Below are 113,069 nucleotides of genomic sequence, written 5' to 3' on the forward strand. Positions count from 1 at the left end.
CGCTGGTGGCGTTGTAGTTGATCCGTTCCCGCCGCAGGACCCACGCCTCGGTGCGAGCCTGCAAGGCCAGGTTGTAGACCCTCCGGACACATCCGAACGTGCGCGACAACTCCGCCGCCTGCGCCTCGGTCGGGTAGAAGCGGTACTTGAACGCCCGCTTCACGGTCCTGGACATCGCTCACACGTTAGCGCACCAGATGGTAAGTGTCGTGGTGGCGCGCGGGTAGACGAATCTCCGCCTTGGCGGCGGATCGGCTATCCCTGCCCTGCTCCCCAGGCCCTCTCCGGCCTGCAGGCCGGAGTATGCACGGAAGGAATCCGATGACCGCCACGGAGACCAGGGCACCGGACGCGGCCGGTGGCGCCGCCGGGTACCGGCCCCGGGCCACGCTCTCGATCGCCGCCGAGTGGCGCCGGCAGGCGTCCCGCCGGCGTACCCAGTTCGCGCTCGGCTTCATGGTGCTGCTGCCGCTGATCATCCTGATCGCGTTCCAGTTCGAGGGCTCCGGCGACGACGACAACGGCGGGGGCGAGTTCGGCAGCCTGATCGAGCTGGCCACCAGCGGCGGGCTCAACTTCACCCTCTTCGCGCTGCTCGTCTCGTCGTCGTTCCTGCTGGTCGTGGTGGTGGCGCTGTTCTGCGGCGACACGGTGGCCAGCGAGGCGAGCTGGGGCAGTCTGCGCTACCTGCTGGCCGTACCGGTGCCCCGGGCCCGACTGCTGGCGATCAAGCTGGTGGTCGCACTCGGGTACTCGCTGCTGGCCCTGCTGCTGCTGGCCGGCACCGCGCTGCTCGTCGGCACCCTCCGGTACGGCTGGTCCCCGCTGTCCAGCACCGTCGCCGCGCAGATCCCGGCCGGGGAGGGGCTGCTGCGCCTGCTCGGCATCCTCGGCTATCTGGCGGTCGTCCTGCTGGTCGTGGCCGGCCTGGCGTTCCTGCTGTCGGTGACCACGGACGCGGCGCTCGGCGCGGTGGGTGGCGCGGTGCTGCTCTGGATCCTCTCCAGCATCCTCGACCAGATCACCGCGCTGGGCGTGGTGCGGGACTTCCTGCCGACGCACTACAGCAGCGCCTGGCTCGGCCTGCTCTCCACCCCGGTGCAGACCGACGACATCGTCAAGGGCGCCATCTCGGCGATCTGCTACGCCACCGTCTTCTGGTCGCTCGCCTTCTGGCGCTTCACCCGCAAGGACGTGGTGTCGTAGCACGACGGTCGCCGGGTGGCGGGCAGTTCCCGGCTGGCGGTGATACCACCGAGTCATCGTGATGACTCGGTGGTATCACGCTCGCCAGGCATGTGCCGGCGTCAGTCTGGTGCCCGGCGCAGCTCGGGCCATCGTTGCCGTACGGCGGCCGTCAAGCCTCCGGCGGGCTCTCCGCCGCTGGTCGGTAGCGATATTCTCACTGCCGGTGGCGGGAGCGGCGTGGGCGACGGAGCCGTCACCCTGCGGTCCACGACGCTCCGCGCCGGCCGGGGCCGCGGGACGGCTGCCCGGTGACTCTGGGACAGGGGGTGTCCGGTGCTGGATCTTGCCACCCGGGTCGGGCGACCGCCCCGGCGGATCAGCCGGTTCCTCTCCGAGGCACGACTGGGCTGGGTGGACGCCCGGCTGATGGTCACCATGCCCGGCCGGGAGCGCACGCTGCGCTTCATCGCCGTGCTGCTGTTCTGCCAGCGGGCGAGCTACATCGTGCCGGCGCTGCTCGGGATGTCCAGCGGTGACACCCGCTACCACAGCCCCGCGCTGAACACGACGCTGCTGCTCGGCGTGGTTGGCTGGAACGTCCTGCTCGGGGCGTTCGTGTGGCGGCGGGGTTGGTTCAGCTACGGGCACGTCGTGCTGGACGTCGCGATCATCTGCGGGCTGCTGGTGGTGGTCAACGCCAACATCCGGTCCGGCTACGAGCTGTCGGCGGCGAACTGGGCCGGCAAGTTCGCCCTCGGCTCGGCGGCACTGGTCGGGGCGGTGCTGAGCCTGCGGGCGCTGCTCGTCGGGCTCGGGCTGCTGGTGCTGACCGCGGTGGCCGCCGCCTCGGTGCAGATCGGCGGGCTGCCGCCCTGGGAGTCGGGTTTCGTCAACCACGTCAACTCCAGCCTGTGGTTCGCGCTGGTGCTGCACTTCACCCGCCGGTTCCTCTGCGCCCAGGCCAACGCCGTCGACGAGGCGACCCAGCGCCGGCTCGCGGCCGAGACGGCGACCGCGGCCGGGGCGGCCCGGTACGCCGAACGGCTGCACCACTACCGCCGCCTGCACGACACCGCGCTGGCGACGCTGACCGCGATCGCCCGGGGCGGGCTGGACCATCGCGCCGAGGACGTCCGGCGGCGCTGCGGCCGGGAGGCCGACTACATCCGGAGCCTGGTCACCGAGGACCGGGCCGAGGCGGAGAGCACTCTCGGTGTCAGCCTCGCCGAGGTGGTGGCCGACGCGACCGGGCTGGGCCTGCGGGTGCACCTGCGCTCGGGCAACGTGCCGTCCCAGCCGCCCCGGCACGTCGTACGGGCGGTCTGCGACGCCGCCCGGGAGGCGCTGAACAACGTGGCCCGGCACGCCGGTACCGGCGAGGCGTGGGTCACCGTCGACTGGTACGACGGCGTGCTCGGGGTGCGGGTCGTCGACCGGGGGGTCGGGTTCGACACCGACGGTGCCACCGGAGGTTTCGGGTTACGCCGGTCGATCGCCGAACGGATGACCGAGGTCGGCGGCGAGCTGCGGCTCTTCTCCGAGCCCGGTCACGGCACGAGTGTCGAGCTGCTCTGGCCGGCGTCGTCGCCGGAGGCGGACGGGTAGCGGTGCAGCCCGTCCTCGCGGACCCGGTCGGCGAGGTCGAGTTTGGTGTACGTGGGCCGGCCCGCGTCGCAGTATTTCGCCTTGACCCGGTCCAGGTACTGCCGCGCGGTCGTCGGTTGGATGCCGACCTTGCGGGCCACCGCGGTCAGCGTCATGCCGGAGGCGTAGGCGACCAGTACGGCCCGTTCCCGGGGCGCCAGTCTGGGCCGGTCCGGCCGCTCGTCGCAGGACCAGGCGAAGGCCAGCTCGGGGGAGTGCGCCACCTCGCCCCGGGCGACCGTCCGGATCGCCTCGGCCAGGCTCGGCAGGTCGTGGTCCTTGGTGAGGTAGCCCGACGCGCCGGCCCGGATCACGTCCACGCCGTGCACCACGTGCGGCACCACGCTGACCACCAGCACCGGCCGCCCGGTGGCGACGAGCCGGCGCACGTTGTCCACCGGCGCGGATCCGTCCGCCAGCAGCAGGTCGAGTACGACGAGGTCAGCCCGGCCCGGTTCGGTGTCGAGGAGTTGGTCGACGGTGGCCGCCGTGCAGAGCAGCCGGAGGTCGGGAACGGAATTGAGCCAGGCGGCCATGCCGTCCAGCAGCATCCGGTCGTCGTCGACCACGGAGACCGAGAGCGCGGACACGACAGACAGCACCTCGCCTTCCGCCGGGAAGGGTGACCCGGAGCCCGGGACGGTGGGGTGGCAGGGGCCCCGGACACTAGATCCCCGCCGATCCGCTGTCAAGACGCCAATTCTGCTTTCTGGTATCGCACGGTGACAGTCGGTGATTCTTGACTGGATCGAGTCCCGTCGGCGAGACCCGCCGTACGGACCTCGGGACAGCGGGGAACCGCCCGACGGCGGCTCCCTCCGGCTGGACGGGGAGTGCTCATGCGACTGTCGGCGATGTGGGACTCCCTGATCGTCCCGGACGACCTCGGCTACTTCCGCTGCCGGGACCGGTATCTCGTGGAGAATCCGGGCCTGGCCGCCTGGGCGGTGCTCTCCGAGGAGGAACTCGGACTGCTGCGGGCGCTCGCCGACGGGGCCGCCCCACCGTCCGGATCCACCGTGCCGGGCGAGTGGCACCGTCTCGAACGCCAACTCGGCACCCTGGTGCTGAACTGGCTGGTCTACCTGCCGGGCCGGGTGCCCCGGGTCCGGGCGGCCGAGCCGAGGCTGAGGGCGGTCCGCTACGCCATCACCGAGGGCTGCCCGCCGCCCTGCCGGGAGCGCCCCGCCTCCTGCGCCCACCCGCTCCCCGGTGAGCTGGAACCGGCGGAGTCCCTCGACCTGGTGGACCAGATCGCCGAGCTCGGCGCGGAGCTGCTGATCCTGACCGGCGGCGAACCGATGCTGCGGCGCGATCTCTTCGACGTGGCCGACCTCGCCCGCAGTCGGGGGCTGCGGGTCAACCTGGTCACGACCGGCACCCGGATCCGGGACGCCGGCACCGCCCGGCGGATCGCCGACACCTTCGCCAGCATCACCGTCAGCCTGGACGGCGGCGGCCACGAGCTGCTCGGTACGGCTCCGGGCGAGGGCACGGTCGCGCGGACCGTACGCGGGCTGGCCCTGCTGAACGCGGCCGGTGTCAAACCGGCGATCGACCACGTGGTGTCGCCGGAGAACATCGCCGCGCTGGACGACCTGATGGCGTTCCTGGACGGCATCGAGTTCAGCCGGATCCGGATGATGAGCCACACCGCGGTCGACCGGGGCGGCCCGGGCGGTCCCCACCTGGGCTGGGAGTACCTCGGCGGGGAGTACCAGCTCGCGGCGCGGCGGTCCGGCTGGACGAGCCCGGTGGCCCGGAAGGCCCTCAGCCAGGGCCCGAGGGCGGTTCCCTCGTGTTCGGCCCAAGCCGACTGCGGGCTCCGCGGCATCGACATCCACGTCGATCCGCGTGGCGACATCTATCCCCGCGAGCCGGTCCCCGGCCCGCCGCACCCGGCCGGCAACCTGCGGAACCAGCCGCTTCGCGAGATGTTCGCCCCACCCGTCCGCCGACGGCCGGCACGCCCGGACCCCGCCGTCCGGAGGATGCCGGTCGCTTCCACTGCTGACCACCGGACCGGGAGGTGCCGCGTGACGGTCGGAATCAACTCCGGGATCGTCTGGGTCGACGACGACGAGGAGGTCCGGCTCTACAACCCGGACGACGGGGAGTTCCAGACGCTCAACGCGAGCGGCGCGCAGATCTGGCGTCGGCTCGCCGCCGGCAGCGCCGTGGAGACCGTCGTGCGTGACCTGGCCGACGCGTTCGGCGGCGACGACTGCCGGGAACGCGAGGCCGTCGCCCGGGACGTCCGCGAGTTCGTCGGGCTGCTGCACGCCCGCGACCTGCTCCGGACGGCCGAGCCGTCCGGACCGGCCGGAGCGGAGGGCGACCGGTGAGCGGCAGCGGCTTCGCCGACCTGGTACGCGCGACCCTCGCCGCCGGAGGACTGGCCCGGGTACCGGTCACCGACTCCGGCATGCTGCCGGTGCTCTCCGGCGGCACCGTCGTCGTCGAGCCGGTCGAGTTCGACCAGATCCGCCCCGGCGAGGTGGTCGCGTACCAGCACGGCGACGGGATCGTGGTGCACCGGGTGGTGGCCCGGCTGCCGGAGCACCTGCTGACCGCCGGCGACAACCTGCCGCTGTACGACCCGCCGGTGCCCCGGGCGGCACTGCTCGGCCGGGTGCCGCAGGTCGCCGCCCGGCTCCCGGGTGCCCCGGCCGTCGGCTGGCCGCCGCTCCCGCCGCCGGACGGCGTCACGCTCTGGCTGGTCGGCGCGGCGGCCCGGGCCGTACCGGAGACCGACCACCAGCTTCCGGTGCCGGGGAGCCGCCGTCCGGAGGCCCTGGTCCGGGTACGCCACCTCGCCGCCGGCTCCGCCCTGCCGGACCGGGTGCGCCGAGCCCTGGACGCGCTCGACGCGCTGGGCGGGGTGACCGTGGGCATCTCCCCGGCCGCGGTACGCCCGGTCGACGACCTGCGTACCGGACTGGCCGGCCCGAGCCGCCCGGCGCAGCGGCTCGACATCGTGCTCGGCTGCCGGTTCGGCTTGCCGGCGCTGCCCGGCGCCGCCGGCCGGGGCACGGTCGCGCCGCAGGCCGGGCCCGGTGACGCGCAGCCGCTCATCGCCCCGGACGACGTCGACCACCACCTGCGGACCGGCCCGCCACTGCGGGAGGCGGGTCCGGAGAGCGAGATCCGGATCATCCTCGCCACGCTGGGCGTACCCCCGTTGCCGGGATCCCCGCAGCCGGCGCTCGACGGTGCGCCGTGACCCCGGCGATCGTCGCGACCGACCTGGTCAAGGTGTATCCCGGCGTCGCCGCCCCGGCGGTCGACGGGCTGACCTTCGACGTTCCGGCCGGCCAGGCGGTCGGGTTGCTCGGCCCGGCCGGCTCCGGCAAGACCACCCTGCTCAAACTGGTCTGCGGCGCCTGCCCGGCCAGTTCCGGTCGGATCCTGGTGCACGGCCGCCAGCCCGACGCCGGCGCGCGGCGGGACGTGGCGGTGGTGCACCAGTCGGGGCCGTTCGACCTGATGTTGACGGTCCGGGACAACCTGCGGATCGCCGCGGCGTTCCGGGGCCTGCCCTGGCGCCGCGCCCGGTCCCGGGCCGACGAACTGCTCGGCGCCTTCGAGCTGGCCGGCAGCGATGACCAGTTCGTGCACACCCTCTCGGCCGGGCAGCGGCGCCGGCTCCAGCTGGTGCGGGCCCTGCTCCGGGTGCCGAGAGTCCTGCTGCTGGACGAGCCGTCGGCCGGACTGGACGTCGAGGGCCGGCGCCGGGTCTGGGCCGGCCTGAACGAGCTGCGCCGGCAGCACGAGCTGACCATCGTGCTGACCAGCCACTACCTCGACGAGGTGGAGCGCAACACCGAACGGGTGCTGGTGCTGTGCCGGGGCCGGATGCTCCGGGACGGCGCTCCGGCGGATCTGCGGGACGAACGCGGCGAGGCGCGGGCGGTGCTGCGGAGCGGATCGGTGGACGGCTGGCCGGCGATCGCCGCCGGGGCGCTGCGGCTGGGCCTGGCCGCGGCCCGCAGCGGAAACGAGATCGTGCTGACCGGGCCGGACCTGCGGCGGCGGCTGCCCCGGCTGCTCGCCGAACTGGCCGACCAGCAGATCCCGGTCGACAGCGTGGAGCTGGCCACGGCCTCGCTGGAGGAGGCCTTCGTGGCCCTGACCCGATCGGAGGTGACCATCCGGTGAGCCTGTCCGGCCTGGCCGACGACGACACCGCCGCGCCGCCCTGGCACGGCTCCGGATTCACCGCGACGCTGCGGCGGGAGTGGTTGCTGCTCACCCGCAACCGCAGCAACCTGCTGCTCGCGGTGGTGCCGACCGCCGTCTACATCGCACTCGTCGCCACCTCGCTCGCCGACCTGCTCGGTACGGTGACCTACCGGGGCGAGAGGGTCGGCTACCCCGACTTCGTGGTACCCGCGCTGATGTTCGCCGCGCTGCTGGCCGCCACCACCTCGGGTACGGCGTTCGTCCAGGAGCGGGCGCACGGGATGGCGCTGGAACTGTGGTCGTACCCGCTCACCCGCTGGCAGTACGTTGCCGGCAAGCTGCTCGCCGGCTCCGCCCTGGTGTTCGTCCACACGGTCGCCGCGCTGGCGGTCTCGGCGGCGCTGTTCCGGGGGCGCTGGCCGGCGGACCGCTGGGCCGCGCTGCTCTGCGGGGCGCTGCTCGCCGCGCTGGCGTTCAACGCGCTCTGCCTGCTGCTCGGCACCGTGGTGCAGGACTCACAGCGGTTCACCGTGCTGGTGAACGTGCTGGCCCCGCTGGGACTCTTCGCCAGCCCGTCGTTCTATCCGATCGAGAACCTCGGTACGGTGCAGCGGATCCTCGCGGACGTCAACCCGGTCAGCTACGGCGTCACCGCGCTCCGGGAGGCGCTGCTGCGCGGGTTCCCCGGCGCCTGGCCGTATTTCCTGCTGCTCGGGGTGGTCGGCGTCGTCGCGGTGGCGGGGGTGGGCCGGGCCCTGGTGCGGCAGTCCCGGGCGCTCTGAGGCGACGCCGCCAGGCTCACCGTCAGACCTTCTGGTCGCGGCTGGCCAGCCCGGCCGGTGCGGCGGCCAGGGCCGCCTGGATCGCCTCGACCAGGGCGAGCGCGGACTCCTCGGTCAGCTCGACCGCGACCCGGGCGGCCGGGCCGGCGGCCGGGTTCAGAAAGTCGATGTTGAGGGTGTGTGCGTACGGGGCGTGCGTCGGATGGTCCACGTAGACGCAGGTGTGGCTGACCGGGAACCAGCCGTCGGCACCCTTGCCGCTGCCGTCGACCTCGCGTTTCACCGTGACGTACGTGCACATGCCGGCCTCCTCTGGCTCGGGGCGGAACGGGGTCAGGCGCCGAGATGGCGGTCGAAGAAGTCCCGGACCCGCCGCCAGCCCTCGGTGGCGGCCAGCGGCCGGTAGCCGGGCCGGTCGACGGCGAAGAAGCCGTGTCCGGCGTCGGCGAAGGTGTGGAACTCGTGCGGCTTGCCGAGCCGGGTCAGCTCCCTGGACAGCTCCTCCGTCTGGGCCGGCGACGGGTACTGGTCCTCGGCGCCGAAGAGCCCGAGCAGCGGGCAGGAGAGCCTGTCAGCCTGGTCGAGCAGCGGCTTCACCGCCAGCGGGAAGCTCTCCGGCGGGTCGCCGACCACGAACGCGCCGTAGCAGTCGACGGCGGCGTCCAGCGGCAGCCGGGTGGCGGCCAGGAACGCCTGCCGGCCGCCGGAGCAGTACCCGATCACCCCGACCCGGCCGTTCGAGCCCGGCAGCCCGCGCAGGTGTTCGGCCGCGCCGCCGACGTCGCCGACCAGCCGGTCGTCCGGTACGCCGCCGGCGGCCCGCGCCGTGGCCGCCGCGTCGTCCGGGCTCGCCCCCGGCGCCTCCCGGGAGTAGAGGTTGGGGCAGATCGCCGCGTACCCGAAGCTGGCCAGCCGGCGGGTGATCTCCTTGGTCGCCTCGTCGTAGCCGGGCATGTGGTGGATCACCACCACCCCGCCGCGCGGCGTGGGTCCGAGGGGCTGGGCCAGGTACGCCTCGATCTCGTCGCCGCCCGCCCCGGTGATCCGGACCGTCCCGGCCTGCATCGCGTCCTGCAACGTCGCGCTCCCGTCCTGCCGGCCGGACTGTCACCGCCGGCCGCACCGAAGTTTCGTTAGCCTGGGATAACTATTTCAGCCGGTGGTCCGCGGCGGTCCGGCGGCCCGGCGCGGGGATCTTGCTCACACCGGGAAGAGACCCGGGACAGTGGCTCCCGGTGCCCGTAGACTGGCGGCACAACTTCATACCTCATCCAGAGGGGCTGAGGGATACGGCCCGATGACGCCCCGGCAACCACTCCACGGCGGAGCAGGTGCCAAATCCGTCCCCGCCGCGCGGTGCGGCGCCAGGGAAAGATGAGAGGACGGCAATCGCCATGACGTCGATCATCGACGCGACCCCCAGCCAGACCAGCCCGGTGGCCCCCAACCCGGCCCGCGTCCTCGTCTGCCGCGGTTGTGGCACCGAATACCCGCTGGTCGCCCAGCACGCCTGTTACGAGTGTTTCGGCCCGCTGGAGGTCGGCTACGATGCCGCGACTCTGGCCCGGGTCACCCGGGCCGACATCGAGGCCGGCCCGAAGAACCTCTGGCGGTACGCCGCGCTGCTGCCGACCGGCCAGGACCCGACCACCCGGGTCACCCTCGATCCGGGGCTGACCCCGCTGGTCCCGGCCGCCGGCCTCGCCGCCGAGCTGGGCATCCGGGCGCCGCTCTGGGTCAAGGACGACAGCGCCAACCCCACCCACTCGTTCAAGGACCGGGTGGTGTCGGTGGCGCTGACCGCCGCCCGGGGCCTCGGCTTCACCCGGTTCGCCTGCGCCTCGACCGGCAACCTGGCGAACTCGGTCGCCGCGCACGCGGCCCGGGCCGGGGTGCCGTCGATCGTCTTCATCCCCGGCGACCTGGAGCAGGGCAAGGTGGTGACCACCGCCGTCTACGGCGGCGACGTGGTCGCCATCGACGGCTCGTACGACGACGTCAACCGGCTCTGCGGCGAGCTGGTCGAGACCGACGAGTTCGAGGACACCGCGTTCGTCAACGTGAACGTCCGGCCGTACTACGCCGAGGGCTCCAAGACGCTGGGCTACGAGGTCGCCGAGCAGTTGGGCTGGCGGATCCCCGAGCAGGTGGTCATCCCGATGGCCAGTGGCGAGCTGCTTACCAAGATCGACAAGGCGTTCAGCGAGCTGGTCGAGATCGGACTGGTCGAGGCCCCGGCCAACGGCTGGAAGGTCTTCGGCGCCCAGTCGGCCGGCTGCAACCCGATCGCCGTCGCGCTGCACGCCGACACCGACGTGATCACCCCGGTCCGGCCGACCGGGATCGCGAAGTCGCTCAACATCGGTGACCCGGCCGCCGGGCTCTACGCGCTGGAGGCGGTCCGCCGCACGGGCGGCTGGATGGACTACGCCGATGACGACGAGATCCGTGCCGCCATCCGGCAGTTGGCCCGTACCACCGGGGTCTTCGCGGAGACGGCCGGCGGGGTGACGGTGGCGGTGCTCGGCAAGTTGGTGGCGAGCGGCCGGCTGGACCCGGACGCCGAGACGGTCGTCTACAACACCGGCGAGGGCCTCAAGACGCTGGACGCGGTGGCGGCGCAGGTCGGTCCGACGTACCGGGTCAAGCCGTCGCTGCGGGCGGCCCGGGACGCCGGCCTGCTCGGCTGAATTTTTCGGGAAGAATTTTTCGGCATCTGCCCGGGCCTGCCCGGGCAGATGCACGTGCAACTTGCAGGTTAGATCGTTCGGGTTCTCCGGACGAGCGGTGGCCCCGGTGGTACGGATGCGGTGCGTAGCTGCTGTTTTGCCGCCCGTGACGAAAACACGCGGTAGAGGGCTTGACGGCTGCATCTGCACGTCGCAAGATGCTCCGTGCGGGAGGACGCACCGCCGTAGACTTTCAAAGCTCTTACGACCCGACGCCGGAGGCGTTGTGCGGGCGTCCTCCCGACCAAACTCTCTCCCCGGCCGGACTGCCGCCATCGCCCGCCCGTCGGTTCAACGCGGATCCATCGACCCGGGTGACGGTTCCCCGATATTCGGTCGCGCCCGGTTCGTGCAAGCGGCACCCTCCAGAGCATGGACATCGTGGTCACTCCCCTGGACGTCGCCGACGTCGCCGCCACCGAGCGGGCGTACGAGATCGAGGCCGCCGCCCGGGCGACCGACCAGCCCGACGTGCCGAGGCTGCCCCGGCAGCGCTTCTTCGCCGGGCTCCGGCGCCCCTGGCCCGGTAACGACGACCGGCACGCGCTGGGCTATCTCGACGGGGTGGCCGTGGGCTACCTGGCGGTCTCGCTGCCGCAGCGGGAGAACCTGGAGAACGCCGGGCTGACGCTCGCCGTCCATCCGGAGTACCGCCGCCGGGGCGTCGGCCGGGCCCTCTACGAGTACGCGGTGCGGGTGGCCCGGGACGAGGGCCGCAAGCGGATCATCGGCGAGGTGGCGAACATGAGCCCGCAGGCCGCCCCGACGATGCCGGGCGACGCCTTCGCCGCCGCGCTGGGCGCCAAGCCGGCGTTGGCCGACGTACGCCGCCGGCTCGACCTGACCACCCTGGACGAGCCGGAACTCGACCGGCTGCTGACCGAGGGCCTGGCCCGGGCCGAGGGCTACTCGATCGTGCGCTGGCAGGGCGCGACCCCCGAGGAGTACGCCGAGGACGTCGCCTACCTGGACAGCCGCCTGGTCAGCGACGCGCCGATCGGCGACCTGACCTGGGAGGCGGCCAGGCCGGAGGTGACCCGGCTACGCGAGATGGAGCAGGGCTACCACGATCGGGGCCAGTACTGGTACAACAGCGGCGCCCGGCACGACGCGACCGGCCGGTTGGTGGCCTGGACCGGGATCGGCATGAACATTGGCTGCGACTGGCACGCGTTCCAGCAGATCACCCTGGTCGAGCCGGCGCACCGGGGGCACCGCCTCGGCACCGTGATCAAGATCGACAACCTGCGGCAGATCCGGGCGCACGAGCCGGCGCTGCGGGTCATCGACACCTACAACGCCGCGTCGAACGACTACATGATTTCGATCAACGAGGCGCTGGGATTCCGCGCGGTCGCCGGGCTCAACACCTGGCAGGCGACCCTTTGACCGGCGGCGTCCACCCCCGGTGCGGAGGCTGGGACGGGCCGGGCCGGTGCGGCATGATGGCGGGATGACGGAGACCCCGCACCCCTTCTTCGCCCGGCACGCCGACACCCTGGAACGGGCACTCACCGCGATCACCGAACGCTCCTACTGGTCCGCCTACCCCGAGTCACCCAGCCCTCGGGTCTACGGCGAGACCGCCGCCGCCGAGGGCGAGGCGGCGTTCCGGGCGTACCTGGGCGGCAAGTTCCCGCTCGACCAGCCCGGCACCGGTGACTGGGTGGCCACCGAGGCCAGCCCGTTCGGCATCGACCTCGGGGTGAGCTACCCGCACGCCGACCCGGAGGTGCTGCTGGCCGCCGCCGCGACCGCGCTGCCGGCCTGGCGGGACGCGGGGCCGCAGACCCGGGTCGGGGTATGCCTGGAGATCCTCGCCCGGCTGCACGGGCACGTCTTCGAGCTGGCCAACGCGGTGCACGCCACCACCGGGCAGGCATTCGTGATGGCGTTCCAGGCCGGTGGCGCGCACGCGCTGGACCGGGCCCTCGAAGCGCTCGCCTACGCGCACCAGGAGATGACCCGGCACCCGGCGACGGCGGCCTGGGAGAAGCCGGCCGGCAAGGGCGACCCGCTGCGGATGACCAAGAACTTCCACGTGGTGCCGCGCGGCGTGGCGCTGGCGATCGGCTGCAACACCTTCCCGACCTGGAACACCTACCCGGGACTCTTCGCCTCGCTGGTCACCGGCAACCCGGTGGTGGTCAAGCCGCACCCCCGGGCCGTGCTGCCGCTCGCCATCACCGTCCGGTACGCCCGCGAGGTGCTGGCCGAGGCCGGCTTCGACCCGAACCTGATGCTGCTCGCCCCCGAAGCGCCCGGCGAGCAACTCGCCTCCACCCTGGCGCTCCGCCCCGAGGTGAAGATCGTCGACTTCACCGGCTCCACCGAGTACGGCGACTGGCTGGAGGCGAACGCCCGGCAGGCCGCCGTCTACACCGAGAAGGCCGGGGTCAACGCCATCGTGGTCGACTCGACCGACGACTTCGCCGGGATGTGCCGCAACATCGGCTTCTCGCTGACCCTCTACAGCGGGCAGATGTGCACCACCCCACAGAACATCCTGGTGCCGCGTGACGGGATCGAGACCGACCAGGGGCACAAGAGCGTCGACGAGGTCGCCGCGGGCATCGCCGGGGCGGTCGGCAAGCTCACCGGCGACCCGGCCCGCGCGGTCGAGCTGATCGGCGCGATCGTCAACGACGGCGTGCTGGCCCGGCTCGACGAGGTCGCCGGGATCGGCGAGCCGGTACTGCCGTCCCGGCCGGTCGAGCACCCGAACTACCCGGGCGCGGTGGTGCGTACGCCGCTGATCGCGAAGCTCGGCGCCGACGATCTCGGCACGTACGGGCGGGAGTGGTTCGGGCCGATCTCGTTCGTGATCGCCACCGACTCCACCCCGCACAGCCTGGCGATCCTGCGGCAGACCGTCGGCGAGCGCGGCGCGCTGACCGCCGCGGTCTACTCGACGGACTCCGCCGTGCTGGACGCGGCCGAGAACGCGGCGATCGAGACCGGGGTGCATCTCTCCTGCAACCTCACCGGCGGGGTCTTCGTCAACCAGTCGGCGGCGTTCTCGGACTTCCACGGCACCGGCGCCAACCCGGCGGCGAACGCCGCGCTGACCGATGGCGCCTACGTCGCCAATCGGTTCCGGGTGGTCCAGGCCCGCCGGCACAGCTGACCCGGCAGCGGTGGGGGCTCCTGCCACGCCGGTCGGGCCCCTTCCACCATCGCCGGAGATCAGGCGGTCCGGCGCATCTGTAGTTCGCGGAGCGTGCGGACGGTCGGGTGTGCCACCCGTACCCCCGTGTCGACGAAGCCCAGCCGCTCGTACGCCCGTACCGCCCGGTCGTTGCCGACCACCACTTCCAGCAGGAGCTCTGGCCGGGCGACCGCCCTGGACCAGTCGGCCACCGCTTCGACCAGGGCGGCCAGCAGGCCGCTGCCCCGCCAGGCCGGAGTGAGGTAGACGGCGAAGACGACGGTGACGCCCGGCTGACCGGGTGCCGCCTGGCCACCGGCGTGCCCGACGACCCGGCCGTCGACCTCGGCGACGAACGCCGCCGTCCGGGGGCCGGTGGACATCCCGGCGATCCGGGCCGCGAACTCGGCGTGCGGTCGGGCCGCCGCGTCGGCGAGCGTCTCCAGGAAGGCCAGCGGGGAATCCGCGAGCATCTCCAGACGGATCGCCCGGACCCGGGCGGCGTCGGCGGGACGTACCCGGCGGACCGTCGGTAGGTCGGCGCTCGGTCGAAGACCGGAATCGGCCGTACCGGCGGCCCGGTCCGGGGTAGCTGACCCGGGTCGATCGGAGGAGTGCGCGGACTCCGGCTCGGCGGCGGTCTGCGGGATGGAAGCCGGCACGTCCGCCATGGTCGCACGCCGTACGGCGCCCAGTTTCGGCGGGTAACGGAGCCGCCGGCGGTTTCGGTGCGGGCCGGTTGAGCTGGGCAGCGACGGCCGCCAATAGGTGAGAGGCCGGAAAGGACCGCCCGGTTGTCTGCTCGGTGACCGTTTTGGCCTAGTGCGCCGCCGCCCGACCTTGGTGTACGGTGCGGGTTCGGCCGCTCGATTCGTGGCTCCCCAATTACATGATCCATTTTGGGGAAAGCGACTCGGCGGTCCCGGCAGGCATACGGCGTCGCCGGAGCTCGGGCAGCTCCGACGCGACCGAAGTAAGGAAGTGCACCGTGGCGCAGGGCACCGTGAAGTGGTTCAACAGCGAAAAGGGCTACGGCTTCATCGCGGTCGATGGCGGGCAGGACGTCTTCGTCCACTTCTCCGCGATCCAGATGGACGGCTACAAGGCGCTTGACGACGGTCAGCGCGTCGAGTTCGAGATCGCCCAGGGGCAGAAGGGCCCGCAGGCGGAAAAGGTCCGGGTCATCGCCTGAGCTGCCGGGCCATCGGCCCGCCGCTCTCGGGCTCGTCCCCCGTTCCGCTGCCACCCGGCCGCCGGTAAGCCGCCGGTCGGGACCGTTGCCGGCCCAGTCCGGACTCCCGCCGTGTCGATACTCCACAACGACGGCGGTCTGCGGCTGGCCGGGTCGCCGTGCGACGTCGTTGGCGTGTCCGGCGGGTCGGTGTGCCGGTTGCTACCGCGCTCGTGCCGGTCGTCCGGCGGATCTCCCCGCGTCTTCCGCACGATGCGTCTCTCGGACTGCCCGCACGGATCCGGGCTGCTGCGGTATGGCGTCCGGCAAGGCGCCCGCTGTCCTGATCGGGTTGGCGTCGACCGCCCCTTGGCCGGGCTTTCCCGTGATTGCGACAACCCGCATTCCGGCCCCCTCCGGAGACGCCGGGGCCGCGCGGTCGGCGGGCGCGGAGGCGCGGATCTGCCGGCGCTTCCCGACTCCCGGCCGGGTCCTGACACCGCTGGTTCGGCTGCCGTTCCGCTCCCATTGGGCTGCTGGTCTCCCGCCGCGCTCCGGCCGCCGCCAGCCGGTCCCGATGCCCGGTTCGACCGGCTCACTCGCTTGCACTCGGCAGGGGAGAGTGCTAAACAAGTGTTTGGCACTCGCATACCGTGAGTGCCAAGGTCGGGGCGGTAGGGCCACGGTCGCGGGCTCGCGGAGCGGGTGCGCGGCACATGGCCGGTCGTCGCGGGCTGTCCGGCCCGGCCGGCGGACGTCACTGTCGCACAGCGCGACGGAGCAGAGCAGGCACCCACGGGTGTCGGCGGCCCCGTCCGCCAGTGCCGTAGTGACGTCCGAAGGTGCGTAATCAGGCGGCAGGTCGGGGTCAACAGGCTCCGGCGGCCGTGAGTGTCCAGGAGGACAACGCCGTATGGCCAAGATGATCGCGTTCGACGAGGAGGCGCGCCGCGGCCTTGAGCGGGGCATGAACACCCTCGCCGACGCCGTAAAGGTGACGCTGGGCCCGAAGGGCCGCAACGTCGTGCTCGAGAAGAAGTGGGGCGCTCCCACCATCACCAACGATGGTGTGAGCATCGCCAAGGAGATCGAGCTCGAGGACCCGTACGAGAAGATCGGTGCGGAGCTGGTCAAGGAGGTCGCCAAGAAGACCGACGACGTCGCCGGTGACGGCACGACGACGGCGACCGTCCTCGCCCAGGCGCTGGTCCGTGAGGGCCTGCGCAACGTCGCGGCCGGTGCCAACCCGATGGCCCTGAAGCGGGGCATCGAGGCCGCCGTCGCGAACGTCTCGGAGGAGCTGAGCAAGCTCGCCAAGGACGTCGAGACCAAGGAGCAGATCGCCTCCACCGCCTCCATCTCCGCTGGTGACACCAGCGTCGGCGAGATCATCGCCGAGGCGATGGACAAGGTCGGCAAGGAAGGCGTCATCACCGTCGAGGAGAGCAACACCTTCGGGCTCGAGCTGGAGCTGACCGAGGGTATGCGCTTCGACAAGGGCTACATCTCGGGGTACTTCATGACCGACCCCGACCGGATGGAGGCCGTGCTCGACGACCCGTACATTCTGATCGTCAACAGCAAGATCTCGACGGTCAAGGACCTGCTGCCGATCCTCGAGAAGGTCATGCAGTCGGGCAAGCCGCTGGCCATCATCGCCGAGGACGTCGAGGGCGAGGCCCTGGCGACCCTGGTGGTCAACAAGGTCCGGGGCACCTTCAAGTCCGTCGCCGTCAAGGCGCCGGGCTTCGGTGACCGCCGCAAGGCCATGCTGGGCGACATCGCCATCCTGACCGGCGGGCAGCCGATCAGCGAGGAGGTCGGCCTCAAGCTGGACGCCGTCGGCCTCGACATGCTGGGCCGGGCCCGCAAGGTCGTGGTGACCAAGGACGAGACCACCATCGTCGACGGTGCCGGCGACGCCGACCAGATCAACGGTCGGGTCAACCAGATCCGTGCCGAGATCGAGAAGAGCGACTCCGACTACGACCGCGAGAAGCTGCAGGAGCGCCTGGCCAAGCTGGCCGGCGGTGTTGCGGTGATCAAGGTCGGCGCGGCCACCGAGGTCGAGCTGAAGGAGCGCAAGCACCGCATCGAGGACGCGGTGCGCAACGCGAAGGCCGCCGTCGAGGAGGGCATCGTCCCCGGTGGTGGTGTCGCGCTGGTCCAGGCCGGCAAGACCGCCTTCGACAAGCTGGACCTGGCCGGCGACGAGGCGACCGGCGCGCAGATCGTCAAGATCGCGCTGGACGCCCCGCTGCGGCAGATCGCCGTCAACGCCGGCCTTGAGGGCGGCGTCGTGGTCGAGAAGGTCCGCAACCTGGACGCCGGGCACGGCCTCAACGCGGCCAACGGTGAGTACGTCGACCTGCTCCAGGCCGGCATCATCGACCCGGCCAAGGTGACCCGTTCGGCGCTGCAGAACGCGTCGTCGATCGCGGCCCTGTTCCTGACCACCGAGGCTGTGGTGGCGGACAAGCCGGAGAAGACCCCGGCTGCCCCGGCTGCGCCGGGCGGCGGGGACATGGACTTCTGAGTCCAGGCTCCACGTCGTGGGGGCGGGCCGCGTCAGCGGTCCGCCCCTTCGTCATGTCGGCATCCGCCGCTGGTTGCGTCGTTTCTGCGCCTGACTGAACGGTTCCTGGGTCGCCCTCGGCGCGTCCACCAGCGCCACGGGCTCCTCGGGAGACATGCCGTCGACCCCGTCCATTTCCGCCCGCTGCTCGGCGTCCCCGTAATCGAGCCGGGACACCGGGGTATGGGCGGAGAGATCCGGGGACGCCCAGGCGACCGAATGGAGATCGTCAACCGGTTCGTCATCTTTTGTCATGACTGCCTCCTCCACCGCAAACGGTAGGAGGCGGCGACCGATAACACGGGTAAATGGCGCGGTATCGATGCGAGCCGCTGCTGGTGCGGTGTGCGGTAGCGGCTCCTAGAGCTGCTTGCGGTAGAGGAAGAAGACCCGCTCGATCCGCGCCCCGGCGCTGGCCGCGTAGAACGGCACCGGGCCGACCCAGCCGATCTCGGCCCGCAGGTGTCCGGCCGCCCGCTGGTCGCGTAGGCACCGGCGGAGCAGTACGCCGCCGATCCCCAGTCCCTGAGCGGCGGGCGCGGTACCCATCGGCCCGAACCAGCTCGGCCGGGACGAACCGTACGCGGCGAAGCCGAGCAGTTCCGGCGCCCCGCCGCCGGTGGGCGTACGGACGGCGACGTGGCAGCCGGCGCCCTGCCGGCCGACCGAGTGCAGCAGCTCGGCGTCCCAACTGCCGCCGAAGGTCGACCGGGCGAACCCGGCCAGCATCTCCAGGTCGGCCGGCTCGGCCCGGCGTACCGTGACACCCTGCTCCGCCAGCCGCCGCTCGGCAGCCTCGGTGGAGCGCAGCGCCGGAGAGGACTCGGTGGAGAGGTCGGCGGTCATGTTCCAGGCGGTCCCCTCCGGGCTGTAGCCGAGCGCCAGCGCGGTGCAGACCGCCGGGGTGTACCGGACGTCGATGCCGGGCCAGACGTAGTGCGGCGGGTTGCCGACGATGCGTACCTGGGTCGCGCCGAGCCCGGCGAGCGCCTGCTCCAGCCGCGACACCAGGGCGCGGCCGATGCCCCGCCGTCGCCGCTCCGGGTGCACCGCGACCAGGTCGAGGTGGCCGGCGGTCGGGTCCGGGCCCCGGTCGGCCATCGAGCCGAGCGCGACCCCGGCGAGCGCGCCGTCCTGCCAGCCGAGCACCCCGACGGTACGCCGCGGCCCGGCGGCGCCCGGCAGCGGCGAGTCGTCCCGGAGCCGGGCCACGATCTCCGCCGCCTCGGCCGAGTCGTCAGGCAGGTCCAGCGCCGCCCGGCAGAGTTCCACCACTGCGGGTAGCTGGTCGTCGGTCAACTCGGTCAGGGACAGCTCGGCGTTCATGGTCGCCGACCATACCGAGCCCGGCCGACCCGACGCGGCCCGGTTCAGCCGGGCCGGGCCAGGGACCGGGCGCCGGCTACCGGTTCGGCTGGCCGAGTTGTCGGGCGGCCTGGACCGCCGCGTACGCGTCGACCAGCCCGGCACCGGTGATGTTCCGTTCCGAGCCGCAGGTGTCGGTGTCCTGCCGCGACTGGAACGTCGGCTCGGCCGGGGTGGCGGTGTCGAGCAGGATGCGCCGGGTCGTCTCCAGGTCGCCGACCAGCGCCGGGTTGGCCGACCACATCAACGCGACCACCCCGGCCAGGTGCGGGGCCGCCATCGAGGTGCCGCTCAGCGTGCCGTACCCGCCACCGGGCAGTGCCGAGAGGACGTCGGCGCCGGGCGCGACCAGGTCCGGTTTGGGCAACCCGTTGGGCGCCGGGCCACGGCTGGAGAAGGAGGTGACCCGGCGCTGCCGGTCCACGGCGCCGACGGTGAAGACGTCCGGGTACGGTGCGGGCGGGTCGTCGACCGAGCCGCAGAACGAGCCGGTGTTGCCGGCGGCGGCGACGAAGAAGATCCCGGCCGCCGCGAGCGCCGAGGTGGCCGGCTGGAGGGTGTCCCGGGCGCAGCCCTCGATCGCCGGGCAGCCCCACGAGTTGCTGAGTACCTGGGGTGCCCGGTCCGGGCGGCCGCCGGTGAACGGGTCGGCACCGGGCGGGAACGGCGCCAGCATGAACTGGAGGCAGTCGAGGTAGCGCGCGGGGTTGCCCAGGTTCCGGTCGAGGTTCACGCAGCCGACCCACTCCGCTCCGGGCGCCACTCCGACCCGCTGGTGGCCGACGGCGGTGGCCAGGGTGTGCGTACCATGGCCGCCCAGGTCGGTGGGGGAGCGGGAGCCGTTCCACGGGTCGTACCAGGAGTCGTCACCGCCCCGGAAACCGGCGGAGAGCGCCGGGTGCCGGCCGTCCACACCGGAATCCGAACCACCCACCACGATGCCCGAGCCCGTGACGCCGAGCTGTGACCAGACCCGGTCCGCGCCGACAAGGCCGAGGTTCCAGTTCGGTACGGCCGGTGCCGGCTCGGCACCACGGCTCGGCGACCCGCTGGCCGGCAGCGGGCGCAACCGCTGGCTGACCAGTACCTGGTCGACGTCCGCCCGCCGGGACAGCCAGGCCCGCACCGCCGCGCCGCCGTCCACCTCGACCGCGTTGACCAGGTAGTACGGGGTGTAGTCCAGGTGCAGACGGTCCAGTTCCCGGCGCAGGTCCGCCTGGGACCGTTCGGCGGTCTCGACCAGCCGGCGGTACACCTCCCGACCCCGGGCCTGCCGACCGGCCGGGCCGGTCTGCGCCACCACCCCGGTCAGGTCCGCCTGCTCCCTGAGCACCACGAAGAGCCGTTCGCCGTGCCAGCCCGGGGAGCCGAGCCCGGCGTACACCGCGCCGGTGGCGAGCAGCAGGACTCCGGACACGGCCGCGGCGACCGGGCGGCGCGGGGTGGCTGCGCCGGGGCGACCGAGGCCGACGCCGTACCCGATGCCGAGCAGCACCGCGACGGCGAGCGAGCCGGCGGCGGCGATGGCCGCCCAGAACGGCACGTCCCGGGCGGTGGAGAGCAGCAGCGTGATCTCCTCCGGATCGACCAGGGTCAGCGGCCCGGCGGCGGCGACGCCGACCAGCCAACCGACCGGGGCGGAGCCGACCGGCCGGAGCCCGGCTTCCGGCGTGCCGGCCCCGGCCGCCGACCGGGCCCGGGAGGTCACCCGCAGGGCGGCGAGCGCGAAACCGGCCGGCGGGAGGACGAGCAGCGCGCCGAGTTGCGCACCGGACTGGCCGATCCCGCCCGCGACCAGCGCCAGTGTCACTCCGGCCACCAGCCCGCCGACCAGGACCAACCGGGCCCCGCCCACCGGGCGCCCCGGGGCCGGGCCGCCGCTGCCGCTCGGGGCGGACCGCTCGTAACCGGCCCAGAAACGTCCATCCAGGACGGTGGCGGCCAGCCAGCCCACCGCGGCCGAGGCGAGCAGCCCGCACACCGTCTCCAGTGCGCCACCCAGGGCGCCGACCCAGACCCAGGGCAGCAGCAGGGCGAGCCCGGCGGCCACGGCCAGACCGATCGCGGCCGGCTCCGGCCGGACCTGCGCTGCCCGGAGCCGCTCCGGCCGGCTGACGAGGCGTCGGATCAGCAGGGCGCCCAGTCCGGCCACCCCGGCCAGCCCGGCGAGATAGACCTCCGGGAGGGTGAGCGGTACCGCCCGGAGCAGCCCGAGCGTGCCGAGCGCGATCGCGCCGAGCAGCCAGGCGCGGCCGGCGGCCCGGACGGCCGGGGAGCGGGGCAGCGCGGCCAGCAGTCCGGCCGGTACCCCGACGAGCAGCGCGGTCACGACGCCGGTCACCGGCCACAGCCAGTCCTGCCGATCCAGGCCGGAGACGAGCAGGACCTGCTCGACGAGCCAGCCGACGGTCTGGCCGCCGACGGTGACGCCGACCGCCCAGACTCCGACCAGCGCGGCGGCGACGACCGGCCAGACCCCGCCGCCGGCAACCGGCACCGGCCGGACCCGCGCCGCCGGCCACGGCGGGTGCGGCCCGCCGGACCAGGGTTGGTGCGGAACTGCCGGCCACGGCTGGTGCGGGGCCGGCGGCCAGGGCGGGGTGGGCGGGGACGGCGGGGACGGTTCGTCGGGCGGCGGTGGCGGACCATCCTGCATGTCCGAACAGTACGACGCCGCCCGGCCCACCGCCGACCTCGGCCGGCTACGGTACGACCGCGTTAGCTCTCCGGCTCCGGCTCGGCGGTGGCGTTGCGCAGTCGGCTCACCAGCTGCTCCAGCGCGGCGACCTCGGCACGCAGGGCGGCCCGGCCCTGTCGGGTGAGCCGCAGCCACGTGCAGGGCCGGCGTCCCTCGTACCCCTTGATCACCCGGAGCAGTTCGGCCTGTTCGAGGATGCGCAGGTGCCGGTTGAGGTTGCCGTCGGTCAACCCCAGTTCGTCCCGGAGGGTGGCGAACTTGCACTCCCGGGTCTCGCTGAGCACGGTGAGGATGCCGAGGCGTACCCGCTGGTGGACGGTGTCGTCCAGGGCCAGTGCCGGATGCGCCGGAGCCGGCCGGTCGTCAGGCATCGCGGACGTGTCTGGTGCGGGCCACGCGTACGGCGGCGAAGACGACGAGCGGCAGTGCCATCAGCACAAGGTAGTGCCCGGGCCGGAGCGAGAGTTGGCCGCCGAGTGAACCGGACTGGCCGCCGAGGATGTCGGTGACCCAGGGCGGCAGGTAGCCCAGTGGGAACGTGCCGCACAACCAGACCGAGAGCAGGGCGATCCAGATCCCGGCGGCGGCGAGACCCGGGCTGTGCTCGGCCCAGGCGAGTGCCAGTACGGCCACCGCGACCGGGAGCAGCGGGGTCAACAGCCCCGGCCAGAACCAGTCCGGTGCTGCGCCCAGCGCACCGGACGGAGCCTCCGTCTCCGGTGCCGCCGCGAGGACCGCGAGCAGCAGCAGCACCCCGAGCCCGGCAGCGGCGAAGATCGGCCAGGAGACCCGCAGGCCGAGTCGCCGGGCGCGCAGGGTGTACCAGGCGGCGGCCGTGGCGATCAGCAGCGGGGTGCCGACGAACCAGAAGGCGTACGACAGGACCGGGTGCCGCTGCTCGTCGGGGAGTCCGGCCCAGTAGGGATGGTCGATGCGCAGCGCGGTCGGCTGCCCGAAGGGCATCCGGTAGAGGGCGATGCTGGCCAGCAGCAGCACGGCGACGGCGAGTGCCGGCAGCCACGCCCCGCCGTGGGTCCGGGTGCGGGTGCGACTGCGCAGCCGGTCCAGCTCGGCCAGGATCTCGGCGGGCCGTTCCTCGTCGGTGGAACTCATCGTCGCCTCCTCAACTTTGCATCAGCGCTTTACTCTGCGATGCAAAGTCTACGGCCGCTGTCAATCCTCCGCCGTCGACACCGCCCGAAGTGACACCCGGAAAGCCCGTGCCGGTCGCCGCTGCGGCTACCGTGGACAGGTGCGTGACCCCAACCTTTCCCGGAACACGGCCAGCCGGCTCTCCCCGTCCCGCCGCGCCGCCGACCTGCGCCGGCTCCGGAGCGAGCGGTTCGACGTACTCGTCATCGGCGGTGGGGTGACCGGCGCGGGCGCCGCGCTCGACGCCGCCTCCCGGGGGCTCAAGGTGGCCCTGGTCGAGGCCCGCGACTTCGCCTCCGGCACCTCCAGCCGGTCCAGCAAGCTGATCCACGGCGGGCTGCGCTACCTGGAGCAACTGGAGTTCCACCTGGTCCACGAGGCGCTGACCGAACGTGGCCTGCTCGCCACCCGGCTCGCCCCGCACCTGGTGCGCCCGGTGCCGATCCTGGTCCCGTTGCCGCCCGGCACCGGCCCGGCCGGGTTGGCCGGCCGGGCCTGGCGGCGCTCCTACTACGGCACCGGGGTCGCGACGTACGACGCCTTCGCCGGGATCTTCGGCGGCGGGCGGGGGATGCCGCTGCACCGGCACCTCACCCGCGAGGGAGCCCGGCGGACCTTCCCCAGCCTGCGCGCCGACGCCATCGCCGGGGCCATCCGCTACTACGACGGGCAGGTCGACGACGCCCGCCTGGTGGTCACCCTGGCCCGCACCGCGGCCAGCCTCGGCGCGGCGATGGTGACCAGCGCCCGCGTCGTCGGCCTGACCCGGCAGGCCCGCGAGGTGACCGGGGTACGGGTCCGGGACATGGAGGCACCGCCCGGCTCCCCGGACGCCGAGTTCGAGGTACGCGCCCGCACCGTCATCGCCGCCACCGGGGTGTGGAGCGACGACATGTCCGAACTGCTCGGTGACGTCGGGGTGCGGCGCGGCCTGCGGGTCCGCGCCTCCAAGGGGGTGCACCTGGTGGTGCCCCGCTCGGCGATCACCGGCGAGGCCGGGCTGATCCTGCGTACCCCGACCTCGGTGCTCTTCGTGATCCCGTGGGGCGGGCACTGGATCATCGGCACCACCGACACCGACTGGCGGCTCGACCGGGCCCATCCGGCGGCCTCGGCCCGGGACATCGACTACCTGCTCGACCAGGTCAACAGCGTGCTGGACCGGCCGCTCACCACCGCCGACATCGAGGGCGTCTACGCCGGGCTGCGCCCACTGCTCAGCGGCGAGGCGGACTCGACCTCCAAGCTCTCCCGGGAGCACGCGGTCTACGAGCCGATGCTCGGGCTGCTGCTGGTGGCCGGCGGCAAATACACGACGTACCGGGTGATGGCCGCCGACGTGGTCGACCGGGCCGCCCGCCGGCTCGGCGGGGTACGCCCGTCCCGCACCGCCGACCTGCCGCTGCTCGGCGCCGACGGCTACGCCGCGCTGTGGCGGGACCGGGCCGACCTGGCCCGCCGGCACGGCGTACCGGCCGGGGTGGTCGAACACCTGCTGGAGCGGTACGGCAACCTCACCACCCACCTGCTGGACATGGTCGACGCCGACCCGCTGCTCGGCTCCCCGCTGGCCGGAGCCCCGGAATACCTCGCCGCCGAGGTGGCGTACGCGGCCCGGGCCGAGGGGGCGCTGCACCTCGACGATGTGCTGACCCGGCGTACCCGGATCTCGTTCGAGACGCCGCACCGGGGCGTCGAGTCGGCCGAGCAGGCAGCCGAGATCATGGGCCGGGTGCTCGGCTGGGACGCCCCGGTCCGGGCCCGCGAGATCGAGCACTACCTCGCCCGGGTGCAGGCGGAACGGCAGTCCCAGCGGATGCCGGACGACGCCACCGCCGACGCCGCCCGGCTGGGGGCGCCGGACGTCCGCGGTTTCGCCTTCGACCGGGGCGCCGGCGCCGGCCTCGACGGGGTGGAGTTGTCCGGCTGACCGGTTCCGTGTGCCGCCGGTCCGGCAAGCCGGGGGAGCGTGGGGGCGTCGCCGGGGCCGCCGGGCGGCGACCCGGCGGCCCCGGCGGTCACAGCACCTTGCCGGGGTTGAGCAGCCCGGTCGGGTCGAGCGCGTCCTTGACGGCCCGGTGCACCCGCAGGCCCACCGGCCCGATCTCCCGGGCCAGCCAGTCCCGTTTCAGCAGGCCGACCCCGTGCTCGCCGGTGCAGGTGCCGCCGAGCGAGAGACCGAGTTCCATGATCGCGTCGAACGCTCGTCGGCCCCGCTCCAGGTTCGCCGGGTCGGCCCGGTCGACCACGATGTTCGGATGCATGTTGCCGTCCCCGGCGTGCCCGACCACGCCGATCGGCACGTCGTACTCGGCGGAGATCCGGGCCACCCCGTCGAGCAGCGCCGCCAGCGCATCCCGGGGTACGGCCACGTCGTCGATGACCAGCCCGCCGTTGCCGTCCGGATAGCTGTCGGCGGCGAACCGTTCCATCGCCGGGTGCGCCAGCCGACGGGCCGCCAGCAGCGCGGCCGCCTCCTCCGCGTCGGTGGCGGCGAAGACCTCGTCGGCGCCGCTCGCCGTGCAGACCTCGGCCAGTACCGCGAGGTCGGCGGCGGCCCGGGTGCCGGTGTCGGCGGCGGCCAGCAGCAGCGCCTCGGCGTCGGTCCGCAACCCCATCGGCCGGTACGCCTCGATCGCGCCGAGGTGGGTGCGGTCCAGCAACTCCAGCAGGCTCGGGCTGAGCCCCCGGGCGGAGATCTCCGCGACCGCCCGGCCGGCGGCGGTGGTCGACGGAAAGACCGCGACCAGGGTCAGCGACTCCTCGGCGGCCGGGCGGAGCGAGACGGTCACCTCGGTGATCACCCCGAGGGTGCCCTCCGAGCCGACGAAGAGCCGGGTCAGGTCGTATCCGGCGACCCCCTTGGCGGTACGCCGTCCGGTGCGCAGTATCTCGCCGTCGGCCAGCACCACCTCCAGACCGAGGATGTACTCGGTCGTCACGCCGTACTTGACGCAGCACATCCCGCCCGCGTTGGTCGCCACGTTGCCGCCGATGGTGGACGACTCCCAGGAGCCGGGGTCGGGCGGATAGCGCAGGCCGTGCTTGGCGACGGCGCCGGCCAGGGTGGCGTTGACCACCCCCGGCTGGACCACCGCGATCCGGTTCACCGGGTCGACCTCGCGGATCTCGTCCATCAACACCGTGGAGAGCACCACGGCTCCGTCGACCGCGTTGGCCGCACCGGCCAGTCCGGTCCGGGCCCCCTGCGGTACCACCGGTACCCGGTAGGCGGCCGCCGCCCGGACCACCGCGACCACCTCCTCGGTGGTCCGGGGCCGGACCACCACGGCCGGCATGCCGGCCACGCAGAGGTCGGCCTCGTCACGCTGGTGGCCGCGGAGCAGGTCGGGATCGGTCAGTACGGCGGACTCGCCGAGCGCCGCCCGCAGGTCGTCGAGAAGATCCGGCATGCCTGGCAGGCTAGCCGCCCGGGAGTACGCCGACCACGGCCGTTTCCGGCCGTCCGGGGACACCTCGGACCACCGCCGTCGGCCGGCACAGTTGCCCTCCGGACGGGTTCGGCGGGTTCGTCAGTGGGTAGTCCCCGCCATGCGCTCCGTCCGGGACACCGTGGCCAAAACGCCCGTGGAGCTCGATCGGGAGCGGATCGCCAACCTGGCGAAGGAGTTCCGACAACGGTCCCGGGCCACCGTACGGGACCGCTGGCACGCCGTGCGGTTCAACCTGGTGCTGGCCCTCCAGGCGGGGGTGGCGGCCGCGCTGGCCTGGGTCGGCTCGCACGAGTTCCTGGGCAACCCGTCGCCGGTCTTCGCACCGATCTCCGCGATCGGTACCCTCGCCTCCTCGGTCGGCCAGCGGCTCCGCCGGACCGTCGAGCTGATCATCGGTGTGGCGGTCGGCATCGGGCTCGGCGACGCCCTGGTCTTCGCCGCCGGCACCGGGCCCTGGCAGCTCGGCGTCATCGTGTTCCTGGCGATCGTGGTGACCATCTTCCTCGGCGGCGGTCCGGCGGTGGTGACCCAGGCGGCGGCGACCGCCGTGCTGATCGTGACCGTCGACATGCCGCACGAGGCCAACATCGAGTCGCCCCGGGTCATCGACGCGCTGATCGGCGGCTTCGCCGGGCTCGTGGTGATCGCACTGGTGCTGCCGTTGAACCCGTTACGCGTGGTGGACCGGGCGGCCCGGCCGGCGCTGGGCCGGCTCACCGAGGAACTCTCCGAGACGGCGGAGGCGATCAAGTCCCGGGACGCGCCCCGGGCGCAGGCCGCGCTGGACCGGCTGCGCGAGGTGGAGCGGCACCTCCAGGGCTTCGAGGAGGCGCTGGAGGGCGGCCGGGAGACGTCGATCCTGTCACCGGTGCGCTGGCACCGCCGGGGAGCGCTGACCCAGTACGTGGAGAGTTCCGAGTACATCGAGCACGCCGTGCACAACAGCGGGACCCTGATCCGGCGGGCGGTCACCGCGCTGGAGGACGATGAGCCGATCCCGGAGGAGATGTCGAACGCGGTGGCGCTGCTCGCCGAGGCGGTACGGCTGCTGCGCAAGGACCTCGGGCTCGGGGTACGCCCGGAGGCAGCCCGGGAACAGGCGTTGCAGGCGATCGGCCAGGCCGGTCGGGCGTACGCCGAGGGCGTCGGGTTCTCCGGCAGCGTGGTGATCGCACAGGTGCGTACCACCGGCAGTGACCTGCTCCGGGCCACCGGCATCGAGCGGCTGGAGGCGAACCAGCTCGTCCGCCGGGCGGCGGGCGGGCATGCCGGCGAGGCCGCCGCGGAGGCCGCCCGGCAGCCCGGGACCAGAGCCTCGGACCGGCCCTCCGACACCCCCTCCTCGGAGGCGGGCCCCGCACGGTAGCTCAGCGGATGGCGGACAGGGCGGTGAGCAGCCGGTCGACCTGCGCGGCGGTGCTGCCCAGCCCGATGCTCGCGCGCAGTGCGGTCGGCGGCAGGTCGCGCCGCCCGCTCCGGGTCGCCGCCTCGGCGAGCAGCCGCCGGGCCAGCGGATGCGCACAGAACAGCCCGTCCCGCAGCCCGATCTGCCAGTGCTGGGCGAGGTCGGCCGCGACCGTCGCCGAGTCCCGGCCGGCGACCACGAACGACACGATGCCGACCCGGGGCGCGTCCGCGTCGAAGGTACGCAGTTCGACCACGTCCGGCAGGGCGGCGAGCCCGGACCGCAGCCGGGTGAGCAGGGCCTGCTCGTGTGCGTACAGCGCGTCGCGGTCCGCCTCGGACAGGGCGGCGCAGACCGCGGCCAGCGCCACCGCGCCGAGCAGGTTGGGGGTGCCGGCCTCGTGCCGGCCGGGCCCGTCGGCCCAGCGCACGTCATGGGTGGCCGCCCCGACCCCGAGAGTCGCCCCGCCACCGGCCAGGTACGGCGGGGCGGCGTCCAGCCAGTCGGCCCGTCCGGCCAGTACGCCGATCCCGAACGGCGCGTACAGCTTGTGTCCGGAAACGGCCACGTAGTCGACCGCCAGGGCGGTGATGTCCAGTTCGGCGTGCGGGGCGAGCTGGGCGGCGTCCAGCGCGATCCGCGCGCCGTGCCGGTGGGCGACCCGGGCCAGTTCGGCGACCGGCCAGCACTCGCCGGTGACGTTGCTGGCCCCGGTCACCGTGACCAGGATCGGTGCGCCGCCGCCGCTGCCCCGGCGCAGTTCCCGCAGCGCCGCGTCGACCGCCCGGACGGCGTCCCCGGCCGAGCCGGGCACCGGCAGCCGGACCGTACCGGCGGGCCAGGGCAGCAGGTTGGCGTGGTGCTCGGCCGCGAAGGTCACCACCCGGGCGCCGGGCGGCAGGGCCCGGGCCAGCAGGTTGAGCGCGTCCGTGGTGTTGCGGGTGAAGACGACGTGGTCGCCCGCGCGTACCCCGAGGAAGTCGCCGACATCCTGCCGGGCCCGCTCGTACGCCAGCGTGCTGCGCCGGGAGAGCGCCCCGGCGCCCCGGTGCACGCTGCCGTACCAGGGCAGCAGTTCGGCCACCGCGTCGGCGGCGGCCCGCGCGCACGGCGCGGTGGCGGCGTAGTCGAGGTTGACCTGTCCCGGCACCCCGAGCATCCCGAGCGGTCCGGTCGCGGCGACCCCGGCCGCTGTGACGCCCGGCGTTGCCGGCGCGGTCCGCGTGTTTGACGTGGCCGCGCCGGTCGGCCGGGCGGGCACGGAAACGAGGCTGGTGCTCATCGGGCATACCTCCGGTGTCCAGGGACCCCGGAGTCGGGCGGGAACGGGGTCCGCGCTTGCCCGGTGCGGACGTGCACCGAGCCCGGTCATCACCCGGGGCACCCCACCGCGAACCTCGACGAGGGTTGCCGGCCAGCAAGCCGGGGCTTGGACGCTGGCACTCGTGACCTGCCAGGAAGCATAGCCGGGCCGGATGTGGTCCGGCCCGGCTGTCCGGAGGAACTACGCTGATCACATGGCCGACACCCCGCCCGGTGCGGCGGCGCCCCAGCCGCCGTCGCCGACTCCGCCGTGGCCGCCCGCCCCGGCGCAGCAATTCCCGCAGCCGGCCGGCACCGTGCCGGAGGTGGCGCAGGGCACCGTGCCGGAGGTGGCGGCGACGTCCGAGCGGCGGAGCCTGGCCCGTCTGCTGACGGTGATCGGGGCGATCACGCTCATCGTCGTCTGCGCGGTGCTGATGGCCTGGGAGCTGGTGTCGCCGGCCGGGGTCACGCCGCCGCTGATCGGGCTGGCCGCGGCGGCGCTGCCGGTGCCGGTGCTGGTCGCCTGCTTCCTCTGGCTCGACCGGTACGACCCGGAGCCGGTCAAGTATCTCGCCTTCTGCCTGGGCTGGGGCGCGGCGGTCTCCACCTTCGCCGCACTGCGGACCAACACCTTCGCGGCCGACACCCTGGAACTGCCCCTCCCGGTGGTCGGGGTGCTGGTCGCGCCCTTCATCGAGGAGCTGACCAAGGCGCTCGGGCCGCTCCTGCTCCTGCTCTACCAGCGCCGCAAGTGGTCCGGGATCACCGACGGCATCGTCTACTGTGGCCTGTCAGCGGTCGGTTTCGCCATGGTCGAGAACATCCTCTACTTCGGCCTGCACGGCTATGCCGAAGGCGTCGACCAGTACGGCCCGGCCACCGGTGCGCAGAACGTCTTCGGCATCTTCATCCTGCGGGTCCTGATCAGCGGCTTCGCGCACCCGCTCTTCACCTCGATGACCGGGATCGGGCTCGGCATCGCCGTCCGGTCGGCCAGCCGCCCGATCCGGATCCTCGCCCCGCTCGCCGGCCTGCTGCTGGCGATGATGCTGCACGGCGCCTGGAACCTGGCCGCGACTCTCACCCAGCTCTCCGGGGAGCCGCTGATCCTGCTCTACAGCTACCTCGGACTGATGGTGCCGATTTTTCTGGGCGTGGTCGGCCTGGCCGTCTGGGTCCGTAGCTGGGAGGGGCGGCTCACCCAACGCCGGCTCCCCGACTACGTGTCGACGGGGTGGCTCACCCCGCCCGAGCTGGCCGCGCTCGGCACCCTCGGCCGGCGGCACGCGGCCCGGCGCTGGGCCCGGCGGATCGCCGGTGACGAGGGGGTCAAGGCGATGCGGGCGTTCCAGATCTCGGCGACCCGGCTCGCCCTGCTCCGCGACGGGCTGGTGCGCGGGCTGGAGCGCCGGCCGGAGCGGCTCGCCGGGCGGCTCGCCGAGGAACGCCGGCTGCTCGACGCGATCCAGGCCGCCCGCAAGGTCTTCGTGGGGCGCGATCCGCAGGCACCGGCCGGCATCTGGGACGGCTCCCGATACCACCTGTCGTTCCCGGACGGCTCCCGCCGGAGCCTGCCGGCTCCGGCTGAGCCGGTGGTGCCGATCCCGGTGGTCCTGGTGGCGCCGCCGCGCCCGCTGGCTCCGGTCGGCCCCGGCTATCCACCCCCGGGATACGGCGGGCCGCCATCCCCTTACCCCGGCACACCGGGCCCGTACGGCGGGCCACCCGCACCCGCACTCGGCCCCGGGCCGGTCGGGTCCTGGCCGGACCCGTACCGGCGCTGAGCGGGTCCGCCCCGCCGGGACACTGAACCTTTTTCAACCTGAACCGCGCGGCGCTCGGGCACCGCGTCCGACCTTGCGGTCCGTCGGACCGCAAGGGGAGGTTGAAAAAGGTTCACTGAGCGGGTCGGTCGTCAGTGGGCGCGGGCGGAACGGCGCGTCACAGGTAGAGGCCGGTGGAGTCGGTCTCCACCCGCCGGGCGGCCACCGCGTGCACGTCGCGCTCGCGGAGCAGGACGTACTCCCGGCCGTGCAGTTCGACCTCGGACCGGTCGTCGGGGTCGAAGAGCACCCGGTCACCGGAGACGATGGAACGCACGTTCGGACCGACACCCACCGCGGTCGCCCAGGCCAGCCGCCGCCCCATCGAGGCGGTCGCCGGGATGACGATGCCGGCGGTCGAGCGGCGCTCGCCCTCGCCGCCGTCCGCCCGGACCAGCACCCTGTCGTGCAGCAGGCGGATGGGCAGGCCGTTGTCGTTGTTTTCCTCGGCGGTCACGACCGGAACGGTACCGTGTGCCGCCACCAGGCAGGTTGGTGGCCGTCACCCCGCCGGCCGCACCGTGCCGGCCCGTGCTGGTACGGCTACCGTAGGAAGGCCGATTCCGCCGTGGGAGGTGCGCTTGCGCCGTTTCGAGCAGCTACGAGCAAGGATCCGTAACGCGTACGCGTCCGGGCGGTCGCCGGGCTCGTCCGGGGGAGCCGGTCCGGTGCGGAGCCGTCCGACGGCCGCGCCCGAGCCGGCGCCCGCGTCGACGCCGGCCGGGGGTGAACCGGTCGCCGACCTGCACCCGTCGACGTCGAGCCGGGACGACGCGGACGTACCGCACGCGCTGCGGATCGCCGCCGCCTGGTCGTGGCGACTGATCGTGATCGGTCTCGTCGCCTGGGCGCTGCTGCGGGTGGTCGGCACGATCCGGATCGTGATCATTCCGTTGGCGATCGCCCTGTTGCTCTCCGCCCTGCTGGCCCCGCTGGTCAGCCTGCTGCTGCGGGCCCGCTTCCCGCGGTCCCTGGCCACCGCGGTGGTGCTGGTCGCCGGCCTGGCCGCCGTGGTCGGCACGCTCACCCTGGTGGTCAACGAGTTCATCCAGGGCGTACCGGACCTGAGCCGCAACGCCACCAGCGGCATCCGGCAGATCCAGGAGTGGCTGAAGACCGGTCCGCTGCACCTGTCGGACAACCAGCTCAACTCGTACATCGAGCAGGGCGAGCAGTGGATCAACGAGAACACTCAGGCGTTGACCAGCGGGGCGGTCTCCACCGCCGCGACCGTGGCCGAGTTGCTCACCGGGGCGCTGCTGGTGCTCTTCGCCACCTTCTTCTTCCTCCGGGACGGCGAGAAGATCTGGCGTTTCCTCGTCCGGCTGCTCCCGCTGGCCGCCCGGTGGCGGGTCGACGACGCCGGCCGGGCCTCCTGGGCGACGCTGGTCGCGTACGTCCGGGCGACCGTACTCGTCGCGTTCATCGACGCGGTCGGGATCGGCATCTTCCTGGTGATCTTCGACATCCCGTTCGCGTTTCCGCTGGCCGCGCTGGTCTTCCTCGGCGCGTTCATCCCGATCGTCGGGGCCACCCTCTCCGGTGCGGTGGCGGTGCTGGTGGCCCTGGTCGACAGCGGCTGGGTGAGCGCGCTGATCATCCTCGGCGTGGTGATCGGGGTCCAGCAGGTCGAGGGGCACATCCTGCAACCGCTGATCATGGGTCGGGCGGTGGCGATCCACCCGCTCGCGGTGATCGTCGGCATCGCCGCCGGGGTGGTGCTGGCCGGCATCGTCGGCGCACTGGTCTCGGTACCGCTGATCGCGGTGCTCAACACCGCGGTCCGTCGACTCGCGCACCGCCGGCCGCCGGAGGTGCCGCCGGACGCCGTGGTGGTCGCCGCGAAGGCCCCCTAGCGCGTAGTCGCCGCGAAGGCCGGTCGGTCCCGGTCGCGCCGGTCGGTGGCGGTTGCGGTCAGGACTTGCCGAGCCGCTCCAGGGCGCCCCGGGCGACCTCCGGCCGGGTGGTGTACCAGAACGGCGGCAGCGACTTCCGCAGGAACGCGCCGTACCCCCGGGCGGTCTCCAGCCGGGAGTCGAGTACCGCCACCACGCCCTTGTCGCCGGTCGACCGGATCAGCCGGCCGACTCCCTGGGCCAGGCGTACGGCGGCGATCGGCACGCTCACCGAGGCGAAGCCCGAGCCGCCCGACGCGTCCACGGCCGCGGCCCGGGCCGCCGCCAGCGGCTCGTCCGGGCGCGGGAACGGCAGCCGGTCGATCACCACGAGCTGGCAGGAGTCGCCGGGCACGTCCACGCCCTGCCAGAGCGACATCACCCCGAACAGGCAGCTCGCCCGCTCCTGCCGGAACCGGCGGACCAGCAGCGGCAGCGCCTCCTCGCCCTGGAGCAGGATCGGCAGGTCGGTACGGGCCCGGAGCAGCTCGGCGGCCTGCAACGCGGCCCGGCGGGACGAGAACAGCCCCAGGGTACGGCCGCCGAGCGCGCCCACCAGCCCGAGCAGTTCCTCACCGGCCGCCGCCGGCAGGCCCGAGGCGCTGGGCCGGGGCAGGTGTGCGGCGACGTAGAGGATGCCCTGGCGCGGGTAGTCGAACGGGGATCCGACGTCGAGTGAACGCCAGCCGGCGTCACCCCCCGACCCATCCGCCTTGGCAGAGCCCGCCTTCGAGGAGTCCACTTTCGAGGGGTCCGGTTTCGAGGCGGTGTCCCGGTGAGCGGCCCCGGGCTGGTCCTCGGCGCTCGGCTGCCCCGCCCGGGCCGCCCCGGCACCGGGTGGCGCCGCGTCGGGTCGTACGGTGCGCAGCGCCGCCGCCCGGGGGTGCGGACGGGTCGGATCGACTCCCGGGTCCGCCGGGGCGGCCAGCCCGAGGGCCCGGGCCACGGTGTCGAACCGGCCGCCGAGGGCGAGCGTGGCCGAGGTGGCGACGACGGTGCGGTCCTCGTACAGGTGGGTGGCGAGGGTGCCGGCCACGGAGAGCGGGGCGACGACCAGGGCCCGCCGGCCCGCGCCGCCGCCGTCCGGCTTCTCCACCCAGGCCACGTCGTGGTCGGCCTCCTCCAGCAGCCGCTGGGCGGTCTTCGACAGGTCGTCGAGTACGGCCTTGGCCTGCTGCTTGCGGACCGGGTCGGGATCGTCGGCCTTGACGTCGCCGATCTTCTCCAGTGCCGCCCGGGTCGCCGCGTCCAGCAGCGTGCACGCCTCGCGCAGCGGGGCCGGCAGCTCGCCGGTGATCCGCCCGGCCGGTGCCTCGGCGAGCCCGACCGCCAGCGAGTCGCCGGCCGCCACCAGCGATTCGGCCAACTCCGGGGTGAGCAGGGGCCGGCTCCGCCGGGCGGCCCGGTCGATCAGCTCCGGAATCAGTTCCGCCTGGGCAGCCGAGGAGACCCGGTCGGCCAGCTCGTGCGCCTCGTCGATCACCAGCAGCTTGTGCGGCGGCACGATGTGCCGGCCGGCGAGCATGTCGACGGCGAGCAGGCTGTGGTTGGTCACCACCACGTCCGCCTCCCGGGCCCGGGCCCGGGACGCCTCGGCGAAGCACTCGGTGCCGTACGGGCAGCGGGCGGCGCCGACACACTCCCGGGCCGGCATCGAGACCAGTCGCCACGCCTGGTCGTCGACGCCCGGGTCGAGCTCGTCGCGGTCGCCGGTCCCGGTCTCCATCGCCCAGTCCCGGATCCGCTCGATCTGCTTGCCCAGCCGGCCCGCCTCGCCGAGCCACTTCGTCCCGCCACCGCCCCGGCCCGGCGTGTCGAAGAGGGCGTCCTCCGGCTCGTCCTCTGTGGAGTTCTCCAGCCGGGCCAGGCAGAGGTAGTGGTGCCGGCCCTTCAGCACCGCGAAGGTCGGCCGCTGGCCGAGGACCGGGGTGACCGCGTCGGCCAGCCGGGGCAGGTCGTGGTCGACGAGCTGGGACTGGAGCGCGAGGGTGGCCGTGGAGACCACCACCGGGCCGTCGACGGTCAGCGCCGGGGCGAGGTACGCCAGCGACTTGCCGGTGCCGGTGCCGGCCTGCACCAGCAGGTGCTCGCCGGAGAGGATGCTCTCCTCGATCGCGGTCGCCATCTGCTGCTGGCCCGGCCGGGCGTTGCCGCCCGGCACCGCACCGACCGCCGCGGCGAGCAGCTCCGCGCCGCTGGGGCGGTCGCCTCGGCGCCGTCGGCGGGACCGGGGCGCCGGGGGACGGCCGGAGTCCGCCGCCTCGGAGTCGATCAGGGTGGGGGCGCTGGCGTCGGTGGCGGGCACGGTCACCGTGCGACCGTACCCGCCGAACCCGACACCGCCGCGCCGCCTCGCCCCGGCGGGTCCACGGCCCGGCCGGATCGGTGCCCGGACCAGGGTGCGGGCCCGGATGATGTTGTCGATTTCGACGCCTGCCGGACGCTTCACGCACCGCGCGTATTGGGTGACATCGGCTAGGGTGCGGGCATGTCGAGCGATGTGGTCCGAGTCGTCTACCGCAAGTACGACGGCACCGCGCACCGGGACTACCCCGCCCGCAGACTGACCGAGGACGACCTGGGTGTGTGGCTCGGCGTGACCGCCGGGACGGAGTCGGTCTACCACGGTCGCCCCTCGGTGGAACAGATCCCGTTCGTGTTGCTGGTGCCGCACGACGCGTGGTGGAGCGCGATGTTCAACCCGCCGCCGCGGACCAGCGAGGTCTACTGCGACATCGCCAGCCCGGCCCGCTGGGAGGGGGACACCGTGCACCTGATCGACCTCGACCTCGACGTGGTGCGTCGGCGCGGCACCGGTCTGGTGGAGCTGCGCGACGAGGACGAGTTCGCCGAGCACCGGGTCCGGTTCGGCTATCCGGAAGAGACGGTGGCGCAGGCCCGGGCCGCGGCGGAGTGGCTCTACGTCGCGCTCGGCGACGGCACCGAGCCGTTCGCGTCGGCGTACCGGAAGTGGCTGGCGCTGGTGGTCTGAGCCCGGCGCCCCCGCGGCCCGGCCGGCTGCGGACGCCGCGCGGCGCCGGCTATTCGCGCTGGAACTGCCAGGGGTGCTCGTCCGCGCCGATCCGGGGCACCCGGGCCAGCTTCTCCGGGTTGAGCTGGTGGTAGGCGGCGGTGATCCGGCCGTCGGCGACGGTGAACCACATGATGCCGTGCAGCGGCAGGCCGGGCCGGTAGTCCGCCTCGATCTGGAATCCGAGCGTGCCGTTGACGAGTACCGGCCGCATCCGCAGGTTGTGGGTGTCCCAGGCGGCCCGGCGCATCAGCCCGAGGGCGAACCGGGCCACCTTGACCGCGCCGACCACCGGATGCCGCGCGGTCGGGAAGAGGCCGCCGCCGTCGCCGACGAAGACCACGTCCGGGGCGAGCACCTCGAGCAGCCGCTCGGGCTCGCCGGACTCGATGGCGTGCAGGAACGCGCTGACCAGCCGCTGGTGTTCGGCCGGGTCGGCGGAGTGGCGTGGGCCGTCCTCGGTGACCGCGCGCCGGGCCCGGGAGGCGAGCTGCCGGGCGGCGGCCGGGCTGGTCGCCAGCACCGTGGCGATCTCCGCGAAGGGTACGGCGAAGACGTCGTGCAGCACGAACGCGACCCGCTGCTCCGGGGTGAGCCGTTCCAGCACGGTCAGCAGGGCGATGCTGACCTGCTCGGTGTGCGCGGCCCGCTCGGCCGGGTCGGGGGCGAACCCGTCCGCCCCGCCGGCCGACCCGGGCAGCCGGCTGACGATCGGCTCCGGCAGCCACTCACCGTGGTACGACTCCCGGCGTACCCGGGCCGAGCGGAGCACGTCGAGGCAGATCCGGGCGGTGGCGGTGGTGAGCCAGCCCCGCAGGTCGCGTACCTCGGCGCGGGCCTGCGGGGTGCCCAGGGCACCGGCGCAGCGCAGCCAGGTCTCCTGTACGGCGTCCTCCGCCTCCGCCCGGCTGCCGAGCATCCGGTACGCGACCATGGTGAGATGGTCCCGTTCGGCCTCGAACTCGCTGGCCAGATCCCGCACCGCTGCCTCCCCCGCCGCCGTACGTCCTCCCGCGAGGTTAGCGCCGACCGCAGGGCCGGCAGCCGGCCGTACCGGTCCGGTTTCGGCCGGACCGGGAGGTCAGGACCGCCCGGTGCGTCGATGGGCGGGTGCCGGCGCGGCGAATCTCACACCGGCGGCGGTGTCGGGCCGTTCGGTCGGGTTCGTGCCGGCCTGTCGACGATAAAGGTGAACAGCAGATGAATGCCAGGTGAACCGCCCCTGACCAGGGGTGGGCGGGCGAAAACTCCGATCCGAGGTTTCCTAGCATTCCCCAGGGGCAGCCTCTTGCGGCCCGCCACCCGTCCGCCGACGCAACGAGGTCCGTGCCGTGAAGTTTTCCCTCCGCCCCTCCGAGGGCGCGTTCTACGAGTTGTTCAGCAGAGCCGCTCAGAACCTCGTGCGGGGTACCGAGCTGCTGAACGAGCTGGCGCTGCCCGGGGTCGACGTGCAGTCGGTCAGCGAGCGGCTCACCGAGGTCGAGCACGACAGCGACCAGATCACCCACGAGCTGTACAAGAAGATCAACTCCACCTTCGTCACGCCGTTCGACCGGGAGGACATCTACCGGCTCGGCTCGCTGCTCGACGACGTGATGGACCACCTGGAGGCGGTCGGCAACCTGCTCTACCTCTACGGGCTGACCAAGCTGCCGTCCCTGCCCCGCGAGATGCACGAGCTGGTGAACGTCCTCGACCAGCAGGCCAAGCTCACCGCCGAGGCGATGCCCCGGCTGCGGGCGATGAAGGACCTGGAGGACTACTGGATCGAGTGCAACCGGCTGGAGAACGACGGCGACCAGGCGTACCGGATGCTGCTGGTCCGGCTCTTCTCCGGCGAGTACGACGCGCTGACCGTGCTCAAGATGAAGGAGGTCGCCGACGAGCTGGAGGCGGCCTGCGACGCGTTCGAGCACGTCGCCAACACCGTCGAGACCATCGCGGTCAAGGAAAGCTGACCCGTGAGTCCTGAACTCATCGCCGTACTGGCGGTGATCGCCGTCGCGCTGCTCTTCGACTACACCAACGGGTTCCACGACGCCGCGAACGCGATCGCCACCAGCATCTCCACCCGGGCGCTGACTCCCAGGGTCGCGCTCGGCATGGCGGCGATCGGCAACTTCATCGGCGCGCACTTCGGCGCGGACGTGGCCAAGACGGTCGGCTCCGGCCTGGTCGAGCTGCCACCCGGCGTCTCCAGCCTGGGCATCGTCTTCGCCGGGGTGATCGGCGCGATCACCTGGAACCTGATCACCTGGTACTTCGGCCTGCCCTCCTCGTCCTCGCACGCACTGATCGGCGGGCTGGTCGGGTCGACGCTCGCCGCCTCCGGCACGGTGCTCTGGAAAGGCATCGGGGAGAGCGTCGTACTACCGATGATCCTCTCGCCGCTGGTCGGTTTCCTGCTCGGCTACCTGGTCATGGTCGCCGTCCAGTGGATCTTCCGGAACGGGCAGCCGGGCAAGCTCAACCGGGGCTTCCGGTGGGCCCAGACCGCCTCGGCGGCGGCGATGTCGATCGGGCACGGCATGCAGGACGCCGCCAAGACCATCGGCATCGTGGTGCTCGCCCTCTTCGTCGGCGGCTACCAGAGCAGCGCCGAGCACATCCCGGAGTGGGCGTTCTGGACCTCGGCGACCGTGCTGGCCCTCGGCACGTACGCGGGCGGCTGGCGGATCATCCGTACCCTCGGGCGGAAGATCATCGACCTCCGGCCGCCGGAGGGCTTCGCCGCCGAGACCGTGGCCAGCGGGGTGCTCTACTTCAACGCCCTGGTGCTGGGTGCGCCGATCTCCACCACGCACACCATCACCTCGGCGATCATGGGCGTCGGGGCGACCAAGCGGCTCTCCGCCGTCCGCTGGGGGGTGGCCGGCAACATCGTCGGCGCCTGGATCCTCACCTTCCCGGCGGCCGGCTCGATCGGCGCGCTGATGTACCTGCTGGTCAACCCGCTCTTCTGAGCGATCCCGCCCCGGACGGCCAGCCGTCCGGGGCGGTCAGGGGTAGGTCACGCCGATCTGCTCCCGGATGTCGTCGAGCAGGCCCATCACCTCCAGGGTCGCGGCGTGCGGCACCAGCGGGCTCTCCAGCAGCCCGGCGGCGAGGCAGCGCTGCACCTCGGCCGCCTCGTGCTGATAGCCGGAGCCGGTGAGGTCGACCGGCAGCAGTTCCGGGTCGGCGCCGTCCCGGAGCAGGGTGACCTGGCCCGACCGGTAGAACGGCGGCGCCAGCTCGATCCGGCCGGTCCGCCCGGTGATCGTCGCCGCCACCCGGGTCGCGCCGATCATGCCGCAGCTCAGCGTGGCGACCGCGCCCGTCTCGTAGCCGAGGATGATCCCGGTGTTCTCGTCGACCCCCTCCGGGCTGATCCGGGCCCAGGAGCGGACCTGGTCCGGCAGGCCGAGCAGCAGGTGCGCCAGGCTGATCGGATAGACCCCGAGGTCCAGCAGGGCGCCACCGCCGAGCGCCCGGGCCCGCATCCGGTGCTCGGGCGGGAACGGCCCGCCGACCCCGAAGTCCGCCTGCACGCTGGTCACCTCGCCGATCGCGCCGTCGGCGATCAGCTCCAATATCCGGAGTACGACCGGATTGCACCGCATCCACATCGCCTCCATCAGGAAGCGGTCGCTGGCGGTGGCGGCATCGACGAGCCGCTGGGCGGCGGCCCGGTCCAGGGTGATCGGCTTCTCGACGAGTACTGCCCGGCCGGCGTCGAGGCAGGCCATCGTGGCGTCGAAGTGCGCCGCGTGCGGGGTGGCGACGTAGACCACGTCGACGTCGTCGTCGGCGGCGAGTTCCTGCCACGACCCGTACGCCCGGGGGACCCCATGCCGGTCCGCGAAGGCGCGGGCGGTCTCCTCCGTACGGGAGCCGACGGCGACGACCTCGGCGTCCGGCAGCAGCTTCAGATCCTCGACAAAGGTGGCGGCGATGTAACCGGTGGCCAGGATGCCCCAACGTGTCTTGCGCTCGGGGCTGTATTGCTGCGCCATGGAACCTCTTCAACTACGGGTCGGCGGGCACGTCCGCCGGTCAACGGCACGGGAAACAGACCTGAAGCATCCCCGGCTACCCGAGGCGAGGCAAACCGCACCCGGTCTCCAGGCGTGACACCCGTCGCGCCTCCATGGTGTGGGGTTGGGATATCTGCCAGCGAGACTGTCGAGCTGCCCCGCCTGTGCGCCCACTGTCCCGGGCCGTCCAGGCCCCGGCCCCCGCTGGCCGGTCGACCCGAACCACCTCGCCATGCGCCGTCTCGGCAAACCCGACTCTCCGTGCCCCGTCTGTGCACCCAGCTCCACAGTCCGCGCACCAGCTACTCCCCGGTTCGCCGGGGCGCTCCTTCTGATTCTTACGGCCATCCGCTTCATCACCGACAGGGTTACTTGAGATCGGTCGATGTGCGCTTGGCCTTTCCGCCGTATTGGAGCCGTTCTCTGGCGCCTTCTCAGCGCGCCCCGGTCCCGACCGTCCGGGGCCGGGGCCTTTGCGACGCGCTGACCTGCTGGTGCGTGCTCGGCGCTAGTTCGCCTCTGAAGCCAGACTTGAGCGCCTCATGTCCGGCTCCGTAGCCGAGCACCGTGCCGCCCGTACACAAGATCGCGGCTGCCCGGACGGTCGAACTACCCTCGCTGCATGACCAGCTTTGCCGCCCCGGAGTCGATCGCCGCACACGCCCGCCGGTTCTACGCCGAGGGCGGTACGCCGGTGCCGCCCCGGCCGGCCGCGACCGTACTGCTGCTCCGGCCGGACGCCTCGGGGCGGGACGGCTTCGAGGTGTACATGATCCGCCGCGCCGCCAGGATGACCTTCGGCGGCATGTACGCTTTCCCCGGCGGCAGCGTCGACCCCGGCGACTCGGAGATCCGGCTGGACTGGTCCGGCCCCGGCCCGGCGGACTGGGGGAGCCGGCTGGGCCAGCCGCCCGGACCGGCCCAGGCACTGGTCTGCGCGGCGGCCCGAGAGGTCTTCGAGGAGGCGGGCGTACTGCTCGCCGGCCCGGACCGCGACACGGTGGTGGGCGACGTCAGCGGCGAGGAGTGGGAGCGGGCCCGGCAGGCGCTGGTGAACCGACGTAGCGGCTTCGCCGACCTGCTCCGGGACTGCCGGCTGACCCTCCGCTCCGAGCTGCTGCTGCCGTGGAGCCGCTGGGTCACCCCGGAGTTCGAGCCGCGCCGCTTCGACACGTACTTCTTCGTGGCGCTGCTGCCGGCCGGGCAGGTGCCCCGGGACGTCTCCGGGGAGGCCGACCACACGATGTGGATCCGTCCGGCGGAGGCCCTGGGCCGGTTCGAGGCGGGCGAGATCGCCATGCTCCCGCCTACGGTCATCACGCTGACCGAGATCGGCGACTGCGCGGACCTGGCCGGGGTGCCTGCCGCCGCGGCCGTGCGGGACCCCAGCACCGCGATCATGCCCCGTTTCGGCCAGGCCGAGGACGGCACCCCGCACTTCGTACTGGATTGAGCTGAGCTGCGGAATCGGATGATCCCGGAGAGTTCGGCCGCTGGGAACCAGCCAAACTCCCCGGGATCATGGAGGAGCGAGCGTACGGAGCGCGTCGGTCAGCCGAAGCGGCCGGTGATGTAGTCCTCGGTCTTCTTCACGCTCGGGTTGCTGAAGATCTTCTGGGTGTCGTCGTACTCGATGAGCCGGCCGGGGTCACCGGTGCGCTCGATGGAGAAGAAGGCCGTCCGGTCGGAGACCCGGGCCGCCTGCTGCATGTTGTGCGTGACGATGATGATCGTGTAGCGGTCCTTCAGCTTGAACATCAGGTCCTCGATCGCCAGCGTGGAGATCGGGTCCAGCGCCGAGCAGGGCTCGTCCATCAGCACCACCTGCGGCTCGACCGCGATGGTCCGGGCGATGCAGAGCCGCTGCTGCTGCCCGCCGGACAGCCCCGCGCCGGGCTTGCCGAGCCGGTCCTTGACCTCGTCCCAGAGGTTCGCCGAGCGCAGCGCCCGCTCGGCCGCGTCCTCCAGGACCGACTTGCGGCGTACGCCGTTGAGCCGCAGCCCGGCGACCACGTTTTCGAAGATCGACATGGTGGGGAACGGGTTCGGCCGCTGGAAGACCATCCCGATCATCCGGCGGACCGCGGTCACGTCCACGTCCCGCTCGTAGATGTCCTGGTCGTCGATGGTGAGCTTGCCGTCGACCCGGGCACCCGGCAGCACCTCGTGCATCCGGTTGATGGTGCGCAGGAAGGTCGACTTGCCGCAGCCCGAGGGTCCGATGAGCGCGGTGACGGTCTTCGGTTCGACGGTGAGGTTGATGTCCTCGATCGCCTTGAACGAGCCGTAGTACGCGGTGACGCTGGTCGCGTCGATTCGCTTGGCCATGATCATTCCTTCGGGGTTATCGGCTGAACCGGTTGCGGCGGGCCAGCAGTTTCGCCGCGATCGTCAGGATCAGCACGAGGGCGACGAGGGTGAGTGCCGCGGCCCAGGCGCGGGCCGGCGCGTACCGGGAGGCGTCCCCGGCCTGCTGGTAGACGAAGAGCGCCAGCGACGACTGGTTGTTCTCGAACGGGTTGAAGTTGATCGCGGCGCCACCCCCGGCGACCAGCAGCACCGGCGCGGTCTCCCCGGCCGCCCGGGCGACCGAGAGCATGACGCCGGTGACGATGCCGGGCAGGGCGGTGGGGAGCACGATCCGCAGGATCGTCTTCCACTTCGGGATGCCGAGTGCGTACGAACCCTCGCGCAGCGGCGCCGGCACCAGCCGGAGCATCTCCTCGGTGGACCGGACGATGGTGGGCAGCATCAACACGCTCAACGCGAGCGAGGCGGCGAAGCCGGAGTAGCCCGGCCGCCCGTCGTTGAAGTACGGCGACACGATCAGGATCCAGAAGGCCAGTACGAAGAGGCCGGCGACGATCGACGGGATGCCGGTCATCACGTCCACGAAGAACCGGATGGTGAAGGCGAACCGGCCCCGGCCGTACTCGACGATGTAGATGGCGCAGGCGATGCCGAGTGGCACGGTGATCAGGGTGGCGACGCCGACCTGCTCCAGCGTGCCGACGATCGCGTGGTACGCGCCGCCGTTCGGGTCCCGGGCCCCGATGTTGTTCATCGAGGTGCCGAAGAAGTTGCCGTCCAGCCGCTCGACACCCTTGCTGACCAGCGTCCAGGTGACCGAGGCCAGCGGCAGCAGAGCGAGTACGAAGGCGGAGTGGATCAGCGCGCTCCAGGTACGGTTGCGGGCCTGCCGCCGCCCCTCCACCACGCTGCTGGCGACGAAGAGACCGACCAGGTAGAAGACCACCGCGAGGGCGACGACCAGGGCGGCGCCGCCGATCCCGGCGCCGTAGACCAGCGCGGCGGAGAGCACCACGGCGGCGGCAGCGATGCCGAGGCTCGCCACCACCGGGAGTTTCCGGGCACGCAGTTGTGGGCTCTGCCCCGGCGCGGCCGAGGGGGGTGCGGTCATCGTTGTCGTCATGCTGCGGACTCCGTGAACTCCCGGCGCCGGTAGATGATGGCCCGCGCGGTGATGTTGACGATCAGCGTGATCGAGAAGAGCACCAGGCCGGAGGCGATCAGCGCGCCCCGACCGACGTCGTTGGCCTCGCCGAACGCGTTCGCGATGTTGGCGGCGACGGTGTTGCCGCCGTTTTCGATGATGTTGAACGAGATGTTCGAGACGATGCCGAGGGTCATCGCCAGGGCGATGGTCTCGCCGAGCGCCCGGCCCAGGCCGAGCATGGTGGCGCCGATGACGCCGGGGCGCCCGTACGGCAGCACCGCCGTCCGGATCATCTCCCACTTGGTGGCGCCGAGCGCGAGCGCGGCCTCCTCGTTGGCGGTCGGGGTCTGCCGGAACACCTCGCGGGAGAGCGAGGTGATGATCGGCAGCACCATGATGGCCAGCACCAGCGAGCCGAGCAGGATCGACCGGCCGAACGGCCCGTCACCGCCGAAGATCGGGATCCAGCCGAAGTACTTGTTCAGCCAGACCGAGAACTCCTGGACCGGGCCGTAGAAGAAGTCCCGGCCCCAGAGCCCGAAAACCACGCTCGGCACCGCGGCCAGCAGGTCGATCAGGAAGCCCAGCGCGGTGCCGACCCGGCGGGGTGCGTAGTGCGACAGGTAGAGCGCGATGCCCAGCGCCACTGGCACGGCCAGCAGTAGCGCCAGGACCGACGTGAGTACGGTGCCGAAGGCCAGCGCGCCGATGCCGAACCTCGGCTGCGCCTCGTTGGGGAACCAGCCCTCGAAGGTGAAGAAGTTGGCGGTGTTGGCGTTGAGTGCCGGTACGGCCTTGGCGATCAGGAAGATCGCGATCGCCACGATGATGACCAGCACCATCGTGCCGGCGGCCATGGTGAAGCCCTGGAAGAGGCGCTCGGCGCCGAAGGCCCGTCGCCGGGGCAGCGCCCCGCCGCCGCCCAGGCCGGTGCCGCCGCCGCTGCCGTCGCCGCCGCGCCAGCCGGCTCCGTCCGGAGCGCGGTCCGCGGGTGTCACTGGTACGTCGACCGACAGCGCGGCACCGGCGGACCCGGTGTGACCAATGGTCACCCGAGGTCCGCCGGTGCCGGCGTTGGCCGAGCGGTCTGGGGTGTCGCCCATCTGCTCGCTCGCTCCGTTGACGAAGTTATGAGGATGATCTATTTGGAGATCAGGCGAGAGCCTTGACCGACGCCTCGACCTTGCTGCGGACCGACTCCGGCAGCGGGGCGTAGCCCAGCTCGGTCAGGTCGGCCTGCCCCTCGGTGCTGGCGGCGTAGCTCAGGAAGCCCTTGACCAGCGCCAGCTTGTCGGCGGCGAGGCCCTTGGAGCAGACGATCTCGTAGGTCACCAGGACGATCGGGTACGCCCCGGCCTCCTTGGTGTTGAAGTCGATCGACATCTTCAGGTCTTCGCCCTGGCCGGTGACCTGCGCACCGGCGATGGTCTTACCGGCCGACTCGGGGGTCAGTTCGGCGTACTCGCCGGCCCCGTTGCCGATCTTGGCCATCTTGAGGCCGCCGTTCTCGGCGTACGACATCTCGACGTAGCTGATGCTGCCCTGGGCCTGCTTGACCGCGCTGGCCACGCCGTCCGACTTGGCCGCACCGGTGCCGCCCGGCGCCTTCCATGCCTTGCCCTTGCCGAAGGTCCAGTCGGCCTCGGCGGTCTTGGCCAGGAAGTCGGTGAAGTTGTCCGTGGTGCCCGACTCGTCCGAGCGGTGCACGGTCTGGATCGTGGTCGACGGCAGGGTCGCACCCGGGTTGTCAGCCTTGATCGCGGCGTCGTCCCACTTGGTGACCTTGCCCGCGAAGATCTTGGCGAGGGTGGCCGGCTTGAGCTGGAGGTTGTCCAGGCCGTCCACGTTGTAGACGACCGCGACCGGGCCGATCACCATCGGCAGGTGGATGGCCTTACCGCCGGGGCACTTGGCGTCGGCCTTCGGCTGCTCGTCGTCCTTGAGGGCCGAGTCCGAGCCGGCAAAGTCCGCGGTGCCGGCGATGAAGGCCTGGATGCCCGCACCGGAACCGCTCGGTTCGTAGTTGATGGTCGAGCCGGTGCACTTCTGCTGGTATGCCTTACGCCACTCGTCGACCGCGTTCTTCTGTGCCGACGAACCCTGGGCGTTGATCGTGCCCGTGGCGCAGTCGGCCGCCGCGGAGGACCCGGAAGCCGATGGCTCGGTGGGCTCGTTATTGTCCGAGCCGCACGCGCTGACTGCCAGTGCCGTGGCCAGAGCGAGACAGGCAATGGTGCCGTGCCGCTGGAGCTTCACCTGAAAGGTTCCCTTCACCTTGTACGAAGCAAGCCCGAGGCGCCGCCCCGGGAGCCGACTAGTGGTCGGCTAGTAGGGAAGTTAGGAGCGCCAGGTAGCCGGTTCGCCGGTCGTGAGTGAACGCAGGGTGAACAGGGAGAGCCGGCTGGGTGGCCGGATCCTGAGGGCAAGATGTCCGTTCCGTGAACCGTGGGACCGGTGCGACATCTAGGGCTATTAGCGCGGTTTCGTGACCCGCCCGGGCTAACCGGACGGCCGGTGGCCGGTGCTCCGTACGGACGGTCTGGGTCGACCGCCGGGACGGTGCGGCTGGCCCGTACGGTCGCCGCCGGATGGCTGTCCGGGATGCCGGCCGTCCACTCCGGAGGCGCGCCCGGTCAGGCTGGGCGCTGCGCCGACCCCGGCGACCGGCGGTACCGCACGTGCCGCAGCCAGTTCGCGAAGCCGAGCCGGGTGTAGAGCGCCATCGCGCCGGTGTTGGACTCGTCGACGTAGAGCATCACCCGGGTCAGTCCCCGGTCGCGCAGGTGGTGCAGGCCGGCGAGGGTGAGCGCCCGGCCCAGCCCGAGCCCGTGACTGTCCGGGTCGACACCGAGCACGTACACCTCGCCGATCGGCCCGGTCCCCGCCGCCCGGGCGGCCGGCTCCGGCCCGCCGTGCGCCTCGGTCCGCCCGCCGTGCACCTTGGTCCAGTGGAAGCCGAGCAGCCGGCCCGACGACTCCTCGACGGCGAGCAGGAAGCCGGCCGGGTCGAACCACGGCTCGGCGAGGCGCAGCCGCAGGTCGGCCAGGTCCCAGCGGCCCTGCTCCGGATGGCTGGCGAAGGCGCGCCGGTTGACCGCCAGCCACGCCTCGTCGTCGCTGCCGGGCCGGAACGCCCGCAGCGCGACCCCGGCCGGCAGCTTCGGCTCGGGCAGCGGGTCCCGCAGCGAGCGGCGCAGTTGCCACAGCACCCGGGACCGGTGCAGCCCCAGATCGAGAGCGAGCGCGGCGGCCGAGGGATGGTCGCTGTGCGCCCAGACCAGCAGCGCGCCGGTTCCGGGTACCCGGTCCAGCGCCGCCGAGACCAGCGCCCGGCCGAGCCCCTGCCGGCGCCACAACGGATGTACGACGAGTTCGGCGGAGACCTCGGCCCCGTCCAGCGGTTCCAGGTGCGCGTAGCCGACCACCGCCCCGGCCGGTTCCCGGACGAGCAGATGGGTGACCGGGCTTGCCTCGGCCTGCCGGAGCCGCAGCGTCACGTGCTCGGAGAGCGGGTCGGCGCCGTCAGCGGCACTCGCCACACCGGCCAGGGCGAGTACCGCCCCGACCTCGTCCGGTGCGAGCCTGTCGAGGCTGGTCACCCGCGACTCCGCCGGCTGTTCGGTGGTCATCTGCTCACCGTAGTCCCCGCTGCAACGGTGCCCGCCGGCCGGAGGCTCAGGACCGCACCGCCGGCCCGGCCAGCGGGGTTCCGGCCGGCGGCTGTCCACCTGGCGGGGCCGCCGGCCGACCGGGTGCGGGCGCCGCGCCGCCCGGCTGGCCCTGCATCGGCGTGCCGCCCGAGGGCGTGCCGGCGGGCGGCGTGCCGATCGGCGGTGGGCCGGTCGGCAGCGCGGCGAGGGCGTACTGCCGGGCGAGGTCGGGCAGCAGCCATCCGAGCGCGATCACCGTGCCCTGCCGGTTGCCGCCGGCGTCGTGCAGCAGCACGATCGCTCCGGGCGCGACGCCGGCGATCACCCGCGCCGCGATGGCGCCGGCACTGGGACGGGTCCAGTCCTTCGGGTCCACCGCCCAGTGCAGCGAGGTCATGCCCAACTGCCGGGCCACCGCGACCACGGTGGCGGTCCAGGCCCCGCCGGGCTGCCGGAAGTACCCGATCCGCGCGTCCGGCACGGCGGCCCGGATCGCCTCGTTGGTGCGTACCAGGTCGGCCCGGATGCTGGCGCTGGGCCGGCTGCCCAGCCCGACGTCGTGCCGCCACGAGTGGTTGCACAGGGTGTGCCCCTCCGCCACGATCTCCCGGACCAGTTCCGGGTACTGCTGGGCGTTCTCGCCGACCAGGCAGAAGGTGGCCTTGACGTGGTACTCGCGCAGCACGGCCAGGGTCTGCGGGGTGTACCGGGGATCGGGGCCGTCGTCGAAGGTGAGCGCCACGTAACGGGCGCCGGTGCTGACCCGGGCCCCGTACGGTCCGTCCCGCTCGGGTGGCAACTGCGGCTCGTACGGCTGCGTCTGGTCCGGATCGGCCGGACCGGGCTGCGGGGTGCCGCCCGGCGGCGTGCTGGCCGGCGGTGCCGGAAGCCCCGGACCGTCCGGCGCCTCGGTCGGTCCGTTTTGCTGCCCCGGGTCGGCCCGTCCCTCGGCCGGCCCGCCGGCCCGGTCTGCCGACCGCTGGTCCGGTTCCCCGTCCGACTGCGGATCGGTCTGGTGCCGGGCCTGGTTCTCGGGTGGGGCCAGTGCTCCGCCGGGCTGGCCGAGGGTGTGGCCGAGCGCGTACGCGCCGCCGAGTACGGCGACGGTGACCAGCGTGGCGACCGTGAGCATGTGGGTGCGGGACATGGTCGGCATCAGCGGACCGCCCTGGGGGAATCCGCCCGTCCCGCGCCGAAAACCATCGTGGGAACCACTGATGCCCCCTCTGCCTCCTCCGGACGTTCCCGGTCAAGGCTACGTACCTATTGCCCGAATTCTTATGGTTTCTCGCATTTGCTGTGAGTCGCCTTCGGGTCGGTACGCCAGAAGGCCACCCGGCACCGCCGGGTGGCCTTCGTGGTCGAGGTCGGACGTCCTCGTCAGACGGGCAGCGGCACGCTCTCCGACTCGGGCAGCGGCCGGGACGGCGGGGTGACGAACTTGTAGCCCACCTGCCGGACGGTGCCGATCATCGACTCGTACTCCGAGCCGAGCTTGGCCCGCAGCCGACGTACGTGCACGTCGACGGTGCGGGTGCCGCCGAAGTAGTCGTAGCCCCAGACCTCGCGGAGCAACTGGTCCCGGGTGAAGACCCGGCCCGGGTGCTGGGCGAGGAACTTGAGCAGCTCGAACTCCTTGTAGGTCAGGTCGAGCGGCCGGCCCTTGAGCTTGGCGGCGTAGGTGTCGGGGTCGATGGTCAACTCGCCGGCCCGGATCAGCCCGCCGGCCGCCGCGGTCGCGTTGCTGAGTCGGCCGACCGCGAGTCGCAGCCGGGCCTCCACCTCGGCCGGACCGGCGCTGGCCAGGATGACGTCATCGACGCCCCAGTCCGCGTTCAGGGCGATCAGACCGGCCTCGGTCACCACCGCGACCAGCGGCACACCGAGCCCGGTCGCGTGCAGCATCCGGCACGTCGCCCGGGCTTCGCTCAGTTCCGAGCGGGCGTCGACGAGTACGGCGTCCGGGCTCGGCCCGGAGACGAGGGTGCGGACATCACGCGGGGCGGTACGCACCGAGTGGGGGAGCAGGTCGAGGGCCGGCAGCACGACGGACGGTTCGCCTGCGCGCGCGGTCACCAGCAGCAGGATCTCCACACATCACCTCCGTCCCGGCGGCACCTGGGGCGCCGCGCGGTGGCCAGCGGCACTCGGGCGGGGACTCCGGGACCGCTGGGGGTTGGGGTCGTCCCGGCGTCACTGACGGGCAGGTAAGGCTCAACCTTATCGGAACTTCCGCCGGACGCTCTCACACGTTCGGTTCATCGGTTGTGTGATCGGTCATTACCGGCAGGTTTCCCGGATCGTGTTCCGGTTCGGGGACGTCGGGCCCGGCGCGTCGGTGGTCGGTCTGGCACGATCGGGGCGTGTACCCCTCGACGCCACCGGAGACCGGCCGCGATTCCTGGCCGGAGAACCGCCCCGGTCCGGCCGGCCCGCAGCGCGCCCCGGACCCGCGCGGTCGCCCCGCCGGGCCGGACGCCCGCAGCCCCTTCGACGCTCCGCGCGTGCCGGACGGTCCCCGGCACGGTGACGGAGGCAGGTCCGGCGACGGCCCCCGGAACCCGGACGGCCACCGCGCCGGCGGCCGGGTCACGGACGGCTCGCGCCCGGACGGCGAGGTGGACCCCGAGGAGCTCGACGGCGAGGAGGAACTGCCACCCGTACCGGTCCGCCGGCTGCTCTCGGTGGCGATCGCCGGCTTCGCCGGACTGCTCGGCGTCGGTCTGATCTTCGGGGCGCAGACCGCCGGGCCCGGTGCCAGGCTGCCGTTCGCCGTGGTCGTCTTCGGGGTGCAGCTCCTCTTCGTCCTCGCCTGGACCATGGCGATGCGCCCGCCGGCCCTGCTGCTGGTGGGCGGGGTCGCGGTGGCGGTCGCGGCCGCCGCCGACGCGGCCGCCGTGTTGCCGCAGATCGCCGCGCTCGCCCCCCTCGGGTACGTGGCCGCGGGCGGCTTCCTCGTCGGGGTGCTCGGGCAGCTCGTCCGCCGGGCGGACCGGGCCCGGGTGACCGAGTCGCTCGGCGCCACCCTGTTCATCGTGGTCGGCGTGGTCGCCTTCGGCACCCTGATCGTGCTCAGCCGGATCCCGAAGGGTACCCAGGCGATCTTCGTCTGCCTGACCGCGGCGGCGGTGGCGCTGACCGTCGCCCGGGTGACCGACGCGGTGCTGCCCTGGCCGCGCCTGGCCCCACAGGTGCCGCGCGGCGCTGCCGGTGTGGTGATCGGGGCGATGCTCGGCACCCTCGCCGCGGGCATCCTCGGCAGCTACCTGGTGGCGTTCACCCCGACCAGCGGTGCGGTGGTCGGACTGGTCGCCGCGGCTGCGGCGGCCCTGGCCGACCTGGGGGTCGGCTACGGCGAGGCGGGTCGGCAGATGGCCGGCGAACCGCCGACGATGTGGGTCGCCCGGCACATGCAGGGACCACTCGGCGGCTTCGCGTTGGCCGCACCGGCCGCGTACGCGATGAGTGTCTTCTTCCTCTGAGCAGGGGGCGGCATCGGAGCGGAAGGGCGGCTTCCACCACCCGCCGGGGCGGCGTACCCCGACGGTTGGAGATGTGCCCGTTCGGGTAGATAGTGGTGCCGACGACGGCGGTAGGCGGGTGCGACGGCACCGGATCTGGGAGGCGGCGTGGCGGACAGCTATCCGGCAGACGGCGGGACGTACGGCGAACGGCCCCGTCGGCGCAGGGGGCGTCGCGCGCTCGTCATCCTGGTCATCCTGCTCCTGGTGCTGGCCGGGCTGCTGGTGGTGGCCGACCGGGTCGCCGCCGGGATCGCCGAGCGGGTCGTCGCGGACCAGATCGACCAGGAGATCTCCCGGCAGAACGTGCAGTCCGCCGCTCCCGAGGTGACGGTCGGCGGCTTCCCGTTCCTGACCCAGGTGCTCGGCGGCCGGTACGACTCGATCAAGGTCCTGCTCCGCGACGTGCAGGGGCCGGTGCAGGGCACCGACGCCGCGGTGAAGGTGCCGGAGCTGACCGTCGACGCCCGGGACGTGACGGCGTCGCTGGACACGCTCCGCTCCGGCCAGGGCGAGGTCACCGCGAAGACCGTCCAGGGCACCGGGACCGTCGCGTACGACAGCGTGGTGGCGCTGATCGACCGGCCGGGAGTCCAACTGCGGGAGCTGGACGGCAAGCTCGCCGTGACCGCGCCGGTCCGGGTGCCGATCCTGGAGCAGGAGCTGACCGTGCAGGGCACCGCGAACGTGACCGTCGACGGCGACGACATCGTGGTCACCTTCGACCGGCTCACCTCCGCCGACCTGCCGGACAATCCGGTGGTCCAGACCTTCGTCAACAACTTCGCCCGGCAGCTCTCGGTCCGGGTGCCGTTGCCGCCGTTGCCGTTCGCGCTGCAACTGCACGAGGTACGGCCGCTGCCGGACGGACTGGCCGTCACCGCCAGCGCCCGGGACGTGGCGCTGAGCGAGGTTAGCTGATCAGAGTGGTCAGATCCGGGGTCGCGCGATCCCGGATCGTGGTTGGTCCTGTGTGACGAGTCCGTAGCGCTGGTAGGCTCCCGATTCATGGGGACGCTCCTCACCAAACGGCGCGCGGTCGACCTGTGCCGCGTGGCCACCTGCCTGTGTCGCCCCGTCATCTGACGGCGGGGCTGTTCTGCGTACCCTCTGAGTCCTTCCCTCACGCCCGGCAGCGGCGCCGTCGCACGTACCCGTGATCCCTACCTGTCCATGGGTCCCGCGCGTGAGATGCGACAACAACATCGGTCGACCTCCACGCGCAGGCTCACACAAATCCTCACCAAGGAGTGATCTGATGAGTCGCGACACCGCACTCGTCTCGGCCGACTGGGCCGAGAAGAACCTCGCCACTCCCGGCGTGGTCTTCGTCGAGGTCGACGAGGACACCACCGCCTACGACGGCGGGCACATCGCCGGTGCGATCAAGCTCGACTGGAAGACCGACCTCCAGGACCCGGTACGTCGGGACTTCGTGAACAAGGCGCAGTTCGAGGCGCTGCTCTCCGAGCGCGGCATCTCCAACGACGACGTCGTGGTGCTCTACGGCGGCAACAACAACTGGTTCGCCGCCTACGCGTACTGGTACTTCAAGCTCTACGGGCACCGCGACGTCAAGCTGCTCGACGGCGGCCGCAAGAAGTGGGAGCTGGACGCCCGTCCGCTGGTCACCGACACCGTCTCTCGCCCCGCCACGCAGTACACCGCGCAGGAGCCGGACCTGTCGATCCGGGCCTTCCGCGACGAGGCGGTCGCCGCGATCGGCAGCAAGAACCTGGTCGACGTGCGCTCCCCCGACGAGTACGCCGGCCGGCTGCTCGCCCCGGCGCACCTGCCGCAGGAGCAGGCGCAGCGGGCCGGGCACATCCCGACCGCGATCAGCGTGCCGTGGTCGAAGGCGGCCAACGAGGACGGCACCTTCAAGTCCGACGACGAACTGCGCAAGATCTACGGCGAGGCGGGGCTGGACGGCAGCAAGGACACCATCGCCTACTGCCGGATCGGCGAGCGCTCCTCGCACACCTGGTTCGTGCTCAAGGAGCTGCTCGGGCACCAGAACGTGAAGAACTACGACGGATCCTGGACCGAGTACGGCTCGCTGGTCGGCGTGCCGGTGGCGCTCGGCGACGAGCCGGGGGAGGCGTGAGCACCATGACCGCTCCGATCGCCGCCGGCTGCGCGGCGCCCGACCAGGCGGCTCCGCTGCCGGCGAGCCTGGACCTGGAGAAGGAGACCGTCATCACCGGGGTCGTCAGCGCCGAGAACGGCGAGGCCGTTCCCGGGGCGTACGTCCGGCTGCTCGACTCCACCGGCGAGTTCACCGCCGAGGTGGTCACCTCGCCGGCCGGGCAGTTCCGGTTCTTCGCCGCACCGGGCACCTGGACGCTGCGGGCGCTCTCCCGGCACGGCAACGGCGACCTCTCGGTCACCGCCGGCCGGGGCATCAACGAGGTGGCCGTCACGGTCGCCTGATCCGCCGCCGATTCCTCGACGGAGTCCCGCCGATCCCACCTGATCGGCGGGACTCCGTCGTGTCCGCCCGGGTACGCCTTCAACCACCTGTCCGAGGCGAGCCGGACATTGGTGTGCCAGCCGGCCAGACGCTGGTTGAGCGGTCGCTTAAATTCGACTACCCTGACTTTGAGCGATCGCTCAAAGCATGCGACGGGGGTGTCGAGATGGACGAGCCGGAGAGACCAGGTGGACGGAGCGGCGCGAACTGGATCCTGGCCGGACTGATCGCCGGGGGCGGCGCGATCGCCTTCGTGCTCACTGTGCGGACCGGGCGGGCCGACAGCGCCATGCTCTTCGTCGGGCTGCCGGTGCTGCTCGCCGCGGCGCTGGCGCTGATGCCGCCGCGGACCACCCACGGCCGGGTCTTCGTGGCCACCACCATCGTGCTGCTGCTGGCCGCGGTGGCCCTACACGAGGGAGCCATCTGTGTGGTGCTCGCCGCCCCGTTGGTGTACGCGGTCGTGCACGGCAGCACCGCACTGATTCGCTGGCTCCGCGAGTCGTCCTCCCGCGCCTACGGGGCGCTGGTGTTGCCGCTGCTGCTGCTCGGCGGCGTCGAGGGCAGCGTCGACGGGCTGCGGATCGCGCCGGACCAGTCGGTCGAGGTCGTCCGGGTGGTCCCGGTCCCGTCCGGCGAACTCGCCGGCCGGCTGGCCGCAGGCCCACGACCCACTCCGGTCCGGTCCATTCCACTGCGGATGCTCGGCGTGCCCGTGCCCCAGCATGTCCACGGGACCGGGCTGGACGTCGGCGACCGGTGGGCGTTCGGCTACCACGGCACGTCGCACGGCCCCGGCGGTCAACTCCTGGCCGAGGTCGACGCGGTGGCACCGGACCGGATCGGCTTCCGGTTCGTCGAGGACACCTCGATCACCGCCCGGTGGCTGACCTGGCACCGGGCCGATCTTCACTGGCGCGCGGTCGACGCCGGACACACCGAGGTACGGATCACCGCCGCCTACCGGCGGGGCCTCGATCCCTCCTGGTACTTCGGGCCCCTCCAGGACGCGTTGGTGCACGAGGGCACCGGCCACCTGCTCGACATGCTCGGCCTGTGATGACGCCGCCGGCTGCAACGGCGGTGGCAGCGGCGCCGGCGCCGGCTTCGGTACCGACGGCGGTGGTGGGATGAGCGTGACGACGGTCCGCTACCTCTGCCTGCTGGTACCCGTGGCGCTGACCCTCGGCGCGGCCCGGCTGGAACGTAGCCGCGAGGCCCGGTTCGCCGCGCTGCTCGCCTTCGTCGCGGCGGCCGTCGGGATCGCGGCCCTGAGCGAACTGGCCCGCCCCACCGGGTGGTACGCCTTCGCGCCGGTCGACGGCACGTTCCGGGGCATGCCGGTCGACCTGTGGCTCGGCTGGGCCCTGCTCTGGGGGCCGGTGCCGGTGCTGCTGCGCCGGGTGCTGCCGCTGCCGTTCGCGCTCGGCCTCCTCTGCTGGCTCGACGCGGTGGTGATGCCACAGCTGCGTCCGCTGGTCCACCTCGGACCGTCCTGGTTGGTCGGCGAGGCCGTCGGCCTGCTGTGCGTGGCGCTGCCCGCCCAGTTGCTCGGCCGGTGGAGCGCCGACCGGCGCCGGCTGCCCGCCCGGGTCCTGCTGCAACTGGGCGTCTTCACCGCGCTGGTGCTGTGGCTACTGCCGACCGTGGTGTTCGAGTTCGGCGACGGCTCGTGGGATCGGCTCGGCCGGTTGCCGGCGACCTGGCTGTTCGTGCTGGCCCAGCTCGGCCTGCTGCTGGCCGTACCGGCGCTGGCGGCGGTACGCGAGTTCGCGGTCCGGGGCGGCGGCACGCCGTACCCGTGGGACCCGCCGCGCCGGCTGGTCACCACCGGGCCGTACGGCTATGTCGGCAACCCGATGCAGGTCAGCACCGTCGGGCTGCTTGTGCTGCTGGCGGTGGCGACCGGGAGCGGCTGGCTCGCCGTCGCGGCGCTGGCCGGCGTGGCGTTCGGGGCCAGCGTCGCCGGCCCGCACGAGCGGCGCGACCTCGACGACCGGTACGGTCCGGACTGGCGCCGGTACCGGGCTCAGGTCCGCGACTGGTGGCCCCGGTGGCGGCCGTACCCGTCGGACAGGCCCGCTGCGCTGCTCTGGCTCGATGGCGACTGCGGACCCTGCGCGGCCGTCGGTGCCTTCCTGGACCGGCGTGACCCTTGCCGACTCCTCCTCCGACCGGCGGCGGAGCACGACCGCCCGCTGCGCCGGGCCCGGTACGCGGGCGGCGACGGGCACGAGGAACGGGGGGTGGCCGCCGTCGCCCGCGCACTGGACCATGTCACTCTGGGCTGGGCCTATCTCGGCTGGTTGCTGCGGTTGCCGGGAGTGGCCTGGCTGGCGCAGCTGGTGACCGATGCGATGATCGCACCGCCGCACCTGACCCGCCAGCGAGTCCAGGCCCGCCCGCGAGGCGACGCGGGAACCCGGCCACGAGGAGAGGAATGTCCGACACCAAACAGCGACTCCTCGACGGGACTCTCGCCGCCATCGGCGCGCACGGCATCGCCGGAATATCCGCCCGGACCATCGCCAGCGCCGCCGGGGTGAACCAGGCCCTGGTCTTCTACCACTTCGGCAGCGTGGACGAGCTGCTGGCGGCGGCCTGTACGGCCAACACCGCTGAACGGGTCGCGACCTACTCCGCCCGGTTCACCGAGGTACGCACGCTGCGCGAGCTGCTCGACGTCGGCCGGGCGCTGCATGAGCAGGAGAAGGAACTCGGGCACGTCTCGGTGCTCGCCCAACTCCTGGCCGGCGCCCAGACCGACCGGCGGCTCGCCGAGTCGGTCGCCGCCGCCCTGAGGCTCTGGGTCGACGAGATCGAGTCGGTGCTCCGCCGGCTGCTTGTCGGTTCCCCGTTCGCGGAGATCGCCGACGTCGGCGGGCTGGCCCGGGCGATCTCCGGGGCGTTCGTCGGCCTCGAACTCTACGAGGGGGTGGACCAGGCGGGGGCCGCCCGGGCGTTCGCCGCTCTCGAACAGCTCGCCCTGCTGATCGACATCGTTGACGATTTGGGCCCGGTACCCCGGCGGGCGCTGAAGGCCACGGTCGAGCGCGCGGTCCGCCGTAACCGCGAACCCTGACCCGGTCTGACCGAGCCTGCCACCCATGCCGTGGTGGCCTGGCGGACCTGGGCGAGTTCGTGCCGGAGCTGCGTATGACGGACGTGTGCGACGGGCGGGAACGGGAACCCGCACGGGTGACGGGGAAACCGGCTGAAAGGGTCGATGGGGGATGTCATGCCGGAGAACTCGGCCGAGACCACCACGGTGGGCGAGTTTCTGCTCTGCCGGCTGCACGACCTCGGCGTACGGCACATCTTCGGGCTGCCCGGCGACTACACCATGGAGTTCCTCGACCAGGTCGAGGCGTTTCCGGACATCGAGTGGGTCGGAAGCTGCAACGAGGTGAACGCGGCGTACGCCGCCGACGGGTACGCCCGGCTGGCCGGCATCGCGGCGATCGTCACCACCTTCGGCCCCGGCGAGCTGTCCGTGGTCAACGGCCTGGCCGGCGCGATGGCCGAGTCGGTGCCGATCGTCTCGATCGTCGGCGGCCCGACGACGGAGATCATGGACCGGCGGGCCGCCATGCACCACTCGCTCGGGGACGGCGACTTCGACCGGTGGGTCCGGGTCGCCCGGGAGGTGACGGTCGCGCAGGCCACCCTGACCGCCGGCAACGCCACCGTCGAGATCGACCGTGTGCTGCGGGAGTGCTGGACCCAGCAACGTCCGGTCTACCTGCGGCTGCCCGGGGACGTCGCCCGGCAGCCGGTCCCGAAGCCGCCCCGGCGGTTCGACCGGCCGGCACCGGTCAACGCCCCCGAGCAGCTCGACGCGTTCGATGCCGCCGCACAGCGGCTGCTGAACGGTGCCACCTGCCCGGCCCTGCTGGTCGGCAACCTGGCCGTCCGGTACGGCCTCGGCGCCGAGATCGCCGCGCTGCTCGCCGACCGGCACTGGCCGGCCGCCACCCAGGGCCTCGGCCGGGGGCTGCTCGACGAGACCGGCCCGAACTACGTCGGCGTCTACAACGGCGGGGACAGCGTCGAGCCGGTGCGGCGGATCATCGAGGAGGCCGACGTGCTGGTCTGCGTCGGTACCAAGTTCTTCGACTGGGACGGGCTGTTCACCGCCGACCTGGATCCGGCCCGGATCATCTCGATCGGCCGGCGGGCGAGTTCGGTGGGCGGCCGGCTCTTCGCACCGGTCGCCCCGGCCGCCGCGCTGGCCCGACTGCACACCATCGGGCCGGTCCGCGCCGTCGACTGGGCGACTGCGGCCGACCCCGGCCGGCTGCCGGCAGCCCGGCTCGACCCGGCCAGCAACGCGCCGGTCACCCAGGCCCGGCTCTGGCCGGCGATCTCGGCGATCCTCGCCGAGGGCGACATCGTGGTGCCGGAGACCGGTACGCCGTCGTTCGGGGTCGCGTCGATCCGGCTGCCGAGGAGCGCGGTCTGCGTGCAGGCGCCGCTGTGGGGGGCGATCGGGTACGCCGTACCGGCCGCGTTCGGGGCGGCGACGGCGGCACCGGAGCGGCGGGTCGTGCTGATCACCGGGGACGGTTCGCTGCAACTGACCGCCCAGGAGATCAGCCGGATGATCGCCACCGGTCAGCGACCGCTCATCTTCGTGCTGAACAACGCCGGCTACACGGTGGAGCGGGCAATCGACGGGCGGCACCAGCCGTACAACGACATCGACAACTGGCGGTACACCGACCTACCAGGCGTCTTCAGCCGACAGGTCGCGGTCGACTCGCACCTGGTCGGCACCGAGGGGGAGTTGGCCCGGGTACTGGCCGGGCTGGGCGGCGTACCGGATCGGCCGACCGTGGTCGAGGTCATCCTCGACCGGCTGGACCTGCCGGCCGGGATGCCGCAGTGGGGCCGGGAGACGACGGCGGTCGACTACCAGACGACGTTGGGCGAGGAACCCCGGCTCTCCTGGCGGGGCCCGCCCGACCAATGACCCCGATCACTCCGGCACGTGCACCCGGCACCCCGTACGAGTTCACCGCCATCGCGGAGGCGCTGTCGTCGCGTACGACGACGACCACCGACGGGCCTACGCCGAGCGAGCCGACGCAGCCGGAAGCAACGTGACGGGGGCGGGCAGGGGGTGGCGACGGCACGCGCTATCGGCCTCAACCTCGGTTCGCGTTCGTGACTCCGGAGAGCGCCACCACGAGGGTCCAGTCCGAGCTGCCTCCCCGATCCGGGTCGGCGGCATCGACGGGAAAGTCCGGGCTGGCGGCGTCGACCGCCCCCGGGCCCTCCTCGGCTTCAATGGTGATCCACCGTCCGTCCTGTAGCCGGAAGGTGTACTGGCCGAAAGCCGTCGTGTCGACCTCGTCGAGAAGCCCGAACTCAGGGTGTTCGATCAGCTCCACCGTCGCCGACCGATAGTCCCAGTTGGTGCCCAGGCCGTTGGCGAAGACCAGATCGTATCCGGGCGACACGACGCCGTGGCAGAAGGCGAATCGGTCCTGCCGGCCGACCTTCAACGACTGGTCGAGGTTGTACCAACCCGGGTCCCACAGCGCGAGGAGGGTCAGGTCGCTACTCACGCCCTGACTGTAGGGCTGGCTGTCATCAGCGGGCCGGGCGGATGACGTCCGGGCCAGGACCGCCGACGGGCTCATGCCGAGGGATCCCGGCATGAGCCCGTCGTTCCAGGCGCCGGCAACGGTTCGTTACGGCAACTGCCGCAGGGACTCGATGGCCACCGCACGGCTGGTGTTCGCGTACGAGGCGGCCTCGACGGCTGCCGGATCGATCGGGCCCAACTGCCACTCGCCGAGCCAGTACTGCTCCAACTGCGTCGCGGTATGCGGGCCGTAGACGGTGCAGGTGTAGGAGCGGATCAGCGGGACCGCGTTCGGCTCCGGATAGGAGTACTGGCAGCTCGGCGCGAGCTTGTCCACGATCTTCTGCAACGCCGCCCGGTACTGGGTACGCAGGTTCGTCGTGCCGAAGCCGGCCCGGGCCCGGGCCACCATCGCGATCGGGAAGAGCGTGACGACCGCGTACCCGACGTCGTCGATCGCCTTCTTGCCGGCGACCGCGTCCAGATAGCTGCTGGCCCGCACCGCGTCGTGGGTGACGTCCTGGGCCCAGTCCTCCAACGTCTCCTCGGCGAAGTTGTTGATGTCCTCGAACTCGATGACGGCGGCGGTGGCGTCGTCGCGGATGTCGGCCACGGCGATGGCGTCGAGGTGGGCGATCACCGCCGACTCGGCCTGGTTGAGCGCGTTGATGACGTCCTGGGTCATCGCGGCCAGGTCCTCGGCCGACACGTCGCCGTCGCCGACCCGGCCGAGCAGGTTGAGAGCGAGGTCGAGCATGTCGATCAGCGAGGTGTTGGTGCCGTCCGGGTTGGCGTGCGCCGGCTGGGTGGTCCCGGGCAGCACGACGGCGAGCGCGAGGGCCGTCGCGGCGATCCCGCGCAGCAGTCTGGCTTTCATACGTTGTCTCCTCTCACCCCTTGTGCCGTGAGGCTGGCGGACCGCACTGGATCCCTACTGGAGACTCACTGGACCGGCCGCTGGCCTGGTGCCGGGCGTGCCCGGCCGGGATGACGGTCGGGGAGGCGACCAGCCGGATCATCGGCAGCTCTACGGGGAGGGCGGCCACCACCCCGGCGGCGGTGGCCGCGACCGGTACGACCCTGCGAGAATCGACCTGCCGCGATCGCCGCCAGTTCGCGGCGTCGTGTACTCCACTCCGAACGGGTGGGAAGGACGCACATGGCAGGGACAAGCTGGCGAGTGAGCCTGACGATCAGCCCGGTCGCGATCCTTCCGACGTCCGCCCTCGCGGTGCTCGGCCTCGCGCTCGGCGGATTCGATTTCGACGACGGCTTCTGGGGTTGGGCGACGCCGCTCCTCGCCGGCTACCTGGTCAACGCCGGGCTGGACTGGCTGGGCACCGTCACCGGATACTCCGGTTGGCTCTCGGGGCGGCCCGGCGTCTGGACAAAGCTCCGCTGGTTGTTGACCGGTGTGCTGGTCAACATGCTGCTGCTCGCCCTGCTTCCGTGGTTCGCCGGCCTCTTCGGGGTGGACATCTCGACCGGCGGGCTCGGCACGCTCCTGCTGGCGGCGGCGATACTCGGCGCCTGCTTCTATCTCGGTTCGCGCTTCGAGGACATGTCGTTCTACTTCGAGAAGGGCGCACCCGACCGGCCCGAATCCGACGAGCCGTAGCCAGCCGGAGTACCGGCCGAGGATCGCACCCCGGCCGCCGTATTAGGCTCGCCCGGTCGGAGACCTTGGGGGGAGGACGGTATGCGACCGGGGTGGTATCCCGATCCGTCCGGCCGGTACCCGTTGCGGTGGTTCGACGGAACACGGTGGACGCCGCAGGCGCTCGACGGCTGGCAGCGACCGGTCGTCGACCCGCTGCCGGCGGTGGCCGAGACCGCCTCCGCAGCAGGTTCGCCGCCAGCAGTGTCCGGTACGCCGCCGACAACGCCAGGTGCGGCGCCGGCTTTGCCGGGTACGCCGTCGGCAACGCCAGGTGCGCCGCCGGCTTTGCCAGGTGCGGTTCCGGCGCCGCCGTCCGTGGCGGTGCCCCCGGCCGAACAGGGACGGTGGCTGTTCTGGCTGACCTGGCGCATCCTGCTGCTCGCCGTCGCCCTCGGCCTGCTGCTGGCCGGCTTCTTCGTGCTGCCGTGGGGTCACATCCTCCGCCCCGGGATGCCGGTGACAACAGTCCACTACCTCGACTTCGCGGACTGGATCGACGCGGCCGATCTGGAGGCCAGCGGATGGCAGCGCGCGTACGCACAGGGACTGGGGCTGGTGCACGCACTCGTCGCGCTCGTCGCCACCGCCGTGACGATCGCGGTGAGCCGGCCCGGCAGGTACGCCCCCTGGGGCGGCGTCCTGCAGTTGCTGCTCTTCGCGTCGATGATCGCCGTCCACTTCGGCTCACCGTTCGCCGACATCGAGGGCGTACATCCCGCAGGTGCGGGGCTGGCGGTCTTCGGCGGCATCTTCGCGCTCTTCGTCGCCTGCCCCGGCTTCGGGACAAAGCCCACAACGCCGCCCCCGGCACGCTAGCCGGGCGCCGCTCACGCTCAGAGGCCGAGGTCGCTCAACCCGGGGTGGTCGTCGGGGCGGCGTCCGAGCGGCCAGTGGTACTTCCGCTCCGACTCGGCTATCGGCAGGTCGTTGATGCTGGCCAGCCGGACCCGCATCAGCCCGTTCTCGTCGAACTCCCAGTTCTCGTTGCCGTACGACCGGAACCAGTTCCCCGAGTCGTCGTGGCACTCGTACGCGAACCGCACGGCGATCCGGTTGCCCTCGGTCGCCCAGAGCTCCTTGATCAGGCGGTACTCCAGCTCCTTGGCCCACTTGCGGCGCAGGAACGCGACGATCTCGTCCCGCCCGTGGATGAACTCGGCCCGGTTGCGCCACCGGGAGTCCGGGGTGTAGGCCAGCGCCACCTTCTCCGGATCCCGACCATTCCAGGCATCCTCGGCCAGTCGCACCTTCTGGATCGCGGTCTCGGTGCTGAACGGGGGCACCGGAGGACGTGTCGCCATGATCCCATCCTAGGCAGGACGTCGGTTACCCGTGCTTCTTCCGGCTATCCGGGCGTCAGGCACCAGTAGCCGTACGGGTTGCGGTAGAGGTCGTCCGGGTCGTAACGGGCGCAGTCCCGGCTGCCGAGCATCCAGTACGGGGCATCGGCGGCGAGCGCGAACGTCTCGCCGTCGCGGATCTGCTGCGCCCGGGGCTCGGTCAGCAGGTAGCGGGCCAGCGCGTCGAGCAGGCGTACCTGCGCGTCGATCTCGGCAGCCCCGGTCGGCTGCCCGGCGCGCAGTTCGACGTCCGGGGCGCCGAGCAGGTGCATCCCACAGCTGTAGACCGCGACGCCGTCGGTGATCGGCCGCTTGACCCAGGCCCGGTGCAGCACCACCGCCAGGGTCGGGTCGTCGGTCGCGGCGGCGGCCCGGTCGGCCAGGTCGAGCCAGCGGTCCCGGCCGTGCGCCAGGCCGCTGCTCTCGTTGCGTACCGCCGTGGCGCCGGCCCGGAGCAGCGCGGCGGTCAACGCCAGCATCCGCCGCGACACCTCCAGCGCGGTCTGCCGGGTGGCCGGCGGCGACAGCAGGTACGCCACCGTGTCGTGCTCCCTGACCGCCCGCCGGTCGGCGTCGGTGAAACTCGGGCTGGTCAGCGAGGACCGGAACGAGGCGACCATCCGCGGGTCGGGCTCCGGCCGGGAGTATTCGGCGTCGAGGGCGCAGTCCGGTCCACCGATCTCGGCCGCGAGCCGAGCCACGACGTCGAGGTCCAATCCCGCGCCGAGCACGCAGAGCACGTGCTGCGGTGGCGCGGATCCGGCCTCGTCGATCACGCCCGGCAGGCTACCAACGGGTACCGCGCCGCTGTCAACGTGCCCGACGCAGCGGACCGGCCGGACCCGGTACCGGACCGGCGCCCGACGGCAAGGGTGGTGCCCGCCGCCCCCGGACGGGGACGGCGGGCACCGCCGCTCGGTAGTCACCGCCGGGTCAGCACCCGGCCGCCGCCGGTCAGATCCCGCCCAGCCGGGCCGGACACGGGTTCACCGGTTCCAGGGTGAAGTCGAGCGTGCTGACCAGGCTGGCCTGGATCTGCTGCCGCTTCACCTGCGGCACCCAGCCGTCCTTGGCGGCGATGACGTCGTACCGGCCCTTCGGCAGCCACCACGAGTACGTCCCCTTGTCCACCGTGGAGAGGGTGTACCCGGTGGATGGATCGCCGACCAGGTTGACCCGGACCGTCGCCGCCAGCGACACCTCGGCGCCGCCGCAGGTCCGGCCGACGACCGTACCCTGGATCTTGCCCCAGGTGCCCGGCGGGGAGACGTTCATCTCCACCCCGATCACCGGTACCGGATACGGGCTGTCCGTCACCAGGCCGAGTTCGGCGGTGTAGGTGCCGGGCTGGGCGACCCCGGCCGCCGCGGTGGCGGCCAGGGTGACCGTGACGTTCCGGGACGCCCCGGCGGCCAGGGTGAAGCTGGCCGGCGCGGTGCTCAGCCAGGACGCCTCGCCCGCCGCCAGACAGGCTTCCAGCCCGCCGAGCCGCTCGGTCTCGGCCGACCCGACGAACGAACTCGGCGAACCACCCACCTTGTACGCGCCGCAGACGCCGGCGCCCCGATAGCGGGCGAACTGCGCGTTCGGCAGGTTCACCCAGGCACCGGCCACCGGGTCGTACCCGATCGTCCGGTTGGTCAGCGTGGTCGAGGCCGCGGTGGCGCCACCGGCCAGCACCAGCATGCCGCCGGCCGCCGCGTACTGCGAGCCCCAGAGGTCGAGCGGCATGTCCGGCAGCGAGTCCCAGGCGTCGGTGGCCGGGTCGTAGACGTAGCCGTTCTTGTACTCCACCGCGCCGACGCCACCGGCACAGTAGACCTTGCCGCCGATGCCGCCGCAGGACATCCAGGAGGAACCCTGCGGATAGTCGGCGACGGTGTCGAACGTGCCGGCGAGCGGGTCGAAGACCGTCACGTCCGGGGTGTCGACGGCGCACTCGTTGTCGCCGCAGCCGCCGATGACGTAGAGCTTGCCGCCACTGGTCGCGAACGCGGCTGCCGCCCGGGGTGCCGGGTTGGTCACTCCGGGCAGGGTGCTCCAGGTCCCGGTCGCCGGGTTGAACATGTCGACCGTGGCCACCGGGGCGGCACCGTCGCCCCAGCCGCCGATCGCGTAGATCCGGCCGTTCAGCGCGGCGACCGCCGGCTTCGACCGCGCGGTCGGCATGTCCGGCAGCGCCGTCCAGACGTTGGTCGCCGGGTCGTAGACCCAGGTCTTGCGCTCGTTGCCGGTGCCGGCACCGCCACCGATCGAGTAGACCTTGCCGTCCAGGGTCACCGCCGAGTTGTCGTAGATCGACGCCGGGAGGTTCGCCACCCGGGTCCACGCCTCGTCGACCAGCGGTGCGGCGGCGGTACCGGTGCCGGGCCCGTACGCGGTCCCGGTGCGGCTCTGGCTCAGCCCCTTCATCTTGTGTTCCACCAGCTCGGCGCCCTTCGCCGAGAGCTGGCTGAACCGGGCCGCCCGCTCCATCGTCTGCACGGTGGCCGGCGCGTTGCCGGTGTTCGTCACCGTCAGTGTGACGTTCCGGGTGCTGCCGTACGGCTGGTGCAGTTCCAGGGCGTTCGAGGTGACCGTCAGCCGGGCCGCCTTGAGCGCGAAGTCAGCCCGCCGGGTGGCGTCCGCCGGTACCGTCACCTGCTTGGTGAACCCCCGGTACGGCGACAGGCTGGCGGTGAACGGCTGCGCCCCGGTCAGCCCGGAGTAGAGCCAGTAGAAGCCGTCCGGGATGTTCGGGTCGTCCGGCGTCGCCGCCGACACGCCCTTGTCAGCCGGCTGGGTGTCGCTGACCACCGTGACGCCGTTGAGCGGGCCGCCGGTGTTGGCGTCGGTGGTGAAGCCGGCGACCAGGCCGCCCGGCTTCGGGGTGCAGGTCCGGTTGACGAACTGGACATTGTCCACCTGCCACCACCAGGCGAAGGTGCCGTTGAACCGGAACCGCACCCGGGTGTCGACCGCACCGGCCGCCGGGTCCAGCGGTACCTCCTCGACCCGTGGGCCACGCCGGCTGACCGTCTGGTGCCAGACGTTGGTCCAGGTCGTACCGCCGTCGGTGGAGACGTCGACGTCGGCGGTGTCGCTGATCCCGACCGCCCGCCAGTCGCTGTTGAAGCGCAGCAGTGGCGCGCCCGTCGCCGAGAAGTCCAGCGCCGGGGTGACCAGGTCGGTGTCCTGGGTGTTGCCGGTGCCGAGGTGGTCACTGTCGACGATCGCGAAGTTGCCGGTGCCGCCGGTCAGGTTGGTCCGGCCAGCCGGGTCGTCGAACGCCCAGCCGCCCTTGTCGGTCCGGTTCACCACCGACCAGCCGGCCGGGGCCGAGGTGCCGTCGAAGCTCTCCGTCAGCAGCGGGTCGCTGACCCCGGCCGCGTAGCCGGCGGCGGTGCAGGCCGGCAGCACGGTGGCGCTGATGTCGACGGTCTTCGAGCCGGTGCCGACCGCCACCTCGGTGCTGACCGGCCGGTAGCCGGGGTAGACGACCGTGGTGTCGAGCCGGTAGGTGGCGCTGCCGGGGACGGTGAACGAGTAGGCGCCGGTCACCGGGTTGGTGTAGACCGGGCCGCCGGGTCGGCCGGAGACCTCGATCTTCGCGTACAGCGGCCAGCCGTGCCCGGAGCCGTCGGTGACCTTGCCGGCGACGGTGACCATCCGGGCCGTGCCGAGGGCGAAGTTCTGGATGACCGCCTCGCCCCGGGCCACGGTCACGGTGGCGGAGCCGGGGTTGAAGCCGTACCCGCTGGCGGTCAGTTCGTGGGTGCCGACCGGCAGTACCAGCGCGTACCGGCCGTCCGCGTCGGTGACCGTGTTGAACTCGCCGGTACGTACCTCGGCGCCCGCGACCGGCTCCCCGGTGCCGGCGTTGGTGACGGTCCCGGTGACCCGGCCGGAGTCGCCGCGCGGCGCCGCCTCGACCGCCTGGTACGCGTTGAGCCGGCCCTCGCCGAAGGTGTTGTTGTCGTCGAGGGTGCCGCCGCAGGTGAGCGCGTTGACGTCGGTGGCGGTGTCGTCGAGCAGCCGTTCGGTGGCCGGGATGTTGCCCTTCAACCCGGGCGCGGCCGACCAGATCAGCGCGACGGTGGCGGAGACGTGCGGTGCCGCCATCGAGGTGCCGCTGCCCGTGCCGTAGCCGTTGTTGGGCAGGCTGGACCGGACGTTGCTGCCCGGCGCGGCGATGTTCGGCTTGACCGATCCGTCGATGCTGGACGCGCCCCGGCCGGAGAAGCTGGAGACGTTGTTGTTGCTGTCGTAGGACCCGGCCGCGTAGGTCAGGGGGTAGTCGCCGGGGTTCTCGGTGGTGTTGCAGCCCGGCCCGTCGTTGCCGGCGGAGAAGCTGGGGAAGATGCCGGCGGCCCGCCAGGAGACCACGGTCTGCTTGTACCACTCGTCGTTGCGGCCGCCGCCCCAGGAGTTGTTGACGATGTCCGGGGCCAGGTCGGGCCGGGCGTTCTGCCCGTTCAGGTCGGTCGGGGCGAGCACCCACTGGCCGGCGGCGAGCAGGGAGGCGTCGGTGCAGTCGTTGGTCTCGCAGCCCTTGGCGGCGATCCACCGGGCCCCGGGCGCCACCCCGATCTGGTTGCCGGCACCGTCGTCGCCGACCATGGTGCCCATGGTGTGCGTACCGTGGCCGTTGTTGTCGCACGGCGCCGGGCTGGCGCAGACCCCGGCCGGGTCGAACCAGTTGTAGTTGTGGTCGAAGCCGCCGCCGGTGTTGCCCCGGTAGGAGTTCCGCAGCGCCGGGTGGTCGAACTGCACCCCGCTGTCGATGTTGGCGACGACCACGTCCTCGCCCCGGGTGTCGAACTCGGACCAGACCCGGGGTGCCTCGATGTTGTCGAGGTTCCACTCGACCGCGTTGGTACCGGTGCCGGTGGTGGCGCGGAACGGCTCGGGCTTGATCAGTTCGTAGGTACGACTCGGTTCGATGCTCTGCACGTCGTCCCGGGCCGCGATCGCGTCGAGCAGGGCGCGGTCACCCTCCACCCGCAACACGTTGGCGATCCAGTACGACCGGTACGTCGCGCCGCGCTTGTCCAGTTCGGCGCGGAGGTCGCGCTGGCTGCGCTCCGCCGTGGCGGTGAGCGTCCGGTATACCGCGGTGGCCCGGTCGTCGGAGTCGGCCAGCTTCGCCGCTCCGCTCAGCTCGGCGCGTTCTCGCAGGTAGACGGTGAACGTGGTGCTGCCCTCGGCGGCGAGTTCGGCGAGCAGTTCCCGGTTCACCTCCGCCTCGGGACCGGCCGCGGTGGCGATCGCGGGCTGTGCGGTGACGCCGAGCAGCACGGCGGCCGCGGCGGCCACCAGGCGCCAGCGTCTCGGCCTTCGGGCCCAGCTCCGTCCGGAACGATCCGGCATGGTTCCTCCCCCACTGTTCGGCGTCCCGAGCCATCCCGGGAGCCAGTTCCCCCAGCTCCGGGCTGCCCGGTGCTGCCGCGCGCCCGTGGGTCCGACGTTTGCTTACGGACAGCGCCCCCCACATCGGCTTGGAGTAATGCTCTTGCTCCCCGGGGTGGTGATCAATGCCCGATGTCGGCCAGTATCTAGGCAGTAACTAGGCGTATCTCGGTCAGGAGTGAGCCGAATGCCTTACATCGGTTAGCGTCGCTGTTGACTCGCCCGGTCAAACCCGTTTGGCTAGGGTCCGCAGCCGACGGGGGAGGAGTGGAGCGAGGTGGCAAGCGGAGAAGTCCCGCTCGTCGTGTGCGTGTCGACGGACGTTGCGGTGCGGGAACGGGTGGTTCGACGACTCGACGACTTCGGTACGGTCGTGATCTGTTCGGACCTGTCCGAGTTGCGGGCAATGTTGTTTCCGATGGTTGGCAACGCGACGGATTCCGAACCAGGGCCGGTGAGCCTCGGTGACCTGTCCGTCGACCCGGGCGGCCACCTGGTCACCTGGCGAGGCGAGCCACTGGCGCTGACCCGGCTGGAACGGGAACTGCTGGCCCGGCTGGCCAGCGCGCCGCTCGGGGTGTGGACGTACGAGCGGCTGTTCGCGTCGGTCTGGGGCGGCGCCTACCTCGGTGACACCGCCATCCTGCACTCTGCGGTGAAGCGGCTGCGCCGCAAGCTGCGCGACGTCGAGGGCGGGCCGCAGGTGCAGACCGTACGCGGCGTCGGCTACCGGCTCGCCCCTGGACACTGACCGGGGAGCCACCGTGCCACCATGTCGGGCGTGAGCATCGACGCCCCGACACCGGCCTGGCCCGGTCAGCCGGCCCCTCCGGCCCCGCCCCGGCGGCGGCGCTGGCTGCTCGCCGGCCTGGTGGGCTGGGGCGCGCTGCTGCTGGTGCTCACCCTCGTCTCGGTCTACGGCGACGAGCCGACAGTGAAAGAGCAGCGCACGATCGAGCAGGCCGAACCGGTGCTGGATCGGGCGCTCGGTGAGCTCGTCGCGGCAGCCGGCCCGGACGTCGCCGTCGAGATCGCCGGACGACCGGTACGTGACGACTGCGAACTCACCGTCGTCCGGGACGGCGCGTCGCTGGACGCGGCGGTCGTCGTGCACGCCCCGGACGCGGACGTACCCGCACTGCTGGACCGGATCGCGGACCGGCTGCCGGCGGCGTACCGGGCCGGGGTCCGGCACAGTGCCGACGGGAGCACCCACGCGCTGCGCGCCGACGCGGGCGAGTTCGTGGCGATCGAGGGCGGTCAGGCCGGCCCGGGGATGGTCGAACTGACCGTTCGGACCGGCTGCCGACCGGTCTCCGGCGACCCGGACGACCCGGCCGTTCCGCCGCTGCCGCCGGCCGAGCCGGATCCGCTCCGGGTGCTCGGTGCACTCGGCGCGGCCGAGCCGACCCCGGTCGAGCTGGTCGCCGCACGCTGCCCGGGGCAGGGCACCACCTGGACCGCACGCGCCACCGGCCGGGGCGTGCCGGCCGGTCTACCGAGCGCCGCGCTGCCCCGGCCGGCCGGCGCCGTCGTGGTCGCCGACACCCCCGAGCTGTACGCGTACCGCAGCGGCCCGGTGAGCGTGGTGGTCGAGAGCGGCGACGGCCGGATCCGGGTCGCCGTGAGCAGCGGCTGCGCCCGGTGACCGGGGCCGTCCGTGGCCCGGGCTAATAGACCAGCGCCTGGGCGCCGTCCGCCATCGCCTCCTCGACGAAGACCGCCGCCCCGGCGATGCGTACCCCGGGCAGGACGTCGGACTCGCCGATCTCGCGGCGGGCGGCGCACTGGGTGCAGAGGGTGACCCGGCCGCTGCTCAGGATCACGTGCAGCAGCTCGGCCAGCGGCGCGGAGTGCGGCAGCTCGAACTCCTCGGCCCGGCCGGGCAGCGCGAACCAGCTCGACTCACCGGTCAGCCAGAGCGACACGTCGACGCCGGAGGCGACCGCGGTCGCGGCGACGGTGAACGCCTGGGCGCAGCGCTCCGGCGAATCCGAACCGGCGGTGGCCTTGACGACCAGGGTACGAGCCATGCCGCCAGCATAGGATCTACCCGTCATGGTTACCGAGATTGGGTTCGTCAGCCTGCTGGTCGCGGGTTTCGGCGCGCTCGCCGGTTACCTGGTGTATCTGGCAGTGAGAATTTCGAGAGGACGTTGGTGAGTGCGAGGAGTGAGCCGGGTTTGCGAGCCCCGCAGTCACGAGCGGAAGGGACACTGTGAGTAACCCGATTGAGCCGCCGCCCTGGCTGAACGCGCCGCCGGTCGACCCGTACCCGTACGAGGAGACGTACGACCTGCGCAAGGGGCCGGACCTGCACCCGGCGCTGCTCGGCCTGCTGCCGTACGTCGGGCTCTGGCGCGGGCGCGGGCGGGGCGGGTTCCCCAGCATCGAGGACTTCGACTACGCCCAGGAGATCCGGATCACCCACGACGGGCGGCCGTTCCTCTCCTACGAGTCGCGGGCCTGGATCCTGGACGAGCAGAGCCGGCCGGTCCGGCCCGCCGGTCGTGAGGTCGGCTGGTGGCGGGTCGTACTCGACGCCGACGGCAAGGGCACCGACGAGCTGGAGGTCATGCTCGCCACCCCGACCGGGGTGATGGAGCTCTACCTCGGCAAGGTCACCGGCACCCGGGTCGAGATCGCCACCGACGCGGTGGTGCGCTCCGCCACCGCCAAGGAGGTCACCGCCGGGCACCGGCTCTTCGGCATCGTCGAGGGGGCGCTGCTCTACGCCCAGGAGATGGCCGCGGTCGGGCACCCGCTCTCCCCGCACCTCTCCGCCCGGCTGATCCGGGTCGGCGGCTGACGGCCACCGCTCAGCGCGGCGGGACGGGGAAGCCGAGCAGGTCGGCCAGTACGGCGGTGTGCGGCGAGGCGGGCAGCGGCACCCCGTCCAGCTCGCGGACCTCGGCGAGGCCGCGTACCGAGGAGGTGAACCAGACCCCGTCGGCGCTGTGCAGCTCGGCCGGGGTGACCAGGCGGTGGGCCGCCGTCCAGCCCAGCTCGCCGACGTTGCGGAGCAGCCAGTCGGCGGTCACCCCGGGCAGGATCCCGGTCTCCGCCGGTACGGTGCAGAGCTCCTCGCCGGTCAGCCAGACCAGGTTGGCGCCCGGCCCCTCCAGGGCGTACCCGTCGGTCGAGCTCCAGAGCACGTCGTCCACGCCGTTCGCGGCGGCCCAGCGCCGGGCGGCCTCGCTCAGCCCGTACGACAGGGTCTTGAGCCCGCCGAGCAGCCACGGCCGGCCGGTGCGGGCGTCGGCGGCGACCCCGAGCGGCAGGGTCGCCACCCGGATGCCGTCCCGCCGGGCCTGCCGGGACGCGGCCGGCACCGCCGAGAGGGTGGCGTAGACGGTCGGTCCGGTGCCGCCCTCCGGGCCCCGGGTGCAGACCAGCCGCACCCTGCCCTCGGTCCCGTCCGGCCAGCCGGCGCAGGCGGTGTCGAGCAGGTCGCGCAGCTCGTCGGTGCGGGGCAGCTCCAGCTCCAGCGCCGCCGCCGACCGGGTCAGCCGGGCCAGGTGCTCGTCGACCAGCCAGGGGCGGCCGGCCCGGACGTGCATCGTCTCGAAGAGCCCGTCACCCCGGAGTACGCCCCGGTCGTCGGCCCGGATCAGCGGCTCGCCGGCCGGCACCACGCCCCGGCCCAGTACGGCGACGATCGGCTGCTCGCTCGACATTCCGCCGAGGGTAACGGCCGAGGGGCCGTACTCGCCGGGGCGCACTATGCTTTGTCGGTGTCGGAATCGTCACTTGCGGAGATGCTGCGTTCCCGCGGACTGCGGTTGACGGCGCAGCGGCAGTTGGTCCTCGAAGCCGTGCTGGAGCTCGGGCACGCCACCCCCGAGCAGGTGCACTCGGCGGTCCGCGAGGTCGCCGCCGGAGTGAACATCACCACGATCTACCGGACCTTGGAACTACTCGAACGCCTCGGGCTTGTTACCCATACGCATCTGTCCCACGGGTCACCGACGTACCACGCCGCGGGTGAGGACACCCACGTGCACCTGGTGTGCCGGGTCTGCGGGGCGGTGGACGAGGTCGATCCGGAGGTCTTCGGGCCGCTCTGCGACAAGCTCGCGGCCGAACGGGGCTTCCAGGTCGACATCGGGCACGTGGCGCTCTTCGGCGTCTGCGGGCGGAGCGACTGCGAGGAGCGGCGAGAATGATCGACATCGCGGGTGCGGTGGCTGTCCAGGCGATCGACGAGCAGACCCGGGACCAGCCGGAGCCGGAGCACGCCGCCGCCGGGGTACGCCCGGTGGCCGCCCACTACGGCGACCCGATCCGCGAGCAGCGGCTGCTCGCCACCGACGTCGGCCTGGTCGACCGGTCGCACCGGGGGGTGATCGCCGTCCCCGGGGTCGAGCGGGCGAGCTGGCTGCACACCCTGACCAGCCAGCACCTCGCCGCGCTCGCCGCCGGGCAGGGCAGCGAGCTGCTGGTCCTCTCCCCGCACGGGCACGTCGAGCAGCACGCCATGGTCGCCGAGGACGGCGAGACCACCTGGCTGGACACCGAGCCGGGCGACACCGGCGGCCTGCTGAGCTACCTGGAGAAGATGCGCTTCTTCACCCCGGTCGACCCCCGGGACGCCACCGCCGACTGGGCACTGCTCTCGCTGGTCGGGCCACGCGCCTCCGAGGCGGTCGGCACGCTCGGCGTCACCGGGCTGGCCGAACCGGACCTGCTCGGGGTGCCGGGCCCGAAGTTCGCCGCCGGCTCCGTGCCACCCCGGCCGACCGTCGTGTACGACGTACGCGCGTTGCCGGGCGGGGGCTGGGCGCGCCGGGTCCGGCTCGGGGTCGACCTGCTGGTGCCCCGGGGGAGCATGCCGGAGGTGGTCGACGCGCTGACCGCCGCCGGCACACCGGTCGCCGGACTGTGGGCGTACGAGGCGGTGCGGGTGGCGCAGCGGCTGCCCCGGGTCGGCTTCGAGACCGACCACCGGACGATTCCGGCCGAGGTGGGGCTGGTGGCGCCGGCCGTACACCTGGACAAGGGCTGTTACCGGGGGCAGGAGACGGTGGCCCGGGTGCACAACCTCGGCCGCCCGCCGCGCCGGCTGGCGCTGCTGCACCTCGACGGGGTGACCACCGACCAGCTTCCGGCGGTCGGCGCGCCGGTGACCGCCGCCGGGCGCACGGTCGGCTTCGTCGGTACGGCGGTCCGGCACCACGAGCTGGGGCCGGTCGCGCTGGCGGTGCTGAAGCGCTCGGTGCCGGACGACGCGGCACTGCTGGTCGAGGGCTCGGCCGCCGCGATCGACCCGGAGTGACCGGCCGCCGCCTCGGCTAGGATCCCGGCATGACGGGCACCTTGATCACGGTCGCGCCGACCGGGGCCGAGTCGGCGAAGGGGGAGGTGCCGGCGCTGCCGGTCACCCTCGACGAGCTGGTGGTCACCGCGAAGGAGTGCGAGGCGCTCGGCGCCGCGGTGATCCACGTGCACATCCGGGACGACCAGGCCCGGCCCACCCTCGACCTGGGCCGGCTGCGGGAGACCGTGGCCGCGCTGCGGGAGAGCACCGACCTGATCGTGCAGCTCTCCACCGGGGGCGCGGTGACCGACCCGGAGGCGGACCGGCTGGCCGTGCTCGACGCCGCCCCGGAGATGGCCTCCTGCACCATGGGTACGGTCAACTTCGGCGACGACGTCTTCCTCAACCGCTGGCAGTTCATCGTCGACCTGCACACCCGGATGCAGGACCGGGGCGTCGTGCCGGAGTACGAGATCTTCGACCTCGGCCACCTGACCGCGCTGCGCCGGCTGCTCGACCGGTACGGCCTGCCGGCCGGCGGGCACGTGCACGTCGACTTCGTGATGGGGGTGCCCGGTGGGATGCCGGGCAGCACCGAGGCGCTGGTCGCCTGTGCCCAGGCGCTGCGGGACCTGCCCGACGGGACGACGTTCTCGGCGACCGGCATCGGCCGGAGCACCATCCCGGTGATGCTCGCCTCGGTCTCGGCCGGCGGGCACCTGCGGGTCGGCATGGAGGACACCATCACGTACGCGAAGGGGCGTCCGGTGGAGTCCAACATGCAACTGGTCGCCCGGGCGGTCGGGCTGGCCCAGCTCGCCCAGCGCCCGCCGCTGAGTCCGGCACAGGCGCGGGAGCTGTTGGGACTCGCGGCACAGCGCTGAGGGGTGCCGGGTCGGCGGGCCGGACCGGTGGGTACCGTCCGCGACCATGGGCGAGATCTACGACGGCGGCGTACCGCTGGTGGAGGCGGTCCGGTCGGGCTTCGTGGAGTCCGTGCACCGGGGTTCCGTGGTGGTGCTGGACGCGGCCGGTTCGGTGCGGGCCGAGGCGGGCGACGTACGCGGACCGGTCTTTCCGAGGTCGTCCAACAAGCCGCTCCAGGCGATCGGGATGCTCCGGGCCGGGCTGCCGCTGAGCGGTGCCGACCTGGCGGTCGCCTGCGCCAGCCACCACGGCGAGGACCTGCACGTCGACCGGGTCGGCGCGCTGCTGCGGCGTACCGGACTGACGGAGTCGGCGCTGCGCTGCCCGCCGGACCTGCCGCTGTCGGAAGCCGCCCGGGCCGCCCTGCTGCGGGCCGGCGGTGGGCCGTCCCGGCTCCGGATGAACTGCTCGGGCAAGCACGTCGGGATGCTGCTCGCCTGTCAGGCCGCCGGCTGGCCGACGGCGGAGTACTGGCGTCCCGAGCACCCGCTCCAGCAGCGGATCACCGCCGCGATCGAGGAGTTCACCGGCGAGCCGGCGGCGGCGGTCGGTGTCGACGGCTGCGGTGCACCGCTGCTCGCCGTCTCGCTGACCGGCCTCGCCCGGGCGTACCTGCGGCTGGTCTCGGCCGAGCCGGGCTCGGTGGCCCGGACCGTCGCGGACGCGATGCGGGCGTACCCGGAGATGGTCGCCGGCACCGGAGCCGAGGCGTACGACACCCGGCTGATGGCCGGGATCCCCGGGCTGCTCGCCAAGAGCGGCGCGGAGGGTGTGGTCGCGGTGGCGGTGCCCGGAGTCGGCGCGGTGGCGGCCAAGATCGACGATGGTGCGTCGCGCGGCCGGATGCCGGTGTTGGTCTCGGCGTTGCGCCGGCTGTCGGTGGACGCCCCGATCCTCGACGAGCTGGCCGAGTTGTCACTGCACGGCGGCGGCGAGGTCGTCGGCTCGGTACGCACCCGCTGGTGACCCGGCGCCGGCGGATGAGACGCCGCTAACTATTGCTAACTTTCGCAAGCATTCTGCTTGCAGGAGCAAGCGCTGCTCGCTACCGTCGAGACATGGCCAATCCGAAGGACCTTCCGCGGGACATCGGCGGGTTCATCCGCGACCTGCGGCGCAACGCGAAGATCTCGTTGCGGCAACTGGCCGAGCAGGCCGGGGTGAGCAACCCCTACCTGAGTCAGATCGAGCGTGGGCTGCGCAAGCCGAGCGCCGAGGTGCTCCAGCAGTTGGCCAGCGCGCTGCGGGTCTCCACACCGGCGATGTACCTCCGGGCCGGGCTGCTCGACGACCGCGAGGGGCAGGGCGTGCTCGCCGCCATCGCGGCCGACCCGGACCTGACGATGCCGCAGAAGCAGTCGCTGAGCCAGATCTACGAGACCTTCCGCCGGGAGAACCTCCGGCACGCGGACGTACCGGCCGCGCCTGCCGACACCGGCGCGGTCCCGAGCGCCGCCGCCGACGAGGATCCGGCGGAAGCCGTCCTCGAATCGGTGGCGGTGACCGAGGCGGGCGCCGCCGCACCACCGACCGAATCCCGGCCCGGCGCGAAGTCCAGGCCGCCGGCCGCAGCCACCAAGAGGACCGCCCGGAAGGCGGTCAAGAAGGCCGCGCCGTCGACTCCGACGGTCGCCTCGGCCTCTGACGAGGAGGAACAGTCATGACCCAGCCCCGAACCGCCCGGATCCCCGCCCCGCTCTACGCGGTGGCCGGTGCCGGCGATCTCGCGTACCAGCAGTTGCGCCGGCTGCCCGCCGTGGTCAGCGGGCTCGGTGACGAGGCGACCCGTACTGAGCTGCGGTCCAAGGCCGTGACGACCACCGCCGAACTGCGGGAGAAGGCGATCGCGACCACCGCCGAGCTGCGGGAGAAGGCCGTACTGACGCTGCGCAACGCCAACTCCGGCGCGGCGAACCTGCGCAACCGGGCCGCCAACGGCGAGCTGGACCTGGACCGGCTGCGGGAGGCGACCATCCGCAACGCGGCGGTGGTGGTGGCCGGTGCCCAGGCCGCGCAGGAGCGGGCCATCGCCGTCTACGGCGACCTCGTCGCCCGGGGCGAGCGGGTGGTCGGTTCCGGCGTGGTGCAGGCCGCCGACACGGTCAACGCGGACATGGCCGCCACCGAGACTCCGGCGGTGACCGCCGCCGGACAGCCGGCGCTGAGCACCACCCCGGCCGAGGTCGTCGAGCAGGTCAAGGAGCCTGCCGCGGCGGCCGCGGCGACCGAGGTCACCCCGGCGAAGGCCCCGGCGGTGAAGCGCCGCCCGGCGGCGAAGTCGACCCGCCCGGCGGCCAAGCGGACCCGCCCGGCGGCCGACAAGTAGGCGGCCGGCGACCGTCGAGCAGTCGCCGGTGACCTCGGGTGGGTGCGCCAAGTGGCACGTACCCGGGGTCACCGGCATAAGCTTTCCGCCATGGGCACAGCCGCGCCGCTCTTCTTCGACGACGTCGTCTTCATCATCAACCTGGTGCTGATCGTCTTCGCCCTCGTGATCCAGGGCGTCGCGCTCGTGCACTGCATCACCCAGCGCTCGGACGCCTTCCCGGCGATCGGCACCCTCCCCAAGGGAGCCTGGGTGGCCATCCTGGCCGTCTGCCTGGTGCTCACCCTGCTGCTCTACCGGCCACTCAGCCTCTTCGCGCTGATCGGCATCGCGGCAGCGTTGATCTATCTCTTGGACGTCCGGGTCGGGTTGCGTGACCTGACCGACGGCAAAGGCTTCTGGTGAGGGATTTCCGCTGGCCACCGCCGCCCGACGGCGGGCCACGGACGTACGGCCCGGGGCCGACCGCGCCGCGCAGCGGCCGGCCGGCGCTGCCCGACCCGGAGACCGAGCTGGTCGCCACCCCGCACGGCGTACGGCTGGAGCGGCTGGTCACCGGCGACGGTGACCCGGTCACGGTCTTCGCACACGGACTCGGTACCGGCATCTCCACCACCCGACCGCTGGGCAGCGCGGTCAACGGACGCAAGATCTTCTTCCAGTTCCGTGGGCACGGCCGCTCTGAGGCTCCGGAGGGCGACTGGAGCTACGCCGACCTGGCCCGTGACCTGCGGGCGATCGCCGATCTCGGCGGCGCCAGCCGGGCGCTCGGGATCAGCCTCGGCGCGGGCGCGCTCTGCCGGCTCCTCTGGGAGAGCCCGGCCCGCTTCGAGCGCGCGGTCTTCGTGCTGCCGGCCGTACTCGACGAACCCCGTCCGGAGGTGGCCCGGCGGCGGCTCACCGAACTGCTCACCGCGGTACGCAGCGGCGACGCCGCCGAGGTGGCCGAGGCGGTCGCCTACGAGGTGCCACCGGCGATCCGCAACACCCCGGCCGGCTGGGCTTACCTGCGGCAGCGGGTGGACCAGTTGACCCGGGACGGTCTCGCCTCCGGGCTGGCGAGTCTGGCCGGTCAGGTCGCCGTCCGGCAGCGTTCGGCCCTGGCCGCGGTCACCGCCCGTACCCTGGTGATCGGCTGTGCCGGCGACGACCTGCATCCGGTCGCGGTCGCCGAGCAGCTCGCCGAGGCGCTGCCGGGAGCGACGCTGCACGTCTACGACAAGCCGGGCCTGCTCTGGACGCACCGCGCCGACCTGCGCGAACGGATCTCCGGTTTCCTCAACTGACCCCGGGTTCGGCGGGCGGGTCACCCGGGCCGGCGGCGCAGGGGGTGCTTGTCGACCAGGCTGTCGAGCTGCCCCGGTTGTGCGCCCGGCCGAGGGGCCACCGGTACCACCGGAACCGTGCCGGCCGGAGTAACCTGGCGAGCCATGGGCGTTTCCCAGCACGGCCGGACGCACCGGCTCGACCTCGCCGACCCGACCCTGCGGGAGTGGGAGTGCACGGTGCTCTCCGCCGATCCCGAGCAGGGAATCGTGCTCGACCGGTCGGCCTTCTATCCCGGCGGCGGCGGCCAGCCGCCGGACCACGGGGTGCTGCTCTGGCAGGGTGTGCAGACCCGGATCGTCGGCACCCGCAAGGGCGACGACCTCTATCTGGTCCCCGCCGAGGGTGACCCGCTGCCGCCGGTCGGCACGGCGGTGACCGGCGCGGTGGAGGACGTGCGGCGCAGCCTGCTGATGCGTACCCACTCCGGGCTGCACGTGCTCTGCGGCGTGGTGTTCCGGGATTTCGGCGCCCTGGTGACCGGCGGCAACATGGAGCCGGGCGAGGCCAGGATGGACTTCAACCTGCCGGAGGTGCCGACCGACTTCAAGGCCCGGCTGGAGGAGCTGGTCAACACCGAGGTCACCGCCGACCGGGCGGTGGCGGTCAAGGTGCTGCCCCGAGACGAGGCGCTGGCCCTGCCGGACATCATCCGTACCCAGTCCAACCTGATTCCCGCCGACGAGCAGGAGATCCGGATCGTCGACATCGTCGGGCTGGACGTGCAGGCCGACGGCGGCACCCACGTCGCCTCGACCGCCCAGATCGGCAAGGTCCAGGTGGTCAAGGTGGAGAGCAAGGGCCGGGCCAACCGGCGGGTACGGGTCCGGCTGGTCAACTGACCCCGAGCCGCCGCGGTGCCGACGCCGTCTCGCTGACCAGCACGTCGACGGAACGGGCGCGGTGGCCGCTCCCGTCAGCGGCCGTGCTCGCCCTGTCCCCGGCCGGATCACCAGGCCGACCGGGGACTTCAGCGCACCACCGCTGCAACAGCGGCACGCAAGGCCGGGACGCCGACCCTCACCCCTCGCTCGTGCGACCGATGATCGGGGGTGGCTCTGGTGGTGGCTGCCGGTCCGGCCAGCAGATTGGGCACACGCACAGCTTCGTCACCGCGCCGGGACCGTCACAGACAATCACCGACCCGGGACAGCCGTGTGGCGTCTCGCTCGGCAGCGCCGGAGGAACGCCGAGCCGGCACGGCATACACACCGTCGTCGTGTCGCTCACTGGATCCGCCGACGGAGCGTCTGCGCGACCTCCCGCAGCTCGGCCGGTGTCACCTCGCCGGGATGGGATGCGCGGGCCAGGATGTCCGCAGCCTGACCGGGTACCGGATCGCCGATCCGGGTGAAGTAGCCGACGGCCCACGTCAGGTACCGGCACTTCCCGTCGTCGTCACACTGCCGACAGCGGCGGCCGTCCTTGTGCATGTGGAGGAACCGGCGGGCGGTCAGATCCTCCAGCGTCGTCGACCAGCTATCGAACATGGACGTCACGGCGGGTTCCTCCTGCTCTTGATCGGGGTGTGCCAGCGGCCCGTACTGCCGGTCGAGGGCGTCGACCAGCAGCCGAGCCAGCGACCCGGGCGGCAGTGTCCGCTTCAAGGCGTACGCCCGCCGGAGCACCCGGCGTACCTGCTCCGGGTCGGGGGTCACTGGTCGGCCATCGCGTCGATCACGGCACCGACCCGAACCATCGCGTCGATGCACGGGCCGTGGTCCGGGTGGATGCCGCACCACGGCGAGTGTCCCCAGATCCGCAGGTAGCCGACGCCCAGCTTGTACATGATCGGCGGGTGGGTGGACGCGACGATGACGGTCGGCCGCCGGTCGACGTACGGGGTGGCTAGCGTCAGCCAGTCCGTGGGTTCGAGGCGAAGTTCGAGACCGACCGGGATCCGCTCGACGGCCGCCGCGTCGAGCGCCCGCTGCTTGGCGCGGGCTACCTCGGCTTCCTCGTCGGCTTGCGCCCGGTCGAAGATCCGGTTAGCCCGGTTGTCGTTGATCACCGTCCGCCACCTACCGATCGTGCCCATCGATCCCTCCCTGTCGGACCGGGGGGTGTGGTGGCCGGAGTCCCACGACTGTCCGCCGGCCACCACACCCCCCGTCTGGATGGGCGGCACCCAACGGGGGGAAGGGTGGCGCCCGGTGGACGCGGCCCGTCCGGGGGAGGCTGGTCGCCACGTCCAGTTCGGGGCGACCGACACAGGGTGCCTACCCCTAGATCACCTTCTGTGCCGGCCGCTTAGACGGTAAGCTACACCTGTACAGACGACCCGTCTAGATAGGTTGACTGTCCGGGAGGGCAGAAACATTCCCAGCGCACTGATCGGGGGTACGGTGACCGACGTGCCTACCCCGCACGAGCGGCCCCGCTATCGCCGGGTCGCAGACGAGTTACGCCGTCGGATCCTCTCCGGCGCGATCCCACCCGGGTCCATCTTGCCGTCCGAATCCGCGCTTATGGCCGACTTCGGCGTGGCCCGTGGAACCGTCCGTGAAGCGGTCGGACTGCTCCGCAATGAGGGCCTGGTCGTTACCGAGATGGGCCGAGGAACGTACGCCCGGCCGGTACTGCCGGTTCGCCGACTCGGCTCCGACCGGTACCGCCGGGAACTGGAGCAAGTCCGGTCCGGCGAACTGGGCACGTCGTTCACCGCCGACCAGCAGATCGGCTGGTCCGACTACCGGCTCGACAGGGAGTTCCGCGAGGTGCCGGCAGACCGGGCGACCGCCGAGCTGTTCGACATCGCCCCGGGCACGATGCTGCTGGAACGCCGGTTCGTGTTCCGCTCCCAGGGCGTACCGCAGCAGATGTCGACGTCCTGCCTCCTACTCGACATGGTGGCCGACACGCCGGTCGCCGACCCTGACCGGGAGCCGTGGCCGGGCGGGAACACCGCCCAGCTTCACAGCCTCGGCATCACGATCACCGGAGTACGGGAGCGGGTGCGTTCCCGAATGCCGGTCCGCGAAGAGACCGAGGCGTTGCGGATCCCCGGCGGCGTGCCGGTGGTGACAATTACTCGACAGACGTACGCGGGTGAGCAGGTCGTTGAGGTCGCCACCGACATCGTGATCCCGGCCGACCGGGTTGAACTGGATTACTGGATCGACCTGACCTGATCGTTTGCCCAGAACCCGTGGCCGGATTCCCGGGGGAAAACCTGACGCGGGTTGTCAGAATTCGTTGCCAGAGTCGGCGTCATGACAGCAGAACTGACTGGAAAGGTTGCGCTCGTCGCCGGGGCGACCCGGGGTGCCGGCCGGCAGATCGCCGTGCAGCTCGGCGCGGCCGGCGCCACCGTCTACGCCACCGGGCGGAGCACCCGGGAGAAACGCTCCGAGGTGGACCGGCCGGAGACCATCGAGGAGACCGCCGAGCTGGTCACCGCGGCCGGCGGCGTCGGGATCGCGGTACGGGTCGACCATCTCGTCCCTGACCAGGTACGCGCCCTGGTGGAGCGGATCGACCGGGAACAGGGCCGGCTGGACGTACTCGTCAACGACATCTGGGGGGCGGACCGGCTGATCGGCTGGGACAAGCCGATCTGGGAGCAGGACCTCGACGACGGCTTCCGTACGCTGCGGCTCGCCGTCGAGACGCACATCATCACCAGCCACTTTGCGCTACCGCTGCTGATCCGCAACCCGGGCGGGCTGGTCGTGGAGGTCGGCGACGGCACCAAGGAGTACAACGACGCGAACTACCGGCTGTCGGCCTTCTTCGACCTGGCGAAGACCTCGGTGAACCGGCTCGGCTACCTCTGGGCGCACGAGCTGAAGGAGCACGGCGGGACGGCGGTCGCGCTCACTCCGGGCTGGCTGCGTTCGGAGTTCATGCTCGACGAGTTCGGCGTCACCGAGGAGAACTGGCGGGACGCCATCGAGAAGCAGCCGCACTTCGTCATCTCGGAGAGCCCGGCGTTCGTCGGCCGGGCGGTCGCCGCACTCGCCGCCGACCCGGACAAGGCCCGCTGGTCCGGGCAGTCCCTCTCCAGCGGCCAGCTCGCCAGGGAGTACGGCTTCACCGACCTCGACGGCAGCCAGCCGGACGCCTGGCGCTACATCGTGGAGGTGGAGGCCACCGGCAAACCCGCCGACGCCACCGGCTACCGCTGACCGTCGTAGAGCTGGGCCAGCCGCCGTGCTGCCGAGCTGAGCCTGGCCCGCAACTCCGGCGGCTCCAGCACCTCGACCTCCGGGCCGAGGCTGAGTAGTTGGCCGTACGCGACGTCGGGGGACTCGACGGGCAGCCGGGTGACCACCCAGCCCTGCGCGTCGGGTTCCCCGGCGTTCGCCTCCGCCTCCCGTACGGCGGGCGGCTCGGTGACGAACCGCAGGGCGTACCGCCCGGCGGGGCTGAGCCGGACCCTGATCTCGTCGCCCAGCATCTCCCGGACGAACCGTTCCGCCTGGCTGGCCCAGTAGCCGGCCAGCTCGAACGCGTCGTCCCGGTCGAACGTCTCCGCGCCGACCGTCACCCCGGTCATCCGGTCCACCCGGTAGGTGCGGTGCCCCGCGCCGACCCGGGCCACCAGATACCACCTGCCGCCCTTGCACACCAGCCCGTACGGCTCGACGGTCCGGGTCACCTCCCGGTCGCCACGCCGGTAGCGGAACTCGACCGTCCGGTCCTGCCACACCGCCTCGGCCAGCTCACTGAGCCAGACCGGCGGATCCGCCGCCTGGAACCACCCCGGTACGTCGAGGTGGAACCGCCGCTCCACCCGGGTGGAGGCGTCCCGCAGCCCGCTCGGCAGCGCGGCCAGTACCTTCAACTGGGCGGCCGCCACCACGTCGGCGAGACCCATCTCGCCGGCCGGGCCGGGCAGCCCGGAGAGGAAGAGCGCGTCGGCCTCGGTCCGGCTCAGCCCGGTCAGCCGGGTCCGATAGCCGCCGAGCAGCCGGTAGCCCCCGGCCCGACCCCGGTCGGCGTAGACCGGGATGCCGGCGGCGTTCAGCGCCAGCACGTCCCGGTAGATCGTCCGCTCCGAGACCTCCAGCTCCCGGGCCAGCTCGGCACCGGTCATCGACTCGCGGTTCTGCAGGAGCAGGACCAGGGAGATCAACCGGGCGGCGCGCATGCGTCCCATCCTGCCCGGCGGCGCCGACATCCCCGCCGGGCGTCGGCAGCGCCTCGCGCCGCGCCGGCGGTAGCGGCGGCCGATAGGCTTTCCGGTCGTGCAGACCCCCACCCCCGCCGAGTCGCGCCCCCGCCGGGTCGGCCCGTTCCTCTCCGCGTTCGGTTCCGGCGTCGGGCTGCTGTTCCGGGGGCTCGCGGTCTATGGTCGCAACCCGATGCTGGTAGTGCTCGGCATCGTGCCCGCGGTGATCTCCGGTGCGCTCTACCTGGCCGGCCTCGGTACGCTGATCTACTTCTCCGACGACCTCGCCGCGTTGATCACACCGTTCGCGGACGACTGGTCGGACGGGCCGCGCCAGCTCCTCCGGCTGATCGCCGGGCTCGCCCTGCTCGGCCTGGGTGGCCTGCTCGGGGTGCTCACCTTCACCGCCGTCACGCTGGTGATCGGCGACCCGTTCTACGAGAAGATCTCCGAACGGGTGGAGGAGCGCTACGGCGGGGTGCCGGACGAGGTCGAGCTGCCCTGGTGGCGCTCGCTGCGGCGGAGCATCGCCGACGCGGCGCGGCTGCTCGTCCGGTCGGTGCTGTTCGGGCTGCCGCTCTTCGTCGCCGGGTTCGTGCCGCTCGTCGGGCAGTTCGTCGTACCCGTGATCGCCGCGATGGTCGGCGGCTGGTTCCTCACGATGGGCATGGTCGGGGTGCCGTTCCAGCGGCGCGGGCTCCGGCTGCCGGACCGGCAGCGGGCGCTGCGGGCGAACCGGGCGCTGACCCTGGGCTTCGGGGTGGCGGTCTTCCTCTGCTTCCTGATCCCGCTCGGCGCGGTGCTGCTCACCCCGGCCGCGGTCGCCGGGGCGACCCTGCTGGCCCGCCGCACGCTCGGCCAGTCGATCGACCACCCCGACCGGGCCCGCGTGACCGCTCCCGGGGCGGCCTGATGCGGATCGACCTGGTCCAGGGCGACATCACCGCCCAGCGGGTGGACGTGATCGTCAACGCCGCCAACTCGTCGCTGCTCGGCGGCGGCGGAGTGGACGGCGCGATCCACCGCCGGGGCGGGCCGGCGATCCTCGCCGAGTGCCGGGCCCTGCGGGCCGCCCGGTACGGGCGCGGCCTGCCCACCGGGCAGGCGGTCTCGACCACCGCCGGCAACCTGCCGGCCCGCTGGGTGGTGCACACCGTCGGGCCGGTCTGGTCCGCCGACGAGGACCGGTCGGCACTGCTGCGGAACTGCTACGCCAACAGCCTGGCCGTCGCCGACGACCTGGGCGCGGCCTCGGTGGCCTTCCCGCTGATCTCGTCCGGGGTCTACCGGTGGCCGGTCGAGGACGCGGTCCGGCAGGCGTTGACCGTACTCACCGCCGCCCGGCCGGCCGGCGTCACCACCGCCCGACTGGTGCTCTTCGACCCCGCCACCGCCGAGACCGCGCGGCGGGTACGCCAGCAGTTCGACTGACCGGGATCAGGCGGAGGCGCGCAGGACGAGTTCGGTGGGGAGCAGGACGGCCGGCTCGATGCGTTCACCGGCGGCGAGCCGGAGCAACTGGCGGGTCATGGTCCGGCCGAGATCCTGGATCGGCTGCCGTACGGTGCTCAGCGGCGGATCGGTGTAGCCGGCCAGCTCGATGTCGTCGAAGCCGATCACCGCCACGTCTTCCGGCACCCGGCGACCCGCCTCGCGCAGCGTACGGAGTGCGCCGTGCGCCATCAGGTCGGAGGCGACGAAGACCGCGTCCAGGCGCGGTTCCTCGGCCAGGAGCTGCCGCATCGCGACCGCACCGGACTCCCGGGTGAAGTCGCCGAACGCCTCCACCGGCCGTTGTCCGGCGTCCCGGAGCTCGGCCCGGTAGCCGGCCAGCCGGTCGATCCCGGCCACCATGTCCTGCGGGCCGGCGATGGTGGCGATCCGCTGCCGGCCGGACCTGAGCAGGTGCCCGACCGCGCCGCGTACCCCGGCGACGTGGTCCACGTCGACGTACGGCACCGGGACGGGGGGCTGGCCGAGCGGGCGGCCGCTGCACACCACCGGCAGCCCCGCCTGGGCGAGCGCGCCGGGCAGCGGGTCGGCGCCGTGCAGGGAGGCGAAGAGTACGCCGTCCACGTGCCCGCCCATCGCGTAGCGCTCGACCCGCTCGTGGCTGGCCGCCGACTCGGCCAGGGTCAGCACGAGCTGCTTGCCGGCCGCCTCCAGCTCCCGGCTGACCCCGAGGATGATGCCGGGGAACACCTGGTCGTCGGAGAAGACCCGGGTGGACGCCTCCGGCAGGATCAGCGCCACCGAGTCGGTCTGCTGGGTCACCAGGCTGCGTGCCGCGAGGTTGGGCACGTAGCCCAACTCCCGCACCGCCCGCCGGACCGCCTGTTGGATCGGCTCGGCGACCGTGGTCGAGCCGTTCACCACCCGGGACACGGTGGCCCGGGACACCCCGGCCCGTTGAGCCACCGCCTCCAGCGTGGGCCGCGCGCGGGTCACCGCCATCTCCGCTCCTCAGCTCAGCCGCCGGGAAAATGGTTCCACGCGCGCCTGAAGGTCAACAACCCCGTCGGCGGGCGCCGGGTCCCTCGGCCACGGCACGCGTGGCCCGGGACCGTTCCGGTCAGCCGACGCGCAGCCCTTGCAGCAGCCCGGCGTCGCCCGCCACGTCCAGGGCGTCGAAGCCGAGCCGGCCCCAGAGAGCCAGCAGCAGGTCGCTGGCCGTACCCGAGATCTGTGCCCGGGCGTGGTGGTCGTCGCTGTCCAGGATCGTGTCGGTGTCCAGCAGGGCCACGCCCGCACCGCGCAGCCGCAGGTACCACTCCTGGCCGGCGTCGGTCGCTACCAGGTGGACCACTCCGTGGAACGGCTGGTCGGAGGCGCGCCGGCCGGCCGGCAGGTGGGTGTCGAGCACCTCGCCGACCCCGTCCGCCGCGAGCTTGGCCTCGATCGGCTCCCCGGCGGCGACCGCCATCTGCGCGTCCCAGCGGTGCACCGCGGTCTCCTGCGCCATCCGGCGGTGCCAGAACCCGGCCTTCTTCGGCTGGGGTGCGTAGTTCCAGGCCGGCGCCTCCGGGTCCACCCGGTCCAGCACGGCCATGAGCTGGTCGAACTCGTGTCGCCACCACTGCACGGCCGCCGGCCCGGTCGGCAGGCCGTCCGGGACCGTGAGCGGGTCGGCCCGCTCGGTGCTGCCCCGGCTCACGATGCCCCGGGCCCGGGCGTAGACGGACCCGAGGTGGTGCACCAGATCGGTCATGGTCCATTCGGGACAGGACGGCACCCGGATGTCGAGCGGCGCTTCGGCGACGGCGGCGCCGAAGGTCGGCCCCTCGGCGCGGAGTGCCCCGATCCAGAAGTCCTTGGTGCCGTGCAGTCTGGTCATGACGTTCCTCCCGTGCCACCGGGCCGCCACCGGCCGGGCTGTCTCTCAGCCTAGGGTGAATGCTGTGCCAGACGTTAATGCCCGCCCGATAACTGCCGCCGACTCCGCCGATCCCACACGATTGGCCGGTTACACGACCCTGCGGCTCGGCGGCGCGCCGCGGCGACTCGTCACCGCCACCCGAACGGATGAAATCCCCGGGAAACTCCGCGAGGCCGAGTTGCGGGACGAGCCGGTCCTGGTGCTGGCCGGCGGCAGCAACGTGGTGGTCGCGGACGAGGGGTTCCCCGGCACGGTGCTGCTGGTCCGATCGCGGGGCTTCGAGGTGGTCGCCGAGGACGAGGCGGCGGTCACCATCCGGGTGGCGGCCGGCGAGCCGTGGGACGACCTGGTCGCGGCCACCGTCGAGGCCGGCTGGTCGGGGGTGGAGTGCCTCTCCGGCATCCCCGGTTCGGCCGGCGCCACCCCGATCCAGAACGTCGGGGCGTACGGGCAGGAGGTTGCCGAGACGGTCACCGGGGTCGAGGTGTACGACCGGCTGGCCGGCGAGGTGACCCGGATGAGCGCGGCCGAGTGCGCCTTCGGGTACCGGTCCAGCGTCTTCAAGTACCACGACCGGTGGACGGTGCTCACCGTCGACTTCCGGCTGCTCCGCTCGACGCTCTCCGCTCCGGTGCGCTACGCCGAGTTGGCTCGGGCGCTCGGGGTGGAGGTCGGCGACCGGGTGCCGCTGGGCGACGCCCGGGCGGCCGTACGCGCGCTGCGCGCCGGCAAGGGCATGGTGCTGGACCCGGCCGACCCGGACACCCGTTCGGTCGGGTCGTTCTTCACCAACCCGGTGCTGGACGCCGGGGCGTACCAGGCGCTGCGGGAGCGGGCCGGCGGGCTCGGCGAGCCGCCGTCCTGGCCGGGTACGGGCGGCACGGTGAAGGTCAGCGCCGCCTGGCTGATCGACAAGGCCGGTTATCCGAAGGGCTACCAGGGGCCGGGCGGGGTGGCCATCTCCTCCAAGCACACCCTGGCGCTGACCAACCGGGACGGCGGCTCGACCGGGGCACTGCTGGCGCTGGCCCGGGAGATCCGCGACGGGGTGCACGACCGGTTCGGTGTCACCCTGCATCCGGAGCCGGTTCTGGTCAACTGCGCCATCTGAGGCCGCACCGCACCCTTCCACCATCGCTGGTGCCCAGATCCGCCAGAACGGTACCCCGGTTCCTTGCGCCGCAAGGTACCATGTTCCACATGGTTACCGTCTACGCCCGTCGCCGCTAGATGGCGGCGGCCAAGCCCGAGGCGCTGCCCGGGCAGCTCCGCCGCGGAACGCTGGAGTACTGCGTACTCGCACTGCTCCGGCCCGGCGAGCGCTACGCCCTCGACCTCGTCCGCGAGCTGGGCGCGGTCGACGGCATGGTGACCAGCGAGGGCACCATCTACCCCCTGTTGTCGCGGCTGCGCCGGGACGGTCTGGTGGAGACCGCCTGGCACGAGTCGCCGAGTGGGCCGCCCCGCCGCTACTACCGGCTCACCGCCGCCGGGCGGGACCGGCTCGACCAGTTCGTCGGTGAGTGGATCCGGTTCCGCGACGCGGTGGATTCCCTCGTCATCCCGAAGGAGACCGCATGAAGCCGACCACCCCCGAGGCGCTCGTCCGGCGATACCTGCGCCAGTTGCGCGCCGAACTGGCCCCGCTGCCGACCGACCGCCGGCGGGAGGTGCTCGACCAGATCGCCGAGCACATCGCCGTACGCCGGTCGGAGCCGGACGGGCAGAGCCTGGCCGAGGTGCGCGCGATACTCGACCGGCTCGGTGATCCGGCAACGCTCGGTGCGGACGCCCGGGAGCGGTTCGGCGTGCCACCCCGGCGCCGCGGCCCGGTGGAGACGCTGGTGCTGGTCTGTGCCGCGGCGGGCCCGTTCCTGGTGCTGGGCCCGGCCGTGCTGCTGCCGTTCGGGTCGGTCAGGCCCTGGCACGTCGTCCCGGTGGCTGTCGCGGCGCTACTCTGGCTCTCCCGGTTCTGGCTGGTCCGGGACAAGCTCGTCGGCACCGCCCTGCTGCTCGGCTGCGCGGCCGTCTTCGTCCTGCTCGACCTGCTCGGCTTCCAGGACACCGGCCTGGGCTCGCTGGCCCTGCTGCTGGTGGCGCTCTTCGTGCCCTTCGGGGCCGCCACCTGCTATCTGGCGATCCGGATGTCCCGACTCGGCGCCACCGTGCCGGCCCGACTCGGCACCCAGTAGCCGGGCGGTCCGGCCCGGCCGGACGAGCCGGCACCCGGTCCGGCTTGGCACCCGGTCCGGCTCGGCATGCGGCCCGCTCGGCTCGGCGTGCGGTAGCCGAGTTGCCCGGGAGGCACGGGCCGCATCTGGGCACGGTCCGCGTTACCGAGGCTCTCCTGCCGGGGAGTCGTCGGGTGGCGCCACCGCCGACCACGCCACGGTCACCTCGCCGAGCCGCCACCGCGCCGGCCGGTCCAGTACGGGCCAGCCGGCCGCTCGGAGCGCCTCGACCGTACGCCGCCAGCGCTGCCGGGGCCCGAACGTGGCGTACGGGGCCGCGTCCCGCCAGCCCTCCTCCAGCGCCCGGATCAGCGCGTGTACTCCGGTGCCCGGCACGTTGTGGTGGATCAGCGCCTTGGGCAGCCGCTCGGCCAGCGTGGCCGGACTGTCCAGTATGGATAGCCGGGCGGCCAGGGTCAGCGACCGGGGGCCGGTGGCGTCCACGAGCAGCCAGCCGGCCAACCGGCCCAGCTCGTCACAGGTCCCCTCGACCAGTACCCCGCCCGGTTGCAGCGCCCCGGTCATCGTCCGCCAGGCCGGTACGACCTCCGGCTCGGCGTACTGCCGCAGCACGTTGAACGCCCGGACCAGCACCGGGCGCAGCCCGGCCAGCTCGAAGCCGCCCCGGCCGAAGGCCAGCCCCGGCGGGTCGGCGGCGGGCGCGGCGGCGGCCACCCGTACCGGATCGATCTCCAGCCCGACCACCCGGACGTCCGGCCGGACGGCGGCGGCCAGCCGGGCCCGCAGCTCGACCACGGTGACCGGGCTGGCGCCGTAGCCGAGGTCCACCACCAGTGGATCGCGGGCATCCCGGAGCAGGTCGGCGCAGGTCGCAGCGATCCAGTTGTCCACCCGGCGCAGCCGGTTGGGGTTGGTGGTCCCCCGGGTCACCGCGCCGACCGGGCGCACCGCCCCGCCGCGACCGGCACCGATCGGCGGCGCGCCGCCGATCCGCCCGGTCGGTGCTCCCGCCGGTCCCCGCCGAGCGGGTGGGCCGGGAACGCCGGCTCCCGGCTCACCGGCGCCGGCTCCCGGCTCATCGGCGGCGCCCGGTCGCGGCGGCGGCACCCGGCTCACTGCCCGGTGTCGGTCCCGACCCGGTGCACCTTGTGCTGGGCCGCCTGGGCCAGCGGGCGGACCACCAGCCGGTCCACGTTGACGTGGTGCGGGCGGGTGGCGCACCAGGCGATGCAGTCGGCCACGTCGTCGGCGACCAGCGGCTCGGCGACCCCGGCGTAGACCGCCGCCGCCCGGCTGGCGTCGCCGTCGAAGCGGACCAGCCCGAACTCCTCGGTCCGGACCATGCCCGGGTCGATCTCGATCACCCGGACCGGCCGTCCACAGAGCTCCAACCGCAGCGTCTCGGCCAGCGCCGTCTGGGCGTGCTTCGCCGCCGCGTAGCCGCCGCCGCCCTCGTAGACGATCAGGCCGGCGGTCGAGCTGAGCACCACCACCGTGCCGGCGCCGGAGGACTCCAGCGCGGGTAGCAGCGCCTGGGTGACCCGGAGCGTGCCGAGCACGTTCACGTCGTACATCCACTGCCAGTCGGCGACCGAGCCCAACTCGACCGGATCCAGGCCGCGCGCGCCACCGGCGTTGTTGACCAGCAGGGTGACCGGGCCGCCCAGCCTCCCGGCGGCGGTGGCCAGCTCCGCCACCGACTCGTCGGAGGTGACGTCGCAGGGCTGTGCGGTGGCCGTGCCGCCGGCCCGGCGGATCTCCTCGACCAGGGCGTCCAGCCGGTCGGCCCGGCGGGCGGCGGCGAGCACGGAGAATCCCTCGGCGGCCAGCCGGCGGGCCGTGGCGGCGCCGATTCCGCTGGACGCCCCGGTGACGATCGCGACAGGGGTCATCGGGACATTCTGGCCCAAGCCGTCCCGATGCCATGGACCTGGGCCCGAATGAGGTCGGTCACCTCCTCGGGCACCCGGACGATTGGCCCTCGCCCGATCGGGAAGATGACACGCAACACGGTGGTTGCTCTGTGAGGTGACCCGGTCGTGCGGGACGGCGTAACACGTTGACAGAAGGAGCGAACGTGGCGGAACTGCACACCGGGGTAGCCCGGCAACGAGGTATCCAGCCGTGGCCGACGCCACGACGCATCGCGACCCTTTCCGTGCACACCTCGCCGCTGCACCAACCCGGCACCGGTGACGCCGGTGGGATGAACGTCTACATCGTCGAGGTATCCCGGCGGCTGGCCGAGGCCGGCGTCGAGGTCGAGATCTTCACCCGGGCCACCTCCAGCGACCTGCCGCCGGTGGTCGAGATGGCCCCCGGAGTGACGGTCCGGCATGTCACGTCCGGCCCGTTCGAGGGACTGGCCAAGGAGGAGCTGCCCGGCCAGCTCTGCGCGTTCACCGCCGGCGTACTGCGGGCCGAGGCCGCCCGCCCGCCCGGCTTCTACGACCTCATCCACTCGCACTACTGGCTCTCCGGTCAGGTGGGCTGGCTGGCCAAGGAGCGCTGGGGGGTGCCGCTGGTGCACACCGCGCACACCCTGGCCAAGGTGAAGAACGCCCGGCTCGCCGAGGGCGACCGGCCCGAGCCGAAGGCGCGGGTGATCGGCGAGGAGCAGGTGGTGGCCGAGGCCGACCGGCTGGTCGCGAACACCACGGTCGAGGCGCGGGACCTGATCTCCCGGTACGACGCGGACCCGGAACGGGTCGAAGTGGTCCGCCCCGGCGTCGACCTGGACCGCTTCACCCCGTCCCCGCCCGGTCGGGAGGAGGCCGCCCGGCTCGCCGCGCGTCGCCGGTTGGGGCTGCCCGAGCGGGGCACGATCGTCGCCTTCGTCGGCCGGATCCAGCCGCTGAAGGCGCCGGACGTGCTGCTGCACGCGCTCGCCGAGCTGTGGAGCTGGCAGCCCGGGATCGCCGGGACGGTCACCGTGGTGATCGCGGGCGGGCCGAGCGGCACCGGCCTGGACCGGCCGACCGCGCTGATCGAACTCGCCGCCAAGCTCGGCGTCGGCGACGCGGTGCGGTTCCTGCCGCCGCAGACCGGCGACGACCTGCCGGCGCTCTACCGGGCCGCCGACCTGGTGGCGGTGCCCTCGCACAACGAGTCGTTCGGCCTGGTCGCCCTGGAGGCACAGGCCTGCGGTACCCCGGTGGTCGCCGCCGCGGTGGGCGGTCTGGTCACCGCCGTCCGGGACGGCAGCAGCGGCGTACTCGTCGACGGGCACCACCCGCGCGACTGGGCCCGGGTGCTCGGCGGCCTGCTGGCCGCACCGCTGCGCCGCGCGGAGCTGTCCCGGGGTGCGGTCGAGCACGCCCGCGCCTTCTCCTGGGCCCGTACCGCCAGCGGGCTGCTCGCGGTCTACCGTGAGGCGGTGGCGGAGTACCGCGACCGGCTCGCCTCCGAGCTGGCGGACGGCACGGCGACGCTCCCGCTGGCGACCTGCTGAACACGCCTGCCACGGCCCGGACGGGAAGGTGGACGGGAAGATGGAGTCTCGGGCGGAGATCGGTCGGCTGATCGAGGCGGTCTGTGCCGACCGGGAACTGGCCTGCGAGCCGACCGGCGAGTACTCGTACGCGGTCACCCTGCCGGGCACGCACAAGCTCAAGACGGTCTGCAACCTGATCGTCGGGGAGCATTCGCTGCGGATCGAGGCGTTCGTGATGCGCCAACCGGACGAACGGCGCGAGGAGCTCTTCACCTGGCTGTTGCAGCGCAACGCCCGGATGTACGGGGTGGCGTTCTCCGTCGACGCGGTCGGTGACGTCTACCTGACCGGCCGGGTGGGCCTGGCCGGGGTGACCGAGGAGGAGCTGGATCGGCTCTTCGGCTCCGTGCTGACGTACGCGGACGAGTCGTTCGACACCATGCTGGAGATCGGGTTCGGTACGGCGATCCGCCGGGAGTGGGAGTGGCGGGTCAGCCGGGGCGAGTCGTTGGCGAACCTGCGAGCGTTCGCGCACCTCTTCGAGCGTTCGGCGACGGAAAACTCGGGTTTGGACCGCCCCTGACGGGTATGCCCCGGCGGCGGCACCAGGATGTGGCGATGGCCGCGCCGCCTGCCGAGACAGACTGTCAGAGGGAGCGTGAGGATCTCATGGCTCAGCGGAACAGTTCCGGTCGCGGCGCAACCGCGACCGCGACGAAGCGCCGATCCAGCAGCAGCACGGGCGACATCAACGAGCGCAAGATCAGCTTGATGAAGGTCGACGACATCCGGGGACAGCTCAGAAAACGCGGTGTTTCAGGCATATCCGCGCTGCGCAAGATGGACCTGGTGAAGAGCCTGGTCCGGACGTTGAAAGCCGAGAGCCGGGGCGGGACGGGCCGGAAGGCCACGACGGCGCCGAGCAAGCGGACGAGCGCGAAGAAGGCGCCGGCCAAGCGGGCCGCCGCGAAGAAGGCGCCGTCCCGTACGGTCGCGGCTAAGAAGGCACCGGCCCGCAAGGCCAGCACCGCCCGGGTGACCGCGAAGAAGGCGCCGGCCCGGAAGACGACCGCGAAGAAGGCGCCCGCCAAGCGGGCCCCCGCGAAGAAGGCGCCGGCCAAGCGGGCCACCGCGAAGAAGGCGCCGGCCAAGCGGGCCACCGCGAAGAAGGCACCCGCCCGCAAGGCCCCCGCGAAGAAGGCACCCGCCCGCAAGACGGTGTCCGCCGCCCGGAAGGCACCGGCCCGCAAGGCCGTTACCTCTGCCCGGACGACGAGCGCCGCCCAGCGGACCGGTACCGCGCCGGCCCGGAAGGCGCCCGGAGCCCGCGCGACCGGCCCGGGCAAGGCGACCGGGGCACGGGCGACCGGCCCGGGCAAGGCGACCGGCGCCCGCGCCACGGGCCCGGGCAAGGCGACCGGCGCCCGGAAGGGTACGACCGCCGGGAAGAGCACCGCCGCCGCTCGCAAGACGACCGGAGCGCGGAAGTCGACCGCCGCGCCGGTCCGGAAGGCGAACGGGGCCGGGAAGTCGACCTCCAACGGCGGTGGTCAGTCGAGGTCGCTGAAGTACGCCCAGCCGATCTCCTCACCGCAGGACACCCCGGAGCGCCCGGGGCGGAGCCTGGTGACCCGGGACCACGACGTGATCCGGCGCTGGGCCGAGGGCCGGAACGCCCAACCGGCGACGATCGAGGGCACCGAACGCGAGGGTCGGCTCGGCGTACTGACGTTTGACTTCCCCGGTTGGCGGGAAGGCGGACGACTGAAGCCGGTCAGCTGGGACGAGTGGTTCCACACCTTCGACCTACGCCAACTGAATTTCATTTACCAGGAGCAGCTTTCCGACGGTCGGCAGAGCAACTTCTTCCGTACCGAATCGCCGATGCGCGAAGACGGCTGAATTCCGGTAGGTGGACCGGGAATACCCCAGACCACCTGGGGCGTTGCACTACGAGGCGTCGGATATCGATCGCCCTTGGGTGTGATGGGCGAGACAGAGTCACCAGCTTGTGTCGGTCATCCGGCGACAACTAACGTTATTGCACGCGCCACGCTCGGATGCGTTCGGGGGAACGGCAGATCGCGCAGATCTGTGCACCGGGCACTGGCGCTGGGGGACGGGTGGCAGGGAAGCCGTTGGGGGACGGCGCCGCCACCTGTAACCGGCGGTGTGTGCGGGCGACGTTTACGGGGGTGAACGTCGCCCGCCGCCGCCGGTCCATCCCGTCCGGCGTGCCGGTCCGCCGAGCCGCCGCCCCACACCTCCTCGACGGCGAACCCTCCCGGGCCAGACTCGACTCGATCCAGCCGGCCGCGAAATCCTCTCCCGCTACCGCGTCGTCGCGGCCTCGACCGAGAAGACCTCTCCGTTGGCCGGTACGCCGATTCCCCACCAGGTGAACGGAATTCCCCGGGCGACGTCGAGATCCGGATTGTCCATCAATTGGAAGTGGACATGTGGTTCGGAGGAGTTGCCGGAATTCCCGCGCTCCGCCACCGGCTGACCGGTTCGGACCCGGTCTCCCGCCCGGACGAGCAGCGAACCCCGGCGCAGGTGCGCGTACGCGGCGTGCCGGCCGTCGCCGAGGTCCAGGATCAGGTGGTTGCTGAGGATCTGGCCGGGGCCGACGATCTCCCGGAACAGCCCCTCGAAAACCAGGTAGAGCAGGGCCGGGTACGAGTTGCGGCTGAGGTGGTCGCGGTTGCGGCCGACGGCCCGGACCACGGTGCCGTCGGCGACCGCCAGCAGCGGTGCCCCGAAGGCCGGAAAGTCCCGGTTGCGCCGGGCCAGCGGCCACCAGCCGAAGCCCGGGCGCGGCCGGCCCACCGGTTCCGCGACCAGGTCGATCGCGTACGCCTGGCCGTAGGCGCGTACGCCGTGGCTGGGTACCTTGCTGGCCGGGCTGTTCAATGCCGACCAGCGGCCGCGGACCGGGGATCGACCTCGACCGGCGACCCGGCGTCCCGCCCCGTGCCGAGCATCCGCCGCAGCACCACCCGCAGGCCGATGGCGAGGGCGATGGCCAGCCAGCCCCACAGGGTAACTCCTCGCCAATCCGCGCCTGCCGTCGAGGAATGTCCGTAGCTCAGGCGCGGGCCACGGCCGACCGCCGGGTCGAGCCCGCCCCGCCGGGCTCCGGTCCCCTCGCCGCGCCGGGCTCCGGTCCCGTCGCCCCGGCCGCCAGCCCCGCCGCGCCGGTCTCGGCCGTACGGAGTGCCCTGACCCGCCGTTCCCGGGCCGGTCCGGAGAGCAGGTGGGCCACCGCCACCACGCCGCCGAGCGCCGCGCAGCCCAGCCAGAGCGCCGCGTTGCCGAACTGTTCCCGCACGAAGCCTCCGGCGACCGGGGCGGCGAACGTCGCCACCGACCAGGAGAGCGAGAAGAGTCCCTGGTAGCGACCGCGCAGTGCCGCCGGGGACAGTTCGGCGATCAGCGTGGAGTTGGACGGCGAGTTGAGCATCTCGCCGAGGGTCCAGATCAGCACGGTGAGTACGTAGAACCAGGCCGCGTCCGCGAAGGCGGTCAGCCCGAAGCCGACCCCGACGATCAGCGCGGCCAGCGCCAGTACCCGGGACCGGCCCCGCCCCCGGATCAGTCGCGGTACGAAGAGCTGCCCGGCCACGATCAGCACCCCGTTGACCGCGATCACCGACCCGTACGTCGACGGCGACAGTCCGTCCTGGCCCATCGCGATCGGCAGCATCGAGATGTGCTGCATGAAGACCAGGGCCAGCAGGATGTTCAGCGCCACGAAACCGACGAAGACCCGGTCGCGGAGCGCGCTGCCCAGCCCGCCCCGGTGCGGGGCGGCCAGCCCGGCCGAGTCGACCCGGACCCGCCGGGTCTCGCCCACCCGCAGAAAGATGATCAGCGCGGTGGTGACCGTGGTCACCGCGTCGACCACGAAGAGCAGCAGGTAGCTCGCCTCGGCGGCCAGCCCGGCCAGGATCGCGGCGGAGGCGAAGCCGAGGTTGATCGCCCAGTAGTTCAGGGTGAAGGCGCGCAGCCGGTCCCGTTCCGGTACGACGTCGACCATCATCGCGCCGAAGGCCGGCCGGGCCGCCTCGGCGAACATCCCGAGCAGCAGCGCGCCGAGCCCGACCAGCCACAGCTCCCGGGCCAGCCCCAGGGCCAGCATCATCGCCGCCGCGCCCAGGTGCGCGGTGAGCAGGGTGGGCCGCCGGCCCCACCGGTCGGCGAGGATCCCGCCGGTGAGGGTGCCGACCGCACCCCCGGCGCCCCAGAGGCCGAGCACGATCCCGGCCTGGAACTCGGAGAAGCCCCGCTCGGTGGTCAGGTAGATGGCCAGGAAGACGAGGACGAAGGAGCCGAGCCGGTTGATCAGCGTGCCGGCCCAGAGGTACCAGAAGGTCCGGGGTAGACCGCCGGTGGTGTCCTGGAACCACTTCCCGACCGTCCGCATCCGCCGCCCCCGTACTTGTAATGACCGCATATCCTCAAACGCCTTACGAAGCTAGTGCGGCGGGTCCGGCCTGGTCATCCCGTTTTCCACGTGTCGGTCGTCACCCCGGGTCGCCGCATGACGGTCGGGCGGGTCCGGCAGGATGAGTTGCATGACTGCGAGCACGAGTGATCGGCCGGAGGAAACCGTGGTGGCAGGCGAGGGCGCCGCGGTGGGCACGTTGGTGCTGCTCCGGCACGGCGAGAGCGACTGGAACGCCAAGAACCTCTTCACCGGCTGGGTCGACGTGGACCTCACGGCCAAGGGTGAGAGCGAGGCCCGGCGCGGTGGCGAGCTGCTGCGCGAGCACAACCTGCTGCCCGACGTGCTGCACACCAGCGTGCTCCGCCGGGCGATCCGCACCGCCGAGCTGGCGCTGAACGCCGCCGACCGGCACTGGATCGCGGTACGCCGCTCGTGGCGGCTCAACGAGCGGCACTACGGCGCGCTCCAGGGCAAGGACAAGAAGCAGACCCTGGCCGAGTACGGCGAGGAGCAGTTCATGCTCTGGCGCCGGTCGTACGACACCCCGCCGCCGCCGATCGCGGACGGCGACGAGTGGTCCCAGGTCGGGGACCCGCGTTACGCCCTGCTCCCGCCCGAGCTGATGCCGAAGACGGAGTGCCTGAAGGACGTCGTCGACCGGATGCTGCCGTACTGGTTCGACTCGATCGTGCCGGACATCCTGGCCGGTCGCACCGTGCTGGTCGCCGCGCACGGCAACTCGCTGCGGGCGCTGGTCAAGCACCTGGACGGCATCTCCGACGAGGCGATCGCCAAGCTCAACATCCCGACCGGCATCCCGCTGCGCTACGACCTCGACCGGTCGATGCGCCCGCTGGTGACCGGCGGGGCGTACCTCGACCCCGACGCCGCCAAGGAGGCCGCCGCCGCGGTCGCCAACCAGGGCCGCTGAGCCGCACGACGCCGAGGCCCCTTCCTGGTCCTGGGAAGGGGCCTCGACGTGTCCGGACTCAGTCGGTGACGGTCTCGCCGGTGACCAGGTAGACGACCCGGCGGCCGGCGTTCACCGCGTGGTCGGCGTACCGCTCGTAGAAGCGGCCGAGCAGGGTCGCGTCGATGGCGGTCTCCACCCCGTACGGCCACTCGTCGGCGAGCACCACCGCGAAGAGCTGCCGGTGCAGGTCGTCCATGGCGTCGTCGTCCCGGTCCAGCTCGGCGGCGAGGTCGGCGTCGGGCTTGGAGAGCACATTCGCGATCTTGTCGGCGATCCGGTCCGCCACCCCGGCCATCTCGGTGAAGACCGGGCGCAGCTCGGCCGGTACGGCGGGCGACGGGTGCCGGCGTACGGCCGTCTTGGCGACGTGGTCGGCGAGGTCGCCCATCCGCTCCAGGTCGGCGGCGACGTGCAGGGCGGTGATCAGGGCGCGCAGGTCGGAGGCGACTGGCGCCTGCCGGGCCAGCAGGTCGCAGACCCGCTCCTCGACCTGCCGATAGAGGGAGTCGATCTCCGCGTCCCGTTCGATCACGGTCTCGGCGGCCGACCGGTCGGCGGTGAGCAGCGCCCGGGTGGCCTGGCGCATGGCGGCCCGGATCGCCTCGGCCATGTCCACCAGCAACTGGCTCACGATGTTCAGGTCGATCCGGAATTCGTCGCGCATGATCACGTCCTGCGGGGAGTGGCGGTTTCGCCGACCGTGGCGGGTTGCGCACGGACGGTGCTACAGGTGTCGGTCCGGACCACGGTAGGGGGATCCGGCGGCGCCGGGGTGAACATTCGTGAACGGCACTGGGCCGGCGGGTGAACATTCTCGGATGCACGCGTGATTCGCCCAATTTTGCCTGGTCGATAGGTTAACGATGACCCTACGATCGCCGCGTGGAATGGGGGGTGGTCGCGGGCGTGCTCGTCGGGCTCGGCCTCGGCCTGTCCTTCGGTCCGCTCCGCCACCGGGTCGCCGGATGGTTCTCGGCCGGGCGCACCACGACCGGACGAGGCGGGACACGCAGTAACAGGAGGCCGGCGATAGGCACTGACGAGCAGGCCGGCGGGCTGCCGGGACTCGGCCGCAAGAGCCTCGACTCCCTCCGGGTCGGCGTGGTCGTCCTCGACGCCCACGACGTCCCGGTCCTGGTGAACCCGGCCGCCCGGGCGATGGGACTGCTCCGGGTCGGCAGTACCCCGGGCACGGTTGCCGCGCACCCGATCATCCGTACCCTGGCCGGCCAGGTGCGGCGCACCGGAGTGCGCCGCGAGGTCGAGCTGGACCTGCCCCGGGGCCGCGAGGGGGGCATGTCCGACCCGCTCGGCGTGCACCTGCGGGCGATGGGCCTGGGCTCCGGTTACATCGCGGTCGAGGCGGCCGACGTGACCGAGTCGCACCGGGTCGCCCGGGTCCGCCGGGACTTCGTGGCCAACGTCAGCCACGAGCTGAAGACCCCGATCGGTGCGCTGCAACTGCTCGCCGAGGCGCTGCTGGACGCCACCGACCAGACCGCCGGAAACGGGACGCTGGACCCCTCCGAGGACATGGCGGCGGCCCGCCGGTTCGCCGAGCGGATCCAGCACGAGTCCACCCGGCTCGGCAAGCTCGTCAACGAGCTGCTCGAACTCACCCGGTTGCAGGGCGCGGAGCCGCTGCCCGCGCCGGAGCCGGTCGCGCTGGACTGGGTCACCGCCGAGGTGGTCGACCGGACCCGTACCGCCGCGACCGCCCGGGAGATCACCGTGGTGGTCGAGGGCGAGCGGGACCTGACCGTCTACGGCAGCGACAGCCAGATCGCCACCGCGGTCAGCAACCTGGTGGAGAACGCGATCGCGTACTCCGCGGAGCGGACGCAGGTCACGGTGGCGATCAAGAGCACCGGCGAGCACATCGAGATCGCCGTCACCGACCAGGGCATCGGGATCGCCCCGGACGACGTGGGCCGGATCTTCGAGCGCTTCTACCGGGCGGACCAGGCCCGGTCACGGCAGACCGGCGGGACCGGGCTCGGCCTGGCGATCGTCAAACACATCGCCACCAACCATGGCGGCCGGGTCGAGGTGTCCAGCACTCTTGGTGGTGGCTCGACGTTCACCCTCCGGCTTCCCGCGCGTCCGCCGGACGCCTTCCTACCGCCAGCCCCGTCAGTTGAGATCGAGACCGGCTCGTTCGGATAGTTCCGAGCGGACCGACACAGAGAGGAAAGTCCGTGGCCCGCGTACTCGTGGTCGAGGATGAGGAGTCGTTTTCCGACGCCCTCTCCTACCTGCTGCGCAAGGAAGGATTCGAGGTCTCGGCCGCGGCGACCGGCACGGCAGCGCTGACCGAGTTCGACCGCACCGGCGCGGACATCGTGCTGCTCGACCTGATGCTGCCGGAGATGTCCGGTACCGAGGTGTGCCGGCAGCTCCGGCAACGTTCCCAGGTGCCGATCATCATGGTCACCGCCCGGGACAGCGAGATCGACAAGGTGGTCGGGCTGGAGATCGGCGCCGACGACTACGTGACCAAGCCGTACTCGCCGCGTGAACTGGTCGCCCGGGTCCGGGCGGTACTGCGCCGGCGCGGCAACGAGACGGTCGAGCCGGGCACCCCGACGCTGACCGCCGGTCCGGTCCGGATGGACATCGAACGGCACGTGGTCACCGTCGACGGCTCCCCGGTGCAGCTTCCGCTGAAGGAGTTCGAGCTGCTGGAGCTGCTGCTCCGCAACGCCGGGCGGGTGCTCACCCGGGGGCAGTTGATCGACCGGGTCTGGGGCGCGGACTACGTCGGCGACACCAAGACCCTCGACGTACACGTGAAGCGGCTGCGCTCGAAGGTCGAGCCGGAGCCGTCCGCACCGCGCTTCATCGTCACCGTCCGGGGCCTGGGCTACAAGTTCGAGCCGTAGGCCGCGAGTTCGAGCCGTAGGCCGGAGCGTTCGCCCGGTCAGCGGGGCGTGCCGCGCGGCCTCCGCTGCGGCGCCGGCCGCCGGCCGGCGCTGGCGGCCTTCGGGCTGGCCGGCTCCCGGCCGCCCTCCTCGGGACGGTCCAGCACCGGGTCGGCTCCGGCGGTCGCCGGATGCGTCGCCACCAGGCCGCGCCGCTCCCGCTCGGCGCAGAGTTCGGCCAGTTTCGCGTACGCCGGCTTGCCGATCAGCGCGGTCAGTTCCGGCTCGTACGACAGGTACATCGGCTCGGTGCCGACGTGCGCCTCCGGCGACGAGGTGCACCACCAGTCGAGGTCGTGCCCACCCGCGCCCCAGCCGCGCCGGTCGAACTCGCCCAGCGTCGACACCAGCACCTTCGTCCCGTCCGGGCGCTTGACCCAGTCCTGGTCCCGGCGTACCGGCAGTTGCCAGCAGACGTCCGGCTTGTATTCCAGCGGGTGTACGCCGTCGCGCAGCGCCTGGGCGTGCAACGCGCAGCCGCCCCCGCCGGGGAAGTCGGCGTCGTTGAGGAAGACGCACGGCGCCTCCTCGCTCCGGGTCGCCGTACGCCGGGCCGGGGTCTCGCCGTCCACCGAGTCCATCTCGGTGTAGTTCTTGAAGCCTCGCCGGTAGTGCTGCCAGGTCTGCGGGGTGAGCCGCTTGACCGCCGACCGGACCCGCTTCTCGTCGTCGGCGTCGGTGAAGAACGCGCCGTGCGAGCAGCAGCCGTCGGCGGCCCGGCCGGCGATGATGCCGTGGCAGGTCTGGCCGAAGACGCAGGTCCACCGGGAGAGCAGCCAGGTCAGGTCGGCCCGGACCAGGTGCTCGGGGTCGGCGGGGTCGGCGAATTCGAGCCACTCCCGGGGGAAGTCGAGCGGGACCTCCCGGCTGCGGGGGTCGGCGGGGTCGTCCACCAGGATCCGGAGCTGGTTGCGTGCTGTTGCCACCCGATCAGCCTACGCCCGCTATCCGCCCGCGACCTGCGTCTAGTGTCTTTCCCATGCGGCTCGGCGTGCTTGATGTCGGTTCCAACACCGTGCACCTTCTGGTCGTGGACGCGCACCACGGCGCCCATCCCTGGCCGGCACACTCCGAAAAGGCGGTGATCCGGCTCGCCGAGCAGATCGGCCGGGACGGGGAGTTGACGGTCGCCGGGGCGGACGCGCTGGTCGAGGCGGTGAACGAGGCGAAGATGGCCGCGGCCCGGCTGACCGCCGACGACCTGCTGGCCTTCGCGACCTCCGCGGTCCGGGACGCCACCAACGCGCCGGAGGTGCTGACCCGGGTCCGGGCCGAGACCGGGGTACTCCTCCAGGTGCTCTCCGGTGCCGACGAGGCCCGGATGACCTTCCTCGCCGTACGCCGGTGGTTCGGTTGGTCCGCCGGTCGGCTGCTGGTGCTGGACATCGGCGGCGGTTCGCTGGAGCTGGCGGCCGGCATCGACGAGGAACCCGAGTTCGCCCACTCGCTGCCGCTCGGCGCCGGCCGGCTCACCCGGGAGTGGCTGGACGTGGGGCCGGACAGCAACCACACCCCGTCGGCGGCGGCGGTGGCCAAGCTGGAGGCGTACGTCGAGGAGATGCTGGAGACCGTGGTCGACGACACCGTCGAGGTCGGCTGGGACCGGGTCGCCGCCACCAGCAAGACGTTCCGGACCCTGGCCCGGCTGGCCGGGGCGGCGCCGTCGTCGGACGGGCTCTGGGCACCACGCGGCCTCTCCCAGACCGGGCTGCGGCAGGTGATCGGCTTCATCCGGCACATCCCGCCGAGCAAACTCGCCGAACTCGAAGGGGTCAGCGCGCGTCGGGCCCACCAGTTGCTGGCCGGGGCGATCGTGGCCGAGGCGGCGATGCGCCGGCTCGGGGTGGAGAACCTGGACATCTGCCCGTGGGCGCTCCGGGAGGGTGTGATCCTGCGCCGGCTCGATCTGCTGGAGCCGGCCCAGGGTCCGCGAGAGCCGGTCTGAGCTGCGGTTTTGTCTGCCGCTGGGGCTTTGTGCTCGATCCGCGAACGGGTGCGATGTGCCGGGCCGGGCTACCCTGAGACCGTGACCACCCGCGTACTGCTGTCCAGTTCCTCGGTCTTCCCCGAGCCGACCGCGGCCGCCTTCGAGATGGCGGCGGCGCTCGGCTACGACGGCGTCGAGGTGATGGTCTGGACCGACGCGGTGAGCCAGGACGCCGGAGCGCTGAGCGGCCTGGCCCGGCACTACGGGGTACCGGTGCTCTCGGTGCACTCGCCCTGCCTGCTGGTCACCCAGCGGGTCTGGAGTTCCGACCCGTGGGAGCGGCTGCGTCGCTCGGCGGTGCTGGCCGAGACCCTGGAGGCGTCGACCGTGGTGGTGCACCCGCCCTTCACCTGGCAGCGGGAGTACGCCCGCTCGTTCGTCGACGGGTTGGGCAAGCTCGGCGACGACCACCCGGGGATCCGGTTCGCGGTGGAGAACATGTACCCGGTCCGGATGGCCGGTCGGGAGTTCGTCCCCTACATGCCGGGGTGGAACCCGACCGACACCGGTTACCCCGCCTACACCCTGGACCTGTCGCACTGCGCCGCCTCGCACAGCGACGCGCTGGAGATGGCCGACAAGATGGGGGCCGGGCTGGCGCACGTACACCTCGGCGACGGCACTGGTGAGGGCCGGGACGAGCACCTGGTGCCCGGCCGGGGCACCCAGCCCTGCGCCGAGCTGCTGACCTCGCTCGCCGGGCGGGGCTTCACCGGCTCGGTCGCGGTGGAGGTCTCCACCCGGCGGGCCCGCAGCCGCGCCGACCGGGAGAGCGACCTGCGGGCGGCGCTGGAGTTCGCCCGCCAGCACCTGGCCGCGCCGACCCCGGTCGACGCCCGCTGATCGACAGCCGGCACGCGGGCCGGTCCACCCGCCTCGACCGGCCGGATTGTCGGTGCCGGTCAATACCATCGGCGGATGGTGACCGTAGCCGAGGTACGGGCGCTGGCCCGGACGCTGCCCCGCAGCAGCGAGCACCTGATCCGCGACCGGGTGAAGTTCCGGGTCGGGGCGATCGTCTACGTCGCCTTCTCCCGCGACGAGACGACGATGGGTTTCGGCTTCCCCAAGGAGGAACGCGCGGCCCTGGTCGCCAGCGACCCGGAGCTGTTCTTCCTGCCGGGCGAGTCCGACCTGCGGTTCAACTGGGTCTGCTGCCGGCTGGACCGGCTCGACCACGACCAGATGACCGAGCTGGTCACCGAGGCGTGGCGGATGGTGGTGCCCAAGTTCCTGGCCCGGCAGCGGCTGGGCGGCTGACCGGCGCCGTCAGTCGCCCAGCCGCGGTGGCAGCGCGACCCGGGTGACGCCGGTCAGCCGGTGGAGTTCAGCGGTTCGGCGGTTCGGCACCGTAGCGAAGCATCCCGTCCCGCCGCAGCCCGGTCTGCCGGGGTGGGGCGACAATCGTGCCCCACCCCGGCAGGCCGTCAGGTGGTGCAGAGGGAGCCGTTCAGGGTCCAGCCGGTGGGCGGCTGGTTGGTGCCGCCGTGGGTGCCCTGGAAGCCAAACGAGGCGGTGCCGTTCGGTGGGATCGAGCCGTTGTGGGCCGCGTTCCGGGCGGTCACCGTCGATCCGCTCTGCGTCACCGTGGCGTTCCAGCTGTTGGTGACCTGCTGACCGGTCGGGAACGAGAAGCTCAGCGTCCAGCCGTTGACGGCGCTGGTGCCGGTGTTGGTGACTGTCACGTCGCCGGTGAACCCGTTGTTCCAGGAGTTGGCCGCGTACGCCACCCGGCAGGCGGCCGTGCCACCCGGCGGCGGCGTACTGGCCGGTGGCGTCGTCGGTGTCGGGGTGGTCGGTGTCGGGGTGGCGGTGGGCGGCGGGGTGGTGGGATCGGTCCCGCCCGTGATGGCGAGTTCGTCAGAGCTGAACGTGCCGTGCGGCGGGTTGACGTCCGCCTCACCGCCGCCGCCGTCGCAGCTCCGGCTCGGGTTGAACATCAGGTACGTGCCCGACGAGCAGTTGCCTCCGGTCGGCCCGGCCGGTGGTTCGGCGTCGCCGCCGACCACCGCGCTGCCGCCGATGGTCACCCCGCCGTGGATGATCGCGTTGCCCTTGACGACCGCGTTTCCGTTGACGGTGCCGCCGTTGACCCAGGCCAGATCCTCGATCCGGGCGTTGCCGGTGACCGATCCACTGTAGACGGCGGCGCGCGGCCCGACGTACGCGGTCGAGGCCACGTTCGCGTTGCCGGCGACCCAGCCGCCGCCGTTGGAGTGCCAGCGCCCGCCGTTGGTGGCGGCCGGCTTCTGGTAGCCGGGCTCGTGGCCGGACGGAATCGCACCGGAAATACGGAACTCGTACGGGTAGCGGCGGTTCTTCGGCCAGCCGTCGAGGAACGCGTACTTCGGCACACTGCTGGCCGGGGTGCCGGTGACGACCAGGAAGACCTCGCGCTCACCGGGCTGGGTCTGGAAGCTGAGCTGGCCGGAGGTGCCCTGGGTCAGTGGCCCGTACCTGGGTGTGCCGTTGCGTACCGCGACGAACCCGAACGTCCAGCCGGTGGCGCCGGTCTCCGCGTGACCCTTCAGGTGCAGTCGGATCAGCGCGCCGTCGCTGTCCGGCACGAGCTGGATCTTGCTGTAGCCGTAGTCGGACGGCGCCATCGCGTCGGAGATGCGGTAGTGCCGGGCGCCCGCGTTGACCGCCTCGACCGGTACGCCCTTGTAGGCGTTGAGGAAACCGGCGCCGTAGACGCTGTTGATGAACGGCATGAAGTCGGCGCGGTTGGAGTAGTCCCAGGTGACGTTGTGCTGGGCGTACTCGCCGATGCGCCGGTTGAGTTCGGCCTGGTCGATGCCGGAGATCCGCCGGTACACCTCCAGCGGGTGTTCGGTGTTGCGGGCCTCGTTCCAGATCCGGTTGAACATCTCGATGCCGTCGCGGTCCTTGATGTACTGCAGCAGCATCCAGGCGCCGTAGTGGTGCCGGGACGAGGAGTAGTACAGGTTCTCGGTACGCAGCCAGCGGGTGAGGTCACCGGCGCCGCCGCGCGGGTAGACCTGCATTGCCATGAACTCGGCGCTGGCCTCCCAGAAGGTGCCGGCCGAGGCGTGCGTGAAGCCCATGCCGGAGCGGCCGAGGAATGTGTAGTTCTGCATCACGTGCCCCAGCTCGTGCGCCAGGCCCCATGAGCCGGGCTGCGCGGCACCGGGTGCGATGTTGATGACACCGACTCGGCCGTCGGTGGAGCCGCCGGTCGCCCAGGCGTCGAGCGCAGTCCGGTTCCAGGTACGCGTGACGATCACGATGATCTTGTGCTGGGCCAGCAGCCCGGTCTCCGGCGTGAACCGCATCGTGTTCACGTAGAACGAGTACAGGTTTTCGAGCTGGCTGAGGATGTTGTCCGGGTCGAACCGGTACTCGCCGGGCGCGGTGAGCGGGTTGGTGCCGGACTTCTCCCCCCAGAGCAGGATGAAGTTGGCTGACTCCCTGGTGCGGTTCGACGCCCAGGGCACCTCGCCGGTGCTCTGCCAACGCTCCGGAATCCAGACCGTCTTGGCCGCCGCTTCGGCGGCCGGCGCCAGTTGCGGCGCGACCAGCGTCGTCGTACTGGCTGCGACCAGTGCGAACGCGGCCAGCCAGCGACGCCATGCGGATCGAGGTTTCATCGTCGCATCCCTACGTGTCCGGGGCAGATACGGGTGTGGCCGCCGTGATCCCTGCCCGGATCAGGATGCGTGGAGTGGCCAGCCACCACATCTTGGGTGCGGCGCGCCGAAGCTGTCAAGCGATGGATCTCAATCGTTTGCGGTGCCTTGCGGTGACGGAGGCGATTGACCTACGTTGATGCATGAAGCCGGCTCCCGGGCGACCGTCTTCGTTATGACCCCTGCCCTCGGGAGCACCCATGCGCCTCACACGATTGCGCTCTGTCATCGCCGCCGTGGCCGTCTGTGTCGTCGGATCGGTCGGCGCCGTCACCGCCGTCACCGCGGCCTCCGCCGCCGCCGGATGCTCGGCGACCTACCGGATCGGGTCACAGTGGCCCGGCGGGTTCACCGGCACCGTCGACCTCACCAACCTCGGTGACCCGCTCGACGGCTGGGCCCTGACCTGGTCGTTCACCGCCGGGCAGCAGGTCAGCCAGGGCTGGAGCGCCGTATTCAGCCAGAGCGGGACCCAGGTGACCGCCCGCAACCAGAGCTGGAACGCCGGGCTCGGCACCGGCGCCCAGGTCAGCATCGGCTTCAACGCGTCGTGGAACAACTCGACCAACCCGGCGCCGACCAACCTTGCGCTCAACGGCGTCGCCTGCACCGGGGCGACCGCCCCGACGAGCGCGGTGCCGACGACCGGCGCGCCGACGACCGCGCCGCCGACCACCGCGCCGCCGCGTACCACCTTCACGAACCCGCTGAAGACGCGCGGCCCGGATCCGTGGCTGACGTACTACAACGGGTACTACTACCTGGCCACGACGACCTGGAACAACACGATCACGATGCGCCGCTCGCGCACGCTGGGCGGCCTGGCCACCGCGCCGGACACGCTGCTGTTCACGCTGACCCGCCCGAACGGTGCCGGCACGATGTGGGCGCCGGAGTTCCACCTGCTGGACGGGCCGAACGGGCGGCGCTGGTACTTCTACTACACCGCCGGCCGCGAGCCCTTCGACCTGGGCAGCCAGCGGATTCACGTGCTGGAGAGCGCGGGGTTGGATCCGATGGGGCCGTACACGTTCAAGGCGGACCTGCTCGACCCGACCGCGGACAACACCTGGGAGCTGGACCCCGGCATCCTGCAACTCAACGGCAATCTGTACCTGCTCGGGACGTTCTACAACGGGTCGCAGCCGATGTTCATCCGGCCGCTGTCCAACCCGTGGACCGCCAGTGGTACCCGACGGATCCTGTCCACGCCGACCTACAGCTGGGAGACGGTGGGTGGTGCGGTGAACGAGGGTGCAGAGGTGTTGCAGCGCAACGGCCGGACGTTCATCGTCTACTCGGCCAGCCACTGCTCTACCCCGGACTACAAGCTGGGCATGCTCACCTACAACGGTGGCGATCCGCTCAACTCGTCGTCGTGGGTGAAGTCGCCGCAGCCGGTGTTCCAGCGCAGCAACGCCAACGGCGTGTACGGGCCGGGCCACAACGGCTTCTTCACGTCGCCCGACGGCACCGAGGACTGGATCGTCTACCACGCCAACAGCTCGGCCAGCGGCGGCTGCGACATGAACCGCTCCACGCGCGCCCAGAAGTTCACCTGGAACGCCGACGGCACACCCAACTTCGGCACGCCGGTGCCACTCGGTGCGCAGCTGGCCGTACCGTCCGGCGAGCCGGCCGCCTGACTGCGGGCCGGGTAACCGAAAGGCTTTCGAAAAGATTTTCGTAACAGGGGGCGTCCGAGACTCGATGCATAGACCGTCGTCTTGACGCGCCTGTCCTGATGTGACAGATTGCCGAAAAGGATTTCGGGGCAGGTGCCCCAATGGGTCCCCGGCTGGTGGCTCCGACCTGTGCCCGGCTCGTCCGGGCCGCCAGCCGGCCCCAGGCGCCTGCGCGCGATGCTCGGGGGGCAGTGGTGGGGCGGCGCGTCCCGGTGTTCGTCGGCGACACGGGATCCGGGTGATTGCTGGAGAACACTGGAACTTGTACCCTCCGGCTCGTGGCCGGGTCCGTGGAAGCGCTGGAGCGCAGGATCGACGCCCTCCGGGCCGAGATCCGCCGCTCGGTGGTGGCCCGGGACACGGCCCGTGCGAAGGGACTCCGCGCCGAGCTGCGGGCCGCCGAGCAGGAGTGGGAAGCGGCCATCACCGAGCTGGCCGAGCAGGCCGGTGATACCGGTGATACCGGTGACGCGCCACCCGCCGCTGCCGGCCGGTCGTCCGGCGGTTCGCTTCTTCCGGTACGCGACCAGGTGCACCACGCCCTCACCCTGCTCTCGGTGCCGGCGGCGCCGAAGCTGGTCGCCGAGGTGCACGCCGCGTTCTTCGGCACGGCGGCGGCCGGTGCGCTGGCCGCCGGCAAGCTCACCCACCTGCGCCGGGATGAGAAGCGTTCGTTCTCCTCGGCGCCATACTCGCGGCCGTACTATCTCTGCGCGGCGCTGACCGCCGAGCACCTGGCACCGGCGCGCGGCCTGGTCGCGGTCTCCACCTGGCCGCTGGAGCGGCGGATCGTCGGCCCGCTCAGCCCCCGGGTCGACTTCCTCACCGCCGCCGTCCGGGTCGCCGAACGGGCCGGTACGGTGCCGGCCCGCAACGCCGCCCTGGCCCGGCTGGTGTGGCGGTTCGCCAGCAACATCCCCGGTGCGCTCGGCGTCGCCGGCCAGCGGGGCACAGTGGACCCGCTGACCGTGATCAGGGCCGCCGAGGCGGAGCGGGCGGTGCACGCCGACGCCGACGGGGCGCACCGGACGGCAGCGGCCGAGCGGGCTCGCCGGCAGCTCGACCAGGTCGACCAGCTCTTCGGCAACACGCTGCGGACACTTCCGGGCACCCTGACCCGGCGGGGCGGGACGATGCCGCGGGGCAACCCGACGGTCCAGGAGAAGACGGCATGACGAGCATCAGCATGGGCACCGGCAGGAGCACGGCCGAGCGGCTGGCCGCGATCCGGGGCGGTGCGAAGCCGAAGCGGCACAACGCCCGTACCATCGCCGCGCTGACCCGCAATCCCGGGTGTACCCGGCGGGCGGTGCTGGACACGGCCGGGGTGGACAAGCAGCGGCTTGCGGCGTATATCGACTTTCCGGCCCGGTTCGGGCAGTCCGGGTTCGCCATCGCCCGGGGCAACGCGTTCGAGGTGCAGGTGAAGGCGAGCGGCGCCGCCGAGCTGGTGAAACTGCTCCGGGAACGGCTCGGGCTGCCGATCCCCGAGGTGGCGTACGACGACCTGGAGACGGTGACCGGGCGGGAGAAGGAGACCCCGGAGGTCCGGTACGCCCGCTCCCGCGCCCTGCTGCTCCGGGCCGCCGCCGGGGAGGACGGCGCCGGCACGCTCTTCGACCACCCGCTGCTCGCACTGGACGTGGCCGGCCAGCGGGTCTATCTCGAACCGGACCTGATCGCCTTCCAGCACGAGGGGCGGTTCCACGTCGTCGAGATCAAGTCGTTCGCGGTGGTGGACGGGCAGGCCGACCCGGGCAAGGTGTCGGCGGCGGCGATCCAGTCCGCCGTCTATGTGCTGGCGATGCGCCAGATGCTGGCCGAGGCCGGGCACGACCCCGAGATCGTGGCGCACGATGTCGTGCTCGTCTGCCCGCGCGACTTCTCCAACCAGCCCACGGCGGTGCTGGTCGACGTACGCAAGCAGTTGGCCGTGCTGCGGCGGCAGCTCGGCCGGATGACGAAGGTCGAGGCGATGCTGGCCGCCCTGCCGCCGAACCTGAGTTTCGACCTGGCGCCGGACGCCGACGGGGTGCCGACCCGGGCCCCGGAGGCGCTGGTCGACGCGCTGCACACCATCGACGCCCGGTACGCCCCGGACTGCCTGTCGGTCTGCGAGCTGGCCTACTTCTGCCGGGCCGAGGCGCGCGGCTGCACCGCCGCGCTCGGCACCTCGGCCAGGGAGGAGTTGGGCGGGATCGAACGGGTCGAGACCGCGCTCGGGCTGGCGAAGGGTGAGCTGACCCCGGCCGAGGAGCAGGAGGAGGCGGCGACGCTGCTCCGGAACGCTGCCCGGCTCCGTGCCGAGGTGCTGGCGCCGGCTGGGGCGGCGGGATGACGCTGCGGACGCTGCCGCCCGGCCCTGCCGGGTTGGAGCTGTTGTCCAGCTCTGCCGGGTTGGAGCTGTTGCTCGGGTCCGCCGGGTCGGACATCCTCGGGCGCAGACTGTCGAGCTGGGTGCACAACCGGGGCACCCGCCTGGTCCCGGAGGCTCGGCTGGCGGCCGACGCTCGGGTGACAGCGGTTGCCGGGCCGGTGACGGGTGCCGGGGCGGTGGCGTGAGCACGTTGACCGCGCTGGCCAGGGCCGAGGCGGTGGCGGCCGGGCACGCCCAGCGGATCACGACGGTACGCCACCTGCACGTCGCGGACCGGCCGCTGGTCTTCATCCCGCTCAGCATGGCCGGCGAGGCGAACGCGCCACTGGCCGCGCTGGTCGGCACCGCGCCGGCCGACCCGAAACTGCTGGTAGTGCCGCAGCCGCGCAACCGGGACCAGCGGTTCGGCTTCGCCGCCGAGCTGGCCGAAGTGCTGCTGCCCTATCTGGACAGCTTCCGCGGTGTCACGGAGGCGGTCACGGCCAACCGGGGCAAGGAGGTCCGCTACCGGTACGTCGACGCGCCGCAGATGCTCGTGCCCAACTCGGCGGGGATCGGGTTCGTCCGGTTGTTCGGGCGGTCGACGCGGTTTCGGCGTACCGACGGGGACTATCCGGTGCATCCGTCGGTACCGTTGCTCGGGCAGTGGTTGACCTTCCTGGCGGACCGGGCCGAACACCCCGGCTCGGGGATGCTGCTGGCGATGACCGAGGCGCTCGGGCTGCACTGGGCGACCGGGCAGTCCGCGTTGGAGGACGCGCATCTGGCGGCGCTGCTGGCCTGGATCGACCCGGAGGACGGGCGCAGTGGGGCGGACGCGGCGGTGGTGGCCGAGGATCCGCTGCGCTGGCCGCCGGCCGGCCCGGCGACGGATCCGACCTTCGACAACGAGGTCCTGGCGCCGGCGATGGCCGGCTACGAGGAGGCGGTGGCGAGCGGAGACGAGCTGCGGCGAGGGCGGGCTCGGGGCGTACTCGAAGAAGCCGTGCGGTCCCAGCTCACGCCGACCTGGGAGCTGATGTGGCGGGGCGTCGCGCTGCTCCGGGAACTGCCGGTCGGATCGCGGGTGGACGGGCGCTGGGCCGAGGACCGGGACGTGTTCAGCAACTTCGCGCTCTACGTTGACGGGGGCGGCTATCCGCAGCCGCGCCGGGACGGGGCGGTCAACGCGGCGCAGCGACTGCACCGGCTCGAACGGGCATTGCAGTCGTACGCCGTACAGCGCGCCTACGACGACCCGCTGGTGATGGCCGACTACCGGCTGACCGGGGAGGCTTTCGTGGGTGAGGTGACGCTGGCGGACCCACACCGGATCGACGACAGCGGGAAGCGGCGGGTGCTGCGGCCTCGGATCCAGGTGACGACGGCCGATCCGGTGCAGGTGACGGTGGGGGCGGTGCTGCACTCGCCGAGCCGGCCGGGGCAGAAGGCGCGGGTGGTGTTCGTGGCGCCGGATCCGGCGTCGGGCCGGACGGACGTGGTGCTGGAGCTGTCGGGTGGGTTGGGGCGGTCGCTGAGCCCGGCGCCGGGGAGCGTGCCGGAGGTGGGGGACCGGCTCTGCTACACGACGCTGTCGGACTCGTTCATGCCGCCGGGGGAGTTCCCGAGCCGGGAGGAGACGCCGTGGACACACGGCGGGCCGCCGCAGGCGTACGAGGAGCCGGTGGAGCCGAGTGTCGACGATGCTCGGGAGGAGTGGTCGTGAGTTCTGCTGGCTTGCTGATGCCCCGTGGCGGGGCCGGGCGGTTGGTGCCGTCGCCGGGCGAGGCGGCGCGGCGGGTGATCGGAGAGGTGCTGGCCGACCTGCACAGCGGGGACCATCGTGGGGTGGTGGTCGACTCGCCGCCGGGGGCGGGAAAGTCGACGCTGGTGGTGCGGGCGGCGGGGGAGCTGGCCGAGGCGGGCGAGCCGCTGATCGTGATCGCGCAGACCAATGAGCAGGTCGATGATCTGATCGACCGGTTGGCGCAGGCCAAGCCGGAGCTGCCGATCGGGCGGTTGTCGGCAAACGAATACACGGCGACGGACCGGATCAAGAACTATTCGACAGTCCGGGTCGCGGCGAAGGTCGCGGACCTGGGCGGGTCGTCCGTGATCATCGGTACGGCCGCCAAGTGGGCGCTGGTGCCGGAGGGGCGCTGGCCGTGGGCGATCGTGGACGAGGCGTACCAGATGCGCTCCGACGCGCTGTTGCGGGTGGCGGGGCGGTTCGACCGGGCGCTGTTCGTGGGTGATCCGGGGCAGTTGGATCCGTTCTCGACGGTGGAGACGGAGCGGTGGACCGGACTGACCTGGGATCCGATGCAGTCGGCGGTGGCGGCGCTGCTGCGGCACAACCCGGATCTGCCGGTACACCGGTTGCCGGTGTCGTGGCGGCTGCCGGCGTCGGCGGCCCCGGTGGTGGCGGAGGCGTTCTATCCGTTCACGGGCTTCTCGGCGGGGACGACGGCGGACCAGCGGTCGTTGTCGTTCGCTGCGGCGGGGTTTGGCGGTGGGGCGGTGGACGAGGCGTTGGAGATGGCGGCGGCTACCGGGTGGGCGTTGTACGAGCTGCCGGCGCGGCACGCGTTGCGGACCGATGGGGAGGCGGCGGCGGCTTGTGCGCGGTTGGCGTTGCGGGTGTTGGAGCGGGGGGCGGTGGCGGTATCGGAGCGGGCGCCTGGGGGCGCGCCGGTTACCGCTGACCGGATCGCGGTCGGGGCGGCGCATCGGGACCAGGTGGCGGCGATCCGGGCGCAGCTCGGGGCGGCCGGGGCCGGCATCACGGTGGACACGGCGAATCGGTTGCAGGGACGCGAGTACGACGTGGTGATCGTGCTGCATCCGTTGTCGGGGCGGCGGGACGCGACGGCGTTCCACCTGGAGGCGGGGCGGTTGTGCGTGCTGGTGTCGCGGCATCGGCACGCGTGTGTGGTGGTGGCTCGGGCGGGGATCAGCGAGTTGCTGGACGCGCATCCGTCGACCGAGCCGGTGCACCTGAACGTACCGGTGAAGTTCCCGGACGGCTGGGAAGCGAACCAGGCTGTCATGGGGCACATCAGCGCTCACCAGCCTAAACGTTGATCGAATAGGCTCAACCTACTCGGTCATGTCTGACAATCGGCTCCGCCGCCCTGACGGGATTCTGAGCCTGAAGTTTGGCGACCGCCTGGTCTGTTCTGACGACATGAAGCGAGTCGGAGAAGTTCCCGCCACCGGAATCTGCCGCTGGCAGCCGTCGGCTGTAACAGATTGGGTGATGTGAACGTGGCGCCGGCTACCCGCAGTGCCTCCGCATTTCGTGCGTACCCGGGGTGAGAGGTCAACGCCGCCTTGGCGTACGGGGAGACGAGGATGGGCAGGCCGAGGCCGAGCACCTCGTTGAGGATGCCGAGCGCGAGTGTGTCGTTGATGCCGAGCGCCCACTTGTTGATCGTGTTGAAGGTTGCTGGGGCGACCAGCACCGCGTCTGCCTTCGGCAGCAGGTCCGGCTGGTCAGGCTTCCGGCGCTCGAAGCGGACGGGGTGGCCCGTCTGCTGCGCTAGGGCCTCCCGGTCAATCCAGCTCGCGGCTGTCGGTGTTGCGACCACCCAAACGGCCCAGCCGTCGTTCATCAGTAGATCGATAAGTTGATCAATCTGGAGCACCGGGGGAGCGGCGCAGACGACGAGGTACAGGACTGGTTGATCACTCATGACAGCAAGCCTGCTCGCTCGGCGAGCGGCCGGAGGCCGGGAGTGGCCGAGCGGCGTTCTTTGGACATGAGGTCGAGCAGCAGGGCTCGGGCCTGCACGTTGACGCGTACGGACTCGGGGGCGACTCGTTCCGCCTCCAGCAGGTGCAGTACCGCGAGCGAGCCGCCGTCGGAGGTCATAGCGGTGGCTGCTGCCAGGTCCAGGTGCACCTGAGCCCGTCGACCGACGAGCGCGGATGGTAGACACGAGGTGTCGAGCTTCGTACCGATCTCGATGGCTCGGCCGCCGTTGCCGGCCTTCACCGCTGCCGAAACGCTGTGAATCAGGACGTTGGTCGGGCCGAAGCCCGTCCAGAGCCGGTTTTGGTCCGTCTTAAGCTCTGCAGCCAAGTTCTGGCCCTCGGTCAGCCGGGCGTTGGCTGCTGGCGTCTGCCCTTGCCGTGCGGCGATGATGGCGGCCAGGAGCAGCAGGGCGCCGTGTGCGGAGAGCAGGTTGAGATCAGAGGTCCGTCTGTTCTGCGCCAACTGCTCGATGCTGCCCTGTGTCACACGGTCTGCTTCGTCCAACCGGCCCGGCAACCGCAGTAGTGCACAGGCAGCCTGATAGGCGGCGATGGACGCCAGCCCCAGGTCGTCGGCGACTCGTGCGGCGGTAGCTGCCCGATCGGCGGCCAGCAGTGCCGTGTCGCCATCTCCGATCTTCACGGCGACCTTCGAGGCCGCCAGGTATGCGCCGGCCAACAACCGAAACGCGCTGCTT

Annotated in this window: 107 protein-coding genes, 2 pseudogenes and 2 riboswitches (1 of these 111 running past the window's edge); of the genes and pseudogenes, 66 read left to right on the forward strand and 43 right to left on the reverse strand. The window is 72.5% G+C overall.

All coding sequences use genetic code 11. The features are described from left to right. Positions 1 to 321: 321 nt before the first annotated feature. Positions 322 to 1,206, forward strand: a complete 885-nt coding sequence (locus tag AAH979_RS26870) for an ABC transporter permease subunit (protein WP_346260913.1) — start codon at positions 322 to 324, stop codon at positions 1,204 to 1,206. 315 nt (positions 1,207 to 1,521) lie between these two features. Then, a complete protein-coding gene (locus AAH979_RS26875) occupies positions 1,522 to 2,793 on the forward strand; it encodes an ATP-binding protein (RefSeq protein ID WP_346260914.1) in 1,272 nt (423 codons plus the stop codon). On the opposite strand, the gene AAH979_RS26880 is transcribed toward AAH979_RS26875, so the two are convergent. Further along, a complete protein-coding gene (locus AAH979_RS26880; RefSeq protein WP_346260915.1) occupies positions 2,736 to 3,434 on the reverse strand; it encodes a response regulator in 699 nt (232 codons plus the stop codon). The genes AAH979_RS26875 and AAH979_RS26880 overlap by 58 nt on opposite strands. A gap of 237 nt (positions 3,435 to 3,671) precedes the next feature. On the opposite strand from AAH979_RS26880, the gene AAH979_RS26885 reads away from it, so the two are divergent. From AAH979_RS26885 to AAH979_RS26900, 4 genes are read left to right on the forward strand one after another with little or no spacing between them, the layout of a single operon-like run. Next, positions 3,672 to 5,177 carry a PqqD family peptide modification chaperone gene (locus AAH979_RS26885; RefSeq protein ID WP_346260916.1) on the forward strand — a complete coding sequence of 502 codons (1,506 nt, stop codon included), beginning with the start codon at positions 3,672 to 3,674 and terminating at the stop codon, positions 5,175 to 5,177. Then, positions 5,174 to 6,055: a S24/S26 family peptidase gene (locus AAH979_RS26890; protein WP_346260917.1), complete on the forward strand. Its 882-nt coding sequence runs from the start codon at positions 5,174 to 5,176 to the stop codon at positions 6,053 to 6,055. The genes AAH979_RS26885 and AAH979_RS26890 overlap by 4 nt, the downstream gene beginning before the upstream one ends. Further along, positions 6,052 to 6,990 carry an ABC transporter ATP-binding protein gene (locus AAH979_RS26895; RefSeq protein WP_346260918.1) on the forward strand — a complete coding sequence of 313 codons (939 nt, stop codon included), beginning with the start codon at positions 6,052 to 6,054 and terminating at the stop codon, positions 6,988 to 6,990. The genes AAH979_RS26890 and AAH979_RS26895 overlap by 4 nt, the downstream gene beginning before the upstream one ends. Next, positions 6,987 to 7,796 (forward strand): ABC transporter permease, encoded by an 810-nt coding sequence (locus AAH979_RS26900; protein WP_346260919.1) that lies wholly within the window; start codon positions 6,987 to 6,989, stop codon positions 7,794 to 7,796. The genes AAH979_RS26895 and AAH979_RS26900 overlap by 4 nt, the downstream gene beginning before the upstream one ends. 22 nt (positions 7,797 to 7,818) lie before the next feature. Here the strand turns inward: AAH979_RS26900 and AAH979_RS26905 are convergent, their stop codons facing one another. Together AAH979_RS26905 and AAH979_RS26910 are read right to left on the reverse strand one after the other, a co-directional pair. After that, entirely contained in the window at positions 7,819 to 8,097 is a 279-nt protein-coding gene (locus AAH979_RS26905) for a DUF6295 family protein (protein ID WP_346260920.1), read from the reverse strand. A 32-nt stretch (positions 8,098 to 8,129) separates the two neighbouring features. Further along, the gene (locus AAH979_RS26910; protein WP_346260921.1) at positions 8,130 to 8,873 is read right to left on the reverse strand and encodes a dienelactone hydrolase family protein; all 744 of its coding nucleotides are present in this window, start codon (positions 8,871 to 8,873) and stop codon (positions 8,130 to 8,132) included. A 187-nt stretch (positions 8,874 to 9,060) separates the two neighbouring features. Next, positions 9,061 to 9,177, forward strand: a riboswitch (SAM riboswitch). A 13-nt stretch (positions 9,178 to 9,190) separates the two neighbouring features. Here AAH979_RS26910 and thrC point away from each other — a divergent pair. The 3 genes from thrC to paaN all read left to right on the forward strand — a co-directional run bounded on the left by thrC (position 9,191) and on the right by paaN (position 13,652). Further along, a complete protein-coding gene (thrC, locus tag AAH979_RS26915) occupies positions 9,191 to 10,486 on the forward strand; it encodes a threonine synthase (RefSeq protein ID WP_346260922.1) in 1,296 nt (431 codons plus the stop codon). A gap of 411 nt (positions 10,487 to 10,897) precedes the next feature. Next, on the forward strand, positions 10,898 to 11,914 hold the full coding sequence (locus tag AAH979_RS26920) for a GNAT family N-acetyltransferase (RefSeq protein ID WP_346260923.1): 1,017 nt from the start codon (positions 10,898 to 10,900) through the stop codon (positions 11,912 to 11,914). A 64-nt stretch (positions 11,915 to 11,978) separates the two neighbouring features. After that, on the forward strand, positions 11,979 to 13,652 hold the full coding sequence (paaN, locus tag AAH979_RS26925; protein ID WP_346260924.1) for a phenylacetic acid degradation protein PaaN: 1,674 nt from the start codon (positions 11,979 to 11,981) through the stop codon (positions 13,650 to 13,652). 59 nt (positions 13,653 to 13,711) lie between these two features. Here paaN and AAH979_RS26930 read toward each other — a convergent pair whose 3' ends face one another. Continuing rightward, entirely contained in the window at positions 13,712 to 14,335 is a 624-nt protein-coding gene (locus AAH979_RS26930; protein ID WP_346260925.1) for a GNAT family N-acetyltransferase, read from the reverse strand. Between the two features lie 326 nt (positions 14,336 to 14,661). On the opposite strand from AAH979_RS26930, the gene AAH979_RS26935 reads away from it, so the two are divergent. Continuing rightward, positions 14,662 to 14,865 (forward strand): cold-shock protein, encoded by a 204-nt coding sequence (locus AAH979_RS26935; protein WP_123563110.1) that lies wholly within the window; start codon positions 14,662 to 14,664, stop codon positions 14,863 to 14,865. A gap of 892 nt (positions 14,866 to 15,757) precedes the next feature. After that, positions 15,758 to 17,380, forward strand: coding sequence for a chaperonin GroEL (groL, locus tag AAH979_RS26940; RefSeq protein WP_107257537.1), 1,623 nt, complete (start codon positions 15,758 to 15,760; stop codon positions 17,378 to 17,380). A gap of 51 nt (positions 17,381 to 17,431) precedes the next feature. Here groL and AAH979_RS26945 read toward each other — a convergent pair whose 3' ends face one another. From AAH979_RS26945 to AAH979_RS26965, 5 genes are all read right to left on the reverse strand, one after another. After that, complete coding sequence (locus AAH979_RS26945) at positions 17,432 to 17,689, reverse strand: hypothetical protein (protein ID WP_346260926.1); 258 nt, start codon at positions 17,687 to 17,689, stop codon at positions 17,432 to 17,434. A 90-nt stretch (positions 17,690 to 17,779) separates the two neighbouring features. Further along, the gene (locus AAH979_RS26950) at positions 17,780 to 18,745 is read right to left on the reverse strand and encodes a GNAT family N-acetyltransferase (RefSeq protein ID WP_346260927.1); all 966 of its coding nucleotides are present in this window, start codon (positions 18,743 to 18,745) and stop codon (positions 17,780 to 17,782) included. Between the two features lie 76 nt (positions 18,746 to 18,821). Beyond that, positions 18,822 to 21,440: a S8 family serine peptidase gene (locus AAH979_RS26955; RefSeq protein ID WP_346260928.1), complete on the reverse strand. Its 2,619-nt coding sequence runs from the start codon at positions 21,438 to 21,440 to the stop codon at positions 18,822 to 18,824. A 62-nt stretch (positions 21,441 to 21,502) separates the two neighbouring features. Next, complete coding sequence (locus AAH979_RS26960) at positions 21,503 to 21,853, reverse strand: transcriptional regulator (protein WP_346260929.1); 351 nt, start codon at positions 21,851 to 21,853, stop codon at positions 21,503 to 21,505. Beyond that, complete coding sequence (locus tag AAH979_RS26965) at positions 21,846 to 22,595, reverse strand: hypothetical protein (RefSeq protein WP_346260930.1); 750 nt, start codon at positions 22,593 to 22,595, stop codon at positions 21,846 to 21,848. Before AAH979_RS26965 ends, AAH979_RS26960 begins: the two co-directional genes overlap by 8 nt. Before the next feature lie 139 nt (positions 22,596 to 22,734). Between AAH979_RS26965 and AAH979_RS26970 the strand changes: the two genes are divergently transcribed. After that, on the forward strand, positions 22,735 to 24,564 hold the full coding sequence (locus tag AAH979_RS26970) for a glycerol-3-phosphate dehydrogenase/oxidase (RefSeq protein ID WP_346260931.1): 1,830 nt from the start codon (positions 22,735 to 22,737) through the stop codon (positions 24,562 to 24,564). A gap of 88 nt (positions 24,565 to 24,652) precedes the next feature. Here the strand turns inward: AAH979_RS26970 and AAH979_RS26975 are convergent, their stop codons facing one another. After that, positions 24,653 to 26,047: an FAD-linked oxidase C-terminal domain-containing protein gene (locus AAH979_RS26975; RefSeq protein ID WP_346260932.1), complete on the reverse strand. Its 1,395-nt coding sequence runs from the start codon at positions 26,045 to 26,047 to the stop codon at positions 24,653 to 24,655. A gap of 175 nt (positions 26,048 to 26,222) precedes the next feature. Between AAH979_RS26975 and AAH979_RS26980 the strand changes: the two genes are divergently transcribed. Further along, the gene (locus AAH979_RS26980) at positions 26,223 to 27,455 is read left to right on the forward strand and encodes an FUSC family protein (RefSeq protein ID WP_346260933.1); all 1,233 of its coding nucleotides are present in this window, start codon (positions 26,223 to 26,225) and stop codon (positions 27,453 to 27,455) included. Between the two features lies 1 nt (position 27,456). Here the strand turns inward: AAH979_RS26980 and AAH979_RS26985 are convergent, their stop codons facing one another. Then, positions 27,457 to 28,653: an aminotransferase class V-fold PLP-dependent enzyme gene (locus AAH979_RS26985; protein WP_346261011.1), complete on the reverse strand. Its 1,197-nt coding sequence runs from the start codon at positions 28,651 to 28,653 to the stop codon at positions 27,457 to 27,459. Positions 28,654 to 28,823: 170 nt separating this feature from the next. Further along, a riboswitch (SAM riboswitch) is annotated at positions 28,824 to 28,945 on the reverse strand. Between the two features lie 66 nt (positions 28,946 to 29,011). Between AAH979_RS26985 and AAH979_RS26990 the strand changes: the two genes are divergently transcribed. Then, positions 29,012 to 30,583, forward strand: a complete 1,572-nt coding sequence (locus tag AAH979_RS26990) for a PrsW family intramembrane metalloprotease (RefSeq protein ID WP_346260934.1) — start codon at positions 29,012 to 29,014, stop codon at positions 30,581 to 30,583. A gap of 157 nt (positions 30,584 to 30,740) precedes the next feature. Here AAH979_RS26990 and AAH979_RS26995 read toward each other — a convergent pair whose 3' ends face one another. Continuing rightward, positions 30,741 to 31,079 carry a co-chaperone GroES gene (locus AAH979_RS26995; protein WP_346260935.1) on the reverse strand — a complete coding sequence of 113 codons (339 nt, stop codon included), beginning with the start codon at positions 31,077 to 31,079 and terminating at the stop codon, positions 30,741 to 30,743. A 64-nt stretch (positions 31,080 to 31,143) separates the two neighbouring features. Here AAH979_RS26995 and AAH979_RS27000 point away from each other — a divergent pair, with 64 nt between their 5' ends. Beyond that, positions 31,144 to 32,478, forward strand: a complete 1,335-nt coding sequence (locus tag AAH979_RS27000) for an AI-2E family transporter (RefSeq protein ID WP_346260936.1) — start codon at positions 31,144 to 31,146, stop codon at positions 32,476 to 32,478. Between the two features lie 58 nt (positions 32,479 to 32,536). On the opposite strand, the gene AAH979_RS27005 is transcribed toward AAH979_RS27000, so the two are convergent. After that, positions 32,537 to 34,702 (reverse strand): ATP-dependent DNA helicase, encoded by a 2,166-nt coding sequence (locus tag AAH979_RS27005; protein ID WP_346261012.1) that lies wholly within the window; start codon positions 34,700 to 34,702, stop codon positions 32,537 to 32,539. Between the two features lie 303 nt (positions 34,703 to 35,005). Here AAH979_RS27005 and AAH979_RS27010 point away from each other — a divergent pair, with 303 nt between their 5' ends. After that, on the forward strand, positions 35,006 to 35,509 hold the full coding sequence (locus AAH979_RS27010; RefSeq protein ID WP_346260937.1) for a DUF402 domain-containing protein: 504 nt from the start codon (positions 35,006 to 35,008) through the stop codon (positions 35,507 to 35,509). Between the two features lie 49 nt (positions 35,510 to 35,558). Here AAH979_RS27010 and sigJ read toward each other — a convergent pair whose 3' ends face one another. Further along, complete coding sequence (sigJ, locus tag AAH979_RS27015; RefSeq protein ID WP_346260938.1) at positions 35,559 to 36,530, reverse strand: RNA polymerase sigma factor SigJ; 972 nt, start codon at positions 36,528 to 36,530, stop codon at positions 35,559 to 35,561. Positions 36,531 to 36,879: 349 nt separating this feature from the next. On the opposite strand from sigJ, the gene AAH979_RS27020 reads away from it, so the two are divergent. Together AAH979_RS27020 and AAH979_RS27025 are read left to right on the forward strand one after the other, a co-directional pair. Continuing rightward, positions 36,880 to 37,506 (forward strand): DUF47 family protein, encoded by a 627-nt coding sequence (locus AAH979_RS27020; protein ID WP_346260939.1) that lies wholly within the window; start codon positions 36,880 to 36,882, stop codon positions 37,504 to 37,506. Between the two features lie 3 nt (positions 37,507 to 37,509). After that, positions 37,510 to 38,511 (forward strand): inorganic phosphate transporter, encoded by a 1,002-nt coding sequence (locus tag AAH979_RS27025; protein WP_346260940.1) that lies wholly within the window; start codon positions 37,510 to 37,512, stop codon positions 38,509 to 38,511. A 36-nt stretch (positions 38,512 to 38,547) separates the two neighbouring features. Here the strand turns inward: AAH979_RS27025 and AAH979_RS27030 are convergent, their stop codons facing one another. Continuing rightward, positions 38,548 to 39,543, reverse strand: a complete 996-nt coding sequence (locus tag AAH979_RS27030) for a Gfo/Idh/MocA family oxidoreductase (protein ID WP_346260941.1) — start codon at positions 39,541 to 39,543, stop codon at positions 38,548 to 38,550. Positions 39,544 to 40,186: 643 nt separating this feature from the next. On the opposite strand from AAH979_RS27030, the gene AAH979_RS27035 reads away from it, so the two are divergent. After that, entirely contained in the window at positions 40,187 to 41,017 is an 831-nt protein-coding gene (locus AAH979_RS27035; RefSeq protein ID WP_346260942.1) for an NUDIX hydrolase, read from the forward strand. A gap of 98 nt (positions 41,018 to 41,115) precedes the next feature. Here the strand turns inward: AAH979_RS27035 and pstB are convergent, their stop codons facing one another. From pstB to AAH979_RS27070, 7 genes are all read right to left on the reverse strand, one after another. Continuing rightward, positions 41,116 to 41,892: a phosphate ABC transporter ATP-binding protein PstB gene (pstB, locus tag AAH979_RS27040; protein ID WP_346260943.1), complete on the reverse strand. Its 777-nt coding sequence runs from the start codon at positions 41,890 to 41,892 to the stop codon at positions 41,116 to 41,118. 16 nt (positions 41,893 to 41,908) lie between these two features. Further along, a complete protein-coding gene (gene pstA, locus AAH979_RS27045; RefSeq protein ID WP_346260944.1) occupies positions 41,909 to 42,997 on the reverse strand; it encodes a phosphate ABC transporter permease PstA in 1,089 nt (362 codons plus the stop codon). Beyond that, on the reverse strand, positions 42,994 to 44,124 hold the full coding sequence (gene pstC / locus AAH979_RS27050) for a phosphate ABC transporter permease subunit PstC (RefSeq protein ID WP_346260945.1): 1,131 nt from the start codon (positions 44,122 to 44,124) through the stop codon (positions 42,994 to 42,996). Before pstC ends, pstA begins: the two co-directional genes overlap by 4 nt. 49 nt (positions 44,125 to 44,173) lie before the next feature. After that, positions 44,174 to 45,277 (reverse strand): phosphate ABC transporter substrate-binding protein PstS, encoded by a 1,104-nt coding sequence (pstS, locus tag AAH979_RS27055; RefSeq protein WP_346261013.1) that lies wholly within the window; start codon positions 45,275 to 45,277, stop codon positions 44,174 to 44,176. A 377-nt stretch (positions 45,278 to 45,654) separates the two neighbouring features. Further along, entirely contained in the window at positions 45,655 to 46,650 is a 996-nt protein-coding gene (gene mshD, locus AAH979_RS27060) for a mycothiol synthase (protein ID WP_346260946.1), read from the reverse strand. A gap of 46 nt (positions 46,651 to 46,696) precedes the next feature. Further along, positions 46,697 to 47,818 carry a polysaccharide deacetylase family protein gene (locus AAH979_RS27065; protein ID WP_346260947.1) on the reverse strand — a complete coding sequence of 374 codons (1,122 nt, stop codon included), beginning with the start codon at positions 47,816 to 47,818 and terminating at the stop codon, positions 46,697 to 46,699. Positions 47,819 to 48,051: 233 nt separating this feature from the next. Beyond that, positions 48,052 to 48,765, reverse strand: a complete 714-nt coding sequence (locus AAH979_RS27070; RefSeq protein WP_107257554.1) for a response regulator transcription factor — start codon at positions 48,763 to 48,765, stop codon at positions 48,052 to 48,054. A gap of 269 nt (positions 48,766 to 49,034) precedes the next feature. On the opposite strand from AAH979_RS27070, the gene AAH979_RS27075 reads away from it, so the two are divergent. The 9 genes from AAH979_RS27075 (at position 49,035) to AAH979_RS27115 (ending at position 57,637) form a co-directional block, all read left to right on the forward strand. Further along, on the forward strand, positions 49,035 to 50,153 hold the full coding sequence (locus tag AAH979_RS27075) for a hypothetical protein (protein WP_346260948.1): 1,119 nt from the start codon (positions 49,035 to 49,037) through the stop codon (positions 50,151 to 50,153). A 147-nt stretch (positions 50,154 to 50,300) separates the two neighbouring features. Then, entirely contained in the window at positions 50,301 to 51,113 is an 813-nt protein-coding gene (locus tag AAH979_RS27080; protein ID WP_346260949.1) for a DUF2993 domain-containing protein, read from the forward strand. Positions 51,114 to 51,200: 87 nt separating this feature from the next. Further along, the gene (locus AAH979_RS27085; protein ID WP_311202345.1) at positions 51,201 to 51,278 is read left to right on the forward strand and encodes an Ms5788A family Cys-rich leader peptide; all 78 of its coding nucleotides are present in this window, start codon (positions 51,201 to 51,203) and stop codon (positions 51,276 to 51,278) included. 172 nt (positions 51,279 to 51,450) lie between these two features. After that, a complete protein-coding gene (locus AAH979_RS27090) occupies positions 51,451 to 52,299 on the forward strand; it encodes a sulfurtransferase (RefSeq protein ID WP_346260950.1) in 849 nt (282 codons plus the stop codon). Further along, positions 52,296 to 52,625 (forward strand): DUF1416 domain-containing protein, encoded by a 330-nt coding sequence (locus AAH979_RS27095; protein ID WP_346260951.1) that lies wholly within the window; start codon positions 52,296 to 52,298, stop codon positions 52,623 to 52,625. The genes AAH979_RS27090 and AAH979_RS27095 overlap by 4 nt, the downstream gene beginning before the upstream one ends. 206 nt (positions 52,626 to 52,831) lie before the next feature. Next, complete coding sequence (locus tag AAH979_RS27100) at positions 52,832 to 53,725, forward strand: hypothetical protein (RefSeq protein WP_346260952.1); 894 nt, start codon at positions 52,832 to 52,834, stop codon at positions 53,723 to 53,725. A gap of 76 nt (positions 53,726 to 53,801) precedes the next feature. Then, on the forward strand, positions 53,802 to 55,211 hold the full coding sequence (locus AAH979_RS27105; RefSeq protein WP_346261014.1) for an isoprenylcysteine carboxylmethyltransferase family protein: 1,410 nt from the start codon (positions 53,802 to 53,804) through the stop codon (positions 55,209 to 55,211). Continuing rightward, entirely contained in the window at positions 55,106 to 55,747 is a 642-nt protein-coding gene (locus AAH979_RS27110) for a TetR/AcrR family transcriptional regulator (RefSeq protein ID WP_346260953.1), read from the forward strand. The genes AAH979_RS27105 and AAH979_RS27110 overlap by 106 nt, the downstream gene beginning before the upstream one ends. A gap of 156 nt (positions 55,748 to 55,903) precedes the next feature. After that, positions 55,904 to 57,637: a thiamine pyrophosphate-binding protein gene (locus AAH979_RS27115; RefSeq protein ID WP_346260954.1), complete on the forward strand. Its 1,734-nt coding sequence runs from the start codon at positions 55,904 to 55,906 to the stop codon at positions 57,635 to 57,637. Between the two features lie 175 nt (positions 57,638 to 57,812). On the opposite strand, the gene AAH979_RS27120 is transcribed toward AAH979_RS27115, so the two are convergent. Beyond that, the gene (locus AAH979_RS27120; RefSeq protein ID WP_346260955.1) at positions 57,813 to 58,235 is read right to left on the reverse strand and encodes a hypothetical protein; all 423 of its coding nucleotides are present in this window, start codon (positions 58,233 to 58,235) and stop codon (positions 57,813 to 57,815) included. Positions 58,236 to 58,361: 126 nt separating this feature from the next. Continuing rightward, complete coding sequence (locus AAH979_RS27125) at positions 58,362 to 59,132, reverse strand: hypothetical protein (protein ID WP_346260956.1); 771 nt, start codon at positions 59,130 to 59,132, stop codon at positions 58,362 to 58,364. A gap of 303 nt (positions 59,133 to 59,435) precedes the next feature. Between AAH979_RS27125 and AAH979_RS27130 the strand changes: the two genes are divergently transcribed. Together AAH979_RS27130 and AAH979_RS27135 are read left to right on the forward strand one after the other, a co-directional pair. After that, entirely contained in the window at positions 59,436 to 59,873 is a 438-nt protein-coding gene (locus AAH979_RS27130) for a hypothetical protein (protein ID WP_346260957.1), read from the forward strand. 357 nt (positions 59,874 to 60,230) lie between these two features. Beyond that, the gene (locus tag AAH979_RS27135) at positions 60,231 to 60,731 is read left to right on the forward strand and encodes a hypothetical protein (protein WP_346260958.1); all 501 of its coding nucleotides are present in this window, start codon (positions 60,231 to 60,233) and stop codon (positions 60,729 to 60,731) included. 17 nt (positions 60,732 to 60,748) lie between these two features. Here AAH979_RS27135 and AAH979_RS27140 read toward each other — a convergent pair whose 3' ends face one another. The 3 genes from AAH979_RS27140 to AAH979_RS27150 all read right to left on the reverse strand — a co-directional run bounded on the left by AAH979_RS27140 (position 60,749) and on the right by AAH979_RS27150 (position 66,550). Next, the gene (locus AAH979_RS27140; RefSeq protein ID WP_346260959.1) at positions 60,749 to 61,216 is read right to left on the reverse strand and encodes a nuclear transport factor 2 family protein; all 468 of its coding nucleotides are present in this window, start codon (positions 61,214 to 61,216) and stop codon (positions 60,749 to 60,751) included. A 44-nt stretch (positions 61,217 to 61,260) separates the two neighbouring features. After that, complete coding sequence (locus AAH979_RS27145; protein ID WP_346260960.1) at positions 61,261 to 62,031, reverse strand: hypothetical protein; 771 nt, start codon at positions 62,029 to 62,031, stop codon at positions 61,261 to 61,263. 178 nt (positions 62,032 to 62,209) lie between these two features. Next, positions 62,210 to 66,550: a S8 family serine peptidase gene (locus AAH979_RS27150; protein WP_346260961.1), complete on the reverse strand. Its 4,341-nt coding sequence runs from the start codon at positions 66,548 to 66,550 to the stop codon at positions 62,210 to 62,212. A 370-nt stretch (positions 66,551 to 66,920) separates the two neighbouring features. Between AAH979_RS27150 and AAH979_RS27155 the strand changes: the two genes are divergently transcribed. Both AAH979_RS27155 and AAH979_RS27160 read left to right on the forward strand, forming a co-directional pair. Next, positions 66,921 to 67,394: a winged helix-turn-helix domain-containing protein gene (locus tag AAH979_RS27155; RefSeq protein WP_346260962.1), complete on the forward strand. Its 474-nt coding sequence runs from the start codon at positions 66,921 to 66,923 to the stop codon at positions 67,392 to 67,394. Positions 67,395 to 67,424: 30 nt separating this feature from the next. Further along, positions 67,425 to 68,291, forward strand: coding sequence for a hypothetical protein (locus tag AAH979_RS27160; protein ID WP_346260963.1), 867 nt, complete (start codon positions 67,425 to 67,427; stop codon positions 68,289 to 68,291). Between the two features lie 22 nt (positions 68,292 to 68,313). On the opposite strand, the gene AAH979_RS27165 is transcribed toward AAH979_RS27160, so the two are convergent. Further along, complete coding sequence (locus AAH979_RS27165) at positions 68,314 to 68,676, reverse strand: DsrE family protein (RefSeq protein ID WP_346260964.1); 363 nt, start codon at positions 68,674 to 68,676, stop codon at positions 68,314 to 68,316. Between the two features lie 25 nt (positions 68,677 to 68,701). On the opposite strand from AAH979_RS27165, the gene mtfM reads away from it, so the two are divergent. Beyond that, positions 68,702 to 68,806: a small membrane protein MtfM gene (gene mtfM, locus AAH979_RS27170; RefSeq protein WP_278065698.1), complete on the forward strand. Its 105-nt coding sequence runs from the start codon at positions 68,702 to 68,704 to the stop codon at positions 68,804 to 68,806. A gap of 55 nt (positions 68,807 to 68,861) precedes the next feature. After that, positions 68,862 to 69,452, forward strand: a complete 591-nt coding sequence (locus AAH979_RS27175; protein WP_346260965.1) for an FABP family protein — start codon at positions 68,862 to 68,864, stop codon at positions 69,450 to 69,452. A 10-nt stretch (positions 69,453 to 69,462) separates the two neighbouring features. On the opposite strand, the gene AAH979_RS27180 is transcribed toward AAH979_RS27175, so the two are convergent. Next, a complete protein-coding gene (locus AAH979_RS27180) occupies positions 69,463 to 70,320 on the reverse strand; it encodes an aminotransferase class IV (protein ID WP_346260966.1) in 858 nt (285 codons plus the stop codon). Between the two features lie 57 nt (positions 70,321 to 70,377). Between AAH979_RS27180 and AAH979_RS27185 the strand changes: the two genes are divergently transcribed. The 9 genes from AAH979_RS27185 to AAH979_RS27225 all read left to right on the forward strand — a co-directional run bounded on the left by AAH979_RS27185 (position 70,378) and on the right by AAH979_RS27225 (position 77,321). After that, positions 70,378 to 70,809 carry a Fur family transcriptional regulator gene (locus tag AAH979_RS27185; protein ID WP_346260967.1) on the forward strand — a complete coding sequence of 144 codons (432 nt, stop codon included), beginning with the start codon at positions 70,378 to 70,380 and terminating at the stop codon, positions 70,807 to 70,809. Then, positions 70,806 to 71,918, forward strand: a complete 1,113-nt coding sequence (locus AAH979_RS27190) for a folate-binding protein (protein ID WP_346260968.1) — start codon at positions 70,806 to 70,808, stop codon at positions 71,916 to 71,918. The genes AAH979_RS27185 and AAH979_RS27190 overlap by 4 nt, the downstream gene beginning before the upstream one ends. A 29-nt stretch (positions 71,919 to 71,947) precedes the next feature. Beyond that, positions 71,948 to 72,784 carry a 3-keto-5-aminohexanoate cleavage protein gene (locus AAH979_RS27195; RefSeq protein WP_346260969.1) on the forward strand — a complete coding sequence of 279 codons (837 nt, stop codon included), beginning with the start codon at positions 71,948 to 71,950 and terminating at the stop codon, positions 72,782 to 72,784. Positions 72,785 to 72,830: 46 nt separating this feature from the next. Then, the gene (locus tag AAH979_RS27200; protein ID WP_346260970.1) at positions 72,831 to 73,793 is read left to right on the forward strand and encodes an asparaginase; all 963 of its coding nucleotides are present in this window, start codon (positions 72,831 to 72,833) and stop codon (positions 73,791 to 73,793) included. 92 nt (positions 73,794 to 73,885) lie between these two features. Continuing rightward, positions 73,886 to 74,491 carry a helix-turn-helix domain-containing protein gene (locus tag AAH979_RS27205; protein ID WP_346260971.1) on the forward strand — a complete coding sequence of 202 codons (606 nt, stop codon included), beginning with the start codon at positions 73,886 to 73,888 and terminating at the stop codon, positions 74,489 to 74,491. Continuing rightward, positions 74,488 to 75,153 (forward strand): hypothetical protein, encoded by a 666-nt coding sequence (locus tag AAH979_RS27210; protein ID WP_346260972.1) that lies wholly within the window; start codon positions 74,488 to 74,490, stop codon positions 75,151 to 75,153. Before AAH979_RS27205 ends, AAH979_RS27210 begins: the two co-directional genes overlap by 4 nt. 90 nt (positions 75,154 to 75,243) lie before the next feature. Next, entirely contained in the window at positions 75,244 to 75,558 is a 315-nt protein-coding gene (locus AAH979_RS27215) for a DUF2516 family protein (RefSeq protein WP_107257588.1), read from the forward strand. Next, a complete protein-coding gene (locus AAH979_RS27220) occupies positions 75,555 to 76,439 on the forward strand; it encodes an alpha/beta hydrolase (RefSeq protein WP_346260973.1) in 885 nt (294 codons plus the stop codon). Before AAH979_RS27215 ends, AAH979_RS27220 begins: the two co-directional genes overlap by 4 nt. A 144-nt stretch (positions 76,440 to 76,583) precedes the next feature. After that, complete coding sequence (locus tag AAH979_RS27225) at positions 76,584 to 77,321, forward strand: alanyl-tRNA editing protein (RefSeq protein WP_346260974.1); 738 nt, start codon at positions 76,584 to 76,586, stop codon at positions 77,319 to 77,321. Between the two features lie 384 nt (positions 77,322 to 77,705). On the opposite strand, the gene AAH979_RS27230 is transcribed toward AAH979_RS27225, so the two are convergent. Further along, entirely contained in the window at positions 77,706 to 78,137 is a 432-nt protein-coding gene (locus tag AAH979_RS27230; RefSeq protein WP_346260975.1) for a hypothetical protein, read from the reverse strand. Beyond that, the gene (locus tag AAH979_RS27235; RefSeq protein ID WP_346260976.1) at positions 78,134 to 78,517 is read right to left on the reverse strand and encodes a hypothetical protein; all 384 of its coding nucleotides are present in this window, start codon (positions 78,515 to 78,517) and stop codon (positions 78,134 to 78,136) included. Before AAH979_RS27235 ends, AAH979_RS27230 begins: the two co-directional genes overlap by 4 nt. A gap of 316 nt (positions 78,518 to 78,833) precedes the next feature. On the opposite strand from AAH979_RS27235, the gene AAH979_RS27240 reads away from it, so the two are divergent. Both AAH979_RS27240 and AAH979_RS27245 read left to right on the forward strand, forming a co-directional pair. Continuing rightward, positions 78,834 to 79,610, forward strand: coding sequence for a GntR family transcriptional regulator (locus AAH979_RS27240; protein WP_346260977.1), 777 nt, complete (start codon positions 78,834 to 78,836; stop codon positions 79,608 to 79,610). An 81-nt stretch (positions 79,611 to 79,691) separates the two neighbouring features. Continuing rightward, complete coding sequence (locus AAH979_RS27245) at positions 79,692 to 80,606, forward strand: SDR family oxidoreductase (protein ID WP_346260978.1); 915 nt, start codon at positions 79,692 to 79,694, stop codon at positions 80,604 to 80,606. Here the strand turns inward: AAH979_RS27245 and AAH979_RS27250 are convergent. Continuing rightward, positions 80,597 to 81,571, reverse strand: a complete 975-nt coding sequence (locus tag AAH979_RS27250; RefSeq protein WP_346260979.1) for a YafY family protein — start codon at positions 81,569 to 81,571, stop codon at positions 80,597 to 80,599. The two genes, AAH979_RS27245 and AAH979_RS27250, sit on opposite strands and share 10 nt — an antisense overlap. Before the next feature lie 175 nt (positions 81,572 to 81,746). Here AAH979_RS27250 and AAH979_RS27255 point away from each other — a divergent pair, with 175 nt between their 5' ends. Together AAH979_RS27255 and AAH979_RS27260 are read left to right on the forward strand one after the other, a co-directional pair. Beyond that, on the forward strand, positions 81,747 to 82,505 hold the full coding sequence (locus AAH979_RS27255) for an EI24 domain-containing protein (RefSeq protein ID WP_346261015.1): 759 nt from the start codon (positions 81,747 to 81,749) through the stop codon (positions 82,503 to 82,505). After that, positions 82,505 to 83,023 (forward strand): O-acetyl-ADP-ribose deacetylase, encoded by a 519-nt coding sequence (locus tag AAH979_RS27260; protein ID WP_346260980.1) that lies wholly within the window; start codon positions 82,505 to 82,507, stop codon positions 83,021 to 83,023. Before AAH979_RS27255 ends, AAH979_RS27260 begins: the two co-directional genes overlap by 1 nt. 6 nt (positions 83,024 to 83,029) lie before the next feature. Here the strand turns inward: AAH979_RS27260 and AAH979_RS27265 are convergent, their stop codons facing one another. Both AAH979_RS27265 and AAH979_RS27270 read right to left on the reverse strand, forming a co-directional pair. Then, positions 83,030 to 84,046: a LacI family DNA-binding transcriptional regulator gene (locus AAH979_RS27265; RefSeq protein ID WP_346260981.1), complete on the reverse strand. Its 1,017-nt coding sequence runs from the start codon at positions 84,044 to 84,046 to the stop codon at positions 83,030 to 83,032. A gap of 118 nt (positions 84,047 to 84,164) precedes the next feature. Then, the gene (locus tag AAH979_RS27270; RefSeq protein ID WP_346260982.1) at positions 84,165 to 84,926 is read right to left on the reverse strand and encodes a maleylpyruvate isomerase family mycothiol-dependent enzyme; all 762 of its coding nucleotides are present in this window, start codon (positions 84,924 to 84,926) and stop codon (positions 84,165 to 84,167) included. Between the two features lie 64 nt (positions 84,927 to 84,990). Between AAH979_RS27270 and AAH979_RS27275 the strand changes: the two genes are divergently transcribed. From AAH979_RS27275 to AAH979_RS27285, 3 genes are all read left to right on the forward strand, one after another. After that, positions 84,991 to 86,079 carry a UDP-N-acetylmuramate dehydrogenase gene (locus AAH979_RS27275; RefSeq protein WP_346260983.1) on the forward strand — a complete coding sequence of 363 codons (1,089 nt, stop codon included), beginning with the start codon at positions 84,991 to 84,993 and terminating at the stop codon, positions 86,077 to 86,079. Between the two features lie 119 nt (positions 86,080 to 86,198). Beyond that, entirely contained in the window at positions 86,199 to 86,549 is a 351-nt protein-coding gene (locus AAH979_RS27280) for a PadR family transcriptional regulator (RefSeq protein WP_346260984.1), read from the forward strand. Then, positions 86,546 to 87,160 (forward strand): hypothetical protein, encoded by a 615-nt coding sequence (locus AAH979_RS27285; protein WP_346260985.1) that lies wholly within the window; start codon positions 86,546 to 86,548, stop codon positions 87,158 to 87,160. The genes AAH979_RS27280 and AAH979_RS27285 overlap by 4 nt, the downstream gene beginning before the upstream one ends. A gap of 141 nt (positions 87,161 to 87,301) precedes the next feature. Here AAH979_RS27285 and AAH979_RS27290 read toward each other — a convergent pair whose 3' ends face one another. Both AAH979_RS27290 and AAH979_RS27295 read right to left on the reverse strand, forming a co-directional pair. After that, positions 87,302 to 88,132 carry a class I SAM-dependent methyltransferase gene (locus tag AAH979_RS27290; RefSeq protein WP_346261016.1) on the reverse strand — a complete coding sequence of 277 codons (831 nt, stop codon included), beginning with the start codon at positions 88,130 to 88,132 and terminating at the stop codon, positions 87,302 to 87,304. Between the two features lie 140 nt (positions 88,133 to 88,272). Next, positions 88,273 to 89,052 (reverse strand): SDR family oxidoreductase, encoded by a 780-nt coding sequence (locus AAH979_RS27295; protein WP_346260986.1) that lies wholly within the window; start codon positions 89,050 to 89,052, stop codon positions 88,273 to 88,275. A gap of 185 nt (positions 89,053 to 89,237) precedes the next feature. Here AAH979_RS27295 and mshA point away from each other — a divergent pair, with 185 nt between their 5' ends. The 4 genes and pseudogenes from mshA to AAH979_RS27315 form a co-directional block, all read left to right on the forward strand. Next, entirely contained in the window at positions 89,238 to 90,611 is a 1,374-nt protein-coding gene (gene mshA, locus AAH979_RS27300) for a D-inositol-3-phosphate glycosyltransferase (RefSeq protein ID WP_346260987.1), read from the forward strand. A gap of 40 nt (positions 90,612 to 90,651) precedes the next feature. Continuing rightward, a complete protein-coding gene (locus tag AAH979_RS27305; protein ID WP_318400105.1) occupies positions 90,652 to 91,176 on the forward strand; it encodes a YbjN domain-containing protein in 525 nt (174 codons plus the stop codon). A 257-nt stretch (positions 91,177 to 91,433) separates the two neighbouring features. After that, positions 91,434 to 91,910 (forward strand): annotated as a pseudogene (locus tag AAH979_RS27310) (histone H1-like repetitive region-containing protein); the annotation flags it as partial. 42 nt (positions 91,911 to 91,952) lie between these two features. Next, positions 91,953 to 92,495 (forward strand): annotated as a pseudogene (locus AAH979_RS27315) (hypothetical protein); the annotation flags it as partial. A 429-nt stretch (positions 92,496 to 92,924) separates the two neighbouring features. Here the strand turns inward: AAH979_RS27315 and AAH979_RS27320 are convergent. After that, complete coding sequence (locus AAH979_RS27320; protein ID WP_346260988.1) at positions 92,925 to 93,506, reverse strand: M23 family metallopeptidase; 582 nt, start codon at positions 93,504 to 93,506, stop codon at positions 92,925 to 92,927. 175 nt (positions 93,507 to 93,681) lie between these two features. Continuing rightward, positions 93,682 to 95,019, reverse strand: a complete 1,338-nt coding sequence (locus tag AAH979_RS27325; RefSeq protein WP_346260989.1) for an MFS transporter — start codon at positions 95,017 to 95,019, stop codon at positions 93,682 to 93,684. A gap of 187 nt (positions 95,020 to 95,206) precedes the next feature. On the opposite strand from AAH979_RS27325, the gene AAH979_RS27330 reads away from it, so the two are divergent. Beyond that, positions 95,207 to 95,974 carry a phosphoglyceromutase gene (locus AAH979_RS27330; RefSeq protein ID WP_346261017.1) on the forward strand — a complete coding sequence of 256 codons (768 nt, stop codon included), beginning with the start codon at positions 95,207 to 95,209 and terminating at the stop codon, positions 95,972 to 95,974. A gap of 58 nt (positions 95,975 to 96,032) precedes the next feature. Here the strand turns inward: AAH979_RS27330 and phoU are convergent, their stop codons facing one another. Further along, positions 96,033 to 96,680 (reverse strand): phosphate signaling complex protein PhoU, encoded by a 648-nt coding sequence (gene phoU, locus AAH979_RS27335; protein ID WP_346260990.1) that lies wholly within the window; start codon positions 96,678 to 96,680, stop codon positions 96,033 to 96,035. A 218-nt stretch (positions 96,681 to 96,898) separates the two neighbouring features. Here phoU and AAH979_RS27340 point away from each other — a divergent pair, with 218 nt between their 5' ends. Continuing rightward, entirely contained in the window at positions 96,899 to 98,182 is a 1,284-nt protein-coding gene (locus AAH979_RS27340) for an ATP-binding protein (RefSeq protein WP_346260991.1), read from the forward strand. Between the two features lie 32 nt (positions 98,183 to 98,214). Next, positions 98,215 to 98,898 carry a response regulator transcription factor gene (locus AAH979_RS27345; protein WP_101369394.1) on the forward strand — a complete coding sequence of 228 codons (684 nt, stop codon included), beginning with the start codon at positions 98,215 to 98,217 and terminating at the stop codon, positions 98,896 to 98,898. Between the two features lie 38 nt (positions 98,899 to 98,936). On the opposite strand, the gene AAH979_RS27350 is transcribed toward AAH979_RS27345, so the two are convergent. After that, positions 98,937 to 99,836: a hypothetical protein gene (locus tag AAH979_RS27350; protein WP_346261018.1), complete on the reverse strand. Its 900-nt coding sequence runs from the start codon at positions 99,834 to 99,836 to the stop codon at positions 98,937 to 98,939. 80 nt (positions 99,837 to 99,916) lie between these two features. Here AAH979_RS27350 and AAH979_RS27355 point away from each other — a divergent pair, with 80 nt between their 5' ends. The 3 genes from AAH979_RS27355 to AAH979_RS27365 all read left to right on the forward strand — a co-directional run bounded on the left by AAH979_RS27355 (position 99,917) and on the right by AAH979_RS27365 (position 102,184). Then, positions 99,917 to 100,882, forward strand: coding sequence for a Ppx/GppA phosphatase family protein (locus tag AAH979_RS27355; protein WP_346260992.1), 966 nt, complete (start codon positions 99,917 to 99,919; stop codon positions 100,880 to 100,882). A gap of 147 nt (positions 100,883 to 101,029) precedes the next feature. Then, positions 101,030 to 101,767, forward strand: a complete 738-nt coding sequence (locus tag AAH979_RS27360) for a sugar phosphate isomerase/epimerase (protein WP_346261019.1) — start codon at positions 101,030 to 101,032, stop codon at positions 101,765 to 101,767. A gap of 75 nt (positions 101,768 to 101,842) precedes the next feature. Further along, positions 101,843 to 102,184, forward strand: coding sequence for an MmcQ/YjbR family DNA-binding protein (locus AAH979_RS27365; protein WP_346260993.1), 342 nt, complete (start codon positions 101,843 to 101,845; stop codon positions 102,182 to 102,184). 167 nt (positions 102,185 to 102,351) lie between these two features. On the opposite strand, the gene AAH979_RS27370 is transcribed toward AAH979_RS27365, so the two are convergent. After that, positions 102,352 to 104,535, reverse strand: coding sequence for a DUF6055 domain-containing protein (locus AAH979_RS27370; protein WP_346260994.1), 2,184 nt, complete (start codon positions 104,533 to 104,535; stop codon positions 102,352 to 102,354). Positions 104,536 to 104,774: 239 nt separating this feature from the next. Between AAH979_RS27370 and AAH979_RS27375 the strand changes: the two genes are divergently transcribed. From AAH979_RS27375 to AAH979_RS27400, 6 genes are all read left to right on the forward strand, one after another. Then, positions 104,775 to 106,220 (forward strand): family 43 glycosylhydrolase, encoded by a 1,446-nt coding sequence (locus AAH979_RS27375; protein ID WP_346260995.1) that lies wholly within the window; start codon positions 104,775 to 104,777, stop codon positions 106,218 to 106,220. Positions 106,221 to 106,537: 317 nt separating this feature from the next. Next, positions 106,538 to 107,434 (forward strand): hypothetical protein, encoded by an 897-nt coding sequence (locus AAH979_RS27380; RefSeq protein WP_346260996.1) that lies wholly within the window; start codon positions 106,538 to 106,540, stop codon positions 107,432 to 107,434. After that, positions 107,431 to 108,597: a hypothetical protein gene (locus AAH979_RS27385; protein WP_346260997.1), complete on the forward strand. Its 1,167-nt coding sequence runs from the start codon at positions 107,431 to 107,433 to the stop codon at positions 108,595 to 108,597. Before AAH979_RS27380 ends, AAH979_RS27385 begins: the two co-directional genes overlap by 4 nt. Then, positions 108,594 to 108,821: a hypothetical protein gene (locus AAH979_RS27390; RefSeq protein WP_346260998.1), complete on the forward strand. Its 228-nt coding sequence runs from the start codon at positions 108,594 to 108,596 to the stop codon at positions 108,819 to 108,821. The genes AAH979_RS27385 and AAH979_RS27390 overlap by 4 nt, the downstream gene beginning before the upstream one ends. After that, the gene (locus tag AAH979_RS27395) at positions 108,818 to 110,341 is read left to right on the forward strand and encodes a hypothetical protein (protein WP_346260999.1); all 1,524 of its coding nucleotides are present in this window, start codon (positions 108,818 to 108,820) and stop codon (positions 110,339 to 110,341) included. The genes AAH979_RS27390 and AAH979_RS27395 overlap by 4 nt, the downstream gene beginning before the upstream one ends. Before the next feature lie 17 nt (positions 110,342 to 110,358). Beyond that, the gene (locus tag AAH979_RS27400) at positions 110,359 to 111,699 is read left to right on the forward strand and encodes an AAA domain-containing protein (protein WP_346261020.1); all 1,341 of its coding nucleotides are present in this window, start codon (positions 110,359 to 110,361) and stop codon (positions 111,697 to 111,699) included. 23 nt (positions 111,700 to 111,722) lie between these two features. Here the strand turns inward: AAH979_RS27400 and AAH979_RS27405 are convergent, their stop codons facing one another. After that, a complete protein-coding gene (locus AAH979_RS27405) occupies positions 111,723 to 112,310 on the reverse strand; it encodes a flavoprotein (RefSeq protein ID WP_346261000.1) in 588 nt (195 codons plus the stop codon). Beyond that, positions 112,307 to 113,069, reverse strand: partial view of a helix-turn-helix transcriptional regulator gene (locus AAH979_RS27410; RefSeq protein ID WP_346261001.1) — the 3' portion only. It continues 506 nt past the right edge of the window; 763 of the gene's 1,269 nt are visible here — the last part of the coding sequence; its start codon lies beyond the right edge, outside the window; its stop codon occupies positions 112,307 to 112,309. Before AAH979_RS27410 ends, AAH979_RS27405 begins: the two co-directional genes overlap by 4 nt.

Source organism: Plantactinospora sp. ZYX-F-223 (assembly GCF_039649625.1).
In the GTDB taxonomy this organism is placed as follows: domain Bacteria; phylum Actinomycetota; class Actinomycetes; order Mycobacteriales; family Micromonosporaceae; genus Plantactinospora.

Bases quoted from the DNA above. Each gene is read 5' to 3' on its own strand.
- AAH979_RS26870 (WP_346260913.1), top strand. From the start codon at position 322: ATGACCGCCACGGAGACCAGGGCACCGGACGCGGCCGGTGGCGCCGCC.
- AAH979_RS26885 (WP_346260916.1), top strand. From the start codon at position 3,672: ATGCGACTGTCGGCGATGTGGGACTCCCTGATCGTCCCGGACGACCTC.
- AAH979_RS26905 (WP_346260920.1), bottom strand. From the start codon at position 8,097: ATGTGCACGTACGTCACGGTGAAACGCGAGGTCGACGGCAGCGGCAAG.
- thrC (WP_346260922.1), top strand. From the start codon at position 9,191: ATGACGTCGATCATCGACGCGACCCCCAGCCAGACCAGCCCGGTGGCC.
- AAH979_RS26920 (WP_346260923.1), top strand. From the start codon at position 10,898: ATGGACATCGTGGTCACTCCCCTGGACGTCGCCGACGTCGCCGCCACC.
- paaN (WP_346260924.1), top strand. From the start codon at position 11,979: ATGACGGAGACCCCGCACCCCTTCTTCGCCCGGCACGCCGACACCCTG.
- groL (WP_107257537.1), top strand. From the start codon at position 15,758: ATGGCCAAGATGATCGCGTTCGACGAGGAGGCGCGCCGCGGCCTTGAG.
- AAH979_RS26950 (WP_346260927.1), bottom strand. From the start codon at position 18,745: ATGAACGCCGAGCTGTCCCTGACCGAGTTGACCGACGACCAGCTACCC.
- AAH979_RS26955 (WP_346260928.1), bottom strand. From the start codon at position 21,440: ATGCAGGATGGTCCGCCACCGCCGCCCGACGAACCGTCCCCGCCGTCC.
- AAH979_RS26960 (WP_346260929.1), bottom strand. From the start codon at position 21,853: ATGCCTGACGACCGGCCGGCTCCGGCGCATCCGGCACTGGCCCTGGAC.
- AAH979_RS26965 (WP_346260930.1), bottom strand. From the start codon at position 22,595: ATGAGTTCCACCGACGAGGAACGGCCCGCCGAGATCCTGGCCGAGCTG.
- AAH979_RS26975 (WP_346260932.1), bottom strand. From the start codon at position 26,047: ATGCCGGATCTTCTCGACGACCTGCGGGCGGCGCTCGGCGAGTCCGCC.
- AAH979_RS26985 (WP_346261011.1), bottom strand. From the start codon at position 28,653: ATGCTCGGGGTGCCGGGACAGGTCAACCTCGACTACGCCGCCACCGCG.
- AAH979_RS26990 (WP_346260934.1), top strand. From the start codon at position 29,012: ATGGCCGACACCCCGCCCGGTGCGGCGGCGCCCCAGCCGCCGTCGCCG.
- AAH979_RS27010 (WP_346260937.1), top strand. From the start codon at position 35,006: ATGTCGAGCGATGTGGTCCGAGTCGTCTACCGCAAGTACGACGGCACC.
- AAH979_RS27030 (WP_346260941.1), bottom strand. From the start codon at position 39,543: ATGGCGCAGCAATACAGCCCCGAGCGCAAGACACGTTGGGGCATCCTG.
- AAH979_RS27035 (WP_346260942.1), top strand. From the start codon at position 40,187: ATGACCAGCTTTGCCGCCCCGGAGTCGATCGCCGCACACGCCCGCCGG.
- pstB (WP_346260943.1), bottom strand. From the start codon at position 41,892: ATGGCCAAGCGAATCGACGCGACCAGCGTCACCGCGTACTACGGCTCG.
- pstA (WP_346260944.1), bottom strand. From the start codon at position 42,997: ATGACGACAACGATGACCGCACCCCCCTCGGCCGCGCCGGGGCAGAGC.
- pstC (WP_346260945.1), bottom strand. From the start codon at position 44,124: ATGGGCGACACCCCAGACCGCTCGGCCAACGCCGGCACCGGCGGACCT.
- mshD (WP_346260946.1), bottom strand. From the start codon at position 46,650: ATGACCACCGAACAGCCGGCGGAGTCGCGGGTGACCAGCCTCGACAGG.
- AAH979_RS27065 (WP_346260947.1), bottom strand. From the start codon at position 47,818: ATGTCCCGCACCCACATGCTCACGGTCGCCACGCTGGTCACCGTCGCC.
- AAH979_RS27085 (WP_311202345.1), top strand. From the start codon at position 51,201: ATGGGGACGCTCCTCACCAAACGGCGCGCGGTCGACCTGTGCCGCGTG.
- AAH979_RS27090 (WP_346260950.1), top strand. From the start codon at position 51,451: ATGAGTCGCGACACCGCACTCGTCTCGGCCGACTGGGCCGAGAAGAAC.
- AAH979_RS27100 (WP_346260952.1), top strand. From the start codon at position 52,832: ATGGACGAGCCGGAGAGACCAGGTGGACGGAGCGGCGCGAACTGGATC.
- AAH979_RS27110 (WP_346260953.1), top strand. From the start codon at position 55,106: ATGTCCGACACCAAACAGCGACTCCTCGACGGGACTCTCGCCGCCATC.
- AAH979_RS27115 (WP_346260954.1), top strand. From the start codon at position 55,904: ATGCCGGAGAACTCGGCCGAGACCACCACGGTGGGCGAGTTTCTGCTC.
- AAH979_RS27125 (WP_346260956.1), bottom strand. From the start codon at position 59,132: ATGAAAGCCAGACTGCTGCGCGGGATCGCCGCGACGGCCCTCGCGCTC.
- AAH979_RS27140 (WP_346260959.1), bottom strand. From the start codon at position 61,216: ATGGCGACACGTCCTCCGGTGCCCCCGTTCAGCACCGAGACCGCGATC.
- AAH979_RS27165 (WP_346260964.1), bottom strand. From the start codon at position 68,676: ATGGCTCGTACCCTGGTCGTCAAGGCCACCGCCGGTTCGGATTCGCCG.
- mtfM (WP_278065698.1), top strand. From the start codon at position 68,702: ATGGTTACCGAGATTGGGTTCGTCAGCCTGCTGGTCGCGGGTTTCGGC.
- AAH979_RS27180 (WP_346260966.1), bottom strand. From the start codon at position 70,320: ATGTCGAGCGAGCAGCCGATCGTCGCCGTACTGGGCCGGGGCGTGGTG.
- AAH979_RS27190 (WP_346260968.1), top strand. From the start codon at position 70,806: ATGATCGACATCGCGGGTGCGGTGGCTGTCCAGGCGATCGACGAGCAG.
- AAH979_RS27195 (WP_346260969.1), top strand. From the start codon at position 71,948: ATGACGGGCACCTTGATCACGGTCGCGCCGACCGGGGCCGAGTCGGCG.
- AAH979_RS27200 (WP_346260970.1), top strand. From the start codon at position 72,831: ATGGGCGAGATCTACGACGGCGGCGTACCGCTGGTGGAGGCGGTCCGG.
- AAH979_RS27205 (WP_346260971.1), top strand. From the start codon at position 73,886: ATGGCCAATCCGAAGGACCTTCCGCGGGACATCGGCGGGTTCATCCGC.
- AAH979_RS27210 (WP_346260972.1), top strand. From the start codon at position 74,488: ATGACCCAGCCCCGAACCGCCCGGATCCCCGCCCCGCTCTACGCGGTG.
- AAH979_RS27215 (WP_107257588.1), top strand. From the start codon at position 75,244: ATGGGCACAGCCGCGCCGCTCTTCTTCGACGACGTCGTCTTCATCATC.
- AAH979_RS27225 (WP_346260974.1), top strand. From the start codon at position 76,584: ATGGGCGTTTCCCAGCACGGCCGGACGCACCGGCTCGACCTCGCCGAC.
- AAH979_RS27235 (WP_346260976.1), bottom strand. From the start codon at position 78,517: ATGGGCACGATCGGTAGGTGGCGGACGGTGATCAACGACAACCGGGCT.
- AAH979_RS27245 (WP_346260978.1), top strand. From the start codon at position 79,692: ATGACAGCAGAACTGACTGGAAAGGTTGCGCTCGTCGCCGGGGCGACC.
- AAH979_RS27250 (WP_346260979.1), bottom strand. From the start codon at position 81,571: ATGCGCGCCGCCCGGTTGATCTCCCTGGTCCTGCTCCTGCAGAACCGC.
- AAH979_RS27260 (WP_346260980.1), top strand. From the start codon at position 82,505: ATGCGGATCGACCTGGTCCAGGGCGACATCACCGCCCAGCGGGTGGAC.
- AAH979_RS27265 (WP_346260981.1), bottom strand. From the start codon at position 84,046: ATGGCGGTGACCCGCGCGCGGCCCACGCTGGAGGCGGTGGCTCAACGG.
- AAH979_RS27270 (WP_346260982.1), bottom strand. From the start codon at position 84,926: ATGACCAGACTGCACGGCACCAAGGACTTCTGGATCGGGGCACTCCGC.
- AAH979_RS27280 (WP_346260984.1), top strand. From the start codon at position 86,199: ATGGCGGCGGCCAAGCCCGAGGCGCTGCCCGGGCAGCTCCGCCGCGGA.
- AAH979_RS27285 (WP_346260985.1), top strand. From the start codon at position 86,546: ATGAAGCCGACCACCCCCGAGGCGCTCGTCCGGCGATACCTGCGCCAG.
- AAH979_RS27295 (WP_346260986.1), bottom strand. From the start codon at position 89,052: ATGACCCCTGTCGCGATCGTCACCGGGGCGTCCAGCGGAATCGGCGCC.
- AAH979_RS27305 (WP_318400105.1), top strand. From the start codon at position 90,652: ATGGAGTCTCGGGCGGAGATCGGTCGGCTGATCGAGGCGGTCTGTGCC.
- AAH979_RS27325 (WP_346260989.1), bottom strand. From the start codon at position 95,019: ATGCGGACGGTCGGGAAGTGGTTCCAGGACACCACCGGCGGTCTACCC.
- phoU (WP_346260990.1), bottom strand. From the start codon at position 96,680: ATGCGCGACGAATTCCGGATCGACCTGAACATCGTGAGCCAGTTGCTG.
- AAH979_RS27355 (WP_346260992.1), top strand. From the start codon at position 99,917: ATGCGGCTCGGCGTGCTTGATGTCGGTTCCAACACCGTGCACCTTCTG.
- AAH979_RS27360 (WP_346261019.1), top strand. From the start codon at position 101,030: ATGGCGGCGGCGCTCGGCTACGACGGCGTCGAGGTGATGGTCTGGACC.
- AAH979_RS27365 (WP_346260993.1), top strand. From the start codon at position 101,843: ATGGTGACCGTAGCCGAGGTACGGGCGCTGGCCCGGACGCTGCCCCGC.
- AAH979_RS27370 (WP_346260994.1), bottom strand. From the start codon at position 104,535: ATGAAACCTCGATCCGCATGGCGTCGCTGGCTGGCCGCGTTCGCACTG.
- AAH979_RS27375 (WP_346260995.1), top strand. From the start codon at position 104,775: ATGCGCCTCACACGATTGCGCTCTGTCATCGCCGCCGTGGCCGTCTGT.
- AAH979_RS27385 (WP_346260997.1), top strand. From the start codon at position 107,431: ATGACGAGCATCAGCATGGGCACCGGCAGGAGCACGGCCGAGCGGCTG.
- AAH979_RS27390 (WP_346260998.1), top strand. From the start codon at position 108,594: ATGACGCTGCGGACGCTGCCGCCCGGCCCTGCCGGGTTGGAGCTGTTG.
- AAH979_RS27400 (WP_346261020.1), top strand. From the start codon at position 110,359: ATGCCCCGTGGCGGGGCCGGGCGGTTGGTGCCGTCGCCGGGCGAGGCG.
- AAH979_RS27405 (WP_346261000.1), bottom strand. From the start codon at position 112,310: ATGAGTGATCAACCAGTCCTGTACCTCGTCGTCTGCGCCGCTCCCCCG.